Consider the following 115,343-nt stretch of genomic DNA (forward strand, 5'->3'; position numbering starts at 1 on the left):
TTTAAACGCATATTCTGCTTTGGTTGCTTCGCTACGGTTGCTAAATACTTCAGTATGGATCATTTTGGCAGGTAAACGAGAAGGAAGCCGCGTGTATTTTGCTCCAGTACCACTATTGTGCTCTTTTAAACGCCGTTCAGGGTCTGTGGTATAACCGCCATAAAAAGTGTCATCTTTACAATATAAAACATAGAAATAATGCTCAGTTTCCATATAGCATCGCCTTCATTTCTGGTGAGTATGTATTTTGTTCATCATAAGTAAATAATGGAGGTAATATACGAAACCCTTCTCTTTTCCCTTGCTTGATTCCCTCTATTAATAATGTGTTGGCTTCTTTTCCAGGTTTAGGATAGACAAAACGAATGCGTTTGGGAGCGATGTTCGCTGATGTCATTGCATGTAAAATATCTAAAAAACGATCGGGACGATGGACCATTGCTAAACGACCGTTTGTTTTTAGCAGTTGTGCGGAGACTTCGATTACCTCTGTAAGTGTAGTATGGATCTCATGACGTGCAATTGCTAAATGAGGGTTAGGATTTTTTTGACTTGTCGGCAATTCCTTAAAATAAGGTGGATTACATAAAACTAAATCGACGGAGTCAGGTTTGACCACGGTTGTTGCTTGCTTTAAATCGAGTTCTACCATTGTCAATTGTTCGTCTAAATGGTTCAATTGAATACTTCTTTTACCCATATCTGCTAAACGTTCTTGCAGTTCGATTTGTGTGATTTGAGCGTTGGTTTTACGACTTGCAAATAATCCAACGGCACCATTTCCAGCACAAAGGTCAACGATGGTACCGTTTTTGGGGTATGCAGGGAAATTTGCTAATAAGACTGCATCAATAGAAAATGAAAAAACTTCTTTGCTTTGAATGATTTGAATATCATCTGCAAATAATTGATCGATTCGTTCGCCAGGTAATAACATATAAGGTTCATTCCTTTAATTTTTCTTGGTTTAAACGCGTTTGACTAAGTAATATTTTGTTGTACCAACAAAAGGCGTATCAGCTAATTGTCCAAAAACGTGATAGCCATGTTTTTCGTAGAATGTTTTTGCTTGATAATCTTGAGTATTGATCGTAATGAGGTCAGAACTTTCTTGCAGTGCGAATGTTTCAGCTTTTTTAAGTAATTGGCTGCCGTAACCACGACCACGATACGCTTTCTTGAGCGCCAACAATGAAATATGTGTTGCGTTCATCCATTTATTCGCTGTGATTCCACCGATATATTGCTGCTCATCATAAAGGGCTATAGAAAAGCTTGTATTTGATTCAGCTGGAATATTTTTGACCTCTTCTTGATTTTTGGAAAGTAAGACAATCAAGTTGGCTTCATTTTCATTTTTTGCTAATGGTTTAAATTCGATCATAAAAGGGCGCCTCCAGTTTTTATAACACTCTTTGGTGGAACGAAAGGTATCCTTATATTATACTACGATTAAGATACAGAAGAAACCTTTGAAAAAGACTTGTCAAAATCATTTGTTTTCGGCATACTTATAGCTAGTAAAAAGAAAGGAAGAAGAACATGTTTTTTACGTTTATGCGTGGTGTTGTCCGTGTTGTTTTATTTATTATAAACGGCAATGCACACTATGAAAAGAAAGACCGTATTCCTCAAAATGAAAATTATATTTTAGTTGCTCCTCACAGAACTTGGTGGGAGCCGTTATATTTAGCTGTGGGTGGATCACCGAAGAAATTTAGTTTTATGGCGAAAAAAGAGCTATTTAAAAATCCGTTCCTAAGCTTTATTTTAAAACATGCCAACGCATTTCCAGTTGATCGGGAAAAACCAGGTCCAAGTGCAATTAAAACGCCTGTTAAAACATTGAAAAATACTGATTTAAGTTTAGTGATGTTCCCAAGTGGTACTCGTCATTCTTCTGAGTTGAAAGGCGGAGTAGCATTGATTGCAAAAATGGCTAAAGTTAAAATAGTTCCGGCCGTTTATCAAGGACCACTGACATTGAAGGATCTGTTTAAGCGTCGTCGAGTGACTGTTCGGTTTGGTGAGCCAATCGATGTTAGTGACATTACTAAGATGGATAAAGAAGGGATTGCAGAAGTTGAGCGTAGAATGCAAGCGACTTTTGATCGTTTAGATGAAGAGATCAATCCTGACTTTAAGTATGAAGTGAAAGAATAGAAAATTTAGCAGTACCATGATCCGTTTGAGCTTGTGTATGACTCGAAGAGTTATATTTCAAGCTTTTTTTGTTTTCAGACAATTTCTATACGTTTGAACCATATATTTCTCTGTAAATTTGGTATAATAGTAAGAAGGACTTTTTTAGGTGGTGGAAAAATGCGTTTTTTACATACAGCAGATTGGCATATTGGCAAAAAATTACATGGCTATGATTTATTAGAGGAACAAGCAGATGCATTTCAGCAGATTCTCACGATTGCCAAAGAGGAACAAGTGGATGCGATTGTTGTTGCGGGCGATCTATATGATCGATCAGTTCCTTCAGTCGAAGCTATCGAGGTATTCAATCGAATGATCGTAGAAATGAATTTACAAGAAAAATTTCCCGTGTTGGCCATTTCTGGAAACCATGACAGTAGCACACGTTTAGAAACGGGGGGACCATGGTTTGTTCAGTCGAATTTCCATTTGAATACTCGTTTAGATCAAGCGTTCCAACCAGTAGAAATGGGGAATACTCAATTTTTCTTATTGCCCTATTTTGAACCGATTTCAGCTCGATTATTTTTTGACAATGAAGAAATTCGGACAATTGAACAAGCAATGAAAGAAGTCGTTACAGCAATGAAAAAGCAATTCAAACCTGATATGTCACACGTTTTAGTTAGTCATTTTTTTGTAGCTGGTAGTGAAAAATCAGATTCAGAAACCAAACTGATGGTAGGAGGATTGGACACGGTACCGTTGTCATTGCTAGAATCCTTTGACTATGTGGCATTAGGGCATTTACATGGAAAAAATGCTTTACAAGCTGAAAATGCGCGTTATAGTGGATCGCCTTTAAAGTTTTCATTATCAGAAATGAATCAGAAAAAAGGCGTTTGGATCGTTGACACTCAAATAGATGAAACAACATTTGAATTTAAAGAAATCGTACCATTAAGAGACGTGATGCAAATAGAAGGTAGCTTTAAAGAGCTGACGATGCCAAGATTTTATGAGTCGATCAATCGTGAAAATTATTTACATATTCAATTAACAGATCGTGCAGTTATTCCTAATATGATGAATCAGCTACGTCAAATTTATCCACGAGTGATTGGTGTTGAGCGATTATTTGGTCGAGAAGAGCAACAAAAAAACAATCAAACAAAAAAAGAAATCAAAACCATAGCGCCAACAGAATTAGTTGATCAATTCTTTTCAGAAGTAACAGGAGAAGAGCTTACTGGTCAACAACAGGTGTGGGTCAAAGAGAAACTTGCAGATATTCATCAAGCAGAAAGAGGGAAATAGGTTGAAACCATTAACACTAACATTGAAAAATTTTGGCCCTTATATTGATGAAACAATTGATTTTAATATGTTTGAAGATTCATCCTTGTTTTTGATCAGTGGAAAAACAGGTTCTGGTAAAACAACGATTTTTGATGGAATGAGTTATGCTTTATTCGGAGAAAGTTCTGGAAAATTACGCCAAGGAAAAGAAATGCGCTCTACTTTTGCTGATCCATCGGAGCCAACAGAAGTTCATTTGGCCTTTTCTCATGGAGACTATTTTTATGATATTACGAGAAAACCTGAACAAGAGCTTTATAAAAAACGTGGAGACGGTACTCGGACGCAAAGTGCGAAAATTTCATTAATTGTGAAAGATCATTCTGGAAAAGAGTTGAGAGAATATACGAAGCGTCGAGAAGTGGATAGTTTTATTCAAGAATTATTGCATTTAGATGCGACTCAATTTGCCCAAATCGTTCTTTTACCGCAAGGAGAATTTCGAACGTTTTTAATTGCAAATAGTAATGATAAAGAAAAAGTTCTCCGTAACTTGTTTGGAACGCAATTGTATCAACTATTAAATGAACAACTAAAGTTACAATTAAAGACAGTCAATAAAGATATTGAAACAACACAACAAACGATTCAAGCAAAATTAGATCAATTGTACTGGCAAGAACCCTTGTTAGAAGAATTAGCTGTAGAACAGCAATTATCCGTATTAGAGCAGCAACAAGAAGCGATGATTAAACAACAAGAAGCAGAAGAATCAGAGCTATCTAGCTTGAAAAAACAAAAAGAGCAAAAAGAACAAGAGAGGTTTGCTGTAGAAGAACTAGCAAATGAATTTACAAAACAAAGTCAGCTTAAAAGGCAAAAAGAAGAACTTGATCAAGCTACTGAAATGATTGAAAAATTACGATATGAAGAGCAGCAACTTCAATGGGTGCAAAAGCATCAAGGAATGATTGAAAAAATCGATGAAAAAGTTAACTTGATTTCAACGTATGAACAAGAATTAAGAGCCAATCAAGCCAATCAAGAAACTCAGAATCAATTGATTCAGCAATTAAAACAAAAGCAAAAAGATAATCTGAATCAAGTTATTGAAGTAAATCAGGCTAAAGAACAAGTAACAAAATGGCAATTTGAAATCCCTTTGTATGAAGAAAAGGAAAAACTAGCCAATACACTCGAAAAAGATCAGTCAGAGTTATCGGTTTTAGAAGAACTACTTACAAAATCGAAAGAAAAACAAGCGAATGCTGAACAAGCATATCAAACTAAACTTGTTATCATCGAAGGGAGAGCACAGGTTGAAAAAGAACAATTAGAATTAGCACGTCATCAAGATCAATGGCAAACTTTTTTAGAGAACTGGAAAAAACAGCAAGATCTTGACGTTAAGAAAATGGCCGCAACAGATCAACTAGCTGTGAAAGAAGCAAGCCAAAAGCAAGCAGAGGTCAAGAAAGAAATACTCTATCAACAAGTTGCCCAACAAAAAAGTCAGTGGGCAAAGATGCAGATCAGTCGGTTAAGTTTATTTTTAGTTGAAGGTGAACCTTGTCCAGTCTGTGGTTCGATAGAACATCCAAATCAGAAAGAGCATCAAGAGTTTACATTGGAAGAAATTCAATCTATTGAAAATGAACTCAATGAAATTGAGCAAGCAGCTCAAAAGCAAGAAGCGGATGTTGCCAAATTACAAACGCAAGCAGCTCAATTGAGGCAGGATGAACAAGAATTACAGAAGGAATTAAACGCCCAAAATGGTAAAGTTAGTTCTTTGCTTGAACAGCTACAAGACAAACAAGTTGTCCTCATAAAAGCACCATTATCTCTAGATAAAATAGATCAAGTGACCGCTGATTTTAAACGCAAAACGGATAAACTCAATCTTAAGTTAAAACAAATCGAAGCCGCAAAAGATAGCATTATTGAACTAGAGAAAAACGTGGCGGAGCAGCAACTTCAAGTACTTGAACAAGAAAAAAATGTTAACCAAAAAAAGCAAGAGCAAGCTATAAATCAAACAAAATTAAAAACAATCTCAGAACAATTAAGTGACAAACAGTCTTCTTTAACTGAAATAATGGAGAAAAAACAACAACTTGAACAACAAATAGTCCAATGGGAAAGACAAAAACAGGAAATTGAAGAGCAACTTTCAAAGGCACAAGAGAATCAATTGCTACTCAAAAATAGTAAAGAACACCTCGCAAAAGAACAAGCTACAAATTTAACGGAAAAACAATCGTTAGAAAAACAGTTGACTGCAGCGTTAAAAGAATCACATGTTGAATTAGATGAAAAAATCGTACGGGTTCTTTTGAGAGAGGTCCCTAAATTGGATGCAATCAAAGATGAACTAACTGCTTTTGATAAGAAAAAAGATCAACTGACATTCCAATTGGTAGAACTAGAGAAAAAATTGGAAAATAAAACACAGCCGGAAATCACTGGTTTATTAGATGAAATTGAACAATTAAGTGTGACACTTCAAAAGAAGGAAGCCAATTACTATCAACAACAAGAAAAAATCCAAGCTAATGAAAAAATTCAACAACAAGTCAAAGAATTAATCGCTTCGATTGAACAACAATGGGAAGAAGTAACTGCTTTACATCAATTGGCTGCTACTGTTAATGGTGACAATCCCAGAAAAACCAGTCTTGAAAGATATGTCTTACAAACTTATTTAGAAGAAGTTTTGAAAGTTGCAAATCAACGTTTAGGTTTATTAACGAAGAATCGGTATCAATTTGAATTGAATCAGGATTCTGGAAGTTATAAAAATCAAACGGGACTTGAAATCAATGTGTATGATGATAATGCGGGAAGCTCGCGTAGCGCTCACACCTTATCTGGGGGAGAAAGTTTTATTGCTGCACTAGCTTTAGCATTGTCTCTGGCAGAAGTAATACAAGAACAGGCTGGTGGTGTGTTGATTGAAGCTCTATTTATCGATGAAGGATTTGGATCTTTAGATGAAGAAGCCTTGGAAATGGCAATGGAGGCATTGGAAACAATCGAAAACGAAGGAAGAATGATTGGCATCATCAGCCATGTAAGTGAGTTAAAAGCAAGAATTCCACAACAACTACAAATCAAAACGAATGGAAATGGTCAAAGTCTAGTGACCTATCAAATGGCTTAAATAGTCTAGGAGGTGAGAACATGAAGTGGAGTATCCCAGAACGAATCGTTGAGCGCGGTCGAGAGTATATGAAAGAAGGCAGAGTTTTGTCAGTCATTCAAGATTCGGATCGGAAAGTGTGGCATGCTGAAGTTTTAGGAAGTGAATTGTATCGTGTGCAATTAGACGGTACAGCCAAAGAAAATGATATCTGTGAATGCCCTTATTGGAAGGATCATGGCTACTGCAAACATACAGTAGCTGTTGAATTGTACCTGCGCCAAAAAGGAACTGCTCGAGTTATAAAAGCCGATCAGCCTGTTTCATTTGAAAAACGAACCTTGTCTATCTCAGAGATGTTTACTAAAGGTTTCGCCAAATTGAATCACTCAGAGGAAAAAATCAAAATTACCCCTCTTACAGTTGAATATATTGTAGATGTGATCGAAACAAATAGTTATTATCCAGAATTAGCAGTGTTAGGGATCTCATTGCGTTTGGGTTATCGAGGTGTGAAGCCTAAAACATATATTATTAAAAATATTGGGGAGTTTTTCCAAACTTTTCAAAAAGAAGGCACATTTTTGATTAACAAGCAGCATCATTTTGATCTAATGAAAGAAGCTTTTCCAATCGAAAGTCAAGAGCTGTTGGCACAATTAGCGGCGATTTATCAAACAAGCCAATTATTAGGTGCCAATGGACTTCAGGTCAAAGGGAAAATCGATAAACGATATCTTGTGTTACCGATCGATCAAGGACAGGCTTTACTTGAAAAAATGAGCAAAGTTCCTCATTTTCAGTTAAATGATGAAGGTAAAAAGTATCGACACTTGTCTTTTATAAAAGGAGATTTACCGATTTATTTTGATTTAAGTAAATTGGAAAGTAATCAGTATAGATTGAGGATCGATGACCAGTTGACCACCTTTTTGACTCATTACCAATGGGGGTTTAGTAATGAACAAGTATATATTTTTACGCAAGAGCAAGAAGCAATCTATACCACCTTGTTACAGTTATTAAAACGTGTGGAAAAACCGGAGATTCTATATGAAAAAGCTGAGTTATCTGATTTGTTTGGTTCAGTAATTCCCTTATTGAAAAAAATTGGGACAGTATCTGTTAGTCATGAAGTAGCCGACGAAGTGGTTTATCATCCTCTTGAAACGATTTTTATTTTTCGGAAAATTAAAGGCATGATCAAAGTACGTCTGGACTTTACTTATGGAGAGGTAGTCTTTTCAACGGATGAAGAACACTCAATTGCATCAAGGGATAACCAAGAAGTAGTGCGCGATAGTAAAAAGGAACAGGAAATCGTAGAGCAGTTCGCCGCTTTTGGTTATCAAAAAACAGCAGATGGTTATGAAAAAGCGTTACCTGTGGGCGAGCGTTTGTATTATTTTTTTAAAGCGGAAGTGCCAACATTTCGTCGTTTAGGGGAAGTTCGTATGGGTAAAAAATTGCGGGAACTTTACTTAGATGCAGCGCATCATCAACCAATGATCGAAGTTTCTGAATCGGATTCTTGGTTGGATGTTCGCTTTGATGTTACAGGGATTGCAGAACAAGAAATTGACGCAGTTTTGGCCAGTTTATTGCGTAATGATCGTTTTTATACGTTGGAAACTGGGGAAGTTCTATCGTTAGATTCTGAAGAGTTTCAACAGACCAGTGAAGTACTAACAATGCTGAGACAGAATATGAAAAATGTGCAGGGAACGATCCAGGTACCAAGAAATCAAGGGTTGATGATCGAAAACATGTTGGAAAATAATAGTCAAGCGCATTTTTCAGATTCTTTTAAAGTAATGGTTTCAAATTTGACGCATCCAGAAAACTTTGCAGTAACACTGCCTGAAAAAATTCAAGCAACACTTAGGTCTTACCAAATCGATGGATTTAAATGGCTAAAAATGCTTAGTTATTATCAATTTGGTGGGATTTTAGCGGATGAAATGGGCTTAGGGAAGACGTTACAAACGATTACCTATTTATTGTCTGAAAAAGAAGAACAAAAGCAAAAAGGAGCCGCTTTGATTGTAGCACCTGCTAGTCTGATCTATAATTGGGCAGCAGAGATTAAAAAATTTGCACCTGATTTACAAGCTGAAGTTGTTGCTGGTAATAAAGCGGAGCGTGAAAGACTGGCTAATCAACCTGATTTAGATGTTGTGATTACCTCATATGCGAGTTTAAGGCAAGATATTGAGATGTACCAAGCGTTGAATTTAGGATACTTGATTTTAGATGAGGCTCAAATGGTGAAAAATAGTGGGACAAAAACAGCTCAAGCGTTGAAAAGTTTAACAGTACCTCAACGATTTGCATTAAGTGGAACCCCTATTGAGAATAATATTGATGAATTATGGTCGATCTTCCAAATGATTTTACCAGGACTATTTCCGTCTAAAACATTGTTTAGATCGATGAAACCAGAAGAAATTGCTAAAATGATTCAGCCGTTTATTCTAAGAAGAGATAAGAAAACGGTTCTGGCTGATTTACCAGATAAGATCGAAAGTAATCTATACAGTGTATTAACGGAAGAACAAAAAACAGTTTACTTGGCTTATCTGAAACAAATGCAAGAAGATGTCAGTCAAATGGATCAAGACACCTTCAAGAAAAACCGTTTAAGCATTTTAGCTGGTTTAACTCGTTTACGTCAAATTTGCTGTGATCCTCGTTTGTTTATCGACGATTACACAGGTGGTTCCGGTAAATTAGAACAAGTCAAAGACTTATTGGTAGCAGCTAAAGAAAACAATCGGCGTGTATTACTTTTTTCACAGTTTACGAGTATGTTATCCATTATTGAAAGTGAATTATCTGAGCTAGGCCTAACGACATTTTATTTACGTGGAAGTACGAAACCGAAAGAACGAATGGAAATGGCAGATGCGTTCAACGCTGGTGAGAAGGATGTCTTTTTGATCTCGTTGAAAGCTGGAGGAACTGGATTAAACTTAACCGGAGCGGATACCGTGATTCTGTATGACTTATGGTGGAATCCAGCAGTAGAAGAGCAAGCTGCTGGACGAGCACACCGTATTGGACAAAAAAACGTTGTTGAAGTTTGGCGAATGATTGCAGAAGGAACAGTTGAAGAAAAAATGGATTCCTTACAGCAAGAAAAACGTGAGTTATTCCAGAAAGTGATTCAAGGAAATGAAGAACAACTAGCTAAAATGACAGAAGATGATATTCGGACGATTTTGAGTATTGGTGAATAAAAAACGAGGATGGGACAGAAGCGTTTAATCCCGAGAACTAAGTAGGTACTGTACAACAATGTTTATCTGCGACGAGCCTTTAGCGAGAAAGCATCAACTCATTCCTCGTTGTGTTTTACAGCAATTTCAGTTTATTTCCGAGGGGATTGATTCTGCTTTTACCGTTTATTCGCATTTAGGGTGTGAAACAAAAGTGATTTTTACTTTTGTTCCACACCCATTTTTTTGTTTATTATGAAAATAGTGATTGAATTGTCGGGAATAAATCCTCAAATGAAGTGACTTCTTTAATGTGGTAGGGTTTTTCGCCAACTGGCATTTCTCGTAAACGATGATTGAACCACAAAGATTTCCAGCCACCATTTTTTGCGCCAGCAATATCATTTTCAAAACTATCTCCAACATACAACGTGTGTTCACACTCCATGTTGAACTCTTTTGCAGCAAGGTCAAAAATTTCTCTTTCAGGTTTTTGAAAACCAGTACTTTGGGAAATAATGATATTATCAGTAGGAACCCAATTTTCCAATTGAAGTTGTTTTACCTTTTTGAATTGATGATCTGTTGGACCATTTGTGATGATTCCCATCGGAATATTTTTTTCTTTCAAGAAATCAAATACTTTTTTTACTTCTGGATGCATCACAATATTATCCAATTCATCTTCGTAGGTTTTTTGAAAAGTTAGACCGTCAGTTTGTGAAACGGCTGGATAACTTAGATCTTTTAACGACTCATTGATGCGATAAAAGCGCATAAATTCTAGTGTCCATTCACCAGACATGACTTTCGGAAAGGTTTCGTCGCTATGGAATCGAAAACGAATATACAGCGCATGCATATCTTCTCCTTTTACACAAGGAAAGACCGATTTGATTGCATTTCTAAACGGTTGTTGCTGGTCATAAATTGTATCATCCACATCAAAAACAATGGTTTTCATTTAAAAAGTTACACCCCTTATAAATTTTCAGAAAAATTTTCCAAATCCTTTTTCATTGTAGCGAACTTTTTCACAAAAGAACAGAAAGAATTTTTTAATTTAGATGAGAATGTCGATGAAAATAAACTACTAAAAGAAGAGTTTCAGATAATGCAAGCTACAAAAAAGCACTTTCTCGATCAGAAAGTGAATAAAAAAACATATTTTGTCTATTGATTCTTCAAAAAAGTATTATCGAAAGTAGTTTTTTGAAGTGGTGGAAAAACTCTACATTTAGTATAATAAAAACAGAAACACCGATCAGGCCTATCTTCCCCAAGACATAAGCAACTCATCGGTGTTTTTTATGATGTACATGTATATGTCTAATTTAACAAATTGCTTGCTACTTTTCAAGTTATTAACATAACAGCGATCAGCGCCTTTCAAAATGTATAAAAAACTGGAGAGAATGTCTTCTCTCCAGTTTATGAATTCATTGATCACGAACTGTTGCTCTTGTTTATTTCCTTTTTTTCGTATCCCCAATAACGAAAGTCGCTCCAAATATAATCGATAATACAGACCAAATATATAGGTCTCCATAACCACCTGCGAGCAAGAAAGCGATGATTCCCCCTGCAATATAAAATCCAGCAGCGACAAAACCGCCATTACCAGTTGTATTTCTAGTTGCAATCGCAATAATTCCAGCCACTAATAGGCAGATAGCTAGTAACATTCCAGCACTTCCACCAGCTTCGCCATTGTTTTGCATGCTGTTTGCTAATCCTGCAACACAGGATTGAAATAAGACTAATAATGAGAGAATAATACTGATAATGCCAATCACTAATTTTGTTGTTTTCAATTTAACACTCCTTATAAACTTAAATAGGGTATACAACTCTATCTATAATATAGGTAAAAGAAATTTTTTTCAATATGAATTTTGGTTATTTATTATTCTATTTTGAATTATTTTTGACCTAAAGTGAATAGAACTATTTTTTGTCAAATGGGTTTACCAACATAGTGTTAATTTAACTCTTTCAAACTTTGCATACAAGTCTTTCTTTGCGTATAATAGTGGTAGTGTCAAAAGAAAGAGGGAGATTATGTTAAAACGATTTTTTAGTTATTATCGACCATACAAGCACTTATTTATTTTAGATTTCGGTTGTGCTGTTTTAGCAGGTTTACTGGAATTATCATTTCCAGTGGTAGTAAATCAAGTCATTGATAAAATCATGCCCAAGGGGAATTTCCGATTAATTGCATTAGCCTGTGCAGGGTTGCTTTTATTTTATATACTAAATACTATTTTGCAGTATATTGTGGTCTTTTTTGGTCATAAATTGGGTGTAAATATTGAAACAGATATGCGTCGGGAATTATACGGACACTTGCAGACGCAGCCATTTGAATATTATGATAATCAAAAGACGGGGAAATTGATGAGCCGATTGACAACGGATTTGTTTGAAATCTCAGAGGTTGCTCACCATGGACCAGAAGATGTTTTTATTACGGTTATGACGTTAGTCGGATCTTTTTATTTGATGCTTAGAATCCATGTACAACTAGCTTTGGCTACGTTTATTGTTTTGCCATTCATTACAATTGCCTTGGTCTTTTTCAATAAAAAGATGACAAAAGTCAATACTAAGATTTATGATAATCTCGGTGACTTTAACGCAGGTGTTGAGGCATCAGTTAGCGGAATTCGGGTGACTCAATCTTTTGCCAATGAGCCTTTTGAGCGTCGCCGTTTTGAAGGATTGAATCAAGCGTATCGCCAATCAAAAATCACCTTTTATAAAGTAATGGGGATTAGTTCAGCTTATAATTACTTTTTAATTCGTTTGATTAACTTGTTTACACTGATCTTTGGAGCCTATTACACAATCAAAGGCGAGATTACTGATGGGCAATTTGTCGGATTTATTCTATTATCCAACGTTTTTGTTCGTCCAATCGAAAAAGTCAATAATATGATTGAAAGTTATCCGAAGGGGATTGCTGGTTTTAAACGATTTACTGAAGAAATCGATAAGAAGCCAACTATTCAAGACAAACCAGATGCAGTTTCAATTGATCATTTACATGGAGATATTATTTATGATGATGTTTCATTTTCATATGCAGATTCTACAAAAGTGTTAAATCATATCAATTTGCAGATTGTCCCGGGCGAAACAGTCGCTTTTGTCGGGCAAAGTGGTTCAGGAAAAACGACACTGTGTAACTTATTACCACGCTTTTATGAAGTAACTGAAGGGAAAATCACAATTGATGGTATCGATGTTCAAGATATGACACTGGCTTCTTTGAGAAGCCAAATTGGAATCGTCCAACAAGATGTTTTCTTATTTCCAGGAACAATTCGAGAGAATATTGCATATGGAAAACTTGATGCAACTGAAGAAGAAATCCAAAAGGCAGTTCGATTAGCTCATTTAGAAAAAGTAGTTGATCAACTGTCGGAAGGATTAGATACAATGATCGGGGAGCGTGGGGTTAAACTATCTGGTGGTCAAAAACAACGGGTAGCGATTGCACGGATGTTCTTAAAAAATCCACCGATTTTGATTCTGGACGAGGCAACTTCTGCCTTAGATACGGAAACTGAACAAGTAATTCAAGAATCCTTGAATTCATTAGCTGAAGGTAGGACAACCTTGATTATTGCTCATCGCTTAGCAACAATCAAACATGCGACAAGAATCATCGTTGTGAGCGATCAAGGGATCTTGGAAGAAGGAACACATAAAGAACTACTTGAAAAAGGTGGACATTACCGTCGCCTACATGATGCACAATTTAGAGAGTAAAAAGAGTTATGATAGAAGTCTTTAGCCCTGAAAAATAAGAAAAACTTACGAAAATTGTTGTAAATTTTCGCTTATTTCCGAGGGAGCTACTTCTGTTTCTGCTATTTATTCAGGTTCAAAGAGAGTGAGGTATAACGATTTAAGTTATACCTCGCTCTCTTTTATCTTATTATCTTTTCCGTGGTTTTCTACCTAAACCAATGGCATTTTTCATACGTTGTAAAGTCTTATTTGCAACAAGACGCGCTTGGTCTGCACCTTTATCAAGGATATCATCTAATTCATCTGAGGCTAATAGTTCATGATACCGCTCTTGAATCGGGGCAAGTAATGCAACAACTGCTTCTGCTAAATCCGTTTTAAATTCACCATACCCTTTTCCAGTATAGTCTGCGACTAATTCTTCAACTGGACGACCTGTTGAAGCAGAGAAAATGCTTAAGAGATTGGAGATACCTGGCTTATTCACTGGATCGTATTCGATGATACCAGTTGAATCAGTTACCGCCGATTTGATTTTTTTGCGGATGATAGCTGGTTCATCTAACATAGAGATAAACCCTTTACTGTTTGTATCTGATTTACTCATTTTTTTGGTAGGATCTTGTAAGCTCATCACACGTCCGCCTTGTTCAGCGATTTTAACTTCTGGAAGAACCAAAACTTCTTGATTCGCTTGACCATATCGTTTATTGAAACGTTCCACAAAATCTCGTGTTAATTCTAAATGTTGTTTTTGATCATCGCCAACAGGTACAAGGTTAGCATTGTATAAAACAATATCTCCGACCATTAGCGGCGGATAAGTTAACAACCCAGCGCTAACACCAGTCCGACCATTTTTTTGCGATTTATCTTTAAATTGAGTCATGCGTTCTAATTCGCCAATCGTTGTGTTACATTGAATGATCCACGCAGCTTCAGCATGAGCAGAAACCTCAGATTGGATGAAAATCGTTGCTTTCTCAGGATCAAGTCCTACAGCTAGATACAAAGCTGCTAGACTACGTGTCTGTTGTCGTAATTTTAAAGGGTCTTGAGGGACTGTTATAGCATGTTCATCTACAATACAAAAATAACAGCTATAGTGATTTTGTAAATCAATAAATTGTTTCATTGCACCAATATAGTTTCCTATAGTTGGTGTTCCACTTGGCTGAATGCCAGAAAATATTGTTTCCATAAAGTAACCACCTTAATCAATTAATAAAAAGTCATTGATATCATTATACAGCTAAAAGTAAAAAAAAACAGGATTCCACGAAAAAAATAAAATGTCAGAATTTTTAGACTAGAACAGTTATAATAGCTCAACAAAGCTGTATCATTTTTTCTTGGTATGAAAACGTTATAATTTTATATTGAAAAAATAGTTATCTTTATTTCAATATTTAAAAAAACACGTAAAATAACGAAAAACTATGATTTTTTTTGGAAAAAGAGCTAGTATTTTTATTAGAAGTTGGGTATACTTACATTAAATAGGAAAACAGTTCGATTTCCTGTTTCAAAATAGTGATGAAAATCACAAAAAGGAGTGATGCACATGTTGACACTTTATACTTCCCCAAGTTGTACGTCTTGCCGTAAGGCTCGTGCGTGGTTGCAAGAACACGAAATTCCATTCAAGGAAAGAAATATTTTTTCAGAACCATTGAATATTTCTGAACTGAAAGCAATTTTGCGAATGACAGAAGATGGAACAGAGGAGATTATCTCCACTCGTTCTAAGGTTTTCCAAAAACTTAATATGGATTTGGATGAACTTCCGTTGCAGGACTTGCTAGAGTTAGTAAAAGAGAATCCTGGATTGTTGCGTCGACCAATAATGATTGATGAAAAAAGATTACAAGTTGGTTTTAATGAGGATGAAATTCGACGTTTCTTGCCAAGAGGAGTTAGGCAGTTGGAATTACGTCAAGCGCAATTGATGGCAGGTTTATAAAATGTACAGGAGAACCTTTGTCCTTGTGACAGAGGTTTTCTTTTTCTATATGTTTTTACATAGTAACTGATTTATTTACTTTTTATAACTAGTTGTAAAAAAAATGAATATACGTTTATAGAACAAGAGTTAAGGAATATACTAAGACAAGAGTTTATTTAGGAATATTATTACTTTTCCCTTTACATTTGGCGTGATTCCGCTACAATGTACGTAAGAATAAGTTTCCTGATTAGCAAAAGTGAGGTGTAGCGACATGGAAATGGAACATATCAATGAAAATACCATACGTGTGTTGATTGGCAATGAAGATCTAGCCGATAGAGGAATAACTTTTTTAGACCTATTAGGCAACCACAAAGAAGTAGAGAATTTTTTCTACAGTATTTTAGAAGAGGTTGATGTGGAAGACGAATTTCAAGGCAGTGAAGCTGTTACCTTTCAGGTTCTGCCAAAAAGTGATGGGTTAGAACTATTTATTAGTAAGAATGCATCAATCGATGAAGTTTCTAATTTTGAAGGCTTTAGCGATTTAAATTCAGAAGAAGTTAGTAATATAATTCGTAAACAAATAGAAGAGGATTTTGCTGATGAAACGCAAGAATTTGCTGATAATACAGTAAAAAATTTAGTGTTTGAGCTTAATGATTTTGATACAATGATCCAATTAGCAAATGAAGTTTTCTTGCAGTCTGTGATAGCGAATTTATATACATTTAAAGGGACATATTATCTCCAAACTATTTTCTTATTAGATGAATTGGGAAAAAATGATGTAGAAAATGAAGTGGCACAATTATTAGAATATGCAAATCTATCTGCTGTTACACCTGAGGCCTTGAATGAATATGGCACTTGTATTATGGAACGTAATGCGTTAGAACTAACAAGATACTATTTTGAATAAACTAAAAAGACTGAGACAAAACGAGTACCGTTTTGTCTCAGTCTTTTTGATGATAACTCTTTTTTCTCGCGTACCTTAATATAAGAGGTGAGACCTATGTTGAATGCATATTCAAAAAATAAAAAAATCATAACACTCTTGAATTTATCTAGAGAGGAAATCGAACAATTAAAATCTGAAAGTTATTTTTGTCCAGCTTGTGGTCATCCAGTTCAAATAAAGAACGGCAAAGTAAAAGTACCGCATTTTTCTCATTATAAAAAAAGTACCTGCAGTCTTTATTCTGAAGGCGAAACAGTTGAGCATTTAAGCTTAAAAAAAATGTTTGCTAATTGGTGTGAAGAGGAAGGCATCTCTTATGAACTAGAAAAATATTTACCAGCTTTAAATCAACGACCGGATCTTCTGATCGGAAATATAGCTGTGGAAATTCAATGTAGTGCTCTAAGTATTACACGATTAGTAGAGCGAACCAATACTTATCAAAAAAATGGTTATACGCCACTCTGGATCTGCGGGAAGAAGCTAGTTGCCAGCCATCAGATTTTAAATGAATTAGCTAAAAATTTATGTTATTATTCAGAAAACTTAGGTTTTTATTTGTGGACAGCAGACTGGGAACAAGCAGAATTAGCGTTGTATTTTCATATTGAAGAAGATTGGAAAAAAAGACCGTATGCATCAAAGAAAGCATGGACTTTTTATAGCGAACCACTAATGAAAATCTTACATTTTCCGAGCCAAGGGAATATCCATGTTCGACGTAAATATAAAATGGGCAATTTAATACAAGATTATTATACAGACTTAAATAGAAAATTATATAGAAGAGATAAGAAGATTCGTTTAGTTCAATCAACATTATATAACAAACGTTTTCATTTGATTCAATTACCAAATTGGTTTTATTTTCCAGGTCTTCATATTTTCTGCTGCAGAGGGTCAGATTTATTGCTGAAAGTTCAAATTTGGAAATTGGTACAGTTTTTTGATCAGAATGTTATTAGCCATTTGGAGATCATTCAAGCTTTTGAAAACGAGATAGAAGAATCAAGAGGATTGTTTTATGAATTGCCAAATATTCCGTTTCAGGTAATTAAAATCTATTGTCTAAACCGATTACTGGATGATCTGATCAAATGCAACCATTTAGTGAAAGTTCAAACAGGTTGGAAATTCGACCTGGGTAATCCAGACCAAAGTGTTCCAGCTATCATAGAATGGTTGAAAAGAATTGAAAATAAGTGTTTAATCACTGCTACTCCTTTTAAAAATATGATAAGATAAGTTTGTTGTAAGAATAATACGAAAAGGGGTAGATGGAATGAGTGAAGCAAAGCAATTGCCAGAACGTTCAAGTTTGCCAATCGAGAAAACATGGGACTTAACGAAAATATTTAAAGATGATCAAGCTTTTGATGAGGCGTTTCAAGGATTGGCTAACGAGTTGAAAGAAGTTGAACAATTTAAGGGCACTTTAGATAAAGGTAGCGATGCATTTCTAGGAAGCATTGAAATGCTATTAGCTATTTATCGTAAAGTAGAAGTTATTTATGTATACGCTCATTTAAAAAATGACCAAGATACAACCAATACAACGTATCAAGCAATCTATGCTAGAGCAAGTTCTCTATTAGCTCAGGCAAGCGAAGCTGTTGCGTGGTTCGAACCAGAAGTTTTATCGTTGAATGATGAAAAAATTTGGCGTTATTTTGATGAGAATCCTAAATTGGAAATCTATCGTCATTTTGTTGAAAATATCTTAAGTGATCGTCCGCATATACTATCTGCGGATCAGGAAGCACTCTTAGCAGGTGCTGGTGAAATTTTTGAAGCATCAAGTAATACATTTTCAATTTTGAATAATGCTGATTTAAAGTTTCCTATTATCGAAAATGAGAATGGCGAAAAAATCCAATTAACCCATGGTGTCTATGGACAATTGATGGAAAATACGCATAGAAGTGTGCGTGAAGAAGCTTTTAAAGCACTTTATAGTGTTTATGAACAATTTAAAAATACGTTTGCACAAACATTAAGTTCACATGTTAAAGCACACAATTACAAAGCAAAAATTCGTAACTATTCTTCTGCAAGGGAAGCTGCCTTGAGTAATAATCATATCCCAGAACAAGTGTACGATACATTGTTAGATGTAGTGAACAAGAATTTACGGTTGCTTCATCGCTATGTGTCCTTGCGTAAACAATTGTTGAAAGTAGAAGAGCTTCATATGTATGATATGTATACGCCTATTTTAGGAGAAGCTTCGATCAAGTATTCGTACGATGAAGCAAAAGAAAAAGCATTGGCAGCATTGAAACCAATGGGAAATGAATATTTAAAAGTTGTAGAATCTGCTTTCAATGATCGATGGATTGATGTTGTTGAAAATAAAGGAAAACGTAGTGGAGCCTATTCATCAGGTGCTTACGATACAGTACCGTATATCCTAATGAATTGGCATGATAGTTTGGATCAATTGTATACGCTAGTTCATGAAATGGGTCATAGTGTTCATAGTTATTTTACTCGAAGTAATCAACCTTATGTTTATGGAGATTATTCAATTTTTCTAGCAGAAATAGCTTCTACGACAAATGAAAACCTTTTAACTGAATTTTTATTAGAAACAGAAACAGATCCTCGGATTCGGGCGTATGTTTTGAATCATTATTTGGATGGTTTCAAAGGAACCATTTTCCGCCAAACACAATTTGCAGAATTTGAACATTTCATCCATACGGAAGATGCTAAAGGAACACCTCTAACTAGTGAGTATTTGGGTGAATACTATGAAAACTTGAATCACAAGTATTATGGTCCTGACGTGAATAAAGATCCAGAAATTTCTTTAGAATGGTCTCGAATTCCACATTTTTATTATAATTATTATGTATATCAGTATGCTACTGGTTTTTCGGCAGCATCAGCACTAGCAAATAAAATTTTAGCTAATGAACCACAGGCTTTAGAAAACTATTTAACGTATCTGAAATCGGGTAGCAGTGATTATCCAATAGAAGTGATGAAAAAAGCTGGAGTAGATATGACAAAACCAGAATATATCGAAGATGCAATGACTGTTTTTGAAGCAAGACTAAATGAACTGGAACAACTTATAGAATCTATAGACCAATAAAAAAGAACGCTCAGATTTCTCAACGAAGAGGAATTCTGAGCGTTCTTTTTTTAATTAAAGTAAATGCAAATGACCATGAGGCACTCGGGAATCTTCATAATGATTTAATTCGAACTTTTCATGAAAATACTGTAGAGTATCTTCTGACGTTTCGCAAAGTCGTTTGATTTCATCCATTGAATCACAATCTTCCACAAGTACGCCAAAGTCACGATCACACGTATAATTGTAAACTACTGCAGACGGGTGCTTTACAATACCCATTTCACGAGCAATTTGTTGATCTGTTTGAAAAGATTCTTTTACAAATTCAGATTGGCGATCCGCTTTGAACATGTCTAAATCGCCTCCAGCTTCTACTACTAGCTTTTCAGCTAGCTCTGAAGAGTAAGGAATGTTATCTACTGCTACAGCTTGTTGCAAACCAAGAAGTAAATGACGTCCTTTTTTCTTACCTTGTAATTGTGCGGCTTTATAATCTAATGCAGCTGAATAAATATCTTCAAACAATTGATTACGTTGTTCGATATCATGTGTTGGAATTTCAAACAACTTTATAAGATGGTTTATGGTCTGCATATTAACGAGTGGAATGAAACGAAATTGAATTTTTTTATTCTCAGTTTCAACCAATTTTAAAATATCCTTTTCTACGTTGAGACAAATGCCCCCCAAAGGATTAACGAACAGATAGATTTCAATCATTCATACTTCCTCCAATTTGACTCTTTTGCGACTAGACATCATTTCTCAACTAAGTGTTCCTAATTTATCAGAAAAACGAAGAAAAATGAAATGATATGTTTTCACTATTATAACTTCTTAATCTTTGTCTTTTGAGCTCAACATCATGCGCTGAATTTTGTTTGGTGACGGGGATTCTTTGATTTTCAAAGTATCCAATAAGGCAAGAAAATCTTTCTTACCATCAGTTGCGTCATCTACTTCTAATTCCAACTCAAAATCATGTTGCTCGTTGTACCAACTTTCATCTAGTGCGAGTAAACCTTGGGGAAGTTTTATTTCTGCTCGTTTAGTTGTTAAGCTGCCGATTAAACGTAAATCATTTTTGTCGATTCCTAAATCCTTTAACTTATTGTAAACATTCCCAAAATCTGGGAGTGAAGCCGATTCAATGATCATATTTGCATCTTGAATAGAGAGCATATCATTGATTTCCAACAAGCCAACTTTTTCAGGAACTTTCAAAGTGATTTCTGCATTATTTGATAGTACACGAACTCTCAGACCCATATGTCTTTTCTTTAATTGAAAATCAACTGAGTCAAAATAATAATTGATTTGTGTGAAAAATTGTTCTTCTTTTAACTGAAAGTAGTCAACGGTACGTGAGAATTCTTCTCTAGATAATAATGTTTTAAATTCTATTTCTAAATTTTCGCTCACGTGTTTTTGACCCACCTTCTTTAATTTAATTCAATTTTTGCATACTTTCCCTATTTACGTCAAGAAAAGTGAACTAGAAGTTAAAAAGTTTCCTATTGTTGAAAAAATTTATACAATTTATCAAATTGCCCTATTTTTCTCTTCTCTGTGGTAAAATAAGCTGTGAATCAAATTCAAAGAAATTGAGGGATTAGGATGGAGAAAGAGTGGGAGCTTTTTCTGGCACCGTATGAACAGGCTGTTGGAGAAATGAAAGTTAAGCTGCGCGGCATCCGCAAGCAGTTTCGAGAGCAAAATAAACATACACCTATTGAGTTTGTTACAGGGCGAGTGAAGCCTGTTGATAGTATTTTGACGAAAGCTACGTTACGTAATATTTCTGTCGATCGTTTAGAAGAAGAAATGCAGGATATTGCAGGTCTTAGAATCATGTGCCAATTTGTTGAAGACATCCGTCAAGTCGTGGACATTATCCGTAATCGAAAGGATTTACAGATTATTCAAGAACGCGACTATATCACGAATAAAAAAGAGAGCGGTTATCGTTCTTATCATTTAGTGATTGAGTATCCAGTTCAATTGATTACGGGGGAGAAAAAGATTCTAGCTGAAATTCAAATTCGCACCTTAGCAATGAATTTTTGGGCTACGATCGAACATTCATTAAACTATAAATATCAAGGGGCATTTCCAGAAGAAATGAAAGAACGATTGCAACGGGCCGCTGAAGCCGCGTATCAATTGGATGAAGAAATGTCCACGATTCGCGAAGAAATCCAAGAAGCTCAACATTTGTTCTCTCATGGTCGAGGAAAATCAAAAGATGATTACTATCAAAGGTTTTCCGATAAACAAGTTGAACTAGATAAAGAATAGGAGGAGGAATATGAAAGTAGCAATTGTGCATAATCATGAACACAAATCAAGTGAAGTTACCCGTCATTTACTCCTACTTTTGAAAAAAAATAATATTGAAATCGACGACCATCGACCGGACCTTGTGATTTCTGTTGGTGGAGATGGCACGCTATTGTCTGCGTTTCATCGCTTTAGCCATCGACTGGATGATGTCAGTTTTTTAGGAGTGCATACAGGTCATTTAGGTTTTTATACAGATTGGCGAGACTATGAGCTAGAAGAATTAGTTCAAAGCCTATTAGTTCATCAAGAAAAAAGCATTAGTTATCCTTTGCTTGATGTGAAAATCAGTTTTCATGGAAATAAACCAGAGAAGCATTTTTTAGCACTGAATGAATCAACGATTAAACGAGCCAATCGAACGATGGTTGCAGATGTACTAATCAAAGATGAACTGTTTGAAAAGTTTCGAGGAGATGGCTTGTCTGTTTCCACACCTACAGGATCAACTGCTTATAACAAGAGTATTGGTGGGGCAGTGTTACATCCTAGTATCAACGCTTTTCAGTTAGCAGAAATTGCTTCATTGAATAATCGTGTTTTCCGAACATTGGGCTCACCGATCGTGATTGCTCATACTGAATGGTTGGAAATCAAGCTACAGGAAAGTAACGATTATTTGATTACGGTTGATCAATTAGATATTTATCAGGATGATATCAAATCGATTTACTATCGTATTGCGGATGAGCGGATTCATTTTGCATCATATCGACATATGCATTTTTGGCATCGAGTAAAAGATGCCTTTATTAGTGAGGATTAATACATTAATGGAATTTAGTTGGACAGTTGAAAAGAAAGAAGCACAACAAGTAAAAGCATTTTTAAAAGAGCGGGGAATTTCCAAAGGACTATTAGCTAAAATCAAATTTCAAGGTGGGAAAATCGAGGTTAATCAGTCCGTTGAAAATGTGTTATATCAGTTATCTTTGGGCGATCAGGTCAAGATCACGATTCCCGATGAAAAAGAACATGAAACGTTACTGATAGATGATGCACCTATCGATATTGTTTTTGAAGATGAACATTATTTAGTGGTTAATAAACCAGCAGGGATTGCATCGATTCCAGCTCAATATCATCCTAATGGGACTATGGCCAATCGGGTCAAAGCGTATTTTAAAGCCCAAAACTATCAGGATCAGGTCATCCATGTGGTAACCCGTTTAGATCGTGATACGACAGGCTTGATGTTGTTTGCAAAACATGGTTTTGCTCATGCGATGCTTGATCAAGAACTACGCAAAAAAGCGGTAGTCAAAATTTATCAAGCATTAGTTGGTGGCAATGTGTCCTGCTTAAAAGAGCATGAAACAATAACACTGCCAATTGGTCGGGATTTAACGTCTATCTTAAAAAGAAAAACAGTTGAGGGTGGACAACAGGCGGAAACAGAATATTGGTTGATGAAACGAAAAAAGGATGAAGCATTAGTAAATATTCAGTTGCATACAGGAAGAACCCATCAAATTAGAGTCCATTTTGAAGCAATTGGATGTCCTTTGTTGGGAGATGACATGTATGGTGGTAAAATGGATAGTGGGATCGATCGTCAAGCGCTACACTGTTGTCAATTAAGTTTTATCCATCCGTTTACGCAACAACACTTGAAATTGACTTCTCCTTTAGCAGAAGATATGAAAAAGATTGTAGATCGACTTTAGAGTGAAAGGAGTGGTTTGGGTGAATGAAGGACAAGAAATGGAAGATCATTTTTCTTTGCTGTTAGAAAAATTGAAAGACCAACAAATGACTGAATTTCGGGAATTGTTTTTAGCACTCCACATATATGAGCAGGGACAATTTTATCAATCGATTGATGTAACAGATAGAAAGCAAGTTTATAGTTATTTATCACCAAAAGAATTAGCAGATATGTTTGACGTTATTGAAGAAGATAATGAAAATATGAAAGATTATATCGCTGAGATGCGCCCAAGCTACGCTGCTGAAATGTTATCTGAAATGTATACGGATAATGCAGTAGATTTATTGAACATGTTGGATAAAAGCCAAAAGGCAAAATATCTAAGCTTGATGAGTACAGAAGATGCTGGTGAGATCAAAGAGTTATTGCATTACGAAGATGATACAGCAGGATCGATCATGACGACCGAATTTGTTTCTATCGTTGCAAATCAAACTGTTCGTTCTGCAATGTATGTATTGAAAAATCAGGCAGATGTGGCTGAAACGATTTATTATGTTTATGTAGTCGACCAGGAAAATCATTTAGTCGGAGTTATTTCTTTGCGTGATTTGATTGTAAATGATGATGATACGATGATTGCTGATGTACTAAGTGAACGGGTAATTTCAGTTCATGTTGGTGATGACCAAGAAGATGTAGCACAAACGATTCGAGATTATGACTTCCTTGCGCTACCAGTCACAGATTATGATGATCATCTTTTAGGGATTGTGACAGTTGATGATATTATTGATGTCATTGATGATGAAGCGGCAAGTGATTACTCTGGTTTGGCCGGGGTCAATGTTGAAGAAGTCAGTGAAAATCCATTCAAGGCAGCCTCAAAACGTTTGCCTTGGCTCATTACATTATTGTTTTTGGGGATGTCGACTGCCACATTAATCAGCCATTATGAAGAGTTAGTAAGTGAAGCAAGTATTTTAGCTGTCTTTATCTCACTGATTACGGGAACTGCTGGTAACGCAGGTACACAGTCTTTAGCGGTCGCAGTTAGAAGGCTAGCTGTATCAGATGAAAAAGATAATAATTTTGGCCGTTTGATTATTAGTGAAGTGTTAACTGGGCTTGTGACTGGGGCTGTGACAGGCATAGCAATTTTTATTGTCGTAGGGATTTGGCAACATAATTTTCCATTAGGATTTGTGATTGGAATGGCCATGCTATGTGCTATTACAGTAGCGAATTTAGCTGGGAGTTTAATTCCCATGTTGATGGATAAATTAGGCTTTGATCCAGCTGTTGCTAGTGGACCATTTATCACGACGTTAAGTGATTTAACCAGTGTATTGATTTATTTTAATATTGCCAGTCTTTTTATGCAGTATTTTGTGTGAGGTTAAATGTAAGAATAGGTTATCAGCATTTATTCAGATTATCGAAGAGTAAAGCAAAGCGAGTAAAGTACTTTGTTTTACTCTTTTTTTATGGAATTGAGGGAAAATATAAAAGATATTTGACAAGAGTCACACTTTCAGATAAGATACATACTAACGGTATGTATGGAGGGAAACTAGTGGCACGTAATAAGTATCCAGAGGAAACGGTTAAAAAGATATTAGATGTGTCAGAACAGCTCTTTTTGGAAAAAGGCTACGATCATACGACGATTCAAGATATCATTGATCATCTAGGTGGCCTAACAAAAGGAGTTATCTATCATCATTTTAAATCAAAAGAAGAAATCTTTAATACTATTTTAGAGAAACGATATGCGATTGGTGTGACAGATCAAATCGAGTCAATGAAAGACATAAGTGGCTTTGAAAAAATTAAAAAAATCAATTCAATGAGCTTGAGATCGTTAGAACATCAGAAACTTGCGTTTTCTGCAAAATCGTTGATTACGAATCCTAGAATCATTGGAGAGTTGTATGCAGAAGCTTTTACAAATATTATCCCGTATATCAAATCGTTGGTAGAAGAAGGGATTAGTGATGGCTCGATAATAACCGATTATCCCCAAGAAATTGCTGAGTTGATCGTACTGTCAACTAATATCTGGTTGGCTCCCTCATTTTATAAAATGAATGAGGAAGACCTTTTGAGGAAGCTCTCATTTTTTAAGATGCTCTATGACGGCGTAAATTTTCCATTGATTGATGATGACTATATCAAGGATATAGTTACCATGTTTCGAGCGATTCAAGAATAAAAATGCGTAGATGCATTTTTATTTTAAATAATACATACCGTTAGTATGTAAACAAGGAAGTAAACATCAAAAAAGGTATAAACTGTATGAAATAACAATAGTTTATCAAAATGACAGGAGGACATAAAAATGATAAATGAATTGAATAAAGAAATGAATAAACTAAATAAGAAACTAGGGGTAAATGTTGTGTTGCCAAAAGTAAACAGTCGCAGGTTAAATCAAAGTGCTGTTATTAATCTGATTATTGGCGGAGGATTAGCAAGCGCAGGTGTATTTTTTGAAAAAAATAGCTTGTTTATTTTGGGTAGCTTAGGTCTTTTGAGTAGCTTGGTTGTGAGCATTGAGGCAAAAAAATTACAAGATAAATCTGAGTAATTAAAGTAAAAAAGGGGTGTGGGACAAAAGTGACAATCACTTTTGTTTCACACCCTAAATGCGAATAAACGGTAGAAGTAGAAACAGTCCCTTCTTATTTCTCGGGATTAAACGCTTCTGTTCCATCCTCTTCATTTAAGCGTTATTCTACGATTTTTGTTCCGTGTACTTCGTTGATCCCTAAAGCTGTTACTACATCTTCAACATTTTTACTAGAAATTCCACCTCCTGGCAAGATAATGATACGTTTATCAGCATAATCAATCAGTTCTTTCAGATGACCAAAATTATCTTCAATGGCACTTCCAGCAGGTCCTCCGTGTGTTAAAATGCGGTGAACATCATGTTCAGCCAGCCAGTCTATCGCTTTAAATTGATTTTCTTTGTTTAACACATCAAAAGCCATGTGAAAAGTGATCTGTAGTCCTTCTGCTGTTTCAATCAACAATTCTAATGATTCTTCATCCAACCATCCATCTTCTGTTAAACAACCTAAAACGACTCCGTCAGTTCCGATTTTTTTTGCTTCGATCAAATCAGTATGCATGATTTTAAGTTCGATGTCATTATAAATAAAATCTCCGCCTCGCGGTCTGATGATCGTCATTACAGGAATCGACTTTTCACCAGCATATGCTACAACTTCTTCGATCACACCAGTACTTGGTGTTGTACCGCCTACAGCAAGATTATCGCAAAGCTCGATTCTTCCAGCACCATTTCGGATGGCAGTTGGGATATTTGTGAAATTTTCAGCGCAAAATTCTTTGATCATTCGTTCCACTCCTTGTTTTTTCTTCACAGGCATTGTACCATAATTATGGCGGTTGCTAAAGTTTCGTTCTCGTTGTAAGATAAATAGCGATAGTTTCTCAAAAAAGTACCATAATTTATAATGAATAGGAAGTCACCTCATGTTGAAAAAAATTGATTTTGCTCGAAATTTTTTAGAAACACATCAAGAACAGTTTCTTTGTCCAGTATGTAAACAGACTTTTCAATTGAACGGCTATAGCTTAATTTGTGCGCAAAATCATCAATTTGATTTATCTAAGAAAGGAACGATTTATTTTCTTTCTCATAGTATTCAAACTGAATATAATAAAAAAATGTTGCTTCATAGAGGAAAGATGATTCAAAGTGGGATGTATCAGCCGTTGCTAGAAAAAATCATTGACACGATGGAAATCACTAAAAATACGCTTGATGTTGGTTGTGGTGAAGGGAGTTTTCTATCAGAACTTGCTAAACTAGGGTTGAGTGGACCGAAATTTGGTTTTGATATTTCAAAAGATGGGATTTATTTAGCAAGTAATCAACCTATCAACGCCTTTTGGTCAGTGGCAGATCTGACAAATTTACCATTTTCAGACCAATCAATGGACACCATTTTGAACATTTTTTCTCCATCCCATTATCAAGAGTTTCAGCGTGTTTTGAAAAAAGATGGAACTGTGATCAAAGTTATTCCTGAAGCAAAATATTTGAAAGAATTAAGAGCCGCTTTTTATCCAGAAGATGAAATTAAACAAGTTTATTCTAATGAAAAAGTTTTGGCTAAGTTTTCAAAAGAATTGGATATTGTGGGGAATGAACGTATTACCTATACTTTTGCGATTCCAAAGGAAAATCGTCTGGATTTGTTGGAAATGTCTCCGCTTGAATGGGGCGTGGCAGATGACGTAAAAAAAGAAGTTCAAAAAAATCCATTAGCTGAAGTTACAATTGACGTTCGTGTGTTAAAAGGAATGGTTAGATAACGCTTACATTTGGTAAATTTGCTAAAAGGTATTGCAAAGCTCTGATAATGGTGTTATATTACATACAAGTTGTTTTTTCGTTGGTTTTTATCAGGTTCCTGTTCTGATAAAAGTTAGTGAAAAGAGCTTCACTAACGTAGCGACTCGCAGTGATTGACACCGAGGCGATACGTTTTTTTTTATGTTGATTTTAAGTAATAAAAATATAAATAATGTGTCATTCAACTGAAAGGAAACTGTAATCATGACAAATCATATTGTATTATTTGAACCTCAAATCCCAGCAAATACAGGAAATATTGCCCGGACTTGTGCAGCAACAAATTCTCCCTTACATCTCATCGAGCCGTTAGGTTTCTCAACAGATGACAAACACTTGAAACGTGCAGGTTTGGATTATTGGAATGATGTAAATATTATGTATCACAAGGATTTAGACGCTTTTTTAACGTATTTAGAAGGTCGCCCTTTACATTTAATCACAAAATTTGCTAATCAAACATATAGTGAGGTTGATTATACAGATAATCAAGATCATTATTTCATGTTTGGAAAAGAAACAACGGGATTACCAGAAGAATTCATGCGAGAAAATGAAGAAAAATGTTTGCGAATTCCTATGAATGATGAACATGTTCGTTCGCTAAACTTATCCAATACGGTTGCCTTAGTTGTATATGAAGCACTGCGCCAGCAAAATTTTCCAGATTTGGAATTGAGACATCATTATGAGAACGATAAATTAGACTAAATTTAACAGAAAAAAACTGTTTCCTTCAACAAAAAAGAAACAGTTTTTTGTTATTTATTCATGTAATTCCAATGGTAAACCGTCTGGATCAAAGAAAAAGGTCATCTTTTCACCAGTAAAACTGTCTGTTCGAATTGGTTCACATTCAATTTCTTTAGAAGTTAAAAAAGCAATCACGTCCTCGATGTTATCAACTTTAAAGGCTAAATGACGCAAGCCTAAAGCTTCTGGATATGAGGGACGTTTTGGAGCATCTGGTGAGACAAATATTTCTAATTCGTAATTTCCCAATTTTAAATCGATTTTAATATCGTTCTTATCTTTGCGTTGATTTTCTCGAATTATTTCAAAACCAAGTTTTTCTACATAAAATTCTTTTGTTTTAAGATAATCAGAACAATTGATTGCGATGTGATGGATGTGCTCAAAGAACAACGGAATTCCCTCCTTGTATGATTTACTTGCAAGTTTCACATTCTTATTATAACGTACTTCTTTTTTTATACACAATCAAACTGATTCTCTTATATAAACCTTTTAGTTCAATGGAATTTTCGCAGTGAAAATGATACACTAGTTAAGATAAATAAGTAGGAATCAAGAACGAATCAATAAATAAGATTTAAGGGAGTAGAAACATGAAATTATATTTTACACGCCATGGAAAAACAGAATGGAATCAGGAACTTAGGTTTCAGGGTATGAGTGGAGATTCTCCATTGCTTCCTTCAAGTTTTGATGAAATAAAATTATTAGGCCAAACCATTAAAGATGTCCCTTTTGAAAAAATTTTTTCAAGTACATCCATGCGTGCTAGAAAGACAGCAGAAAGTATTAATCAAGAATTAGAGAACCCGGTAGAAATCATTTATACTGATGAACTAAAAGAATTGGGATTAGGAAAATTAGAAGGTCAGTACATTGCTGACATGAGAAAAATATATAGTGAAGAATTAGATCATATGCGTTACCAGTTAGATAAATACAATCCAGAAGTATTTCAAGGAGAACCAATCGAACAAGCAATTTCGCGCATCTCTGCCGTTGTGAACGACGCAGTTGATGAGGGCGAAGGTCCATATCTTTTTGTAGGACATGGTGCATCATTGACAGCTGCAATCCAGTCACTTTCTGGGAAAGAGTTGAATGAATTGCGTAGTATGGGGGGACTTACGAATAATAGTCTGTCGATTTTAGAAACAAAAAATAAGGGAAATAAACAAGGCTACACATTAAATTTATGGAATGATGATTCTTTTTTGCAATAAAAAATTCCTTTGAATAAAGCGAGGTGAAATCGATGGATCCATTATTTGGCGAAGGGGAAAAAGAATATGTCGTTGGACAAGTTCAGGCAATCTTTTTTCAAAATCCCAGTAATTTTTATAAGGTTTTATTAGTAAAAATAACGGATACGAATACAGATTATTTAGAAAAAGAAATCGTTACAACAGGAAGTTTTGGTCAAATTCAAGAAGAAGAAATTTATCGATTTTTCGGACATTTCGTTGATCATCCTCGTTACGGCAAACAATTCCAAGTGGACAGCTATCAACAAGAACGTCCCACTTCAGCAAATGGGGTCGTAAATTACCTTTCGAGTGAAAAATTTCCAGGTATCGGTAAGCGTACAGCAGAGAAAATAGTTGAAATTTTAGGGGAAGATGCAATCGATCGCATTATTGAAACACCTGATGTCTTAAAAGAAGTTCCTCAATTAAACGAAAAAAAACGCCAGACGATTATTGAGACTATTCGTTTAAATCACGGGATGGAACAAGTGATTGTTGGGTTGAATCGCTATGGATTTGGTAGTCAGCTTTCATTTGCGATTTATCAAACGTATAAAGAAGAAACACTTGATATCATTCATGAAAATCCATACCAATTAGTAGAAGATATTGAAGGGATTGGCTTTAAAAGAGCAGATAATATTGCCGAACAGTTAGGGATTGGAGCCGATTCGGACAAACGTGTCCGTGCCGCAATCACCCATGAGATATTCCAACATTCGGTTCGATCGGGTAATACATATGTTGAGGCTGAAATGTTGTTGCGAGAAACAATCAATACGCTAGAAGCAAGTCGTCCAGTTGAAATTTCATTAGATCAAGTAGCTGAACAAATTATCCATTTAGTGGAAGAAAATAAAATCCAGCAAGAAGGTACTAAGCTTTTTGAAAACAGTTTATATTTTTCAGAGTGGGGAATTGGGACGTCAATTCAACGTCTACTTACTCGTAAAAAAGAAATTAAATATGACAAAGAAGAGATTGAAAAAAATATTCGTGGGATTGAAAAACGTTTGGGGATTCTTTATGGTGATTCCCAACAAGCTGCAATTGAAGAAGCAATCAAGGCGCCGCTTTTTATTTTGACAGGGGGACCAGGGACAGGTAAGACAACCGTTATTAATGGGATTGTTTCGTTATTTGCTGAACTAAATGGTCTTTCTCTGGATATAAAAGATTATACACAAGACATGTTTCCAATCCTATTAGCTGCTCCAACTGGACGTGCGGCTAAACGCATGAATGAAACAACGGGACTGCCAGCAAGCACGATTCATCGCCTATTAGGATTGACTGGTAGAGAAAAAAATCCTAGTATGACGGCAAAAGAACTTGAAGGTGGATTATTGATCGTGGATGAGATGTCTATGGTGGATACTTGGTTAGCCAATACATTATTCAAGGCGATCCCAACGAATATGCAAGTGATTTTCGTTGGTGATAAGGATCAGTTACCTTCAGTTGGACCTGGTCAAGTACTACATGATCTACTACAAATCAATGAAATACCTCAAAGAGAACTAACAGAAATTTATCGACAAGGTGATGGCTCAAGCATTATTCCGTTAGCTCATGAAATTAAACAGGGCCGACTACCACAAGATTTTACAGCAAATCAGAAGGATCGATCTTTCTTTCAAAGTGACGTTTATCATATTGAAAGTTACGTCCGTCAAATCGTGACTAAAGCGAAAGCAAAAGGTTTCTCGTCGCAAGATATTCAACTATTGGCACCGATGTATCGAGGAGCAGCCGGGATTGATGCGTTGAATAAAATGATGCAAGAAATATTTAATCCCAATGATGGAACAAAAAAAGAGGTAAAATGGAATGAATCTGTTTATCGTATTGGGGACAAAGTATTGCACTTAGTCAATACACCAGAATTGAATGTATTCAATGGTGATATGGGAGAAATCGTTGGGATAATTTTAGCGAAAGAATCGGAAGATAAAGTAGATGAACTAGTGATTCTATTTGATAACAATGAAGTCAGTTATAAACGGAATGAATGGAATAAAATCACTCTTTCTTATTGCTGTTCAATTCATAAAGCACAAGGTAGTGAATTTAAGATGGTTATTCTACCGATGGTTCACCAATATCATCGTATGTTGCAGCGTAATTTACTCTATACAGCCGTTACTAGAAGTAAGGATATCTTGATTTTATTAGGAGAAGTTCCAGCCTTTAATACGTGTGTCGCAAATGAATCTGCTAGTCGTTTGACCATGTTGAAAGAGCGGATCACGAGTGCGGATGATATGTCTTTAACGATAAGAATGCAATTAGAAGCGTATGAAGAAGGATTAAACAAAGAAGCACCTTTTTCAGAGACTGTAGAGAATAAACCGATTGTTTATGAGACTACTAAAGAGAACAAGGTTGCGATAATAGAAGAAACGTTAGAACCTATAAATGAGCGTGTGAAACCTAAAACAGAAGAGCTTTCATTATTTAGTGAACCTGTAGAAGAAATCACTGAACAAGTTGAAGAAGAGATGGATCGATTATTGACGCCAAGTTTAGTAAGTGCTCAAAGTGTTGATCCGATGATCGGAATGAACCAAGTAACGCCATATGATTTTATGAAATAGCAGAGAAACTGGGATGGACAATCAGACGTCGTTCCAGTTTTTTCTTGCTTTAAGCTAAGGCTGATGTATATAATGAAAAGCAACACATAAACGTGTTAATTCGAAATGAAGGTCACTAATTTGGTAGAAATGAGGGAAGTGAATGGAAAAAAAATCGCAATCGAAAAAGGTCCAAACGGATACATTTTTGGCACAAATCGGTAATCATCAAAATCCAGTAACTGGATCGATCAATACGCCAATTTATTTTTCAACGACGTATGAACATCCAACACTAGGTGAGTCGACGGGCTACGATTACACTAGAACCAAAAATCCGACAAGAGAAGTTGTTGAATCAGCACTTGCAGTTTTAGAAAACGGTGCAATAGGCTTAGCAACAAGTTCTGGAATGAGTGCAGTTCAATTAGTATTCAGTCAATTTCCAGTAGGGAGTCAAATCGTAGCATCAAGAGATTTATACGGCGGGAGCTACCGCTATTTTAAAGAGTTAGAAAATCAAGGAATTTACCAGTTTATTTATGTGGATGATGAGGCTGGTTTTGAAAGAGAAATTACAGAAAAAACAGCAGCTGTCTTTATTGAAACGCCAACCAATCCTTTAATGAGCGAAGTTTCAATAGAAAAGATTGCCGTATTTACTAAGCAGTACAATGTACAGTTGATTGTGGATAATACCTTCTATACTCCGCTGATCCAGCGACCATTGGATTTAGGAGCGGATATCGTTTTGCATAGTGCTACTAAGTATTTAGGTGGTCATAATGATTTATTAGCAGGAGCTGTTATTACGCGCTCAAAAGAGATCGGTGAGCAGTTGGCGTATAGTCTAAATACGACTGGGGCCGTTTTATCACCATTTGATTGTTGGTTACTGATAAGAGGAATGAAGACTTTATCCTTAAGAATGGAAAGACATGAAAAAAATGCGCAAGCAGTCGTTGCCTATCTAAAAACGAGTCCGTATGTCAAAGAAGTGATGTACCCAGGTCGAGGAGGAATGTTGAGTTTTAAAATCAATGATCAACAAATGATCAAAGAATTTCTTCGGAATCTTTCTATATTTACGTTTGCCGAAAGTCTTGGTGGTGTTGAAAGTTTGATTACTTATCCAACTACTCAAACACATGCGGATATTCCGAAAGAATTAAGAGAGTCATATGGTTTAACACCAGATTTATTGAGAATCTCAACAGGAATTGAAGCGAGTGAAGATTTAATAGAGGATTTAAAACAGTCGTTTGAATCGCTAAATTAAAAAATGTGAGTGGGATATGACGCTTCGAGTCATATCCCACTCACGTGTTATGTATCACAAAAATTTAAAGAGTACCAAGAAGGGATCCATTATCATTATAATTCATAAAAAATAATCCCCAAAAATTGTATTCTTTACGTACAACGTTTGGGAGTCACCTCATTTCTGTTCCAACCTCATGTTTAAGGACCTTAAAACCAAAATAATCTTGTTTCGGTCCCAAAGGAAATATCGGTACTTCTTTTGCCTAAAATTTCTCCATCTGCATGGATGTATTCGGGAATTGTGGAAACAATTCTAAATTTACTGGATTGAAAATGATGAAAATAGCTTGAGTTCATCTGTTTTTTTCGAATCAGTAAGCTAATTAGCCAAAAAATTTTAAACATATTTATCCGTTCTACTAAAACAAAATCTAAAACGGGTTTGCGTGGATCAGCTATAGGCGCAATTGGAACCCCACCACCAAAATAAGGGTGTTTAGTTATCGTACATAAAAAAGCTCGGTCAAATTCCAGTTTTTTACCATTTACTTCAACAAGTATTGGAAATCCCTTTTGAGTGAATAACACCTTTATAATTGAAAAAATATAAGACAAAGAGCCCATATTGAACTTGTTTAGCGCATTTTTTGAAGCAGATGTATTCGCCGCGTTGACGATGGCCGCATCTAACCCAATGCCGATATTATTCACAGCAAGACCTGCTTCTTCTTGAATCGACTCGTCATAAGTAATCACTTGGATTTCCTGAGGGAATTCAGCTTTAAGCAGTTGGAAGAAGGCTTTTTCCGCTTGTCTATTGATTCCTACACCGCGAGCAAAATCATTTCCTGAGCCACAAGGAATATAGCCAATTGGAATTTTAGCGTCGAAAGGCTGTAAAGCATTGAGAACGCTATGCAAAGTACCGTCTCCTCCAAGCACAACTAAAAGTGGAAATGTTTCGATTTCCAATTCAGCATTCCAAGGTATCAATGTATCTTGTGCTAAAGTTTGGACAAGTTCTCTTTCATGCCCAGCATAATCTGTATATAAAGTCGTATAATCAATGGTTGCCGTCTGTAATTGTTTGATGATTTTTTCTGCAGCTTTGCCCCCAGTACCGCCGCCAGCATTTTCGTTGATGATGAGATAAAAATGTTTCTTCATTTGTTTCCTCCTTGTACAAAATCCTATTATAACAGACATGTGAAAAATTAAGAATAATGGATGCTTGAAAAATGGAAATAAGCGCACAAACAAATAGTGTTGTGTCGACTTTTTATTGTGAAATGTTTGATAATAAGATATAATGCCTACGTATCATTTTTTGAGGGAACAAAAATCCTCAACAAGGTTCATCAACCATCCCTTGTAAAAAAACTCGGAGAAAGAAGGGGAAACTATGCAAAATACTGTTTCAGGAAACAGTAAAGTAAAAGCAATTACCGTAAACGGTATTGTGATGGCACTATATCTTGGCTTAACGATTTTAGTAGCACCCGTTTCGTCAGGACCAATTCAATTTAGAATTTCTGAAAGTTTGAATCATTTAGTTGTTTTCAATCGGAAATTAATGTGGGGCGTTTTAGGTGGAGTCGTTGTTTATAATTTCTTTTTCGGCTTTGGTGCGATAGATGCTTTATATGGAGGTCTACAGTCCTTTATTTCGTTAGGACTGACAGCACTACTGCACAAAAAGATACCCAACGTTATCGCACGTTTGGCTCTGAATACACTATTTTTCACTGCGACGATGTGTATTATTGCCTTTATGCTAGCACCTAATGGCGGAGCAGCTTTCTGGGGGAATTATGCAACACTGGCGCTTAGCGAATTTGCCACAATGGCTGTGGCAGCACCTATAATGTACTGGATCAATAAATCCGTTCATTTTGAAAAACGACTGTAAGCAATAGAAAATAATAAGAGGTGCTATCTAAGCTAAAAAATAGCGAAGATAATACCTCTTATTATTTTTTAACCTATTTCATGAAAAACTTTACTGTTCCTGTACAATAAATTATGATATGGTAATACAGAAGCTAAAATGTAGAGGAGTTTTTTTGATGTTTGAATTTAAAATTGGCATTGATGCCAAAGAACACGATAAATTTGTAGAAACCCATCCCTTATGCAATTTGTTACAATCATCTGCATGGGCAAAAGTAAAAGATAATTGGGGATCAGAAATTGTCGGAGTATATGAAAATGGTACCTTAGTTGCCTCTAGCTTGGTATTGATCAGACCATTGCCAATGAAATTTTCAATGTTATATACCCCTCGTGGCCCGATCATGGATTATACGAATTCGGAATTAGTTGCATTCTTTTTAAAAGAATTGAAACAGTTTGGAAAGAAAAAACGTGCATTATTCGTAAAAATGGACCCAACGATTCATTATAAAGATTTTCATCTAGGCGAAGAACAAATAATCGATCCAATGGCACAAACGATCATTGATACTATTGTTGCAAGTGGAGCAAAGCATCAAGGTTTGACGATGGCAATGGATGCAACGATCCAACCACGTTTCCAAGCCAATATTTATAAAGAAGATTTTAGTGAAGAACAACTTTCAAAAAGCACAAAGAAGATGATGAAACAAGCTCAGAAAAAAGGCGTTACTGTAAAAATGGGACATACTGAATTGGTAAATGATTTTGCCAAAGTTATCGAAGCAACGACAGAACGTCAAAATATTTCACTGAGAAATAGTGACTATTTTGAAAAACTATTAACGATATATCCTGAAAGTTCTTTTATCATGCTGGCACAAGTGAATTTGAAAGAGCGTTTTGAAGAAACAAAACAACGCTTTGATAAAAATAAAGAAGATTTAGCAAATTTAAAGGAAAATCAAGTGAAAAAACGTCACAACTTGGAAGAACTTGATTTTTCTCTAACGCGTGAAATGACTGAACTTGAAGAAAATATCGCGCATTCTGGCGATGTGGCTGTAGTTGCTGGGGCTTTGGCGATTACGTTTGGCTCAACGAGTGAAATTCTTTATGCAGGAATGGATGATCGTTACAAACGCTATATGCCAGCTTACGTGACCTGGTTTGACGCAATCAATGAATGTTTTGAGCGAGGCTGTACATCTTGTAATATGGGCGGATTAGAAGGTAGTTTAAATGATGGGCTGATTAAATTTAAAGCGAATTTTAATCCAACCGTGAATGAGTTCGTTGGTGAATTTGATTTGCCAGTCAATGGTTTACTTTTTAAGGCTAGTGAGTATGCGTATAAGCTGAAAAAACAGAAAAAATAAAAAGAGGATGGACAGAAGCTTATTTCCGAAGGGATTGCTTCTGTCCCATCCTCTTTTATTCGCGTTTTGGGTGTGAAACAAAAGGGATTTTTACTTTTGTTCCACACCCTTTTTTATAGTTTTTGTGTTGCATTATTTTTTACTAAACGCAATAACACTGAAGTTACACCAACTGTGGCGATTGCAGCAACAACAGCTTCAACAATACCGCTAGTAAAAATAACGGTCAAAATAGCAGTGTATACTGCAGCTCCGTTAGCACCGATACTTTGCGCATAGGAATCTTTAAAAAGAAAATAAATCAAATTCATAACAAGAATTGTATTAGTCGCTGAACCAAGAAAACCTGCAATAAATAAACTGAACGTTTGTGAGGTAGGCTTGTTTTTCGTAAGTTTTTTCAGTCCTATGAAAATGAAATAGGGAACTACTCCAATCAAAATTCTTGGGAGCATCGCCACAATGATTGCTTTCCAACTTCCTTGGTCTGTTCCGATTACAGGTATAAATGGCGAAAAAACAAAGGATAATGGCGATAAAATTACTGTGCTGCGGATCATGCTGATCAGACCAAACACACCACCTAAAAAAGCGCCAATTCTAGGACCTAACACGATAGAAGCAATGATGACGGGTATGTGCATCGTTGTCGCATTGATTGGGCCGATCGGGATGAATCCTAAGAAAGGGACAGCTGATAGTAAAATCAAAATTGCTAAAAACATAGCGGTTAATGTAAATGTTTTTGTATTTTTCATATATGACTCCTCAAAATTATTTCGCTAAAGCTTCATTGATCATCGCAACAATTTCATCAACTGTAGCAAGCGCTCCACGGCCGAAATCTCCACAAGCTAATAAAGCTTCACGAGGATCGATCTCATGGTACCCAACTTCTTTTAACGTTGCTAAATTTCGCTGAGTAATTGGGTTTTGATACATATAGGTATTCATCGCAGGTGCAATAAACTTAGGAACTTCTTCTTTTAAAGCTAAAGCGACGGTAGAAAGCATATCATCTGCAATTCCGTTTGCTAGTTTCGCTAAGATATTAGCAGAAGCTGGAGCTACTAAGAAAAGATCTGTCTTTTTCGCCAATTCGATATGGTTGATTTTATCGGGTGCGATTTCTTCCATAACATCTGTATGAACAGGATTTTTAGATAAAGACTGCAGTGTCAACGGGGTGATAAATTTCGTGCTGTTTGTTGTCATAATAACTTCGACATTGTAGCCTAATTTAGTGAACTGGCTCGTTAAGTCTGCTGCTTTATAGGCAGAGATACTGCCAGAAATACCTAATAAGATAGTTTTCATCCTTGCATCCTCCATTTTTCTTCAACCTTAGAAACAATCAGTTGAGCGATCTCATTTTTGGTATCAGCTGTTTCGGTTTGTCCTGAGGCATCGATCAAGATGCCATGATGGTGGTCGCCGTGAATTGCTTCAAGATCATTGGCGAGTACAAAATCACATTTGTTTTTCGCAAGGATCGCATGACCAACCTGAATTAATTCTTCAGTAGAAACACCTACTAACAACTTAAAACCGACAAGAACTGCTTGCGGTTGTTTTTCCCGAAGCATTGCAATTATTTTAGGGTTTTTCTTCAAAAAAAGCAAGAGACGATCTGTTCCAGAAGGAATTTTTTTTTCTGGTTGAATCGTTTTACCAATTTCATCCAAACTATGGTAAAGGGCATCAGTCAAGTTGGTTAAATTAGTTAAGTTGCCGTCTTTTACAAGTTTTGCTACGAGTTTTTCGATAAAAGCATCTTCTGATAAGGTTGTTTCAGTTGTGAAATCACTAACGGCCATGCTGTGAATGATTCCGTCAAAAACTTGATGCTCAAACTGATCAAGTAAAGCTGTTTCCAACTCTTTGGTGGTTTCGATTTCGATAAAGGTTAAATTTGAGTTTGGAGTAGGTCGGACAGCTTGGGGAGTAGTCACATAGGTGACGCGGTGTCCCTGAGTTAAAAAGGTTTCACCAATTGCTTTTCCTAAACGTCCAGTCGAATGATTGGTGATAGAACGGACATTGTCGATTTTCTCTGATGTTCCTCCAGCTGTGATTAAAATATTCATGTAAGATTGCTCCTTTAATTCATTTTAATGATCGTTCGTCCAATATGTGTACCAGCTTGTAGCTGATCTAAGGTTTGCGGTAGCTCTTGTAAAGCTATTTCATTTATGAGTTCATGTTGGCTAACATTCAAATCAGTGGCTAAACGATGCCAAATCGCTAACCGTTGTTTCATAGGTACGTTGACTGAATCGATACCTAAAAGATTTGTCCCTCTTAAAATAAAAGGTAAAACCGTTGTGTTTAACTTAATACCAGCAGCATTTCCGCAGATTGCGATACTGCCGCCATATTTCAGTTGAGGTAGCAGCGCAGCCGTTACGTCACCACCAACAGTATCGATAACAAAATCGATTGATTGTTTTGCTAATGGTTTGATTTTTTCTGGCATAAATTCATCTAATAAAAGCACATCAGTCGCACCCAGTTTTTTCAACGAATCAATCGCTGATTTTTTTCGACTTAACGCTAAGATATTTTTATAACCTAATTGTTTTAACATGGCAATCGCTAAGATTCCGACCCCACCAGAGGCGCCTGTAACTAAAATGGTTGCTTCTTTATTTTGAGCGAGTCCGTTATCTTCTAATGCTTGAACAGACAGTGCGGCAGTGAAGCCAGCAGTCCCGAAAATCATCACCTCTTTTAAGCTTAATTCATCTGGCAAAGGAACGATCCAATCGCCAGGTACTCGAGCGATTTCAGCGAAACCTCCTGTATGAGATACGCCTAAACCATAACCTGTGACCAAAACATTTTGCCCTTCTTTAAAACGGTCATCTTCGGACGATAGCACAGTCCCACTTAAATCAATTCCAGGAATCATGGGATAATCACGAATGACACCACCATTTTGTTTAACAGCTAATGAATCTTTATAATTGACTGAAGAGTAGGCTACTTTAACTATTACCTCTCCATCAGATAAATCTGTCAGTGTGATTTTTTCGATTGTTGTAGTGACTTTTTCGTCCTCTTTTTTGACACAAAATGCAGAAAACATGTCCATAAATATCCTCCTTTTAGTGTAGGTCACAATGATTATACTATTGCATGTTATATCCTAACTCAAAAAAACAGATTGAGACCAATCAATTTTAGTTTTATTGTTCCTATCATAACATATTCTCTTTTTATCTTTAGCAAATTCTTCTTGAAGACCCCTTCTTAATAGGAGAAAAATAAGTTAGAATGAATAGGATGATTTTAATAAGACAATAAGAAAAAATAATTAGTCATGATTCTTCTAGACGACGAAAGGAATTCAGTTTGTTGAAATTTAAGATTGGTATGCGTACGTTCAAAACAGGTTTAAGTGTCTTTTTTTGTATTTTGGTTAGTATTTTATTGAAGCGGGAAACTTATGTGGTTGCAGCGATTACGACTGTTTTTACGTTGAGGGAAGATATGGAAAATACACTAAAATATGGCAAGCATCGAATTATTGGGAATGTGATGGGCGCAATCATGTCCATAGCTGTTATTGCTGTCTTCAACTGGTTAGGGAGAACAGAGCTTGTACAGTTGATTTTTATTCCAATCATTATTACTCTGATGATCGCTTTATTGGCAAGTCTTGGTTATCATGAGGGAACAGTAGGAGCATGTGCAACCTTGTTAACAATCGTATTTATGATTCCGGCAGATCAATCTTATGGTTATGCGTTTGCTAGAGTCGTAGATAGTTTTATCGGCATGGGAATTGCGTTGTTAGTAAATTACTCTATCCCTTTGAAGCTTGGGAAAAAAAGAATTGTACGACCAATAAAAAATGAGGAAGTGTCTGAATAACAGATGCTTTTTTATTTTGTTAAAATACCTCAATCAGTGCTAGTATAAAAAGATGAGATGAAATTAAAAAATGAAACTTTATTGCTAAAATTTGTTGCTATTTTTTGAAAAATTCGTATACTAGAAAAGGTAAAATTAAACATTTAGTTTAGTAGGAGCAAACTTTTTAATAAATCGAAATGAGGTGGTCAAATGGAAATCGGTGAGAAGCTGCGTAATTTACGTGTACAAAAGAACTTGACACAAGAAGAATTGGGAGAGCGAACGGATTTAACAAAAGGGTATATCTCTCAATTAGAGCGTGATTTGAGTTCGCCTTCAATGGAGACCTTTTTTAATATTCTAGAAGTATTGGGGATTACACCAGAACAATTTTTCAGTGAAGAAACCTTGGCGCAAAAAATTGTTTATAAAGATGAAGATAGTACGCTGTATTATGATGAAGAAAACGGTTATGAATTAAAATGGCTGATTCCTGAATCGAATGAAAAAGAAATGGAGCCAATTGTTTTGACGTTTGATAAGAATGGTCAGTATAAAACGTTTGAACCTTCTTTATCCGAAACATTTATCTATGTGATTGATGGCTCGGTTTCATTGATATTAGGCGAAACGACTTATTCTGCCAAAAAGGGCGAAGCGATGTATTACCAAGCGACAGAACGCCATCAGTTGGTCAATCACTCGAAAGGAAAAAGTCGAGCACTGATCGTAGCTACGGAGTCTTATTTATAATAGTTAGTTTTATGGACTTCTTTTAAAAAAATAAAATCCGATTGTGGCCAAAAGCGCCACGTGCGTGTTTTCCTTTCAAGGTAAAATGAGTCCATTACACTTTTAAAACGGAGGCGTTAGTGAGTGAAAAAAAATATTATTACGTTTGAAAACGTCGTAAAACAATACGAAGATGAAAAAGTCTTGAAAAATGTTAGTTTTGAAATAGAGCAAGGGAAGTTTTATACATTGCTAGGACCTTCAGGTTGTGGCAAAACTACAATTTTACGTATCTTAGCAGGGTTTGTCGATGCTACTGAGGGAGATATTTATTTTGATGGACAAAGGATCAATGACATTCCAGCAAATAAACGTCAAGTTAACACTGTATTTCAAGATTATGCATTGTTTCCCCATATGAATGTATTTGACAATGTAGCATTTGGGTTGAAAATAAAGAAAATGCCTAAAAAAGAAATCGAGAAAAAAGTCAAAGAAGCTTTGCGAATGGTTCAACTACCAGGATACGAGGTACGTGAAATCAGTGAAATGTCAGGTGGTCAACGTCAGCGTGTTGCAATCGCTCGGGCAATCGTCAATGAACCGAAAGTCTTATTATTAGATGAACCGTTATCGGCTTTAGATTTGAAGTTACGGACTGATATGCAGTATGAGTTGCGGGAGCTGCAGCAACGATTAGGGATTACGTTTATTTTTGTCACTCATGATCAAGAAGAGGCTTTAGCAATGAGCGATGAAATTTTTGTGATGAACAAAGGACACATCGTGCAAAGTGGTACGCCTGTGGATATTTATGATGAACCGATCAATCATTTTGTAGCTGATTTTGTGGGAGAAAGCAACATTGTCAATGGCACGATGATCGAAGATAATTTAGTTGAATTTGTTGGGAAACGTTTTGAATGTGTGGATGGTGGGATGCGTCAGGCAGAACCTGTTGAAATCATGTTGCGTCCTGAAGATTTGACGATCACAACAGCGGATAAAGGGAAATTAGTTGTGACGGTGGATACACAATTATTCCGTGGCGTGCACTATGAAATCATCTGTCATGATGAGGATCACAATGAGTGGATGGTTCATTCAACTAGAAAAGCAACAGAAGGAGCTAAAGTTGGTCTATTTTTTGAACCAGAGGATATTCATGTTATGCGTTTCAATGAGTCCGAAGAAGACTTTGATGCTCGTTTAGAAAGCTACGAAGAATAGGGGGAACACTAATGAAAACAATGCGTCGGATTTATTCGATTCCTTATATGATGTGGCTGTTATTGTTTGTGATTGCACCGGTTTTGATGATTATTTACCAATCGTTTTTTGATATGAATGGCCAGTTTACGTTAGACAATTATCAAACGTATTTTACTTCGGGTACTTATTTGAGTATGACCCTAAATTCTGTTTGGTATGCGTTTTTGATCACGTTATTTACGTTTTTGATCAGTTATCCGACAGCCTACTTTCTAACAAAGTTAAAGCATAAACAATTATGGTTGATGTTGGTGATTTTACCAACATGGGTGAACCTGTTGTTGAAAGCTTATGCGTTTATTGGGATTTTTAGCATTCATGGGAATGTGAACCAGTTTTTAAGTTTTCTTGGTATTGGACCACATCAAATTTTATTTACAGATTTCAGCTTTTTGTTTGTTGCAACATATATTGAAATTCCATTTATGATTTTGCCGATTTTTAATGCTTTGGAAGAATTAAATCCATCTTTGATCAGTGCGAGCCGTGATTTAGGCGCTAATAGCGTTGAGACCTTTCAACGAGTGATCTTTCCGCTTTCATTAAATGGTGTTAAAAGTGGTGTGCAAGCTGTTTTTATTCCGTCACTTTCGCTATTCATGTTGACTCGTTTGATTGGTGGAAATCGGGTGATCACACTGGGAACGGCTATTGAAGAGCATTTTATGGTGACGCAAAACTGGGGCATGGGGTCAACAATTGGTGTGATTTTGATCGTTGCAATGTTTGTTGTGATGCTGCTGACAGGTGAGAAGAAGAAAAAGGGGCGGGTGAAATGACAAAAAAAAAATTTAAATGGTCTTATTTGTATCTGATCATTGTTTTTGCGTTATTGTATGCACCAATTTTTTACCTGATTTTCTACTCGTTTAATGATACAGATACGATGAATACCTTTACTGGTTTTACGCTAGCTAACTATGCTGCAGTTTTTGAAGATACACGATTGCTGATCATTGTGTTGAATACTTTTTTACTAGCATTTTTATCCGCATTATTGGCAACGATTATTGGTACATTTGGCGCTATGGGTATCTATTATACTAGAAAAAGAAAAACTAGAACTACATTGATGAGTTTTAATAATATTTTGTTAGTTTCACCAGATGTCATTATTGGTGCAAGCTTTTTGATCTTTTTTACAGCTGTTGGTTTTATTAGTTTAGGGTTTGCTAGTGTGTTATTGTCTCATATTGCTTTTAGTATTCCAATCGTCGTACTGATGGTACTGCCGAAGTTGCAGGAAATGAATGATTCTATGGTTGATGCAGCCCGTGACCTCGGAGCCAATAACATACAGGTGATCAAGAATATTATTTTACCGTTTTTATCACCTGGAATTATTGCAGGTTATTTTATGGCTTTTACGTACTCGTTAGATGATTTTGCGGTGACCTTTTTTGTTACAGGAAATGGATTTTCGACACTTTCAGTTGAGATTTATTCCAGAGCAAGACAAGGCATCAGTTTAGAGATCAATGCGCTAAGTGCACTTGTGTTTATTTTTTCTATGATTTTAGTGATAGGCTACTATTTTATCAGTCAAGATAATACATCGAAACGGATAAAAAAACTGCGTCGTGAACAAAGTGAGGTGGCGAATCTTAAATGAAAAAACTACAATCTTTGCTTATTGGCATTTTAGCAATTATCTTGATTCTCTTTTTCGGGGTTCATCAATTAGAAAAAGCCAGCGGTATGGCGGGAGCGGATACGTTGACGATTTATAATTGGGGCGATTATATTGATCCTGATCTATTGCGCAAATTTGAAAAAGAATCAGGATACAAGGTCAATTACGAAACGTTTGATTCAAATGAAGCGATGTTCACCAAGATCCAGCAAGGTGGTACGTCTTATGATATTACGATTCCGTCTGAATATATGATCCAAAAAATGATGAAAGAAAAAATGCTTCTACCAATCGATCACGCCAAATTAAATGGTTTGGAAAATATTGATGCACGATTTTTAAATCTTGATTTTGATCCGCAAAATAACTTTTCGATTCCGTACTTTTGGGGAACGTTAGGAATCATTTACAATGACAAATTTGTTGACGAAGGTCAAATCCAGCATTGGGATGATTTGTGGAATCCTAAATTGAAAGACAATGTGATGTTGATCGACGGAGCTCGTGAAGTGTTGGGTCTTTCATTGAATAGTTTAGGTTATTCTTTAAACAGTAAAAAAAATCAAGAGCTACGCGAAGCGACTGATAAATTAAACAAGCTTACTACAAATGTCAAAGCAATCGTAGCTGATGAGATCAAAATGTATATGATCAATGAAGAAAGTGCAGTTGCTGTAACATTTTCTGGTGAAGCTTCTGAAATGCTCGATAGCAATGAGCATCTGCATTATGTGATTCCATCAGAAGGTTCTAATCTCTGGTTTGACAATATCGTGATTCCTAAAACTGCAAAAAATATTAAAGGCTCTTACGAATTTATTAATTTCATGTTGAGGCCAGAAAATGCAGCTCAAAATGCGGAGTATATTGGCTATTCTACACCTAATAAAGTAGCAAAAGAGGTATTACCTAAGGCAATTTCAAGTGATGAACAATTTTATCCAAGTGATGAAGTGATTAAACATTTAGAAGTTTATGAAGATTTAGGACCAAAATATTTGGGGATTTATAATGATTTGTTTCTTGAGTTTAAAATGTATCGGAATTAGGGCGGATCTTCGGTGAGAATGGCGTAAAATCAACAATCTTCAAGGAGTTTAGGTCTGCATTTTTACCGTCAGTTTTCCAATTTTCTACCAAAAGCGACTTTTTAGTCGCTTTTTTTATGTTATTTTATCTTTTCTACCACGTTTTTCTACCACGAAATTTATGCAAATAATGCTGTTAAAACAAGGATAAGTAGATATTCTGTTTTTAGAAAAAATTGAATAAACTTACGAAAGACAGTGGTAGAAATACTATTGTCTTTTTTATTATCAAATAATAGGAGGTACCTTTCATGAGTATCTTTCAATTTAGTGGTGATTATAACCAGCGCCACCCACCAAATCAAACAAACGATGGGTCTATTCTTCGCTTTAAGAAAAATAAAGGCTATGAATCCATACCACGAGAATTTGCACAAAATGAATCACTGACCTATGAAGCAAGAGGAATGTTGATTAGTATCGCTTCTTATCCGCCCAATTTTAAATTGTACAAGTGTGAATTATACAATCGCTCCAAATTAAACAGTCGTCGAAAAATCGATCGTGCGTGGGAAGAATTAATCGAACAAGGCTACATTTTACAATTTAGAAAACGATCAGGAAAAAATTTTTTCTTTTCCTATCTTTTTTCGTTAGAGCGGTATGAAACGAACGACTTACTTGAAATTTTTGAAGAAGCCTATCAGTTTGATTATCTTTTTTACCATCGATCCATTCGTAAAAAAGAAGAACGAACCATCGAAAATTACCAACAATTATTTACGACATTTGTTCCATTAGAAGAAATCAATCAACTGTTTTATTGGCTTTATAAACATGAATTGATTTGGAATGTGCAAAATGAACATTCCAAAGAAACGCATGAAATCAACGATTTTTCTAATGTTCAATATGAACAGTCCAAAATGGACAGTTCATATCGTACAAGTAATAAATTAACTAGTAATAAATCAACTAAAGAAAAAAATAATACGAAAGAGTGTGAGACAGAAAAGAATGATACGCAATTAGACAAGGAACAATCTTTGCTAAATTCATTGGGCCAATTCTTAAAGACAACTTTTCTCGATTCAGAATCGCTTAAACTAATTGCGGACAATTCAAAGGATGAACAAGAAGTTCAGAAGACCATCGACCTCTTGTATCAATCAAAAAAATACATTCAAGATCATTTAGATGGATTTACGATTGTGGCAGAATATTTTGAAAAAGACACACAAGAAATGCTACAGAGGTATTACTTTAAGAAAAAAACGAAAAAAATTCAATCGCAAGAAGGGTATTTCTATAATGTTTGTCGAAATCACTGGCTAACAATGGCAGAGAAATTACTGCATCAGTATTTCTATCCAAATAAGCAACATTACTTACAACGCTGCTCAATTCTATTTGAACAGTTAAATTCAAATAAATGAACGAAGAAGAATCACTGATGGTGGTTCTTTTTTTAGTTTGAAAGGGGAAAAATGATGTACCAACGAACGAGTCAATTAGTTATCAAATTAATAGGGATGATTGCTATGGTAGTTGCGACTTTATTTTGTTTCTACCTGCCTACAGTAGTTGCTCACGCAGAAGAAACAAAAATTGAGCCACAAATGAGTCCAGGAGAACGTGGTACAGTTATCTATAATCAAAATGAAGTATTTACGATGACAGGAACCAAACATGGCGAGTACTGGTCAGATAAAACTTCTACCATGCTTTTAAGGACTGAAAATGGTCACACGGAAATCGTTTTTTGTATTGAGCCTGGGGTTCCTTTACCGAACTTTGAAAATCCTGATTATGAAGCAATTGAAGCAGAGGATGTCGATCATCGAGCACAAATTGCCGCAGCTATTTGGACAAGAGTCTTTCCCAATCAATCCACACAAGAACAAATTGTGACACAGGCAGTAATATGGGAAAATTTATCTTCTTATGGGCTAATTATCACGTCAATTGATGGTATTCCCAATTTTTCTGAATTAAAAGCTCAGTTAAATCAAGCAATTGATGAATATGATAAAAAAACCAATTTCCATAATCAAATCATGAATTTAACGTTTGGCGAAACAATGACTCTTCAATCTGGTGGAGTCAATCTAAATCTGTTTGACCAAGTGGTTGAAAACTCTGCCAATGTTGATTTTCAAATTTCTGAGGACGGACAATCTGTTGCTGTCACACCTACTGACCCTACAAAAACAACAGGAAGCTATCAAGCAAAAAATAGTTACATGGAAGGTACACCACTGGCATTTGAAAAAGAAGGTTCTCAAACGGTTATGGTGGCTCGGATTAAAAATACGAATCATTATAACGTAAACTTCAATATTCAGACGAATGGTCAGGCACTGATTCAAAAAGTTGATAAAGAATCCGGCGTACCTGTTCCTTGAACCAAATTTGAAGTAACCATTTCTGGTAAAACACAAACCGTGGAAACCGATGGACAAGGACAAGCAATGATTAAAAATGTTCCCCATGGTACAGTTATTCAAGCAAAAGAAGTGTTTGTTCCTTCACCGTATGTTCTAGCATCTGCTGTAGGAGAGTCCGATGTGGTGGAAGGCACTATTCAAGCGGGTGAAACGATTACTTTGACTCAAAAAAATAGTCAAGCAATTGGTCAGATCATACTTGATAAATCCGGTGAACTTACTGGAAAAGACCTTTGGAATGGACAGTATTCCTTGGCTGGAAACATCTTTGAAATTCGGAAAGAGTCAGAAGAAGGTGAAATTATTCAAACAATTACGACTGACGAAAATGGTCATGCGGCTACCGAAAAAAATCTTCCTTTAGGAACGTACGTTGTGACAGAAAAACAAGCTTCCAATGGTTTTGCTAATACATTCAAACCAGTCACTGTTGAAATCAATTATGTCAACCAAACGACTGCAGTTGTTGTTGAAAATACAGAAGGCAAAAACAAAGAAGTAATTGGTTCTGCTACTTTGACAAAAGAAGATGCTGAAACAGGTAATGAATCACAAGGACGTGCGACATTACAAGGTGCACAATATGCGCTTCTTTATGAAGATGGGACTCCAGTGAAATGGACAGATGCGTTTGCTCCAGTCTTAGTTTCGGGAACAAAAGTAGAGGAAGAAGCGATTATCATTCAGATTGACGATGAAAACTTAACAATCAGCGTGGATCACTTAGCATTAGGGAAATACAAATGGCAAGAAATCACTGCTCCAGAAGGCTATCAACGTGACAAGGAAATTCCATTTGAAATCACTTATAAAGATCAACACACAGAAGTTGTGGCAATGGATCAAGTCTCGAAAGAACAAGTGATTAAATTCAATCTAGATGGATTCAAATACGTGGATTCTAAGTCCGGTGGAACGAAAACTGGCTACAATGGCATTGAGTTTTCGTTAGCACCATTGGAAAATACCAAAGGTGAAACTCAAAAATCTGTGACTGAAACGGATAAGAATGGCTATGATGGGTATTGGAACTTTACCAATGTTGCGTATGGAGATTATGTTTTAAAAGAAGAAAATACACCCCCTGGCTACAAGGCGATTAAAGATTTGTTTATCCATTCAACTTATAATCAAGAAACCGATGAATATCAATTTACCATTACTGAAGATGGGCAAAAAGAACCATTGAAAGTCACAACTATTCCGGCAGAAGAAATTCATCAAGGAAGCTCAATTATTTCTCTAGGTAAGTTGTTCTTAACCAATAATTTGGTTCGTGTACCAGAAATTCGTACATTAGCCACCGTGGATGGTGAAAAAACATTTACACCAAATCAAGAAACGCCTATGCAAGATAAAATTTCTATTTCAGGGTTGTATGAAAAAGAAGCCTATACAAATAAAATCAAATTGTGGCGTATTCAAGACAACGACTATGAGAATGCAGCCATTGTTTTTGAGACTGAAAATGATTTTGTTGCTGATGCAGAAGAAATCGAACAGGTCATTGATACCTTTGTTGATACAATAAACGATGATGAAAAGACCAAGTATGTTTGGACCGAAGAGTTGTATGATGAAGAGGGCAATAAAGTAGCGGAACACATTGACTTAGAGAATGAGGAACAAACCGTACGCCCTATCCTACCTGGGACACCAACGATTGAAACGCTCTTTATTACAAAAGACAATCAAAAAGAATTCAATCCAACAAAAAATTTAACATTGATTGATAAAGTCAAAGCAACCGTTCCTAAAAAGGATGTAGGAAACACATTTTATTATGTCACTGAATTTCATAAAGTAGATAAAGAAGGCAATGTGACTGTTCTTTATACCTATGAATCAGAGCGGAAAGCGGAAACCGAAACGTTTGAATTTGAAGTCATTTTTGACTATCAGGCAAATATGATTCAAGATGGTGAGAAAATTGTGGCTACGCATATTGCCTACTCAGATAAAGAGAAGACAAAAGAATATGTGAAACATTTTGATTTAACCAATGAAAAACAAACGTTAACTGGTAAAACGCCAAATGTACCAGAATCACCGGAACAACCGACAACGCCGACTTCTCCTAATATGCCAGGAAAATTGCCACAGACTTCTGGTGCTTTAGGAAATAAAGCTATTTTAGTCACGTTCGTAGGTGTATTTATTGCAAGTATTGCAGCAATTGCATATACAAAGAAAAAGAAAGGTATCAAAAAATAAATAGTTGAAGAGCTTGGGACATAAGTCCCAAGAACCATAAAATAGAAGACTGAAAATCGTAAAAAGGATTTTCGGTCTTCTATTTTTTAAATTATTGGAAGAATCCTTCTTATTTTCTAGCGTACTTAGCTTATATTTCCTTAAATTTACTGCCATTAGCGCGAACCCAATTTCATTGTGTGTCTGTTGTTTTCCTCGGACAGAGAAACGAGTGAACCCTAAACAAGCCTTCAGATGTCCGAAAGCGGGTTCGACGTCAATTTTTCGTTGGCGATAGAGTTTACCTGTTTCTTCTTCTGAAAGCAGCTGTTGAATCGTTGCTTTAAAGTATTCCCAGTTCATGTTCTTTTGAATCTCACGATTCTTGTCACTCTTCGCTTTTGTACATTGGCTTCGAAGAGGACAATTCGAGCAGTCTTCACATTCATAGCGTTTTAAATATCGTTTAAATCCATATTTATCTGTACGAATAGAGTAATTTCGGAAATTCATTTTCCGTTCGTTTGGACAAAGAAACGTATCCTCTAATTCTTGGTACGGCCAGTTTGCGGGAAGGAATGGGTTTTGTTTAAATTTTTTCTTTTGTTCTTTATAATACATGGCATAAGTGATAAGCGGTGTTCGCTCATGATCTTCTAAAACAGCTTGATAATTTTCTTCTCCTCCGTATCCAGCATCTGCGACAATATAGGCTGGCAGTTCAAAGAAACGCTCCTTCAAAGTGGTTAAAAAAGGGCGCAGTGTCCGTGTATCTGTTGGATTTGAGAAAAGATCGTAGCCTAAAATGTACTGACTGTTTGTGGCAATTTGAAGATTATAGCCTGCTTTCAACTGACCATTTTTCATGTGATCGTCTTTCATGCGCATAAAAGTGGCATCTGGATCTGTTCTAGAATAGCTGTTTCGTTGCCCTAGAATCTGTCTATGTTTTTGATAGGCAAGTTTTCTTTCTTTGAAGTCATGAAATAGTTTTCTGATTTTTTTCGGGACTTTCCGCTTCGAGCGTATTGATTTTCGAGTCGTGCCATCCTCTTCTTGTTCGATTTTTTCTGTAAACTTTTCGACAACCTGAGCGAGGTGTTCTTCAATCTGACCTAATTCAGTTACGGATAATTCGTTTGCGGACTCTCGCTTAATTTCAGGAATAATGGTATTTTTCACTAGTTCATCATAAAGAACGTTTGATTTTTCAGTAAGCTTTTCATCAAAGTTATCAATGGATTTTCTCCAAACAAAGGTATATTTATTTGCGTTGGCTTCAATCTTTGTGCCATCGATAAAAATGGCTTCTTCATCTATTAATTGTTCCGTGACCAATTGGCTACGGAACTGGACGAAGCACTCCCGAAGGAGGGCATTCACCAACGGGTTAACCCGAAAACGATTGATGGTTCGATAGCTAGGTTGATAACTTTGAGTGAGCCACATCATCCGAATACTGTCTTTCGTCAACGCTTCAATTTTACGACCAGAAAACACGGATTGTGTATAGGCACATAAAATCATCTTCATCATCATTTTCGGATGATAGGAAGAAGGACCCATTTGATGGTGAAAAGGAAGAAAACGTTCCTAAGGAATACTTTCAACTAATTGATCAATGGCAAACGCAATATCATTTTTTTCTAACTGAAAACTAAAATCTAGAGGAAGAACAACTTGATTTGTGGTATAATTTTTAAACATAAGAACACCTCGCTGACTTATTTGTTTAGTCACTTTTATTTTAGCAAAGGTGTTCTTATTTTTGTACAAAAAAATAATCCAGATGCCAATCAAATTGACTGGTATCTGGATTTTTCGTTAGGACTTATGTCCCAAGCTCATTTTATTTTTGTTTTTACTCAAAAATAGCGAAAAAAAAGAAAGGCTTTCTGCCTTTATCTAACCATGTTGCTAATTTTTTTAAATTTATGGCAGCAAACGTAAGCATCGTGTGTACGGCAACTTTTTCTAAGGAGCGATAGTTCGTCCACCGTAACCCATGCTTTTCTTTCGCATCTGCAAAGACACGTTCAATTGTTTCTTTCCGCCGTTTATAAATCTGACGATTGATCTCTGTGTGACGTAAGTGTTCTACTTGATCAAGATAGTCTTGCCAAATATGTCGAGTGACCACTTTTTGACATGATTTACTTATGGTACATTGAGGACGTAAGGGACAATCCTGACAAATGGAAGGCGTCGATTTGTATTCACGAGAACCTTTTCGATTAATGGTAGAGAAATGTAAAGGTTGGTTTTGAGGGCATAAGTAACAATCAAAAAATTCGTCATAGACAAACTCATTTTTTCGAAACAACTGTTTCTCTCCTCGAGGTCGAGTATAAGGTAAGACCGGACGTAAGTGATTGGTGAACAAGTAGCGAGCAATGGCTGGGGGTTTATAGGCAGCATCTGCAGCAACAGTTTGACTGTTAACGCTTCGCGTATCTTATCTAAGAGAGGGAGCACTACTTGGCTATCATGTATATTTCCAGGAGTGACGATTGTTCCAAGAATGACCCCATACTCGTCGCACACGGTGTGTGCGGAGTAAGCAAATTGCTTTTCACGTTCTCCTTTGACATAATAGCCACTTTCAGGATCAGATAGACTGATTTTTCTTTCCTTCAACTCCCTTTCAATGCTCCATCAAAAAGGGGATTTCCTTTCTTTGATTCGTTGTTCATTGATTTCTTTCTCTAATTCTTTTTGATAAGCTTTTGCTTCAATATGTGTCAATATTTTATTGAATTTGTGTTTATTCGCATTGGCTTTGATGTGCGTAGAATCCATATACAAATGTTCTTCAGTCACGAATCCTGCTTTAACCGCTTGTTCTAAAATATACGCAAAAATCTCTTCAAACAGGGTGGTTTCTCTAAAACATCGGGCATAGTTTTTTCCAAACGTCGAGAAATGAGGGATTTTTTCTGTGAAGTCAAAGCCTAAGAACCAACGATAAGCAAGATCGGTATCTATTTCTTTGATGGTTTGTCGCATGGAACGAATCCCAAATAAGTATTGAATAAAGACTAATTTGACAAGAATGACTGGGTCGATACTTGGACGTCCAAGTGTCGAATAGGTGGATTCAACAATCGGATAGATAAACTCAAACGAAATCGCCTGATCAATTTTTCGTACCAAATGATCTTGTGGCACTAAATCATCGACAGTGACCATGGCAAATTGATTTCTGCTATCGATTGAATGTTTGGACATCATAAAAGTTCTCTCCTTTAAATCCGTTTACACTGTTATTATAAAAGAAAAGACTGTAGATTTCATCCATTTTTTAGACAAAGTCCAATAAGTGGATGCTCTCTACAGCCTAGATTGATTAAAACAAATCATATTTAAAACGGTAACTATCAACATTTTTCTCAGTTCAATAATTCTGTGTTTGCATTATTTTTTTAATTACCATTAATATAATTGAAGTGAACCATTTTTTTTGTTGTTTTTCTCTGCAAAATATAAAATTAATTGCGTTAATAAAACTAATACAACCAAGGACAGTATAAATAAGAGAATCATCGTTATTTGTATTTTTTGATCTAAAAATATAGCGCGAACAATATACAAACAATATGTTGCTGGAAAGAATGAAGAAATAAATCTTCCCCATAAAGGAAAAGCTTGAACTGGCATCTTCGTTCCAGAAAATAAATTCATTGGCTCGTCAAAAATACTAAATAAATAATTAGCATCTCTACTTATCAAAAATAACGAATTCATAAAACCACCCCAAATAGTTGATGAAATAAGAATCACAAAAAAAGATAGAAAACTGAGTAACAGAACTTTTATTGAAATACTGCTAGATAATAATATTAGTAGTAATGAAAAAGAGCCGAACATCCAAACATTTGTTAAAAGCCCCCCTAATGCTCTACCATACATGAGTACAGTACGATTAACAGGTGCTAAGAATGTTGTCTCTATTGTTCCATTTTGTCTTTCAAGTATTAAGAAGAATGCACTTTGAACCATAGACCAAAAACAGTTGAAAACCAACGCACCTGTTATTAAAAAAATAATAAACTCTTTGTTGGAGTGAATATTAAAATTTTTTAAACTAGAAACATCAAAAGATTGATATGTGAAATAGGTATGGAAAAAAGTAATTATTGGCCAAATTAGTAAAGACATAAAAGTTGATAGAGAATTATGATAATTACGATATTGCTTTTTCACTTCCCCAATACACATGATTATACTACTTTTAATCATTTGTTCCCCCCCAAGTAGATAGTAATGCATCTTCTAAAGTTGGTTCAATAACATCAATTGATAAGATGGAAGTTTTTTCATCAGCAGTAGCAATTTGAATAAGTTCTTTTAAAATACTGTTAGATGATAGAATTTCAAATGTATTTTGTTTTTTTGTAGATGTAATTGATAGATAAGATGTAATATTTTTAAGACTCTCTAAAAAAGAATTTGAGTATATTTCAAAAGTAATTATTGTTTTAATAGCAGCATTAAAGTTTTTTTTAATATCTTTAGGGGTACCTTGCGAGTGTATTTCTCCGTTTTCTAATACATAAACGTAATCACAAAGTTCCTCAATTTCATTCATATAGTGTGAAGTTAAGAGAATTCCTTTATTTTCGCTTTGTGCCAATTTTTTAATATAATATCTCAACTCTTTAGCAATTAAAACATCTAAACCTAAAGTAGGTTCATCTAAAAATATATATTTTGGATTATTAATCAGTCCTCTCGCAATTTGTAATCGCTGTTTCATACCTTTAGAATATTTCTCTACAGGAATATTTGCTGCTTGTGTTAAATCTACAATTTCCAAAATATTTGTGATTCTTTCACGTAAAATATTTGAAGAAAGTCCATATAAATTACCAAAATATTCTAAGTTTTCTGTTGCCGTAAGGCGCCAGTAAAGATTTCTCTCACCCCCAGAGATTAAATTTATTTTTCTTTTTGCTTCAAAAGGCTTTTGTATTACGTCAATATTGTCTAAGAAGATACGACCTTCAGTTGGTTCTAAAAGCGTAGCTAGCATTTTGATTGTTGTTGTTTTTCCAGCTCCATTAATACCTAAGAGTCCTATGATTTGCCCTTCTGGAATATCTAGACTAATATTTTTTATTACTTTTTTTTCTTTTTTTCGAGGAGAAAACAATCCTTTAAATCCTGTATTTTCTTTTTCATAATAATTTTTTGAAACATTTTTCATAGTGATCATTAACTATACACGTCCTCAATTAATTTTTTTTCTAAAGAAATAAACCATCTATATCCAATTACAAAATAGCATGTTGATTCAAATAAGATGATAAATAATAACCTAAAACTGTCTATTGAAACAAAAGATTCCATAATAAAAGCACGTGAAAAAGTGAGTGCATGTGTTAAAGGAATAATATTACTGAAAAAATTCAACCAATTTGGTAAAAAATTTATCGGGAATGATACTCCAGTAATCATAGCTAATAACATAAAAAGTGTGTTTTGTGTGATAAAAGTATCTCTTGTAAAAATCATAATACTAGCTAAAAGAATTGACATCGAGAAACTAACTGTAGAAACAATGATTAAACAAATGATTAATTTTAAGATATCCAGTGGTGTTATCCTTGCACCAAGTAGCATGCCAAAAATAAATATAGATATAAATTCTATGAAAGTTCTACCGATTTGTTCTAAAAAACATCCTAAAAAATATCCTATTCTTGAAGCTGGTGAAAGTAAAAAAGTGTCAAGTGTACCTTCTCGAATTTCTGATATAATACTACGACCAACATTCATCAATGTAGCTACAGAAACAGCATATGCACTAAATCCTAATGTTATATATAAGACATAGTCAGTTGTATTTGTTTTCAAATCAAACATACTATTTGTTTGCCCGTTAAATACAAAATAAAAAGTAAAGATTGGAAACAATAAACTAAATATTGTTCCAATAATTCTTTGAATTATAAAAGAAAGTGGGTACGCTCTCAGAGATGTAATCCTATTTTTTTTATAAGTAGATTTAGCGGTTAAAAACATTTTGCATTCCTCCAATTATTCAGTGAACCTTTTAGAATAATCTATGTATTAGACCTTCTTCTAAAAGATTCTTTACTTTTTTTATTCGATGTTTTATATTTAGTATGAATATAATTATATCATAGACTAAAAAAAATTAAAGGAGTTATTAAAGTGAATATTATCTTATATAGATATTCTCCTTGGATATCGAAACTGAATTTTTTAAATTATGACAATAGTATTTTATTTGTTCCAATAAAACAAAAAGATGCTTACGAGAAATATGCGATACAGTTTGAACAGTTTCCTAGAATTGAGTATTTTAAGGAATTTACACTAAAAGAATTTGTGAAAGTAATTGATTATTTAATAAAGGAAGAAGCACTAGTAATCAATTCTATTACAACTCAATGTGAAGAGGATATTATAGACGCGGGTCTTCTAAATGACTTTTATAAGTCTGAATACTCAGAAGGTTTTATCAACACATGCTTTAGAGATAAATATGTCATGCGGAGTTTTCTACAAGGAGTTATTGAACAACCTGATTTTCAATTAATCTCAAGTCCTTCGGATATTGAAGACTTTAAAAAACGAAATTCAAATAATGATTATGTTATAAAGCACCGTTTAGGATTTGGAACGAAATCTGTAAGAAAAATTTCTTCATCAACTGTAATTGATACAGTTGATTATGTAGATGGTATTTATTCTGGTAATTATTTAATTGAAAATTATGTACCTGATACAATGATGGTTTCAAATGATGGTTATGCTATAGGTTCAGAAATAAAGCATTTTTTTGTTCATGATTATGATCAGTCAGTTTTAACTGTTGTGGAAAGTACACATGAACACATTGTCAGAACAAGTCATTTATACAAAAAAAATATCAATTTAATAGAAAAGATGAAAGAAACTAGTCAAAAAATACTGAAAAGATTTAATGCTCTTTCAGCAATTAATCCATTCCATATTGAATGGTTTATTAATCCAAAACAAGGACAGCTAATTTTATGTGAGATTGCTAGGAGATATGGAGGTGCAAGTATTCCATCCTTAGTTTTAAATTCATTTCATGTGGATTTACTAAAAGAATATTGGGAAAATATTTCGCTTGATAAGGTTGTAGATACACCTATGGAATTAGAGTTGCCATCTATTATATCTGTATCTTATCAAAGAACAGCAGAGGAAGGAATTTTGAAGTCTTTACCAGAAGATGCATTATTTGAATGGACGAATTTTTACTATAATTTTTTTCAAAAAAATCAAAAAATTACTTATAAAAAAGAGGAACAAATTCCAGTATATTTTATTGCGGAATTCTCATGTCAAGATGACAATGATTACCAGCATAAAAAACAGAAAATGAAGCTGTTATCAGACATGTTTATAGTAGAAAAATCAAAAGTATATTTTGAGTAAAGGTAAAATATAAATGGAGTGAAAACGATATGATTTTAACCGGAAATGAAATTACAAAAGAATTTTATTCAGGAAAAATTAAATTTTCTCAATTCGACATGGTAAAAATAGGAACAAATTCTTATGATTTATGTTTAGGATCAGAACTGATTTTTTATCAAGATGATATCCTAGATGTAAAAAAAGAAAATAAATATAAAATAATAGAAATTCCCGATGAAGGGATTGTTATTCCTAAACATTCATTCTGTTTAGGTTCCAGTTCAATAAAATTAGGTTCAGATTTTTATGTCCCAATTATTCATGGTAAATCAACAACTGCACGTATGGGATTGTTTGTCCATATTACTGCTGATTTAATTGATATCGGTTTTTATGGAACTACGACATTTCAACTGCATAATTTATTGCCAATTAAATTGTATAAAGGAATGCCTATTGCTCAAGTCTCATTTTGGAAACCTAAAGGAGATATCGTTTTATATGATGGGAAATATCAAGGTGCTGAAACACCTTTAACATCAAAAGTTTATAAGGATTTTAGGTGATAAATATGATACTTACAGGGGCAGAAATTATTAAGGAAGTTAAAGAACAATATATTTTCATCGAACCATTTCATAAAGAAAATGTTAATCCTAATAGTTATAATTATACATTAAATAAAGAGTTAATAAAGATTTATCACGATTCAATAACTAATGAAATTCGAGAAGAAAAATTATCATTGACAGAACAAGGATACATCTTAGAACCAGGAATCCTTTATTTAGGTGTAACAAACGAAAAAATTGGTAGTAGTAAATATGCTACATCTCTTATAGGCAGAAGTAGCGTAGGTCGATTGGGAATTCATTTGCAAATATCGGCAAATTTAGGACATACAGGAACGTATCATAGATGGACGTTAGAGATCAGAGCTGCAAAAAAAATTCGAGTGTATCCGAATATGAAAATCGGACAAGTCTCTTTTTGGTGTAATCAAGGACAAATTGACTTGTATCAAGGTGTGTATAAAGAATTTAATTCTCCTCATAAAGCAATTGAAGATAAAATATTTAGTGAAAGGTTGAATAAAAATGAGTAAAGTATTAGCAATACACAATTCTTTTTTTACTGATGTAAATGAATTTACAAGTGACGGCAATGTTTCGTTAATGATAGATGGAAAGTTGATCAATTCTATTGCAACTGAAAGAGTCACTCGTAATAAATATGATGGGAGCTTTATTTCATCTGTTGAAACAATTTTAGAAAGAAATTCTTTACAATTGACAGAAATTGATACAGTACTATTATGTGGATTTGGAAAACATATAGATGAGAAAAAAGAAGAAATTGATATATATAGACAAATAAAGAATATATTTTCTAGAAATACTGAAATTATTTACTATCCTTCACATCATGAAGTTCACGCATGGTGTGGTTTAGCAGAAAACAGCGAAGCCAATTCATTAATTGCAGTAATTGACAATAGCGGAAGTATTTTAAAATATGATAGCAACTCAACTAATTTAGAACATGCTAGTGTTGAACAAACCAGTTATTATTTTTGGGATGGGGAAAAATTAGAATTAGTTGCACGTGATCATAATGACTTTGAAGATTTAGGATATGGACGTTTCTATAGCAAAGTAACTAGGTACATTGGTTTTGACTCCTATCATGATGCAGGTAAAACAATGGGGTTAGCTCCTATACATCTAGAATCTTCAATGTTTCCGAATCCATATATTGAAAAAGATAATCGTGAAGTAACAGAGCTTTCACATATTAAGCAGGATATTGAGGGATTACAAGATTTAAGTTATTGGTTTAACAAACAGGGAATTAATATACCACAACCGTTTTCTGGTAATAAATTTAGTAGTTACCAAGCACGTTTAGCTAAATGGGCACAAGAGACAATTGAACAATCAATTATTCGAAGAATAAAAAAACTGAAAGAGAACTATGATTTTGAAAGAATTATTATGATAGGTGGCGTTGCACTTAACTCTGTTTTGAATGAAGCAATAGAGAATCAATTAGAATTACCAGTGATTATACCATCTTCACCAGGAGACTCAGGTCTTTCCATCGGTTTATTAGCAAAATATAACTTTACTAAATATGGTAAAACGAAACTAGCAGGCTATTCGGCATACTTAGGATTCGAATATACAGACGATGAAGTAGTAAATGTATTATCTAAATATGAAGAGCAATTAGAATATCACAACTCTAATGAAGTTATCCAAGACACTGCAAGATTATTAAATAGTAATAAAATTGTTAGTTGGTATCAAGGTCGAAGTGAATTTGGACCACGTGCATTAGGGAATAGATCGATTTTAGCAAATCCCTCTAATCCTTGGATGAAGGAAATTATCAATAATGAAATTAAATGTAGAGAATGGTTTCGTCCATTTGCTCCATCTATACTAAAAGAAAAATTGTCAGAATATTTTACAAGTTTTTCAAATGATTTTGATTATATGATGAAGACTGCACAAACAAAAAAAGACAAGGCATCACTAATTCCTTCTGTTATTCATAATGACTATAGTGCAAGAGTTCAAACGGTAACTAAAGAAAATTGTCCATTATATTATCAATTAATTCATGCATTTTACGAATTAAGCGGACTACCTATTGTATTGAATACAAGTTTTAATTTAGGTGGTATGCCTTTAGTTGAGTCTCCAGAGGATGCTGTTAATTGTTTTTTAAGTAGTGATTATATTGATGTACTAGTAATTCATGACTATATTATACAAAAAAAGTTGGTTAATTATGCAAGTTAATAAAGTATTTAAGGTTATAAAAGTAATACAATATCATAAGAAATTTTTGAAAATTATTGCAACACATAATTTTCATTATTATATTATTGTTTTGAAAAATGGAAACTATAATCAATTACCTCAAGAAAATAATTCAATTTCAGTAAAGGGCAAATACCAAATTTATCAAAATCAAATAGAGATTATAGCTGATGAATTGACTGTTTTGAAAGCAGATTATAAAAAAAAATTTGATAGTCTCCAAGCTGAGAAAAATCAACGTCTATACATTAGGTCAGAGGCTACCAAACAAGTATATCGTATTTTAACTGAAAAAGGTCTTTTGCCAGTTCAATCACCAACGATTACGTCAAAGTGGGTTAAAGGAAATACTAATCCTTTTAAAATAAGCTATTATGGCAAAGAAAGATTTTTATCTATCAGCAACATGGTTTATCATCAATTAATGATTAGCAATGGAATGTCTGATATTTTCGAATTAGGCAAACTACATCGAGAAGAGCTGTCTAGTGGGAAAATGAAGTTATCCGAGTTTACTACTCTTGATATTTCAAGAAGTTTTTGTCAAATAGACGATATTTGTTCCTTATTTGAAGAATTAATTATTGAATTATGGCTTTCATTATCCAAAATAGATTTATTAAATCTAACTCTTATTGAAGAAGTTAGATTTGATCGAATTAATTATCAAGACTTATTAAAAAAATCAGGTCAAAAGTCTTTTACCGGATCTCAATTACCGGCAAAATGCAGAAATTATCTTCAAACTAATTTTAGTTCATTTGTGTGGGTGACTAATTTCGATGTAAGAAAACGGCCATTTTATACTAAAAGCTACAATGGGATCTCTATTGATGCACAATTATGGTATCGTGGTAAGCAATATTTTGCAGCAGGATCTGAAATAGAAACAGATATAGAAAAAATACTAGATAACATGAATATTAGAGGGAATGATCCTAAACTATATAGAGAATATCTATCATCAATGAAAAATGGTTTCCCACCTATGGCTATGATAGGAATGGGATTTGAAATGCTTCTTTCTCATCTATTTAAGGAAAGCTTCACAATTGATTATGCATATTTTCCTAGAGTGGAACATGGAGATTTCTTTTAACAATTAATTAAGAAGAGGGTGGAATTATAATGGCTATACTTTGTATTAAGTGTTCAGAAAAGCAAATTCAAATCATTAGAGAATTGGAACATGAAGTTGTTTATATATGTGATGAGTGGGATCGTAAAAATTTAGCTTTTTTGAGTAATTTAGAGTTATTCAAAAAGAAAATATCAGTAAATAATTTGGACTCAATTGAAGAGCTATCTTCTGCTTTTGTAGATATATTAGAAGATAACATTTCTATCAATTCAATAATTTCAGGAGCCGAATATGGGATTTTCGCTTATGGAATTTTGAAGACACTATTTGAAAATACTAACAGTGGTGTTCGCTTAGCAATTGATAGTAGGGATAAGCGTGCTATGAAAGAAATTTTTAAAAAAGCTGGGGTAAAGCATGCAAATTATTACCCACAATATTCTTCCGAAGATTTTAATACTGGTGTGAACCATGGATTAAATTATCCATTGGTAGTGAAGCCAGTCACTGGAACAGGAACTTTTAATACAGAGATTGTCAAAACGGCTGTAGAATTAGCAACTTACTTCGAGCAGTTGCAATTTCATCCAGCGCTGGTAAACAAGAAAGTAACTCTAGAAGAATACATTGTCGGAGAAGAATATCATGTGGATATTCTGTGGAGAGAAGGTACTCCTCTATTCACTTCTATAGGAAAATACTATATTCCAAGAATTTTAATTGCCAATGATAAAAAGAAGAATGGGTCGTATACTATTCTCTATGAGAAGCATAAAGAATTATATGATCAAGTAATTAAAATACATGAAAAAATTAATAATTTAATTCAATTTCCAACTGGTGTAACTCACAGTGAATTTTTTATTAAAGATGGCGAAATCTATTTTTCTGAAATTGCTATAAGATACGGTGGTGCACGAATTCCTGAAATGATTCAAAATACGTATGGGATAGATTTGGTAGAAGAATGGCTAAAACAAGAATCTGGAGAATATGAAGAAATTCAACCAAAGCAGAGTAACTTAAAATATACTTCTTGGTTAAATTTAGTTCCTGAAGAAGCTGGTATTATTGAAAAAATTCCAACAAAAGAAGAATTTTTTCAATTTCCATGGATTAAAGATGTTTACTATCACATGAGAGAAGGTGATGAGATTACATTTACAAATCCGAGTGAATGGTTATGTTGTATTATTTTTGAAGCTGACAGCGAAGAAATGTTGATGAACAGAGTTGATGAAATTTATCAACATTTTAGAATCGTGACAAAATGAGGTGGCAACTAAGAATGGAAAAAGAAATCAAAGAAAATCAATTAGCTTGGGAACAAGCATCTAAATATCATCAAGAAGCTTTAGGAGACTTTTATGATTTGGCTTTTCAGAAGGAAGAATTTATGGAACTTAGCTTTTCCGAAGAAGCTTATTTTTCTAATAAATCATTAGGTAATTTAAAAATCGCTCATTTATGTTGTAATAATGGTAAAGAAGTGTTCTCTTTAGCTAAACTTAATGCATTGGAAGCTGTGGGTTTTGATTTTAATCAAATAGTTATTGATGAAGCAAAGAATAGGACAAAATTATTAAAACTTAATAATGTCAAATTTATTCAGTCTGAGATAGGAGATATTGATTCAAAATATAATAAAAATTTTGATATTGTCTTAGTAAATGTAGGAACTTTAGGTTGGTTTCCTTCATTAGATTATTTTTTTTCAACAGTTAGTCGAATGCTTAAACCTAATGGAGAAGTATTTATCAATGATATCCATCCTTTCTGCGAGATTTTAAATGATGATCGTAATGAAAGTTTATCCCCACTAGAGGTGACGGGTTCATACTTCTCAAAGCAACCTTTTTTTAATGAAAAAGGTATAGATTATATTGGTAAGAAACAATATAAATCTTTGAAGAGTAATTGGTACAATTTTACGATATCAGAATTGTTAAATAGCCTAGTCAAAAATAATTTAGATTTAATAAGTTTTGAGGAGTACTCGGAAGATATTGGGGGAATTTATCCTATTTTGAAAGAACAAGCAGTAAAAGTCCCTCTTTCCTTTAGTATAGTTGCAAAACGAAATAATTTATAGGAGTGATTTAGATGAATGTTTTAGGAATCAGTGGTATATTTGGGCACGATGCAGCAGCGTGCCTTTCTATGGATGGGAAAATTATTGCATTTGCAGAAGAAGAACGATTTTCTAGAAAGCGTTTTTCATTTGGGGATTACCCTATAAAAGCAACGTTATATTGTTTACAAGAAGCAAAAATAGATATATCAGCAATAGATATTTTAGCCGTTTCCATTAATCCAGAGCTTGATAGGGAAGCAGAGTTATTCCAAGATTATGGGGAACGTTTTTTAATGGAGTTAGGTATTGTAGAAGAAGATTGGCCAATTATTGAATACTGGGATCATCATTTATGTCATGCTGCATCTAGTTACTATAGTTCTGGTTACAAACAAGCAATCAGTATTGTACTTGATGGTAATGGTGAACGAAATGCAACCTCTATTTTTGTCTGTGAAAAAGGTGAAATATTGGAAATGGAGTCACGAGATATTTCTCAAAGTTTAGGGCATTTTTACAAATCAGTTTGTATGTACAATGGACTGGGGAGATATTCAGAAGGAAAATTAATGGGTTTAGCAGCCTATGGCGACCCTATATATAAATTTTCCCCGATTGAAATTAATGAAGATTATGGTTATTTTATTAACCTTGGAAGGGCTAATCATTATTTACCACAGGAATATCGTTATAAACAAATCCAAAACGAATGGTTAGATTGGCTAGAAAAAAACTATGGTGAAGAAAATTTAACTAAACAAACTTGGTCAAGAATGAACGGTATTTCGACAGAAGTCCATTTTTCAGAAAAATATAAAAATTTAGCCGCAAGTGCACAGGAAATTTTGAATCAGATGATTATCTCTATTATTCGTTATGCAATTAATAAGTATCAAATTAAAAATATTTGTATTTCAGGAGGTGTAGGACTAAACTGTTCAACTAATGGATATCTAACGGAGCAAAATATTACAGATTTGTACATCATTCCTGTTGCAAATGACGCTGGGGGGGCGTTAGGAGCTTGCTACCTTTCAAGCAGGGAACATAACGTCTTACCTCAACAATTAGACACTGTATATCTTGGCCCTGATTTTACAGACCAACAGATAATTGATTTATTAGACACGAAAAAAATTCCTTATCAATATATTAACAATGTAGAAGAGTTTGCTGCAAAAAAAATAGCTTTAGGCAAAATTATTGGTTGGTTTCAAGGAAGAATGGAGATGGGTCCAAGAGCGTTAGGAAATAGATCAATAGTTGCCCTACCTAACAGTATTGAGATTCGTGATAAAGTGAATATTATTAAAGGGCGGGAATCTTGGAGACCGTTATCTCCATCTATTATTGAAGAAGATATAAAAAGATTTGTGGACTTCCCTTCAAAATTTATGCTTAGAGGTTTGCATGTCAAAGATTTATATAAGAAAGATATTTTAGGAGCAGTTCACGTTGATGGTACAGCCAGAGTACAAACTGTATCAAGGGAAGATAACGAAAAATACTACAAATTGTTAGAACAGGTAAAAAAAGAAACTGGTGTCGGAGCAGTATTGAATACGTCCTTTAATATAGGTGGAGAACCGTTAGTATGTAATCCTAGAGATGCTATTAAAACTTTTTATGATAGTGAACTAGACTACCTAATCATGGGTAATATTGTTTTATCTAAAAGTGAGAAGTTGCAATAATAAGAGGAAAAGTTGCCACTAAATCTTTATAATTGAATTTCTGTTAACGATAAAAGATTGTAACATTTGATTCTTTATATAACTATATGGAGAGAAGAAAGTATTTACTATAGCTTACTGTGTGTGAAAAGAGGCTGTGACATAAGTAGTTTCAATTCGTAACAAAAAAAGTAGCACATCTCGAAAATCTGCGAAAGATGTTCAGAGATGTGCTGTTTTTTAGGCGAAACGGGTGGTTGTTCGTTTACGCACCGCCAATTTCATCATATTAAGGACCAGAACCACTAGTCCGGTTTCTTTCTTCACCTTGTCCAACCCTCGAACGTGGTAACGAGTGAAACCCAAGCAAGCCTTCGCCTGGCCAAACACAGATTCCATGTCACTTTTTCTTCACGCGTAGATTTTCCCTGTCTCCGCATTGAAAGCAGTGTCACTTGTTTGGCTTTGAAATACTCCCATAAAGGATTGATTGTTATTTTTCTGGTATGGCCTTTAGGTATTAAGGCGCCTCAATTACCTGGTTGTTCTCATCATATTTCTCTATTTGATATTCTTTAAAGTCTTTCACGAGGCCCTCCTTGTCCGTTTGGGTACAGTAGGCATGAAAATAAAAAACGGATGCCAGTTGGATTCGTGTAACTATCCTCTTCTTCATCATACATCCAGTTCATCACTTTGCGTTCGTCACTTTTCCACTTCTTACTTTGTTCTTTGAGCATGGTGGCATAAGGAATAAGCGCCATGTGCTGTGGATAATGATCCGCCAACTGGCGATAATTTTTTTCTAATCCATAGCCTGCATCGGCAACGACTATGGTTTCTTCGGGTAGTATCAGTTTATTTAGAAAAGGAAGGAGCGTTTTCGTATCTGTTGGGTTTTGGTAAACCTCATACCCTAGAACCTATTGATTAGCTGTCCATTACCGCATAGAATCCTCTTTCACACGCATAAAGGTGGCATCAACATCCATTTTTGAATAGCTATTGCGGTTTCCACAACGAGCGAGACGAAGCTAATGATCCGCCGTTTTTTCTCGTCCTTCAGATAGCTGGCAATTTTGGGCTTTCAGTTTCCGACGTTGTTATTTTGCCGGATTAGGAGAAATCTTGCCAGTTTCTGCCACTTCTTTTTCTAAGGCTTCTAAAAAGTAGCTCTATCGTGTCAGTACTTCATCCAATCGATTGAAGTTGAGATCTGACCCTTCGGGAATAGGCTTCTTTCAGCTCAGTCATTAAAGCCAAGGTGTTTTCACGATTCATTTGATCGTAGCGAATGGTACTTTTTTTCCAAACAAAACTATACTTATTGGCATCCGCTAAAATCTTCGTACCATCAATAAATAGGGCATCATCAATGAGTTGACGTTCTCGTAAATAGCTCGTTAACGCTTCTAGACCTTGAGCCACCAGTGTCTCGACATCGTTAGAAATGCGAAAGAGTGCAATCGTGCGATACGAAGTCACTCATTCTTATGTTAACCAGCGTGCAGGCAAATTTTCTTCTGCCAGCTGTTCAATTTTACGACTGGTAAAGACACTGCGATTGTATGTAAATAAAACCAGTTTGAGCATTAAACTTAAATCACACGCACGTGGTCTGCCAAAAAGATAGGGTTCTTGAGTTGAAGTGCTTCAACAAGTTCGTGAATAAATCAAGCGGTGTTCTCTTTGTTAGGAATATATGACGTGATTATATCCAAAGTGAGTTGATTCATGTTATAATTAGTCATGTTTTTTTAGTCCTTTCGAGGATTGGAATGGGCGTATAGGCATTCACCTATACGCTTTTATTATGTGTATTGAAAACCCCTGGCTAAGCCGGGGGTTCCAAAGAGCTTCCAGCGAGGTATTAAAAAAGCCTCCTAAAGATTATAAGATGAAATTGGTTTCCCGACCACCACATCCATCAACTTAGGAGGTGCCTATTATGAAAAAGGCTAATGAAAGTTTATCACACACAACATGGAAATGTAAGTATCACATCGTTTTTGCACCAAAGTATAGACGACAAGTGATTTATGGAAAGTATAAGAAAAGTATAGGTGAGATCATCCGCACGTTATGTGAGAGAAAAGGGGTGGAAATTATCGAAGCAAATGCCTGTAGAGAACATATTCACTTACTCGTAAGTATTCCACCAAAATATAGTGTATCAGGTTTTGTAGGCTATCTAAAAGGCAAGAGTAGTTGACAGACATGCGAATTCGAAGTATCGGTATGGGAACCGAAAATTCTGGTGTAGAGGATATTACGTTGATACAGTAGGAAGAAATAAGAAGCAGATTGAAGAATATATTCGAAATCAAGTACAAGAAGATTATACAGCGGATTAGCTAACCCTGTTTGAAGAGTATGATCCGTTTACAGGACAAAAAACAAGAAGAAGTGAAAGAGATTCTTTAAGGATCAGTGAGTAAAAGTGGTGCAAGGGGGAAATCTTTCAGGAAGCCTTTTAGGCTATAGCCGGTAAAAGAGGCTTTCAGCCGAAGAACAAACCTCCAGTTCACACTGGAGGTTTTGATTTTTACCTAAAAATGCCAGTGAAATTACGGGAAACACGTTTCTTTCACTGGCATTTTTTCGAGACTTATGTCACAGCCTCTTTTCGTGTATCTTGAAGACATCGTAATATGCCCCTGCAAGACAATAATTTAGTATCGTCCATATATATAGATAAACATCTCAGTCAACTCTATGGGGAAATAGTTATTTAAGTATATAAATATTTTAAAATAATAAGATATTACTATCAATAGAAGAGAATATCGATAGCGTAAAATATTTTGTGTAAATAGATATTTAGGGTAGAAAAAAAGAAAGTCCATTCTGTAAAATTAAAGTTACCACACAGAAATTTTATAGGAGGACTTTCTCATGCCCAATTTTACTACAGAAATAATGGAAACACTAATCAATAAAGGAGATTTAGATGATTTATTTCGACGTCACCTAGAATTAGCTATTAATACATTGTTATAAGCAGAGTTAACTGCTTTTCTTGATTATGAAAAATATGATCGTGCCGGCTTTAATTCAGGTAATTCCCGTAATGGGAATTATTCACGTGCATTTAAAACAGAATATGGAGAATTAAATTTGGTGATTCCTAGAGATCGAAACGGAGAATTTTCTCAACAAACTTTACCTGCTTATAAAAGAACTAATGACTCTTTAGGAATCACTATTATTCAGCTATTTCAAAAAGGCATTACTGTGTCTGAAATCTCTGAATTAATTGAAAAAATGTATGGTCATCACTATACGCCACAGGCCATTTCAAATATGACTCAAATAGTTTCTGAAGAGGTTATCGCCTTTAAAGAAAGGTCCCTAGAATCCAGATACTCTGTCATTTTTATGGACGCTACTCACATTCCTTTAAAAAGGCAAACTGTTTCAAAAGAAGCAGTTTATATTGTGATTGGTATTCGATTAGATGGAACCAAAGAGGTTCTTGGGTTTAGTCTTGCTCCAACTGAATCTGCTTATGTTTGGAAAGAGATTCTTCAAGACCTAAAAAATCGTGGTTTAAAAGAGGTTTTATTAGTCGTAACGGATGGTTTAAGTGGCATTCATGATAGTATTCATAGTGTTTATCCAAATGCTCAAGTTCAACAATGTTGTGTCCATCTATCTAGAAATATCGCTCATAAGGTTCGTGTGAGTGATCGAGAAGAAATCTGTAATGATTTCAAATTGGTTTATCAAGCAAGTTCAAAAGAAGAAGCAACTAATCAAATACGTTTTATGATAGATAAATGGAAAAAGCAGTATCCACGAGTAGTCAAGTTACTCATGACCCCTGCTATGTTAACCTTTTATAATTTTCCTCCGTCAATCAGAAGAACCATTTATTCAACTAATTTGATTGAAGGTTTTAACAAACAATTGAAGAAATATACCAAAAGAAAAGAGCAATTTCCTAATGAAGAATCTCTGGAGAGATTCCTGGTAGTTCAATTCAACAACTATAATCAAAAGTTTCTCTGCCGAGTTCATAAAGGATTTAAAGAAATACAAGATACATTAGAGTCGATGTTTTAATCTAAACAGCAGAATGGATTTTTCCATTTACACATAATTTTTGACACAACCAGAATAGCACAACTTTACTATAGATTACTTTGATCTATAATAATATTATTCATATAATCTTATTGGGAAATATAAATATATTGAAATTAGATTTATCTTGTATAAAATAGGATTATGATATTTAGAAATTTTTTCTGTTTATAATATTATATAAAGAGATACAATAACAATTTATAGAGACTTAATAGTAAAACTTAAAGTTACTATACTTCAAGTTTAGATAATAGATATCTAAGCTATAATGTTATATAGTCATATATGTAAATGTTTTGAGTACATTTATCAGCTAGTATAATGTTCTAATTATTTTCAGTAAAAAATTAATATCCCAGCATCATTTTTTTCTATTTATAATATTATTTAAATTATAAAATTAGTAGATGGTCTGAATTGTAGGAGAAGGAGGATTTTTGTGATTCGAGTAGATGGTAATAAAATAAAAGAACTACGTAAGAAAAAAGGTCTGACTCAAAACGATTTATCAGAAAACGTTTGTAAGCAGGCAACTATTAGTAATATTGAGAGAAAAGATTATTGTAATAACCTTACTATTCTAGGACAGATTTGTTCTAAATTAGAAATCGAATTGGCTGATGTATTAATAGATAGTGAAGAAAAAAGAGAGGCTAAAATATTAGATGAAGTTGAATCTTTGTGTACATTAGGGCAACATGCAGAAGCCCTATCACTGTTAGACACTAACATTATTAGCGAACAAAATCTAGATGAACATTTGTTAGCTCAATATTATTATTTGAAGGGAATTACTCTTTTGATTGGAAAAAAAGATACTGAAAAATGTATTGTTTATTTCCACAGAGCATTAAACCAAGAGTCGGTAGATTGTATATATAGAATACTAGCTAAAAGTAGTATGGGCATAGCTTTTTCAATGAAAAAAGAATATCTTTTGGCTGAAGAATACTATAATGATTCAGTAAAATTAATTGATTCATTAGAGAAGAAACCGATTAATTTAAATAAAGTCTTTTATAATAGTGCTAAGCTAGCAAGTGATCAATTGAATTTCAAAAAAGCATTGATTTTATGTAATAAAGGGATTCAGTTGAATCAAGAGTACCAATCAACTGAACTTCTGGATTTTCTTCTTTATGAAAAAGCTTTCAATTTGTATAAATTAGGGAACCCTGAAAGTATAGAAATATATAATAATGCTCTATTTATAGCTAAGTTTAATAATAATGAGTATTTACCCAAAGTTATAGAAACTGATTTGAAAAATTTTCTCAAATAGATATATAGAATGTAAACACTGAAAAATTTAAGGATAGAGAGCACTAAAAATTCACGAAATTTTTTTTATTTTCCCATAGAATTCTTTGGAAGCGAAGTAACTTTGTTCAATTGTTACTTCGCTTTTTTGCAATAATAGTACTATAGCAAAAAAGAAAACTTTCAGTATTTATTAGTACATAACAACCATGGTTAGATATAAATAGAATAGTTGAACTAGCATCATAAAAAATTAGGCTAGTTGTTTTAGGTCAAACGGAGAGCTGTTATATATAAGATAAAAATTTTAATTCAAATAGAATCTCAAGATAATGAAAGTATTTAAGATAATGATGTAATTATTATTCAATCAACCAGATATAAAATAAATTAAAAAGATTATTATACTGAAGTTAATAATAGTGATGGAGGTAGTATAATGGGGAAGTACTGGTATTATTTAATTATATAATACAGTTTGCTCTATATCTCAGTTTAACAATGATATGCTATAGAAAATAGTGATTGAACTTAATATTAAATAATATTAGAGTCTTTATCATTTGATTTTATATAATCGATATATAACTGAGAATATTACATACCGATTATATAATTGTTTAGAGCATGTTGTGATTGAATACACATTTTCTATACATTTGTAGCATTTCCAGTAGGTCTAACATTTTCAATTACATTTAATAAATAATTTAATAAATTGTTATCCATTTTTAACACCCACCTCCTATTTTTTGATATCATATATATTATAAAATGACGGTATTGATTTGTCCAGAAGAAAAAAATTTTAAAATTATTTAAGCAGAAGATAACAATTTAAAAGGTTATAAAAGAAAATTATATAATATATCACTAGTGTTGCACAGATATTACCTGAATAATCAGAAAACTATCTTTCGCTAAAAATTTCTAAAAAGTCGAATGCTGACGCAGCGGATGACTATTTTTTCAGAAATTTTTAACAGTTATTCGAATTTTGGCCTGTAAAACGATACTGTGTTGAGAGTAATCAATCAACCAGATCTATGGTGTTTGAGCCAATTTTCTGCGGGTTCAAACATCAAATAATGGAACAACCTTTTTAGTTGAAACAATGTCGCTGACGTGTTCAGTTCAATCTTCACCAAATAGGTCAAAAGGGTTGCAATCAAGGTGAGTATGACTTGATTGATCGCTCCTTGTTCGCTTTGAGAGTAAAGACGTTTGATTGTCAGGTTCTGTTTCAAATGCTTAAAGAACAACTCGATCTACCAGCGTGCTTGGTACATGTCCGCCACTTCATTTGGCGAACGTCCATTCTATTGGTGACGATTCTAAGTAGCTTCTGCCCCTTTGTAAGAACTGTCACGAGTCGAAAGCGTTCGGTCACATGGTTGCCACCGCTACCGAGAATCACCTGTTGATCGCTTATAATCGTGCCATCATTGTTTTTTTGGATCGGCGACCTCGATTTGGCTCAGAACGGTGAGCTTTGTATTACACTTTGTTCTTGTCACAAAGAAATACCCCTCGTTGTGTAATCGATTAAGTACTTTGTAATCAAAATAACCTCGATCAACGACATAAGTTGCTTCCGTTTTATCGACGAGACATTCAAAGTGATTCCGATCGTGTTCTTCGGCATTGGTGATGGCGAAGCTTTCCGGGTACTGATAGATAACAGAGTTTCAAATGCAGCTTGATGCCGGATTTTGTTTTTCGAAACTTCTCCCAAGGAAATAAGATTTTATTCAGTGGAATCTTTGTTGAATCAATGAGTTGAAGACTGGTTGTTTTTGAACTCGGCCGTTGCCTAGAAACTTTGATGGCTAACTGCGTAAAGATTTCCATCAAGACTTCTTGGCTCAACTCCGCGTTTTTGCGGGACAACGAGCTGTGGCAAAGAGAATTAATCCCCCATTTCTTTACAGAGACGCGGATCTAAAAAGGCACGATTTCCTTACCCAGATTGCTCCACCTAGAATGGCACTATACATGCATAAGAATATGGAAATAAACAATATCTATAAAAAATATCCTGACGAAAAAATCACCATGTGTATAGTGTGGATGAATCCTTTGTGGATGTGACCAGTGGGTTAAAGATGTATGGTGTTGCTAATGTTTATGAAATGGAACGGTTGATTCAAATTGATATTCATAAACAGTTAGGGTTGTATACCACAGTTGGATAGGAGATAATCCTTTGATTGCCAAATTAGCTTTGGTAATGGCAGTAAACATAGCAAAGATATGAAAGCAGAATGGCGTTACAGCAATATTCCAGAAACTGTCTGGAACATTGACCAATTAGAAGAGATTCGGAGTTTTTTACTGTAGTATTGGAATTAGTTCTAACACTTTTTTATATTTTGAAAAAATTAAAGTACCTAATGAAATTTTCAGATACTAACCAAATTCTCAACACTATATATTTAAAAGTAAAATATAACTTTTTGATTAATACCTGAATAATTCATACTTTTTCATTTAACGTTTTTTTCTCGAAAAGTCATGGATTGATCTTTTTCTTATGCCTTTTTTGAATCACCTCTACAGAATGAGCTTCTCGAAGGTCATTTCACAAGAAATCGGTCAAAAAAAGAGCGCACAAGGTCCTTGTTCGATCCTTAAAAATTTTCGATTCGATTAATAAAGCGGAAAGGTTTGGATTCGATGGAGAACTTGCCAAAAAAGGCGATCAAAGACATTGGTGCTAGATAAATGGACGGTCACTTTTCGGGTGTGGTTCGTTACTTTTGAAGCCACACGAAACAGCTTGAAGCGAATCGTGGAAATTGTCGCAGTTCGTTCGCTTTTTGGGAAGGTGAAAGCCTTCATCATTTGAATCAGATTATAAGCGATTCCGCTCACCATCATCCAGGTCGCGTTTTGGAAAAATTTCGAATGATTGGTTTTGTCGAAAAAGAAGCCAGTTTTTATTTCTTTGATATCATTTTCCATCACACCGCGATTCTGATACATCTTGTGGACAAATTGAGCCGGGATTTCCTGTAAATTCGTCACGAGAAATTCAGGGCGAAACAAATATTCACCCGCTTCTCGAGTGGATTTGATCACCACATGGTGAGCGTGCTCCCAGGTACTCGCTTGATAAGAAACATTCGACCATTGAATCTCTTGCTTCGTAAAATCAGTGTCGTCAGAATAAAGAATTTGTTCTTCACCCAATTGTTGAAGCTTCGCGTTGGATTTGAGCCGGATCAAATCCAACGCGAAGCTCTTCGCAAAGCTGATACACTTCCGGCGTCGCAAACCCACTATCACCACGGATCAGAAGCTGTCGATCGCCTGTTCCACCACGAAACTGTTTAACGATCGGTCGTAAGAAATCAGCGACACCATTGGATGTATAGACATTACCAGGACGTAGCTGGGCACCTAAAAAGAAGCCGGTCAATCCATCAAAAGCAACCAGCGGGTGATAACCAACGGTTCCGTAATGTCCGTTATAAGCAGTATTTTCTTGTTTGCCAAAGGTATCGGAATGGGTGGAATCGACATCGATCACCATTTCTTGACAGTTCATCTGCTGGACGAATTGATTTCCCAATTGGCGATTCAAAGATTGAAGCCCGTTGAAAGCAGACGCATCCCACCATTGAGTAAAACGAGACATCGTTGGCTGGGAGGCCAATGCGTCTTTAGATAAGGCAAGCGTGAAAACAGGGTCATGACACAAAGAATCACTGACAGAATCAGCTTTATAACCAACGATTGTTTGAAAAAGAAGCTGTTTGAACAAATCAAGCGAAGAGTGAAAACAGTATTTTCGAGGATCAAAAAAGACACAATGTTCTTGCAAAAGTGCATCAAAACCGATGTGGTGAAGAAACTCTTGAACTAATAAAAGACCAGAATCAGAAGATAATTGCCCACCATCATTAGAAATAGAACAATTAGAATTGAATTGTAAGGCATTTTGTTGTAAAGTCGACATAAGGAACACTCCTTTTTTATTGATTGTTTTAGTCGACTTTACAATAACATAGGTGTGTTCTTTTTTGTGCACCCAATAGGTGAAAAGTAAAAAATCTTTTATCCCTTGGCATAGAAGCCTTTAGAAGAGATAAAAGATTTTGTGTGAATTATCCAGGTAAAATCAACAATTCCTATTGGGTACATTAATTATCTTAGAAAAAGATATATAAAAAGTTCAGCATTATTTATCTTTTCTCCAGAGTTTTTAAGAGAAGGAAGTGCAATGTATGATGTACTTAATCCGGAGAGAATTGTTATCGGGGAAAAAACAAAAATTGGTAAAGAAATAGCTGAATTATTCAAAAAGAATACTCTTAAAAAAAATATTCCAGTTTTATACACAAATACTAAAGAAGCTGAAAGTATTAAGCTATTTTCTAATTCCTATCTAGCGTTACGAGTTGCATTTTTTAATGAGATAGATAATTATTTTATTATAGAAAATTTAAGTACTCAAGAAATAATTGATGGTGTATGCTTAGATTCAAGAATAGGTTCTCATTATAATAATCCTTCTTTTGGATATGGAGGTTATTGTTTACCAAAAGATACTAAGCAATTAGAACACATTTTTATTGATAAACCAAGTTCTATTATTGGAAGTATAACTAAATCTAATGATATACGTACATCATTTATTACAAAAAAAATTGTAGAATTAAAACCTAAAATAGTCGGTATATACTTATTAGATTCTAAAAAAAATGCGGATAATTTCAAATCTTCTTCAATACTAGAAATTATAAAAAAATTGCAACAAAATGATATACAAATGATTATCTACGATCCCAATATATCGTTTGAAATATTTAAGGGAGTTAAGGTTATAAAAGATTTTTCTGATTTTTGTATTCAATCTGAAGTGATAGTAACTAATAGGATGGGCAAGGAATTAGAAGTAGTGAGGGATAAAGTGTTCACTAGAGACATTTATCAGAATAATTAAGAGAGCAAATTTTTTTAAATAAAGTAATAACAAAATTAAAAATTTATTTCTCCTTAAAATTTAAAGTAAAACCCAACGTTAGAACCTAATTTATTATATATAATTGCTTTAAATGACGGATGCAACGATGGAAAAGGCATCTGTCTGAGTTTTTAATACAATTCAATAAATGAGACCTCAGACAAGTAGACTGCCTTAGCAGATACTTGTCTTTTTCAATAGTAAAAAATTAATTTTTACAGAAAAAGGAGATTTTTTATGAATATGAATAAAATGCTCCCTTCGAAATTGTTATTAAGATGAAGGGAGGAAAATAGATTTATGTTTGATGAAAGGCAATTCATTTATGAGCAAATGCGTCTAATCATTGATGAAAGAAGGGAGTTGACAAAAATCTATTACGAACTTAAAGAGCGTTTGCAGCATTTAGGTCAAAAGGACTCGAATCCAACAAAAGAAGCAACTTTCACTAATAAGCAAAAGCTTGCAATAGATATAGAAAACCAACAGTATTTCTTAAATAAAAAGAATCAGGTTAATCAGAATATTTATCAAAGAATAGTATCTATTTCAAAAGAGTCGCATGTACCTATGACAAATAGAGAACTCTTTGAACAATTAACTGAAAAATATCATCTATCTGTTAGTTATAACAATTTAACAAATAATATATTATCTAGAATGAATCAGGATTCTAGTTGTAAGGTGGAGCGAGCATATCGAGACTATTGGCAATACCGAATGAAATAAAATGAATTGCTATTCTCTATTTTCATCTCTTCTTAAAATGAAGGAGAGTGAAAAAGATGAGTGGTAAAGCACAATACAGTAATCAAAAAGTTGAGAATCAAATTACTAGTTACTTAAATAAAGTAATCGTTAATGCTGCAAATAACTATTACAATACAAAAAACAGAAGGCAGGAACGGGAGTATCTGATTGATGATATGAATCAAGTTCCAACTGAAAACTATACAATTGAAATGCAAGTACCTAACACAGTTATCGTTGGTATTCCAATTTATATTCAACATAATCGAACTTTTGAATTGCTAACAAGTTTGAAAGAAAAAGAAGCGCTATTCCTTGTGTATCATTATTTTCTAGAATTAAATATTCCTGAAGTGGCTGCCCTATTAAAAATGAAAGTCTCTGGTGTGTATAGCTTACGAAATAGATTGTTAAAAAAAATCAGACGTAATTTTCGTTTATAAAAGGAGGCTGTAAACATGTTAGAAGCGCTAATGAAAGCTGCTCAAGCTGGAGACCCAACTGCTTATCATGAATTATTTCTTCGTTTTTGGCCACTCCTTATTAATCAAGCCAACAGAAAAGGTTACTTTGATCAGGACTGTTTTGACGAGTGTATACAAATTTTTTATCTCTCTATAGACAAATTTAAATTTTTAGAATAAAAAATTTAAATTTGAATAATTTGTGTGATTCGAAACTGTTATTAATAGTGAAGAGGATAAATCTTTTCGCTAAATACACAAGATTTCAATACGAAAATCCTCTAATCTATAAAAGTGTTCTTTGAAAATAGAATACAACTATTAGCCACATTAATCTAGTACCAGCTTGATTGTAATAACGCCATGACTTGATAGCAATCAATTAGCGATAATTTATTATCAATCAACTTAGTTTCTAGTCAATTCTAAGTGCGATGATTTACTAGAGGATAATGATACTTTTTCACAACTGCTCATAGACTGAGGAGAGGTTTTTATGACCTATGGCGGGTGACGCCGCAGCTAATAGATTTTTTGCGATTAGAAATAATCAATTTCTGATGCGTTTATTCTACTCATGTCAATCTAATTTTTAATAGAATTTAAAAAAATTGATATGTGAGGAGGAAATATATTGGAAAAAGAACTTGATGTTATGGTAAGTAGAAGTGATCTTATTGAGATTGGATTCAAACCTACCCAAGCTTCAAATATGTTGAAGAAATCAAAAGAGTATTTAGTAAAAGTGGAAGGAGTAAGTTTTTATGATAATCGACAAATTAATGTTGTACCTGCAAGAATAATTGAAAAACTTTTTCATATTCAAATATCAAAACGAGAGGTATAATTATCATAGACCTATCTCCTTGTACAATGAGGAGAGTTCGTTATGGTAAAAATAAACAATATCTATCAGGATAAGAAAACAAAGAAATGGTTTTTCAGAGCATATTTTGGAACAGATAGTAATGGAAAAAAATTACAAAAAACAAAACGAGGGTTTTCATCACAGAGAGAAGCTAAATTAGCCTACGATAAATTCATGTTAACTCATGGATATAATCAAAGTATTACTAACCAATTGTCTACAAGCAATCAAATAACCTTTGAAGAATTCTACCGTGTTCGTTTTGTTAAATGGTATGAGAAGCAAGTAAAGCGTCAAACCTTTGAAAATGCTCAATTTATCTTTGAACAAAAAATGTCTTACTTTTATTCCTTAAGAGTTAGGGACATAAGTAGTTCTGATATTGAAGATTGGATGTTTGAACTTAGCCAAACTTCTACTAGAAATTCCAGAAAACAAAAAGTCCAAGATACATTATCTAAAAGTTATATTAATCGTATAAGAGGCCATCTAAAAATTATTATGGATCGAGCTGTCCATGAAGGTCTCATTGAAACGAATCCAGTTGATAAAGTTTCTTATTTACCACTAGAAAATAAGAGGGTGGATTTTTGGGAAATTCAAGAATTTAAAAAAGTGATGAACGTTTTTTCTGATAATTCTATACAAGTTAAGCATAGAAAATTAGTGTTTGAATTACTTTTTTATACTGGTCTTAGGATTGGTGAGCTTGAGGCATTGTCTTGGGATAATGTAAACTTTGAAAAAAATCAAATCACAGTTGAAAAAACATTGATTTACGTAAGCAAGGATAATTGGTATTTTTCAACCCCTAAAACAAAAAATGCATATAGAACAATAGGCATTGGCAAAGTACTTTCAAAGAAGTTGTACGAATGGAGTCAATTACAGAGAATGATTGGAAAATTTGAATACGTTATTCAATTAGATGGAACTTTTACACCTCCGTATTCATTTGCAAATTGGCTCAAAGAAGCTGCTATTAAAGCAGAAATAAAACCAATAAAACTTCACTCTTTAAGACATTCCCATGTTGCATTGCTTATTGAACAAAATATTCAACCTTTAGCAATTCAAGAGAGAATGGGGCATTCTAACATTCAGATTACTTTAGGAACTTATGGACACCTATATGCAAAATCTGATAATGAGGTAGTTGAGGCAATCGATGATTTTCAATCTGATGATGTTATTTTGGAAGAAATAGATGAATTTGAATTAGTTTGAGTTTTCCAATTTTCTACCAGAGTAGATAAAAAGGTTATGATATCAATGAAAAAGTACTGATTTTTCCAGTTGAAGATGTACCGCCGATGATTGGAAAACTCAGTAAAAATACGTTCAATCAACAAAAATTCAGGAAAATAAGTCACTATTTTTACTTCCTATTTTCCAAAATTCTACCAAGAGGATGGGACAGAAGTGTTTAATCTCGAGAAATAAGAAGGAATTCACGAAAATTGCTCTTCAAATTTTTGTGAATTTCAGCTTATTTCCGAAGGGATTGCTTCTGCTCCCAACGTTTATACGGATTCCACGTGAGTGGGATATGACTCGAAGAGTTATGTCCCACTCACTTTTTGTTTTCTACCAGAAACTTTTATACGTATGGTTAAATACAGATGTTTTTAAGAGAAAACTTATCATTTAAAAAAAATTGTTGAAAGTTGCTTTTTTCTAGAAAAAGGTATTAAAGACATCTGCTGTAAACACTAGATATGAAAATATTTAATTACATAGTAAAAAAGCTAGGGAATTAATAAAAAAACGAGTATGTATTTTAAACATTGATACCAGTAACATTATTTTGTTGTATTAACCTATATTTAATGACAGTTGAATGATACAAGTTTAATTGAAGTGAATTATCATAAAATCTTAAGAAATTAGAGAGGTTTTATTGATAATTTATTGCTAAATCAAACTTATACTAATTGTATAAATAAATATCGGAGGTAGAGTTAATGAAAACAGTTGCGATTATTTTTGGTGGAATTTCTTCTGAATATGAAGTTTCACTGAAATCTGCTGTAGCGATTATTGAAAACATGGAAACTCTTGATTATAGCGTAATGAAAATAGGGATTACTAAAAAAGGACAGTGGTATTTATTTGAAGGAACAACAGACCAAATAAAGAACGATAACTGGTATTTAGAACTAAATTGTCAAGAAATGATGGTTGATTTCGCAAAAAAAAGGTTTGTATTGAAAAACAGCAAAGAATTTATCAAACCTGATATTTTATTCCCTGTTTTACATGGAGGTTATGGTGAAAACGGTGCTATGCAGGGAGTATTTGAACTGTTAGATATTCCGTATGTAGGTTGTGGTATTGGATCTGCTGCAATTTCAATGAATAAAATAATGCTTCATGAATTTGCCGAAGCCATCGGTGTTAAAAGTACACCTAGTATGATCCTAGAATCTGATAAAGGACTGCAAAAAGTAGATGAGTTTGCGAAAATACATGGATTCCCATTATATGTCAAACCAAATGAAGCAGGGTCATCAAAAGGAATTAGCAAGGTAGTACAAAAAAGTAATTTATATAAAGCAATAGATGAAGCCTCAAAATATGACAGTCGAATTTTAATTCAAAAGGAAGTGAAAGGGGTAGAAATTGGTTGTGGTATTTTAGGGAATGAACAATTGGTCGTTGGAGAATGTGACCAAATTAGTCTTTTGGATGGCTTTTTCGATTATGAAGAGAAATATAATTTAGTGACAGCAGAAATTTTGTTACCAGCTAAACTATCAATAGACAAAAAAGAAGACATCCAGATGAAAGCAAAAAAACTATACAGACTATTAGGATGCAAAGGATTAGCAAGAATCGATTTTTTCTTAACGGATGACGGAGAAATTTTATTAAATGAGATCAATACAATGCCTGGTTTTACAGAGCATTCAAGATTTCCAATGATGATGAACGAGATCGGGATGGACTACAAAGAAATTATAGAAAAACTATTAGTATTGGCGGTGGAAAATCATGAAAAAAAATTATCTACGATTGATTAATGAAGACAATAAAATAAAAGATTCTGAGAGACCACGTCACCTTGTTCAGGCTCCGTTTGCGCAAACGAATGTACTAGTTGATCCTATGGTAGCGATACAGCTAGAAAAACTAATAAAAACAACAGGTCTTGATGGTCAAATTATTACCATTGATGGCTATCGTTCAAAGCAGACGCAACAAGCACTTTGGGACGAGACGATTCAAGAAAAAGGGCTTGAATTTGCGAACAAATATGTGGCAAAGCCTGGATGTAGTGAACATGAGATTGGTTTAGCTGTTGATTTGGGTTTAGCAACAGAAGAAAATGATTTTATTCGACCAAGCTTCACGGATAGTCCTGTTGTTGATAAATTTTTGGAACATATGACAGATTTTGGTTTTATTTTAAGATATCAAAAAGGAAAAGAATCTATTACCAATATAAACTATGAACCATGGCACTTTAGATATGTGGGGACACCCCATAGCTCGATTATAGTACAGCAAAACTGGGTATTAGAAGAATATATTGAATTCATTGAGTCAATAAAAGGAACTGCTTATGAAGCATAGAGCTAATGGCATTGATATATTTCGAATATTCGCTGCTATCATGGTTGTTGCTATCCATACATTCCCTTTTCAATCAATAGCACCTTTTTTAGACGAAGTCATAACGTTGACTGTGTTTCGGGTAGCTGTCCCCTTTTTCTTTATGATTACAGGATATTTTTTGTTAGGAAGATTGTCATTAAATTTTTCGTATAATAATAGTCAGAGAGTGAAAAAATATCTATACAAAATTGGAATGATTTATTTATATTCTATTTTATTGTATTTCCCGTTATCTTTGCTAAATGGCACTATTTCATTAAAAATGAACATACTTTTAAAGGTTCTCATTTTTGATGGTAGCTTTTATCACCTCTGGTACTTTCCAGCTATTATAATTGGAACGATTTTAGTAAGCCTACTGTTACGTAGCGTAGGATTTAAATTAACAGTCGCATTTTCTATATGTCTATATCTAGTCGGACTCGGAGGAGATAGCTGGTACGGGATAGTCAGTCAAATTCCATTACTGAATAAACTTTATTCGTTTATATTTAGTTGGACGGATTATACGCGTTCAGGTCTTTTCTTTGCGCCTATATTTCTTTGCTTAGGCATACTTGTTTATAGAAAGAATAAAAAGTTAACAGCATTAAAGGGATTAAACTTGTTGTTTTATGTGTTTATTATAGGCATGATCATTGAAAGCATATTTCTGCACCGATTTACAAACATCAAACATGATAGTATGTATCTTTTACTACCTTTAGGTATATTCATTTTGTTTTTAATGTTGTTAAAGTGGCAACCAAAACTAAAGGTAAAAGAATCAGCCGATTTAACGTTACTGGTTTATATTATCCATCCATTAGTTATTGTAATTGTCCATTCTATAAGTAATTATATTCCGATATTAAAAAACAGTTTGCTAAATTTCTTGTTAGTAGTCGTGTGTAGCTTTATACTAGCTCAGTTCCTGTTAAACTTAAAAAGAAAACGAAGAGTTAGTAAGCAAAAAATACTATTTGAACGTGCTAGTAAAGAAATATCAGCTAGTGCAATACACCATAATATTAATGAAGTACGAAAGATAATTCCTGAAAATACAAATATTATGGGGGTTGTGAAGGCAAATGCGTACGGTTGTGGCATGGTAGAAGTAGCACATGAGTTAGAAAAAAACGGTATTTCATTTTTCTGCGTAGCTACTATAGAAGAAGCAATTGCATTAAGAAAATCAGGAAATCAAGGAGAAATCTTAATTTTAGGGTATACACATCCCGATCGTATTCATGATATAAAAAAATATGATTTGACCCAATCAATTGTAAGTGAAGAGCATGGAAAAATGTTGAATCTTAAAAAAATACCTATTCGTTGTCATTTACAGGTTGATACTGGGATGCATCGTTTAGGTGTTACACCAAACGTAACAATTATTCAGCAGATGTATCGTTTATCCAATCTCAAAATTGAGGGGATATACTCACACTTAGGTTCTTCAGACTCATTAGAGCTAGAATCAATCGTTCGAACAAATGCTCAAATTTTTTTATTCAATAATATACTAAGTGATTTGAAACAAATGGGCATTTCCTACGGATATACTCATATCCAAAGCAGTTATGGTATTTTAAATTACCCAGAATTAAACTTTGATTTTGTGAGAGTAGGAATTCTCTGTTATGGATTTTTAAGTGACTATAATATACCGACTAAAATCACTATAGATTTACAACCTATAGTGAAGGTAAAAGCATCTTTAATTACAAAAAGAGTTGTAGATGCAGGCGAATATGTTGGGTATGGATTGGGCGCTAAGGTTGAAAAAAGAACAAGAATAGGCGTCGTTAGCATTGGGTATGCGGACGGTATACCTAGAACATTATCCAATGCTAAACTGACGTTAGAGTTTAAAGGACAACCAATAAAACAGATTGGAAATATTTGTATGGATATGATGATTGTTGATTTGACAGAAGTAGAAGATATTTCTGTAAATGATGAATTAATCGTTTTACCTAATATTAGTAAAATAGCTGATGAAGAACAAACAATTACAAATGAGCTATTGAGTCGATTGGGTTCAAGGCTAGGCGTGGGTTTAAGCTGATTGTTAGTAGCTGACATTGTATGGAATACTCCTTATAATTAGGTGAATGAAGAATGGAGGATGTTTAATGGCTAAAATACTAATTTTAGATGATGAAAAAGAAATTGTAAGTCTACTAAGTACGCTACTTTCTAACGAAGGATATGAGGTATATGAAGCTATGTCAGGAAATGAAAGCTTAGATATTATAGAAAAGAATAGGATCGATTTAGCGATACTAGATGTCATGCTTCCTGACATATCAGGATTTGATGTATTGCAAAGAATTAGAGAAAAACAATTTTTTCCTGTGTTAATGTTAACTGCACGTGGTCAGGATATAGATAAAATTAGTGGTCTTTCTATGGGAGCAGATGACTATATTGTTAAGCCGTTCAATCCTTTTGAAGTGTTAGCTAGAGTGAAAACGCAGCTGCGCAGATATCAAACCTACAACTCCCAAGGGATAGAGCAAGTAAATGAATATACTAAAAATGGACTTAATATATCTGTTGATAGTCGGAAAGTATCCTTATACGAGGAAGAAATAAAATTAACACCTATTGAATTCGACATCTTGTGGTACTTGTGTAAAAATGAAGGCCGTGTAGTATCTTCAGAAGAATTATTTGAACAAGTTTGGAAAGAAGATTATCTAGAAAATAATAATACTGTCATGGCGCATATTGCTAGAATTAGAGAAAAGATGCATGAAAAACCAAGACAGCCAAATATTATAAAAACGGTATGGGGAGTAGGTTATACAATTGAAAAATAATCTAACGATGCAGATTACAAAAAAATATTTCTATACAATGATCATAGCAACAACTGTTCTAGTTATCATTCCATTGATGGTTAAAATGTTGCTTTCGCTTAGAGTATGGGACGGTACTGAATTTTTTTATCCAATGCTATATATTTTAAATAGATCATTAGGAATTTGGTTGATTGTTACACCTTTATTTGTTTGGTTGGTAGTGACGTACACGTTCTTTAGAAAAATGATGAGTTATTTAGAAGAAATGATAGTGGCGACTAAGAGTTTAATCGAACAACCAGACGAAAAAATAATACTAAGAAATGAACTATCTGAATTTGAGAACGAAATCAATCACATACGTACAGATAGTTTAGAGAATAAAAAAATGGCAAACGAAGCAGAAAAAAAGAAAAATGATCTTCTTACCTACTTAGCGCATGATTTAAGAACTCCTCTTACAAGCATTATTGGATATATCTCACTGCTTAAAAATGAACAGATATACTCTGATTTGGATTCTACGAAAAGGAAAAAGTATATAGATATTATTTCAGATAAAGCCAGTCGATTAGAATATTTAATCAATGATTTTTTTGAAATTGCAAAAACAGGGTCTAGTAAAAAAGGAATAAACAAAGAAGAGGTAGATTTAAGCTTGATGTTGATACAAATTAGTTCAGAATTTTTACCTCTTTTAAACGAGAAGAAACTCGAGTGGGATTTAAAGATTGAACAAAATATTCATACTAAATTAGATATAAATAAATTTGAAAGAGTGCTAGATAATCTGATTAGGAATGCTATATCTTATTCTCCTAATGAGACAGTAATACAACTAACCTTGGAAAAAATAGATGAGAGAGTAGTATTATCTATAGGAAATATAACCAATAAGGTCTCAGAGGAAGACATGGATTATCTGTTTGAACCATTTTTTAGAGGGGATCAATCGAGAAGTACAAAAACGGGAAATGCTGGTTTAGGATTAGCAATTGCAAAACAAATTATTAATGAACACGGAGGTACCATCGAAGCAGAACTAGAAAATAACTATTTTAAAGTATCAATTAATATATAAGTAGATAAAAATATTTCAAAAAGTTTTGTTAAAAGTGAGGAAAGAGTGTAAGTGTGGGGTGTGGGACAAAAGTAACAATCACTTTTGTTTCACACCCTAAATGCGAATAAGCGGTGGACGCAGAAGCAATCCCGAGAAATAAGCTTGTGTCCCATCCTCCACTTTTTGATTTTAGAGTACATAAAAAGCACGCAAGCTTGTATGATTAAAGTGACAAAACCAAACCAAAAAGGAGCGTGCTTTTATGTCTAAAATGCTACCATCAATCAAACTATTTTATCATTAGAAATGGAAAAATATATTCCAGAAACCGATGTCACTTTTGCAGTGAATGTCTTAGTAGAAGCAATTCTTCAAACACTTTTCAAGAAATTAAAATAACAACTCGGACATCAAGCTAGAAAAAGTTGCTCATTATTTAGAAGCAGAGCTTCATGTGAAAAAGCACAATTAACAGATGAAAAACGAAAAAAAACAACGTTAATTAAAGAGAAGAAGAACATACAAAAATATCTTCGACATGTACAAACTGATTGCCTGCTAAGAAAACAAAAATACGAACGGTATCATCCCCAGTTTCAGAAACGAAACAGTTTCTGAAAAGCCGATACAGATGCCACTTTTTTAAGCATGGAGGACGACTATGTGCGTAACGGACAGCTCAAACCAGGATACACTTTGCAAAGTGCAACAGAAAATCAGTACATCTTGCAAAAAACGTAAAAATGATGTGAGTGGGACATAACTCTTCGAGTCATATCCCACTCACGTGGAATCCGTATAAACGGTGGGAGCAGAAGCAATCCCTTCGGAAATAAGCTGAAATTCACAAAAATTTGAAGAGCAATTTTCGTGAATTCCTTCTTATTTCTCGGGATTAAACACTTCTGTCCCATCCTCCATCTAAAGGCTCAATTGGCGTTCCATCATGTCCATTTACAAGAGAAATAAGGAGCGAAGATTGACATTGACTTAGCGCTCATGGCATTAAATTTAAGAAAATTAGCGAAATACATGGAGAGAAAGGTGTGCATAATACCAAAAACGAGCCCTATTTTGACAATACACATCAAAATAGGGCTCGTTTTCATTTAGAGAAAGGACTATTGTTCCACACTCTTTTATTTTTACTTTTCTTTTCTATAATAACGAATATGATTCTCCGCTTTTTTGATCGAATAAAGAACAGGATCATCAAAAGAGACCGACTGTCCATCTTTCGGTAAGCTTTCGCTAAACACTTTTTCATAATTTTCTATAGAAAGTCGTTCACGCTGGTCTAGCAGTTCTTGATGTTTTACCGTATGAAGCTGGTTTTGATAGCCTTCTACTAAATAACCAGAGAAAAACTCACTAACAGCTCCTGAGCCATAACTGAACAAGCCGATTTTGGCACCCGCTTTTAAAGAAGGACTGTTTTCTAATAAAGAAATCAAGCCTAGATACAATGAACCAGTATATAAATTTCCAACTCGTCGACTATAAGTAATGCTTTCTTCATATTGAGCCATAAGTCGCTCTAGTGTTTTTTCATCCGTTTCATCAGCGATGCTCAACAATGCTTTTTTTCCTATTTTTGTATAAGGAATGTGGAAGCAAAGAGCTTCATAATCTTCTAAAGTCAAGCCGGTTTGCTGTTTATGCTTAGCCCAAACCGTAGCAAATGATTGAAGATAGGTTTCATTTGATAAAGGACCATCTACTAAAGGAAACTCTTCGTAAACAGGTCGCCAGAAATCATAAATATCATTTGTAAAAAACACACTATCATTCTCTAAGACGAGAACACGAGGATCTTTGCTGATCAACAATGCGACAGCACCAGCTCCTTGTGTTGGTTCGCCATCTGAATGTAACCCATAACGAGACAAGTCAGAAGCAACTACTAATACTTTACGATCTGGATGACTCCGTACATAATCTGCCGCCATTTTGATTCCAGCAGTTGCACCGTAGCAAGCTTCTTTAATTTCAAATGAGCGAGCAAAAGGCTGGATCTCTAAGAGATGATGAAGAATCACAGCCGAGGCTTTTGACGAATCATAACCTGATTCTGTTCCGACAATTACCATGTCGATTTGTTCTTTATCAGCTTGGCTTAAAATGGCCTCAGCTGCATTTGCTCCAAATGTAATAATATCTTGACTAACAGGATTAACAGCCATTTGGTCTTGTCCGATACCAATATGAAACTTCATAGGATCAGTATCTCTGGCATTCGCAAGGTCAGTCATATCAAGATATAAATTTGGAACATAAAAAGATAATTTATCAATACCAATGTTCATTAAATCTACTTCCCTTCAAATTAAAGAATCTCCAATAATAAGGTACCATATTTCAGCAGAAAAGTAGTTAAAAAGAAGTCATAGTTTAAGAATGGTTAAAGAATTTTTAATTTTCTTCTATTTCACAAAAGTAATTGCTTTTGATAGAATAAAAATGCTATATTCTCATGAGGGGGTGCTTTTTTGAAAGAAGTTGTTATTATTGATGCAGGACGTTCACCAATCGGCAAGTATAAGGGCAGTTTAAGCTCTGTGTCAGCTGTCGAATTAGGTGAAATAGTGGTCAAAGAAATTATAGATAGAAATAAAATCAATACGAATGATATCAAGCAAGTAATTTTTGGAAATGTATTGCAAGCAGGATTGGGACAAAACCCAGCTCGACAAATCGCTCTAGGTGCAGGGTTACCAGAAACAATACCTGCAATGACCATCAATGAAGTCTGTGGTTCAGGCATGAAAGCAGTGATTTTAGCAGAACAATTGATCCAATTAGGAAAAGCTGAGCTTGTTGTAGCTGGTGGAGTAGAGAGCATGACACAAGCACCAAAAATAAAAAAATATGTAGCAGAATCAAATACATATGACACGTCAACTTCCAGTATGTGGAATGATGGTCTGAAGGATGCATTTACTCAAGAACCAATGGGGGTTACTGCTGAAAAAGTTGCAAAAGAATACAACATAAGCCGCATGGCGCAAGATGAGTTCGCATTAAAATCACAGATTAAAGCCTCAAAAGCTCAAAATACGGGATTATTTGCGCAGGAAATGATTCCTATATCACTAAAATCCGGAGAAGTTGTTACGGAAGATGAAGGAATTGATTCAGAGGCTACATTGAATCAGTTGGGCACATTAAAACCAGCATTTGAGGAGAATGGAACAGTAACTGCTGGGAATTCTTCAACTATCAATGATGGTGCAGCTGTCTTGATTTTAGCTTCAAAAAGTTACGCAATCGAACAAGGATTGCCTTATTTGGCAACAATCAAAGGCTACGCTGAAATTGGTATCGATCCGTCAATTATGGGGGTTTCCCCTGTAAATGCGGTCCGCCAGTTGTTAGAAGACAATCAAATGCAGCTAAACGATATTGATTTGTTTGAAATCAATGAAGCCTTTGCAGCTACATCGCTTGCCGTAGCTAATGAGCTAGCGTTACCTGAAGAAAAAGTGAATATAAAAGGTGGCGGAATAGCGTTAGGACATCCTATAGGTGCCTCTGGTGCGCGCATTATAACGACTTTAGCTCATAGTTTAAAAGCAGAAGGAAAGCAGTATGGTATTGCTTCTCTTTGTGTCGGTGGTGGCTTAGGAGTGGCGATTTTAATTGAATGCCATATTGAACAAAATACGAAGCATAAATTTTATCAGCTTTCTCGAGAAGAACGGTTGCAAAAATTAGAACATGCAGGAATTATTGACAAAAAGAGTAAAAATGATCTATTGCATAATGTTACTTTACCGCCAGATGTTGGAGCTAATTTGATTGAAAATCAAATTAGTGAAGTCAATATACCACTTGGGGTAGCTCAGAATTTTGTTGTTAATGAAACAGAACTTGTCGTACCGATGGCGACAGAAGAACCCTCGGTTATAGCTGCTGCGAGTAATGGCGCTAAAATAGTTAAAGCTGCAGGCGGATTTTCTTCAACTGTTCGTCAACGTTTGATGCGGGGACAAATAGTGTTTTATGAAGTAGAAGATGAAAATGAGTTACGTCTGATGATTGAAAGTAAAGAAAAAGAGATTTTTGAAGCGGCATGTCAAAGCTATCCTTCGATTATGAAGCGAGGTGGCGGTCTGCAAAGTATGTCGATTCGCTGGCTAGATTCATCCCGTTTTTTATCACTTGATTTGTTTATTGATGTTAAAGACGCAATGGGGGCCAATATTGTCAATACGATTTTGGAAGCTGTGGCAGATAGATTACAGCAATGGCTACCAAAAGAGAAAATTTTGTTCAGTATTCTAAGCAACTATTCAACCGAGTCTTTGGTAACAGCAACTTGTGAGATTCCTTTCTCTCTTTTAACTACGGGGGAAATCAACGGCGAGAAAGTAGCGGAAAAAATTGTTCAGGCTTCTGAATTAGCAAATGTAGATCCGTATCGAGCAGCAACACATAATAAGGGAATTATGAATGGAATCGATGCGGTCGTTTTAGCTACAGGGAATGATACTAGAGCGGTCGCTGCTGCTTGTCATGCCTATGCAGTGAAAGATGGCCAGTATCGAGGTTTAAGCAAATGGTGCATGAAAGAAGCAACCTTGGTTGGCACATTGACCATTCCTTTAGCGATTGCAACCGTGGGTGGTGCAACAAATGTTTTGCCCAAAGCTAAAATTGCCCTAGAGATGCTAAAAGCCGATTCAGCTATTTCTTTGATGGAGATAATATCAGCTGTGGGACTTGCTCAAAATTTAGCAGCGCTCAAAGCATTGGTAACAGAAGGCATTCAAAAAGGACATATGTCAATGCAAAGTCGCTCACTTGCTTTGACTATTGGCGCTACAGGAGATGAAGTTGAGAAAGTAACAGCGTTATTAAAAAAACAAAAACCCATGAATCAAGAAACTGCTAGAGCGATTTTAAAGGAAATAAGATCAGCTAATATATAAAGAAGCTTAATGATGAATCATTAGTTTTACTATTCCACGTATTTTCAACGAATGCGCTATCTTTTTGACTGAAACATGAATTTTTTTCGAAACTTTCCAATCTTTTGAGTCAAGTGCAAGATTTTCCGGCATACTTATGGTAAAATAAACTCAACTTATAGAAGGTTAAACGCGATTTTTAGAGGAAAAAGGAAGGTGAAGCTATGGCGCAACATCAAAATATATGCAGTAACATTCTAAAATTCATAGTATTATCCCATCCAGAATACTTTACGAGCTTAAAAAGGTGAGGGAGATTCAGTACTTTAAAATTACGAAAAAGTCATCCATCCGCTTAGATCAGCAGATTTAAGGAGACAGCCTAAAAAATGAGTGATGGTTGTAAGAAACAACTGAATCTTTAATACATGTGAGAGGAACTAAAATGAATGAAAAGAAAACTATTATCATTCCAGATGATTTTTGCGTTGCTCAGTGTTAACTTAGCGCCTGTGATCAGTCATGCAGATGAATTAACTCAGTCGGAGTCAAATGTTGTTGAAGAAGGGACGACAGAAACAACCGAAACACCTTCCACAGAAGCAACGACACCTACGACAGATTCATCAACATCAACATCAGAAACGGAAACAGGAACGACAGAAACATCAACTGATACGACTACAGAATCTTCAGAAGCCGTACAGCCTCCTGCCAATAGTCATGAGGAAGTAGTACCCGTGGCACCACAACCAAGTGCGCCTGTTGAAGCAACAGCAGAAATATCACAGCCAACTCCTGTATATGATGCGACTGCACAATTGAACCAAGAAATCAAAGTCGTAAAAAATGAACCAACTGAAACGTTTATTCGCCGCATTGGTGAAAAAGCTCGTGCCGTCGGACAAAAGAATGATCTTTATGCATCAGTCATGATTGCCCAAGCTATTTTGGAAACAGGATCAGGCAATAGTGATTTAAGTCAACGGCCGTATCACAATCTGTTTGGAATTAAAGGGGAGTACGAAGGAGAGAAAGTTGTCTTTTCTACTCAGGAAGATGATGGTTCTGGTAAGTGGTATACAATTGATGCTTCTTTCAAAAAGTATCCTGGATATAAAGAATCATTTGAAGATTATGCCAAACTAATGAAAGAGGGCATAGATTCAAACAACAGTATTTATTCAGGAACTTGGAAAACCAATGCTGTGAGCTATCGCGAAGCAACAAAGGCATTAACAGGTGTCTATGCAACGGATACTAGTTATGACCAAAAACTTAATGCATTTATTGAAGAGTATGATTTGACAGAATACGATAAGGAAAAACCATCAACTTCAACGAGTGGTATTATTGTAACGGATAGTCATCCAGACAGCGATTTCAAAGAATATACTGGAGAAAGTTATTCAGGATCTGAAGCCTATGCAGCAGGAAACTGTACACAATATGTCTATAACCGTATCCTTCAATTAGACGGTTACGTTGAAACAACAATGGGGAACGGAATGGACTGGGCCGCTACAGGAAAAGCCAATGGCTATGAGGTAACGAATAAACCAAAAGCGGGTACAGCAGTTAGTTTCCAACCGACTGTGGCTGGAGCAGATGGAACGTATGGACATGTGGCATTTGTCGAGCATGTTTATGCCGATGGTTCTATTCTGATTTCAGAGATGAATGTTGCTGGTTTGGGTATGGTTTCGTTTAGAGTAATCGACAAAGATACAGCGAATACTTTAGCTTATGTGACACCAAAATAAAAAAATAAGTTAATGATGGTGTCGAGTGAAAACACTTAGCCTCATCATTAACTTTTTTATTTTAATAAATTGATTTATTTACTTTTTCTTAACTATTCTATAGAAAACCTAAATGATTTGGGCATAGATTCTTCAAATTTTCACGTTATTATAGTTACATACCCAATAACAAACCCAAACTAAACACTTTTTCATTTTTACTCCTCAAGTAAAAAGAACTCCTTGCCACCGCCCACCCAGCGGTGGTTATTTTTTTTGAAGTTGCGGGTAAATTGACTGACATTTTTATTTTCCGTTAATATTTGATTAGTTCCAAAAGTCATAGGAGTCAGCCATTTTTTCAGTAATTATTTGCTTTAATTTTGAAAGTTGTTCTTGGCTTAATTCTTCTTTTTGAATTAATAACACAGAAAATGAATTTAGCTGTAAAGCAATAAATGCACTGGTTTCAATGCAAGTTGTGAATATTGACCACTCATAAGTAGAAACTGACAGTTTCGTGTTCACTTTAACGGCTTCACTTGAAATCATAAAGACTTTTTCAACAAAAAATGAGCTGTTAGACGGATCTTTTAAACTTTTTTTTAGACGAAAATCAATTTCTTTATAATAGATAAGGAATAATTCTATACCTACTATCAAAAAAAGTAAGCCACTATAAAAATATAGCGGACAATAATGTAGTATGTCAGCTAAGTTGACTGATGTAAAAGTGAAAGAATCTTGTTGGAAAAATGTCCAGATTAAATAAATAGAAATGAGAGATAGAAAAAAGCTAATAATAGATAAAGTGACAAGTAAAAATCTTCGACGTTTATATTTCTTTTTCATATAAATCTTATTAAAAGCTAGCCAACTATGTTGAGTCAAGGTTTGTGTGAATTTTAAGTCCATTTTTATCATCTCCTACTATGGATTATAGCGTTTACTTTGTTAAAAAGAAAGGAGTCGTAATCATTTAGATTATGCTAAAAAAAAGTGAGTGGGACATAACTCTTCGAGTCATATCCCACTCACATGGAATCCGGATAAACGGTGGGAGCAGAAGCAATCCCTTCGGAAATAAGCTGAAATTCACAAAAATTTAAAGAACAATTTTCGTGAATTCCTTCTTATTTAGCTAGGTATCCATAACCTACTAAATTGAGGTACTTCCCGACAAGAGTTAGCTTGTCGGGTTTTTAATTTGTTCTTGTAAAATCAACTAAGTTACCAACAAAGTTGTAGTAAATATCTATTTGTTGCGTTCGCTTGCCAGTGCTTTTATCTGGTTTGTGAATTTCTATTCGGTCAATTAGTTCATTCACTATATTAAGCGAAAGTTCTTCAAGTGTAGTATATTTACGTACTACTTTTAAGAATTTTTGAATACTCTCAGTTTCTTCTTTTTGTTTAGAAAGTTGACTCTCTAAACTGATAACTTCTTGATTTAAATTAGTTTGTTCAAATTCATAATCTTTTGAGAGAATTTCAAATCGTTCATCTGAAAGCTTGCCTAAAACATTATCTTCATATAGTCGCTTGATAATGTTATCAAGTTCGTTTGCTCGTTTCTTTGCTTCTATTATTCGCTTTTCGGCTTTCCTTAACTCTTTTTTCTGGTCGGTTTTGGCTCGCTTAGCTAAGCTTTCAATGAATTGTTTTTCATAATGTTTTAAAAACTCAATTTTTTCATTAATATCTGCTAAAACAATTTCTGTTAACTTAACCTCCCGAATATAATGAGCTGTTTTACAATTAATAAAACGATTGCGAAAACCAGAACAAACATAACGCTCTTGGTTAGGTGAAACACTTTTTCCAGTACAAAAGTAGTGACGACTTTTACAGTCAGGACAATAGACTAAGCCAGAAAACAAACCAACTTTATTTGATTTTGTATGTCGCCGCCGTTGTTGTCTCATCTTCTGCACAATGTCAAACTCTTCTTGACTGATAATAGCCTCATGAGTATTTTTAAATACTGCCCAATCTTTGGGGTCATTCCAGATTTTCCGTTTATCCCTGTAGGACTTTGTATAGGTTTTAAAATTAACAGTATGACCTAAATAGTCAGGTCGTTCAAGAATCCTAGTCACACCGTTTGCATGCCATTCACAAGTTGGATTACTATTCTTTGTCTTATATTCTTTTACCGTTGGAATTCGTTCTTCTCGCAATTTATTTGCAATTTTACTTGGTCCAAAACCGTCTAAACAGTAACTAAAAATTTTTTTGACAATTTTAGAAGCTACTTCATCTAATAACAAATGGTTCTTGTCCTCGGGGTCTTTAATATAGCCGAATGGGGCATGAGTTGCAATACGTTCACCAGCCAGTCCCTTGGCTCGTTGCACAGTTCGAATTTTCTTACTTGTATCTTTAGCGTAAAATTCATTGAAAACGTTACGAAAAGGGGCAAAATCTATCTCAGTTGCATCTTGTTTGTCAGAGTCTACACCGTCATTAACTGCAATAAAGCGAATATCTAACTTTGGAAATAGAATTTCTGTATATAGCGCTACTTCGGCGTAGCTTCTTCCGAATCGTGATAAATCTTTAACAACAAAGGTTTTAACCTCACCGTTATTGATTAGATCTAAAGCTTCTTGAAAGCCTGGGCGATTGAAATTCGTTCCTGAATAACCATCGTCAATAAATACTTTCGTATTATATAGTTGATTATCTCGGGCAAACTTTTCAAGCATAGCTTTCTGGTTAGTAATTGAATCACTGTCACCGTTAGTACTATCTTCTTGCGACAATCGGCAATACAAAACGGTGATTTCTTGTTTACCTTTATTTCTCCTAGAATGATTATGATTTTGAATTGTCAATGTACGTTGTAAGGTGTCTAAATTCATGATGTTTTTCTCCTTTCGAAGAAGTCATGAAAACCCTACGGCTACCTACTATTATACCACTTTTCGGGTTTTACTTATAGCGGTAGCCGTAAGTTTCATCGTTATTTATTTATCTTTTTCAAGCTCTCTTAGCATTAAAGTAAACAGAATATTAGCAATGTTTCGATTCGAATTATCTTCTAAAAACGAGTTGATAATATACGTTTTCTTACCATCCTTAATTACTTTGGTTGAGTTCTTTTTATATGTTTTGTTTGTCATCAGCCTCGCTTTCATTTCGATAGACAAAATCACTAAATTCATCCAGTGTTAGCACTTCAAACAGTTGCCAGTAGTTATCTAGTTCAGTGGTCAGTTTATTCTTAATCGCTAGCTTCCGTTTGTCGTCTGGCACAAGCCAAATAACAAGAGGAAAAATTCCATGGATATTTTGCGCAATACCTGAATTATAGTAGGCTATAAACTGCTTACTTTTGTTTAATATTCGGGTCAAGCTTTCTGTGCTACAATCTAGCTCAATCATATATAGGTCTTCGTATTCATCTAGTATCAGATGGACGAATAAGTCTGGCTTTAAGAATTGAGCAACACCATTTTTTGAATAGGTTCGCCAACACTGCGGTTCAAATTCAACTTTCTCTAGTTCCATATTTTCAAACTCACGATCTAGTTCTTTGAGTTGGGTATATACTTCTGTAATTGCTAGTGTGTGCTTCAAGTGGTTAGAACTTGGTTCATACGCATTACGACGAGAATCGTTAATAGTATCATCAACTTGCTTGAGTAGTTTCACGCCATTATTTCCTAGTGTGAACACATACGAACCAGAGCCCGCTCGTGAACCACCGACTCTTCTATCTAAATGCCGAATAAGTTTTAATTCAGTTAGCTTCTTAGTAGTTCGATTGGCTCGGCGTAAACTAGTGGCTTCGGTTGGACTATCTGAAAAGAATAATCGGGCGATTTGTTTGTTGCTGGCATAGCGAGCAAGGTAAAGTAATTTTAGTATTTCAATGTCTATTTTGTTTAGATTTTTTATTATATCTTTCATGGTAGTTTCCTCCGTAATTTAGTAATAAAAAGCGTAGTAAGTCGTGTGCAAATAAGCCGTTAAAAGTCAGTTTTAACAGTAGTTTGCTTGAAATTGTTCATCAGCGCGACCCGCAAAGCGATACGCTAATAAAAATTAAGTTGTTTTACGCTTTTTTCTGCCAATATCCTTGATTGGTTTGCTGTCTTTTTTCTGGTCATTAAAGCCGAGTAGCTCCATAAATTCTGCTTCAATCTCTTTTGACTCTCGACCATAATTTTGCATACTCTGGTTGTAAATTTCGGTCATCTCTCTGATTGGTTTTATCGGCGGATAGGATTTTCCAGATAGCCAACCTGTCATTTTTCCATCTATTAACAAATTAGCGTACAAGTGGTAGCGTGGCAATTTGTAAAAATCGAGTGCGGTCAGTCCGTCAGATAAGTTCGCCATTTGTTTAGCGTCGTCCATTTCTAATCCAAAGCAAATTTTATTCTTGCAGTTGGCATCAATTCCAGCTTTAATTTCAGGTGATAATTGATGTCTGTATTGGTGGCTTAAAGTCAGCCCGATACCAAGTCCACGACTTTGACTCAAGGCATCTGATAAATCAGTTGGGAGCCTCAAGTAGTCTTGTAGTTCGTCAATGATTATGGAAATAAAATGTCGCTTCTCAGGCTTAATTTCGGCTCTTTTTAAAGCGAATGTCCATGTCAAACCAACTAATAATGAACCGATTAGCTTAGCTGTTTCACTGCCGATTACACCCTTATTTAACTTGACCAAAATGATTTTCCGCTTATAAAAGAGGTCAGTTAACACGAATTTAGAGTTTAGCTGACAAATCGTATTTCTAAGTTGTGGCAAAAGTAAAAATTGACGTGTTTTATTTAAAACAGGGGCAATGAGTTGTGATTTTTCGCCACTCGACAAGTTTTCAAAAGACTGCCAAAATGGCTCAACGCCTAAAGGGTCTTGAATATCTTTTAAAATCTTATCTCTATACTTTTTATCTGTTAAAAGTGGCGTAAGCATAACTAAACTAGCATTCTTTGTTTTGGCAAGTGTTAGTAAAGCATTAGACAGTACGTCTTGACTCCGAATGCCCCAGTTGTCTTTGAATATATCCTTAAACACTGAAAGAATCGAGTCAGCAACTAGTTCGGGTGAAACACCAGTATCTATGAGTGAGAATGGATTAAACCCAACTGGAAAATGAGAAGAGGGGTCAATTACCACCACATCGTTTTTACGATGCTCTGGTAAACGTTCTAACAGGTCATTTACAAGGTCAGTCTTAGGGTCAATCAACAGAACACTACGCCCAGCCTTACAATCTTCTAGCGAAAGTGTCAATAATATATTACTTTTACCTGAGCCAGTAGGTGCGGTCAATACGGTATGCTGTAAGGCAGATTGCTCTGAAATTGCTAGTTCTTTTATATCGTTATGACTACCGCCAGTCACCGTACAGCCAAAGGCTCTTGGTGCTCTTGACTTTAGCCATAAAGGTGGTAAATTAAGTTTAGGGGTTACGCTACTTACTCCTGGAAGTTCTTCGCTGTCAAATGGCGTAAGCCAGAAACAGCCAAGCTCTCGGGCGGATAATCTTAGCGGATAGTGCCAAGGAGTATGAGCGTGCCCTAATAATGAATTTTTTGTAGATTTTAAAGAGATACGAGCACCACTACTTTCTAGTATTCTGAGGCTACTAAGCATTAACTGTATTAGTTCTTGCTCTCGTTTGAAACTACCCGAGGCAATCCCTAACCTAACAACCGATTGAAATTGACTATATTTTTGTTTTTCCTTGAGTAGTTGCTTGTTTTCTGGCGATATTGGCGGTAAATTTCCGCAAATGATTTGCCAGACCGTTACACTTGGGTCAACTAGGTTGTCTGTATTTGCTGGTTTAGGCGGGCTAGAAGCCCCCACGATGACTTGTAAACACATTTCCTCATTCTTAGTTAGACTAGCCATAGCGGATAAGCAAGCCCTCGTCATACTGGTTATGTCCGTTGTTTTAAGGGCTAAGTTCCGATAAGTGATTTTTAATTCTTTTGTTAATGTCATATCTTTTCTCTTAGCAATTGTTGAGTTAGAGAAAGATAGGCTGATGGCATGAGAGTTGAAAATCTTTTTTATTTTTATCTCATCTGTTTCCTCTAAACCTAGTAAATATCTGATTTTACCTTTTCCGTTTCCTCGAACCTCCCAAACAATTTGTTTTCTTCTAGTTAGTCCAGATAGATGGGTGAGAAGATTAAAAATCTCGTCTACTTCAAACGGTCGTTGAAAGACTACCTCACGCCAAACTAATTTATTATATTTTCTTTTCATACGTTCACCTCCAATCTTGTTTTACTTTGATTACCCGATAGACGATTACACCAACGGTATATAGCACGACTAGGATAATCAGGATATGCGACACGTCTGCAATTAGTCTTGCACCCCAATTTATTAAAATGGCAGCTACAACAAATAGCAGAATGTAGCGGAATATTGTTTTCATTACTATCAGCAACCCTTCATAGTTTGTCCTTTCTCGTTCGTTACATGCTGGGTATTTAAACAGAATATACTTACAAAATGCAATCTTTTTATGATTTGAACTTAAACCGATACGAAAGCTGTTTACAGATTAAAACAGGCATATTTTGCATGTGTTTGTTCGGTGTAGTTTTTAACACCACGTTTTCACTTACGGTGGTATATCTGGCTCTTTTTCGACTGCGTTTTTCAGTCCAGTGATAGTAAACGGATTACCCCAGTGAGAATAGAAGTCAGTTACTGTTTTAGCATTAATGTTATCATTCTGTTCTTGTTTTATTTCTTCGTATAGGTTATTGAAATTGAAACTCTTACTCATAGTTGATTCACTTCCTTTTAAGGGAGGTGCTAGCCATAAAGCTAGCACCATATTTTAGTGTTTATATCATCTGTCATCTTTTCTTGCGGTGTCATGCATCATTTGCCTAAATACTTGGTAGCGTGTATCTGACCTTGCCTTAGCTTCGAGATATTGAGCCATACGAATTTCATCATCGGTATACTGGCTTTCAACTGGTTTATTTTCTTTTCTCGGACTAGCTACTTTATTCCATACAAAACCTATAATCTCTAAAACAACATAGAAAATACCTATTGCACATAAGAAGAATAGAATATCACTCATTTTTAATGTCCTCCTTATAATAAATCTTGAGCAGTTAAATACGTAAAATAGTCAGCAAGATATCGCAAACGACTGCTAGCTTCTGGATTTTGCATGGACAGTTCGGCAGCCTGTAAAGAGATGCTAGAAACTTTCTGCATACCATCTGAGAGAATGAGCTCACGAGCAGTATTTTTCTTTAATTGACCTTCCACTTGACGAGCCAATTCTAAAGAGTCAGTCTTAATAATTAACTGCTGAGTCGGTGCGGTTATCTCATTACTTACATTTACACTTGATAGAAAACTTGCTAAATTATTTGTTGGTGTTGTCATGATAAAAACCTCTTTCTTTTTTGATTTTAAGCAAGGCGCCTTTGCTTGAGTCTATTATCCAAATTATTTGATGAAACAAACAGTCTATTTTTGAGAATTATTTGAGAACTTTCTTGACTAAAAAAATCGCATACTTTTTTAAGTATGCGATAAAAGGTACTAAATATTTAGTTTGTCTAATTGTAATTTTTGAAAAAGTAAACCATTTTTACCTGAGTATTCAAAAGGTCCTTCCCAACAATAATGAATTTCAAATTGCTTAAATAATCTCTCTAGGCGTTTAGGTTTAGGATATTGAACAAGATCGCAGATTTTATTTATATTCATGCTTTCAAGATAATATAAACGCAAAGCAATCGTTTCTTTTTCCTCAACAAATTCATATATTTTTGTAAAATGAGAGAAATTATTGATTTTCCATTCAAACCTAGAACGATCAATTATTCTTATTTTGGTCATAAAATTGACCTCCTTTTTTAGATTTGGCTCATACGAATACGAGCCATAAAAACACTCGTACAGCGCAATAGAATTGACAAATCTAACTGTTGAATTATATCACCATACGTAAAAAACACAAGTTTAAGCACTTTACAAAAAACGGTAGTTACAATAACGAACCATTTGATATAATAAACTTACAAGGTGGTGATAATGTGGCAAAATTGCATTTTAAACATTTTATTGATGTTTTAGATGCTTGTAAGAAAAATAAGAATGGACTTCCAAAAGTACAAATACCTTTGGACTTATTAGACTTTATAGCATTGAACCACATTCGACAAAATCGTGGTGAAGACTTCTTACGAATAACAGAAGAAACACGAGCACGAAAATTTTATGGAGAAAAACCAACACCGATACCCACGCGTTATTTGAAAGCAGTTTATCCACAAACTCTATTCAAGGAAAAAGAACTCTTTACTGACATGAAAGGGTTTTTGAAGCACTTCAAAAAAGAGATGCTAGTTCATCGTTTACGATCTCTTATAAAATCAGATATTGAATTGGAAGAGGAAGATAGTATTGAACTTTTAGGGTGGGCAGATAAAAAAACAGCAGATGAGTTTTTAACCTATCTATTTATTGATATAGTGAGATTTAGAGGCAATGATGCTAGCACTGAAGAGGATGATGATTTTTTCAGCTTAGAAGAACGTATCGAGAAAGATTTTGATAATGAAAAACTTTTATCTTACGCAAAAGAAGCCATTTCTATTCAGAATTATGTACTTACAGAAAAAGTACTATACAAAATGAAAAATCATATTTATTTACATAAAGCTTTAGTCTATTTATCTGGCGATGAGATATTATCTGTATCAAAAGAGTGCCGACAGTTGTTTCATAATAGATTTACTCAAATGACAAATGATCGTTACCGCAAACAAGTAATTGTAGATTGCTTACAACAAGGGTATTTTAAAGAAAATAAAAAAGAACTTCTACAGCATTTTGAATACTTTAAAAATAATCTTTATATATTTGAAACATTAGAATTTATGATTGTAGAACTAGGTTTAAATAAAGAAGTTAATCAATATCAGAAGTTTTTAACAAATAGACGGTATCAAAAATACTTAACAGAACTGATATAAAGCAAAGTAAACTTAAAAATTGGATAGATAGTGCCATTAACCAACATTTTATTTTAAAGTGTTGGTTTTTGTTCTATACAGAATAGTAATACTTACTCTTATTAATATTATTCTTTATTCTATAAAGAATAAATTGACTTTAAAAATTGGGTATGCTATTAGTTAATATAGGAGATCGGAGGTGAAATAAATATAAGTAGGAAACCTATTTATTATGCTTTACCATCAAAGAAGCCTTTTTATTATGTAGCTCAAATAGGGAGAAATGTTTACTACGATTTTTCAATAAGAACTATTTTTCATCATGTCTTTCCAGTGAAAGATCTTATTGGCTATGTTCTCCCAACGGAGAAACCAGCTTATTATATTTTCTCAATATGGCGACTAATTTGTTATGACTTCTTGGTAAGAAAACCTATTTGTTATGTCTTCCTGAGAAGGTAGCCGTAATAGATAACAAAAAGTTATTTATTACGGCTTCCTCTAATAAGGAGGGCCTAGCAAATGAAAAAAATCAAAGAATTATTAAAGAAATTAGCTAATGAAATTTTTCAAGGCGTTCTCGATGAGGCCGGTGGGACAATATTCCGCTACCTAATGAAATTACCGCGTCTAATGAGATCCCGCACTATTTTATTAGTTACTGGATTTGCTTTTCTAGTTACTTTATTAGTTTTTTTATTTAATTACTTTAAGAAACAGAAAAGAAACAAGAAAAAAAGGTGCCCCTCAAAAAATGGAAAACGTCAAAATAAGAACAAGAAAAAAGACGCTCCCTCTAAGAGGAAACGCCCAAAAAAATCTGTTAAGAAAAATACACGTAGAAAATGATTTTTTCTTAACTGTTCAAGAGTTCACCTTACAGGTGAGCTCTTGTTTACTTCCTAATTACAAACGTTAGTTCTTAATTAGGACTTTTATAGTTTAACAGTTTTATAAAAAAATACAAGAAAACAGTTTAAAAATAGAGCTATTGTTAAGTTAGAAATCGAATAGTACTTTCAATTCTATATTCTAAAAGCAATTATCATATTACAATAATTGCTTTTAGGTAGTTGATAGCTATATCTCTTTTTGTTTTCTCTTAAATACAGCTACTAACATTCCACCAAGCGTAACAAGTCCACTTAAAAACATGATATAAGATTCTTTTTCACTTGTTTGTGGTAAGTTTTTATCTGACTCTTGATTTGAGCTGTTATTGTTCTTAGCGTTACTTGCTTTTTGACCTTTGCTGTTAGCGTTAGTACTGCTGTTATTTCCAATATTATTTTTACCGCTACTAGAACCAGACTTGTTATCGGTGTTAGTTCCTGAACCATTATTCCCACCAGCTTCTGGTTTTTCTGGATTTGGCACTGTCGTATCTTTAGATACAGTGACGGTTAAACCAATTATTTTAGTAATAGCTTTAGTTTTACTTGTAAAAGTAACTTCTCTTGTTCCTTCTTCTCCAAACTTAATATTATTATTGGTAATGACGTCAGAAGCATTTGAGCTTGATAGATTGTATCCTTTTGGGATAGTAATATTCTTATTTAGCTTCACGCTATCATCACTGAAAGTGATTTTTTCATCGACTCCATAAGCTTTAGATTCGCTTTGTTTTGCTGTTGTTTCACCAGTTACAATCCATTCGGTTGATTTAATTGTTGGTGGTGTAGGTTTAATAGTTTCTCCTGATACTACCACCGTTAGCGATTCAGAAGTGGCAGCACCAGACAATTGATAAGTTCCAGCTTTAAGGAATTTTATTTTTCCAGCAGTAATATCCGCAGCAGATGGGTCTGAAATTACAATTGGGTTATTCGTTTCAAAGTTTAAATAATCGATTCTAGGATCACCATAATTAAAGTAGGTCGTTGATTCCATAATATAGTCTTTAGTTTCACCAACATTAGCAGTTGTTGCACCTAAGATGATAACATCATTCATAGTAGCCATGATTTTTTCGTAGTTGAATGTAATAACTGCTCCTTCGCTTGCGGACGCAATTGTTTGAGAAGCATCACTAGTTCTATAGAACTTAGGTCCAGTTGACTGTGTAAACGTATCTGGCGCAGTGGCAGTGAAAGGCTTACCTTCAATAGCTTCTTGCGTCAGAGTATTGATAGTTCCATTTTCAGGGTTAACGTAATTGATAGTGATATTTACTTTGTCTTCTGGATCAGTTGCTAAAACTAACTGGTCGAATCTGTAATTAAGTTCACTAATTACCAGTGAGTAATTAGCATACGCCCAGTAATATCGGTCAATTGTGTAAGTTCCATTAAAAACTTTATTGCCTAATTCTAGCATTTGCTCTAGAGTAGTACCATCTGATTCACCTTCAAACAAGGCAAAAGATTCAGGCGTGTATTTTTCTTTGTTAGCTTTAACTTCCTCAGCTTTATCTAAGACGTCTTTTAGAACAGATGAATCTAAGCCAAATTCGTCCAGTGTTTTAAAGTCATTCGCGATCTCATTTCTCAAAGCCTGCAAATCACTTAAATTCTTTTGTAATTCTGGAATAGCATAGCTATACCAAGAATCCCAGCCAGATGAATTTATATAACTTTCCTTAGAGGAAATTATATTATTATAGACTGGCTCAAGAGATTCATACCTTTCCCGATATTCAAAATCTCTCGTGATTAGTTCTAAATCTGTGAGTAAGGCTTCTATGTCTGCACTTAGTTGCTTGATTTCTGCATCTTTAGCTGGGTCTTGTTGTCCAGTAGCTTCTGCTACTTCTTTTAAATCAGTTTCTTCCTCTGGTTTAGCTAGATTAGGAACTATTTCAGGGAGTGGTTCTTCTTCCTTAGTTATATCATTGTTTTCTGTGTCCTCTAACTTTAAATCTTCTGTATGTTCTTTCTCAACTACTGCTGGGGCAACTTCTTCTGTTACTGGTACTTCTTCCATATTTTCCGCAAGAGCTTTGACCGCTCCAATCGCTAAAGGGCAAACTAACATTGCTACAGTAGCAAAATTAGCTATTTTCTTAACTCGTTTGTTACGAACTAATCTTGCAATACGTGTGTTTTGTTTCACTCTTCATTTCATCTCCCTATTGTGTTTTAAAACCATTTTTCCATTGAGTAAAGCTACTTTTCACCTCCGTTATTAGACTGTTTCAGACGAACGCTTGGACAAGTACACAAAAAACACCAATCTAGCAAGGTGAAAACCTTGTTAAACTGGTGTTAGTCAGTAATTTATTATATGTAAGATTGCTTAGTTGTGCTACTTGTTCAGACGTTCGTATAAAAAAGAAATGGTTTCATTGAAATCATACCACAAATAACTAGCGTTTAGTAGTAGAAATTTTACCATTCCTTCTGGATATACCATGATTCCTAGCGACTTTGTAGACAGAGCTTTCACTCACTTTGCATCTTTTGGCAATTGTTCTAACGGGTATACTATTTAATTGGTATAGGTCTAATATTTCTTTTGTCTTCTTTTCTGAGAGTGATGGATTGCCAAGAGTAACGCCATTCTCTTTAGCTTTCTTGAGACCTGCCTTAGTTCTCATTCTAATATTATCTAGCTCAATTTCAGCCACGTAGCCCAGGACAATGCAAAGTAAACGTCCAGTCAGTGAATCTGTTTCAATGTTTTCTTGTAGACTTATTAATTTAATATTGTGTTGATTTAATTCATCAATTAACGAACCTAGTTTACTCATGATTCTAGTTAGACGATCTAGTTTGTAAATGTATAGAGAAACTTGCTTACCTTGGTTAGTCAGCCCCTTTGCTAGTTCAATGGCTTTGGCTAGTTCTGGGCGGTTATCGTTGCTTCCGCTTTGTCTCTCGCTAAATAATACGTCACAGTCCGAAAGAGCTTCCGTCTGGATTTCGACACTTAGGCGTTGACGGTCGTCTAAAGATGATACTCGAATATAGCCTATCTTTACTTTGTTTGATTGTTTCATTTTTTACCTCCATTTTCACTTTTATCTATATAATCGTACGACGAGATAGCTAAATAAAGTATATTTAAAAAAATAAATATTTATTTCAATATAGATGGTATAATATTACTAAAGTAGATATTTTGAGGAGGACAAAAAATGAATGGCATCACTGAGAAAATTATGGACAATCATTCTATTTTCTATATTGAGTCATTAACTAACGAACTTAAATTAAAGATAAAGGACGAATTAGTAGCTTTATGTCATGGTGAAGCTCACAGAGACTCAACCTTTCCAATTCACTCAATATCAACAACAATCTTAGAACTTCTAAAACGTTATCCAGCTGAAGAGAATAAACAAAAAGGTTTTATAGGGGAAATTTTACTAAATATAGTCATCAGAGAATACTATGATAATTTTGAAGTGACTTCACCTTTTTTTAACAAAGAAGAGGCTGGGTCAGCAAAAAAAGGCTTTGATATTATTTTATTTGATAAGAATGACAAAAATGTGTGGATAACTGAATCTAAAGCTGGAAGCGTTAGCAATACAATTCCACAAACTGTTGACGAAAAAATAACTGAACGATTAACAACAGCAGAGAGGGATCTAAATACTCGATTAAATGAAGATAATCAGACTATTTGGATGAATGCTCTTAATGATGTTTTAATTTCTATGAATGAAAGCGACGAAAAAGAGGTCGTAAAATCTATAATTGGACTGGGTAATACAAGTAGTACTAAATCTTGTGTCATTCTTGGAGGAATAGCTTTTCATGATATTAATGAAAAGTTTCATGAAGATACAATTTTAAGAAAACAAGATAACGTTGTCAATTCTAAAAAATTTTCCAAAGTTAAATTAATTGCCATACAAAAGAACACTTATAAGAAAGTAACTGAATATTTAGAAGAGGTTGGTGATACTTGTTGAAAAAAATAACGTTAAGTAGGCTAAAGAATACAGAATTTCCTACAATCTATAATCAACTACTTCTTTCTGACGAATTAAATGAGAGTCAGTTGAAAACTATTTTAGCTTTATCAATGGCATTTATTAAATTTCAAAATAAAGAGATTAACGATTTGGGCTATAGGCTAATACTTCTTTATAGTAGAAAAACGAGAGACTACAAGCCATTATATGAAATAAGTCAAAACAATGGATTGATTCCTATATCGAAATATATTTATTCGTTTCTCGGATACGGAGATAAGTATGGGAATTTACAGACCGAAATAAATGATATACAAAACAATAAATACCAAATAAACAATGTATATCGCACTAAAGAGCAGAAAAATCTTATTGACTTTACTTATGAAAATCAGCAAAGGTCCAAAGTGATTATTGCTCCAACATCATATGGAAAAACAGAACTTATAATTGATATGATCCAAAAAAATGAAAATTATAATATATGTATTGTTACTCCCAGTAAATCATTATTAGCTCAAACTAAAAGACGAATAATGAAAGTAATTGGTAATAAAAAAATAATAACTCAGCCGGAAATGTATTCCGAATCTGAAGATAGAGTTGTTGCTGTACTTACTCAAGAAAGACTACTAAGACTGCTGCAACTTCATAAAGAATTATCTTTTGACATGTTAATCATTGATGAAGCTCATAACTTATTAGAAAAATCTCAAAAGGATAGTAAACGTAGTATTCTTTTAGCTAGTGTGATTATTTTATGTTTTTCCAAAAATAATAATCTAATTTGTAATTTTGTGACACCTTTTATGAAATCTTTGGATAATTTAAAAGTAAAATATACTAATATTGATTTTGTTTCACATATTGTAACAGAATTTGTAAAGTCTGAATTGTTCTATTTTCATGATATACGCGAAGGAAAAGAAGAACTATACGATCAGTATATGAACAATTTTATTCCGACTAAAAACAATAGTCGCTATCAGACAGATAGTGAACTTATATTAGCAAAAGCCGATGAAAAAAATATCATTTATTTAAACAAACCCAAAGACTTGGAGAAATTTGCGGAAGAGCTAAGTCAAAATAAAAATATTATTGAATCTCCGATTATAAAGAAAGCCGTTAGTGATTTAAAAAATTTTATTCATCCAGAATATAATTTAGCACGATTTTTAGAGCATGGTGTTATATATCACCATGGAGCTGTGCCAGAATCGGTTAGATTTTTTATTGAAGACTTGTATGTAAATAATCCAGAATTAAAGTTTCTTATAGCTAATTCAACTTTGCTTGAAGGTGTCAATATTCCTGCTACTAAAATGTTTATTTTAGATCCATTCAAGGGTAGAGGCTATATGAATCCTTCATCGTTTAAGAATCTTATTGGTAGAATTTGTCGTTTTAGTGAAATTTTTGATGACGAAAGAGGTAATTTAGACTACCTACTTCCAGAGGTTCACATATTAAAAGGACAGTATTGCTTTAAAGATTTTACCCCCAAAGGATTTATAAGAAAGACAAAATGCTCTGTCATTGCTGATTTTGATGACGTAAATGAGAACCCTTTACTTGAGAATTCTATCTCTGATGCTGAAGAAATCACCGATGCGAATGAGTTCATTGAAAATATAAGTGATAATAGCATTGTTGATATACCTAGCACAAGAAAAGTAAATACATTTTTTGGTAAACTCTGCTTTCAGAACAACATAAATATATTCGATATAGTTACACACGAAGAAGAAATCACTGCCGAAATAAACGATTTATCTTATATAGCAACAGACTTAAACATCGTCTTTGATCTTTTAAATTATATTTTCTTCAAAAGAATGAGTGAAGAGATAAACTCTAATAGCAACATAAGACGCCTTCAGGATGTTAAAGCCAGAAATTTCTACAAAATGATTTTAAACTGGAGAATGTTAGGCATGAAAACATCTGATATGGTTTTACAAATGTTGGCTTATTGGCAAACTCTTGAAAATGATGAGCTAACCTATGTTGGTAGATGGGGAGACGAAAAACGCGGTGGATTTAGAGAATTATGGACAATAGTAGCTAATAAAAGTAATTCAGAAAAAGTAAATCTAGCAATTGTTAGGCTCAAAGAAGAATTTGATTTTATTGATAATGAGATAATTAAATATATAGAAGTTCTGTACCAACTTGAACTCCTTGAAGAAGAATTGTATCTTAAATTAAAATATGGAACTAGCGATGCAGATAAAATAGCATTGATTAATTGTGGAATAAGTAATTACTTATCAGATTTATTGAGGGAGAAATATAGTGATTTCTTTCAAATTAATCTGGAAGAAAACAATGTGACGTTTAATAAGCAGATAATTGAAGCAATGGAAAATGAAAAAGAAAACGGCGTTCTTATAACAGAAGTTAAAATTAATTCAAATTTATAATCATCTTTAGAAATAGAATGATTTAAAATAATATTAAAGTTCAGAAACAATATATGTCATGTCTATAGAATGATAAAACTCTGCCGAAACACTATATATAGTGTTTCGGCAGAGCGTGGTGCTAGCCTTTTGAAATTGACACTGAAATAGCAAGCACTTTCGGTTAGTCTTATTATATCAAGTTTACATTTAATAAAAAGAAAAACAGGACTTGCTTTTTAAACAAGTCCTGTAAATTTAGCCGTAGAGTTTCTCAAGTTCTTCTATTAAATAGTGTTTTATGGAGCCCTAGCTTTCTCGGGATTAAACACTTCTGTCCCAACCTCTTTTTGATTATTTTTTCCACTCAGCAACTTCTTTTGAATGATTATCAATCCAATTTCTAGCCGCTTGTGTTGGGTCAGTTCCATTGTTGATTTCTAACATAACAGATTCCATGTCTTCTTTTGTCCAATGGAAATTTTTCAAGATTTTGTAGGCTTCAGGATTTTCTTTTTCTAAGCCTTTTCTAGCCATTGTATGAATAGTTTCTTCTTTACCCATCGTGCCTTTTGGATCTTCTAAATATTTAAGATCATATTTCGCAAACATCCAATGAGGAGACCAACCAGTGATCACGATCTCTTCTTTGTTTTTGATAGCTTGTCCAAGTGCGACAGTCATAGCACCAGAAGAAGAGGTTTCAACTGACCAATCTGATAAGTTGTGATAAGCTTTTTGTGTTTTCTCAGCTGAAGCTACAACACCTGCACCAGGTTCGATCCCAGTGATTTTTTTACCCGCTTGATCTTTCAACTCTTCAATTGAATTGACATCCATATATTGTGGAACAACGATGCCAAGTTTGGCACCTTTTAGGTTTTCACCTAAATCATCTACTTTGTCTTTGTATTGTTTGTACTGCTCACCGTGCGTTCCAGGAAGCCATGCGGCAACCATTGCATCGGTTTCGCCTTTTGAGATCGATTCCCACATAATAGCATTATCTAATGGCGTTAGTGAGACATTGTAGCCAACATCTTTTAAAACTTCGCCGACCACATGAGTTGAGGCAACTTCTGTATCCCATTCTACATAAGAAAGCGAAATGTTTTTCTCTTCGTTTTTAGCAGAAGAGAAAAGAGTAGAGCCACCAATCAACGCGATAATTGCCACAGCAGCAATCACGATCCCGCCAATTTTTTGATTTTTAGATAGTTTAGATTTTGCTGGAGCTGTTTTTTTCTTGTTTAAGTTCTGAGTAAAACGATCGATGATGATCGCTAGAATCACTAAAGCAACACCATTAACAAAACCGTTTCCGACTTGGGCACGCTGTAAGGCAGAAAGAACGCCACGGCCAAGACCAGGAGCTCCGATCATAGATGCGATAACCACCATAGAAAGTGCTAGCATAGTCGTTTGATTGACACCCGCCATAATCGTGTTTTTAGCTAAAGGTAACTCAAGTTTGAATAATTTTTGCCAACCTGTACTACCAAATGAATCTGACGCTTCAACAAGCTCTTTGGGAACTTGACGAATTCCAAGATTGGTAAAACGAACGGTTGGTGGTAAAGCAAAGATTACTGAGGCAAACACCCCAGGAACCATACCGATTCCGAAAAAGGCAACGGCAGGAATCAAATAAACAAAACCTGGCATCGTCTGCATGAAATCTAAAATAGGTGTGATAATACTTTGGGCTTTGTTACTTTTTGCCATTAAAATTCCAAGTGGTACACCTATAACGATTGAAACCACACTAGATAATAAAACTAAAGTCACGGTACTCATCAAATCTGTCCATAAATTTTGGTTATAAATGAAAAGTAACCCGATCAGTGTAAACAAACTTAAACCAATTTTTTTATTTGAAATAAAAAATGCAATGGCAGTTAAAATAAGAATAAATAGTACGGGAGGAATCGCAATTAATAGAGCAGTGATTCCGTCCATTAAACTTTGTCCTGTTGATTGGAAGAAACTGAAAACGCCAGAAAAAGTATTCGTCATCCATTCTGTAATCGTTTCGACCCAATTTGCTACTGGTAATTGATAATTATTCATTGATATTCACCTCTGTTTCTGCTAATGCTTCAAGAACACTACCTCGAATCACAACTCCAAGCAATTTATTGTTGTCCGTTACGGCGACAGGAGTAGGTGAGTCATAGATGATTGGGAAAATATCATTGACAAGCATATCTTTGTCGATAGAAGTAATATCTGTATCCACGTAATCAGTTAACGGTTTACCAGCTTTACGTGCTTCTAAAGCTCGCTCAGCTCGAACTACACCTTTTAATTGACGTTTTTTATCAACTGCTAACAGCATACTGACTTCTTCTTGGCGCATACGAGTTAATGCAACCGTTGGGCCATCGATTTCGATATTTGTTGTTAGTGCTGGAACCATGATATTTTGAGCAGTTAAAACCTTTGAACGATCTACATCTTCAACGAAGGTACGAACATAATCATTGGCTGGATTTGTTAAAATTTCTTCACCAGTACCGATTTGCATGATTTGACCATCTTTCATTAAAGCGATGCGATCACCAATACGTAAAGCTTCATTTAAATCATGAGTGATAAAGATGATCGTCTTTTTCACGTTTTCTTGTAAATCGACTAACTCATCTTGCATTTCCCGACGAATTAATGGATCTAGAGCAGAAAAGGCTTCATCCATCAATAAAATCTCAGGATCATTTGCTAAGGCTCTGGCTAACCCAACACGTTGTTGCATCCCACCAGATAACTGATTAGGAAACTGATCTTTAAATGCTAGTAAGCTTGAATTTTCTAAAGCTTGTTCTGCTTTTGCAGTACGTTCTTCTTTAGGAACGCCACGAACTTCTAATCCATATTCTGTGTTTTCTAAGATTGTGCGATGAGGGAAGAGACCAAAATTTTGGAAGACCATGCTCATCTTATTCCGACGAACTTCTCTAAGGCCTTCTTTATCCAATTTTGAGATGTCTTGGTCATCAATAAAAATATTACCAGAAGTAGGTTCGATCAAACGATTCAACAGACGAATCAATGTTGATTTACCACTACCAGAAAGACCCATGATCACGAATATTTCTCCTTCTTCAACTTCGAAATTAACATCATAAACACCGACTGTAGCACCAGTCTTTTTTAAGATTTCTGTTTTATCTTTGTTTTCCTTGATCATATCCAGTGCTTGTTTTGATTTTTTACCGAATATTTTTGTTAAATGCGAAACTTTTACTTTGGGCAAAACAAAATTCCTCCTTATTTTAAAAGCTGAACGAGCTCGTTCAGTCTCGACAGGAAAATAGGAAAATCAGAGGGTGGCGCTTTTCGCCACAATCGGATTTTATCTTTTTCCCGAGAGAGTAGCTCGTGAAGCTAGATAACACTAAAAGTATAGTAGGCTCGTCCGCTCGTCCAACTCCGATCGAAAAATAGAAAAATCAGAGAGTAGCGCTTTTCTCCCCAATCGGATTTTATCTTTTTCTGAGGAGTTAGCTTACAAAGATAGCCAATGTAAACTATACTTTTTTTACTTTTTTTATTTTTTACAAAATAATGTAAAGAAAATCATTTTCTTTTCTGTAAAAAAAGTGACCATTCTAGATTAACATCGTGTAGTCACTTTGTCAAATTAGTGATATATATATAGAAAAAAATCAAGGTGATAACCTTTTTAAGTCGTTATACTTATTGAAGTTTTTCTTTACTTCACGATGTGTTTTACATGTCAATCTATTGGGGATAGTGAAGTATATGGCAATGTTGATTGATAATAGTTATCACTGATAGTTATTATCAAAAATATTGATTGTACTTTGGCTTTTTTCAAACATATAATAAGCCACATAGGAGGGATAGAATTGAAAAAAATAGAGTGTAGTATTTATCGAGGAGGTACGAGTAAAGGTGTATTCCTATTAAAGAAGGATTTGGATAGACTCGGCTATAATCAAGATGAGGTATTGCTAAGAATAATGGGGAGTCCAGACGTAAGACAGATTGATGGGTTAGGAGGAGCAGTTTCAACTACAAGTAAAGTTGCCATTATTTCAAATGAAGAAAATGAAGATTGGGATGTGAATTATACATTTGCACAAGTAGCTATTGACAAGCCTATTGTCTCTTATGCTGGAAACTGTGGAAATATTTCATCTGCAGTTGGTATTTTCTCAATTGAAAGCGGTTTAGTAGATGCGGTTGACCCTATAACTACAGTTAAAGTTTATAACAAGAACACAAATAAAATAATCTATGAACATATTCCTACTCCTGACGGTCAATTAATTTATGAAGGAGATTTTAAAATTTCTGGAGTACCAGGAAGCGGACTTAAAATTATATTAGAGTTTATGGAGCCCGCTGGTTCAATAACAGGGAAATTATTGCCGACAGGAAATGTAGTAGACACACTAACAGTAGAAGATTTTGGTGAGATAGATGTATCAATTGTTGATGCTGCAAATCCTTTAGTATTTATAGAAGCGCATAAAGTTGGTCTGACTGGGAGTGAGCATGCTTCTGAAATCGACAATAGTGAAGAACGCTTAAGATTGTTAGAGAAAATCAGAGGTGCAGCAGCAGAAAAACTAGGATTTATCAAAACAGCGGATCAAAGTTCACAAAGATCACCAGGCGTTCCTAAGCTTACGTTAGTAAGTAGAGCTGAAAATTATACAACAATCGGTGGAGAAAGTATCAGGTCAGATAGCTATGATTTAGCTGTTCGAATGATGAGTATGCAAAAAGCACATAAAACGATTGCCTTAACTGGTGCACTTTGTACAGCAGCAGCTTGTGTGATACCTGGTACGATTCCCTATTTACTGCTAAAAAAAAATAATCTGTCAAGCAACCAAACAAAATTGGTTTTTGGTCATAGTGACGGTTTGATTGAAACAACAATCAATTATGAATTAAATAAGGAAGAGGAAGTAACTATCCGCTCTATTTCTTCCTATAGAACAGCGAGAAAAATTTTGACTGGTACAGTATTTTTTTAAATTAAAAAAGGAGATGAAAAAAGTATGTTGGCTTTATTGGGATATTTGATGATCATTGTATTTATGGCACTGTTACTTACAAAAAAAATCTCCCCTTTTGCAGGGCTGATTCTTATACCTCTTGCTTTTGGTTTAATTGCAGCTAGTTATACAGGACAATCATTTTTAAACGTTTTTGATTGGATCTATGAAGGTTTATATTATCAAGTTGTTGGTAATAAAGTAAAATCTGGTGTAGCACCTACTATTACATTATTATTATTTGCTATTCTGTATTTCTCTATTATGTTGGATGTTGGCCTTTTTGATCCATTAAGCAAGGTTTTGATCAAATGGGCAAAAGGAGATCCTCTTCGTCTTTGCATTGCTACAGCTGCCATATCAACGATTGTTTCTTTAGATGGTGATGGTACGACAACAGTATTGATCGTAACAGCAGCTGTTTTATCGTTATTCAAAAAAATGAAAATGCGACAGCTATATTTAGCAGTACTGATTGCGATTCCCAATTCAATTATGAACTTGGTGCCATGGAGTGGACCGATGGCAAGAGCTATGCCAGTATTGAATATAGGACCAAAAGAATTTTTCTTACCCTTGATTCCTGGAATGATTGGTGCAACACTGCTTACAGCGTATATGGCTTATAGCTATGGGAAAAAAGAGCGCGCACGCTTAGGTTATTCTGCTGAAAAGAGTATTGTTACTGAAGAAGATTTAAAGGCAATCATGAAATCATTAAATGATGATCCAGATAATTTAAAACGACCGACATTATTATTATTCAATTTTATTTTGACAATCGTTATCATGGCGTTGTTGGTATTGGATACAGTTAATGGAGGCATCTTATTCTTAGTTGGAACAAGTATTGCACTGATTGTTAACTATAAAAATCCAATTATTCAAGCGCAACGATTAACTGCAAATGGTTCAGAAGCGCTAGGACCGGTCAGCTTAGTTTTTGGTGCAGGCGTTATTATGGGTGTATTAAATGGTAGTGGAATGAGTGAAGGCATTGCAGAGCATATTGTTTCTTTATTACCTGAAAGTATGGGAGGCTATATTCCGTTGTTGCTAGCTCTAATTTCACTACCAGGTCTATTCTTTTTACCGAATGATGCATTTTACTTCGGCATTTTACCTGTCATTGCTCCAATTGCATATAGTTTTGGTGCTACACCTGTAAATATTGGGGTTGCTTCACTGCTAGGTCAAGCTGTGCGGTTTGCCAGTCCTCTAGTTGCGTTTCTTTACGTCTTAGTTGATCGAACTGAAGTCAGTTTTGGAGACTATCAAAAAGAATACTTAAAATGGGGAATACCTAGCTATTTCATTCAACTATTAATTGCAATTGTAAGCGGAATCATTCCGCTGCCATTTTTAAATTAATGATTTACAAAGATTGATAAATTCGCGAGTATATGGTGGAAGTATTCGGTTTTTACGGTATCCAATCAATACTTCTGTGGAAAATAAATGTTCGTCAGGTTGACTGATTGAAAAGAAAAAAGGACGTTCCTTCAGGTTCAAGTGTTCTACATGATTTTCATAAACAAAGGATACACCATAACCAGCAACAGTTAGATTGAGAGCTGTTTCAATATTTTTTGTATAGAATACATTTTTAGGCTTGATTTGATAATAACGAAAAATTTTTTCTGCCATTTGACCAGTTCTTTGATTTGGAAAGTGTAAAATAAATCGTTGATCTTTAAAGTAACGTAAATCAAAATATGGATATTTGTGTTGTGGTTTTTGTGATAGTAGATCCTCTTTAAGGAATGATCTTGGTACGGCTAATAATATTTTTTCTTTACGAACAATTTCATAATCCATATTTAAAAAACGATCTGGCTTATTCATGATAATGATATCTGCCTGTCCATCTTGGATTTTTTTCTCAAGAACAACAGAAGCATCTTCACATAGTTCTATTTTAACATTGGGATAAAGTGTATCGAATTTAGGCAAAATTTCTGGTAATAAATATGAACTTCGTAATAAGGGAATTGCCAATCGTATTTTACCATAGCGTTGTTCCAACATAGTTTCTAGTTTACTTTGAAAATTATCTTTTATTTCAAGAATGTTTAATCCTGCTGCAAGGTATTCTTCGCCTAAAACAGTTAAAGAAAATTTTTTACCGATCACTTGAAATACTTGAAAGCCTAGACGTTCTTCCATATTTTTGAGGTACATGCTTAAGGAAGGTTGAGTAATAAATAATGATTCTGCAGCTTTAGTCAAATTTTCAAATTCTAGAATAGCACAAATATACTCAAAA

General features: G+C 34.5%; 97 protein-coding genes and 9 pseudogenes (2 of these 106 running past the window's edge). 64 read left to right on the plus strand and 42 right to left on the minus strand.

Annotated features, from left to right (window positions below; all coding sequences use genetic code 11):
* The 3 genes in view from I580_RS01300 to I580_RS01310 are tightly spaced (at most 30 nt apart) and all read right to left on the minus strand, a layout consistent with a single transcriptional unit that may run on beyond the window.
* Window positions 1-213: the 5' portion of a GIY-YIG nuclease family protein gene (locus I580_RS01300; RefSeq protein WP_010773123.1), read on the minus strand. Its footprint begins 63 nt before the window's first position; the window shows 213 of its 276 coding nt (coding positions 1-213); it begins with the start codon at window positions 211-213; its stop codon lies beyond the left edge, outside the window.
* On the minus strand, window positions 203-937 hold the full coding sequence (locus I580_RS01305; protein ID WP_010773122.1) for a tRNA1(Val) (adenine(37)-N6)-methyltransferase: 735 nt from the start codon (window positions 935-937) through the stop codon (window positions 203-205). Before I580_RS01305 ends, I580_RS01300 begins: the two co-directional genes overlap by 11 nt.
* A 30-nt stretch (window positions 938-967) precedes the next feature.
* Window positions 968-1,384 (minus strand): GNAT family N-acetyltransferase, encoded by a 417-nt coding sequence (locus tag I580_RS01310; protein WP_010773121.1) that lies wholly within the window; start codon window positions 1,382-1,384, stop codon window positions 968-970.
* A 158-nt stretch (window positions 1,385-1,542) separates the two neighbouring features.
* On the opposite strand from I580_RS01310, the gene I580_RS01315 reads away from it, so the two are divergent.
* From I580_RS01315 to I580_RS01330, 4 genes are all read left to right on the plus strand, one after another.
* On the plus strand, window positions 1,543-2,163 hold the full coding sequence (locus tag I580_RS01315) for a lysophospholipid acyltransferase family protein (protein ID WP_010773120.1): 621 nt from the start codon (window positions 1,543-1,545) through the stop codon (window positions 2,161-2,163).
* A gap of 159 nt (window positions 2,164-2,322) precedes the next feature.
* Window positions 2,323-3,462 (plus strand): exonuclease SbcCD subunit D, encoded by a 1,140-nt coding sequence (locus I580_RS01320; protein WP_010773119.1) that lies wholly within the window; start codon window positions 2,323-2,325, stop codon window positions 3,460-3,462.
* A gap of 1 nt (window position 3,463) precedes the next feature.
* Window positions 3,464-6,607, plus strand: coding sequence for an AAA family ATPase (locus tag I580_RS01325; protein WP_010773118.1), 3,144 nt, complete (start codon window positions 3,464-3,466; stop codon window positions 6,605-6,607).
* A gap of 20 nt (window positions 6,608-6,627) precedes the next feature.
* Window positions 6,628-9,825 carry a DEAD/DEAH box helicase gene (locus I580_RS01330; protein ID WP_010773117.1) on the plus strand — a complete coding sequence of 1,066 codons (3,198 nt, stop codon included), beginning with the start codon at window positions 6,628-6,630 and terminating at the stop codon, window positions 9,823-9,825.
* A gap of 232 nt (window positions 9,826-10,057) precedes the next feature.
* Here the strand turns inward: I580_RS01330 and I580_RS01335 are convergent, their stop codons facing one another.
* Together I580_RS01335 and I580_RS01345 are read right to left on the minus strand one after the other, a co-directional pair.
* Complete coding sequence (locus I580_RS01335) at window positions 10,058-10,768, minus strand: HAD family hydrolase (protein WP_010773115.1); 711 nt, start codon at window positions 10,766-10,768, stop codon at window positions 10,058-10,060.
* A gap of 502 nt (window positions 10,769-11,270) precedes the next feature.
* Entirely contained in the window at window positions 11,271-11,618 is a 348-nt protein-coding gene (locus tag I580_RS01345) for a hypothetical protein (protein WP_010773114.1), read from the minus strand.
* A gap of 247 nt (window positions 11,619-11,865) precedes the next feature.
* Here I580_RS01345 and I580_RS01350 point away from each other — a divergent pair, with 247 nt between their 5' ends.
* Window positions 11,866-13,581 carry an ABC transporter ATP-binding protein gene (locus tag I580_RS01350; protein WP_010773113.1) on the plus strand — a complete coding sequence of 572 codons (1,716 nt, stop codon included), beginning with the start codon at window positions 11,866-11,868 and terminating at the stop codon, window positions 13,579-13,581.
* A 169-nt stretch (window positions 13,582-13,750) separates the two neighbouring features.
* Here I580_RS01350 and trpS read toward each other — a convergent pair whose 3' ends face one another.
* Window positions 13,751-14,764: a tryptophan--tRNA ligase gene (gene trpS, locus I580_RS01355; RefSeq protein ID WP_010773112.1), complete on the minus strand. Its 1,014-nt coding sequence runs from the start codon at window positions 14,762-14,764 to the stop codon at window positions 13,751-13,753.
* 363 nt (window positions 14,765-15,127) lie between these two features.
* Here trpS and spxA point away from each other — a divergent pair, with 363 nt between their 5' ends.
* The 4 genes from spxA (at window position 15,128) to pepF (ending at window position 19,575) form a co-directional block, all read left to right on the plus strand.
* A complete protein-coding gene (gene spxA, locus I580_RS01360) occupies window positions 15,128-15,526 on the plus strand; it encodes a transcriptional regulator SpxA (protein ID WP_010760718.1) in 399 nt (132 codons plus the stop codon).
* Between the two features lie 256 nt (window positions 15,527-15,782).
* Window positions 15,783-16,433 carry an adaptor protein MecA gene (locus tag I580_RS01365; protein WP_010773111.1) on the plus strand — a complete coding sequence of 217 codons (651 nt, stop codon included), beginning with the start codon at window positions 15,783-15,785 and terminating at the stop codon, window positions 16,431-16,433.
* A gap of 96 nt (window positions 16,434-16,529) precedes the next feature.
* On the plus strand, window positions 16,530-17,720 hold the full coding sequence (locus I580_RS01370) for a competence protein CoiA (protein ID WP_010773110.1): 1,191 nt from the start codon (window positions 16,530-16,532) through the stop codon (window positions 17,718-17,720).
* Between the two features lie 37 nt (window positions 17,721-17,757).
* The gene (gene pepF / locus I580_RS01375) at window positions 17,758-19,575 is read left to right on the plus strand and encodes an oligoendopeptidase F (protein ID WP_010773109.1); all 1,818 of its coding nucleotides are present in this window, start codon (window positions 17,758-17,760) and stop codon (window positions 19,573-19,575) included.
* 54 nt (window positions 19,576-19,629) lie between these two features.
* On the opposite strand, the gene I580_RS01380 is transcribed toward pepF, so the two are convergent.
* Window positions 19,630-20,280: a ClpXP adapter SpxH family protein gene (locus tag I580_RS01380; RefSeq protein WP_010773108.1), complete on the minus strand. Its 651-nt coding sequence runs from the start codon at window positions 20,278-20,280 to the stop codon at window positions 19,630-19,632.
* 117 nt (window positions 20,281-20,397) lie between these two features.
* Entirely contained in the window at window positions 20,398-20,982 is a 585-nt protein-coding gene (locus I580_RS01385) for a CYTH domain-containing protein (RefSeq protein WP_010773107.1), read from the minus strand.
* Between the two features lie 195 nt (window positions 20,983-21,177).
* Here I580_RS01385 and yjbM point away from each other — a divergent pair, with 195 nt between their 5' ends.
* The 6 genes from yjbM to I580_RS16875 all read left to right on the plus strand — a co-directional run bounded on the left by yjbM (window position 21,178) and on the right by I580_RS16875 (window position 26,144).
* The gene (gene yjbM / locus I580_RS01390; RefSeq protein ID WP_010773106.1) at window positions 21,178-21,858 is read left to right on the plus strand and encodes a GTP diphosphokinase; all 681 of its coding nucleotides are present in this window, start codon (window positions 21,178-21,180) and stop codon (window positions 21,856-21,858) included.
* Between the two features lie 10 nt (window positions 21,859-21,868).
* The gene (locus I580_RS01395) at window positions 21,869-22,666 is read left to right on the plus strand and encodes an NAD kinase (protein WP_010773105.1); all 798 of its coding nucleotides are present in this window, start codon (window positions 21,869-21,871) and stop codon (window positions 22,664-22,666) included.
* Window positions 22,667-22,673: 7 nt separating this feature from the next.
* Window positions 22,674-23,567 (plus strand): RluA family pseudouridine synthase, encoded by an 894-nt coding sequence (locus I580_RS01400; RefSeq protein WP_010773104.1) that lies wholly within the window; start codon window positions 22,674-22,676, stop codon window positions 23,565-23,567.
* A gap of 19 nt (window positions 23,568-23,586) precedes the next feature.
* Window positions 23,587-24,948 (plus strand): magnesium transporter, encoded by a 1,362-nt coding sequence (gene mgtE / locus I580_RS01405; protein ID WP_010773103.1) that lies wholly within the window; start codon window positions 23,587-23,589, stop codon window positions 24,946-24,948.
* Between the two features lie 179 nt (window positions 24,949-25,127).
* Window positions 25,128-25,766 (plus strand): TetR/AcrR family transcriptional regulator, encoded by a 639-nt coding sequence (locus I580_RS01410; protein WP_034860388.1) that lies wholly within the window; start codon window positions 25,128-25,130, stop codon window positions 25,764-25,766.
* A 129-nt stretch (window positions 25,767-25,895) separates the two neighbouring features.
* Entirely contained in the window at window positions 25,896-26,144 is a 249-nt protein-coding gene (locus I580_RS16875) for a hypothetical protein (protein ID WP_010773101.1), read from the plus strand.
* A 142-nt stretch (window positions 26,145-26,286) separates the two neighbouring features.
* Here the strand turns inward: I580_RS16875 and I580_RS01420 are convergent, their stop codons facing one another.
* A complete protein-coding gene (locus tag I580_RS01420; RefSeq protein WP_010773100.1) occupies window positions 26,287-26,919 on the minus strand; it encodes a copper homeostasis protein CutC in 633 nt (210 codons plus the stop codon).
* A gap of 139 nt (window positions 26,920-27,058) precedes the next feature.
* On the opposite strand from I580_RS01420, the gene I580_RS01425 reads away from it, so the two are divergent.
* The gene (locus I580_RS01425; protein WP_010773099.1) at window positions 27,059-27,904 is read left to right on the plus strand and encodes a methyltransferase domain-containing protein; all 846 of its coding nucleotides are present in this window, start codon (window positions 27,059-27,061) and stop codon (window positions 27,902-27,904) included.
* 244 nt (window positions 27,905-28,148) lie between these two features.
* Window positions 28,149-28,655 (plus strand): tRNA (uridine(34)/cytosine(34)/5-carboxymethylaminomethyluridine(34)-2'-O)-methyltransferase TrmL, encoded by a 507-nt coding sequence (gene trmL, locus I580_RS01430; RefSeq protein ID WP_010773098.1) that lies wholly within the window; start codon window positions 28,149-28,151, stop codon window positions 28,653-28,655.
* Between the two features lie 54 nt (window positions 28,656-28,709).
* On the opposite strand, the gene gloA2 is transcribed toward trmL, so the two are convergent.
* Window positions 28,710-29,090 carry an SMU1112c/YaeR family gloxylase I-like metalloprotein gene (gene gloA2 / locus I580_RS01435; RefSeq protein WP_010773097.1) on the minus strand — a complete coding sequence of 127 codons (381 nt, stop codon included), beginning with the start codon at window positions 29,088-29,090 and terminating at the stop codon, window positions 28,710-28,712.
* Between the two features lie 203 nt (window positions 29,091-29,293).
* On the opposite strand from gloA2, the gene I580_RS01440 reads away from it, so the two are divergent.
* From I580_RS01440 to I580_RS01450, 3 genes are all read left to right on the plus strand, one after another.
* Window positions 29,294-29,923, plus strand: coding sequence for a histidine phosphatase family protein (locus I580_RS01440; protein ID WP_010773096.1), 630 nt, complete (start codon window positions 29,294-29,296; stop codon window positions 29,921-29,923).
* 32 nt (window positions 29,924-29,955) lie between these two features.
* On the plus strand, window positions 29,956-32,544 hold the full coding sequence (gene recD2, locus I580_RS01445) for an SF1B family DNA helicase RecD2 (protein ID WP_010773095.1): 2,589 nt from the start codon (window positions 29,956-29,958) through the stop codon (window positions 32,542-32,544).
* Between the two features lie 142 nt (window positions 32,545-32,686).
* Window positions 32,687-33,802: a PLP-dependent transferase gene (locus tag I580_RS01450; RefSeq protein ID WP_010773094.1), complete on the plus strand. Its 1,116-nt coding sequence runs from the start codon at window positions 32,687-32,689 to the stop codon at window positions 33,800-33,802.
* A 191-nt stretch (window positions 33,803-33,993) separates the two neighbouring features.
* On the opposite strand, the gene I580_RS01455 is transcribed toward I580_RS01450, so the two are convergent.
* Complete coding sequence (locus tag I580_RS01455) at window positions 33,994-34,953, minus strand: diacylglycerol/lipid kinase family protein (protein WP_010773093.1); 960 nt, start codon at window positions 34,951-34,953, stop codon at window positions 33,994-33,996.
* Window positions 34,954-35,188: 235 nt separating this feature from the next.
* Here I580_RS01455 and I580_RS01460 point away from each other — a divergent pair, with 235 nt between their 5' ends.
* Together I580_RS01460 and I580_RS01465 are read left to right on the plus strand one after the other, a co-directional pair.
* The gene (locus tag I580_RS01460) at window positions 35,189-35,695 is read left to right on the plus strand and encodes a QueT transporter family protein (RefSeq protein ID WP_010773092.1); all 507 of its coding nucleotides are present in this window, start codon (window positions 35,189-35,191) and stop codon (window positions 35,693-35,695) included.
* 157 nt (window positions 35,696-35,852) lie between these two features.
* Window positions 35,853-37,058 (plus strand): aminoacyltransferase, encoded by a 1,206-nt coding sequence (locus tag I580_RS01465; protein WP_010773091.1) that lies wholly within the window; start codon window positions 35,853-35,855, stop codon window positions 37,056-37,058.
* A gap of 113 nt (window positions 37,059-37,171) precedes the next feature.
* Here the strand turns inward: I580_RS01465 and I580_RS01470 are convergent, their stop codons facing one another.
* Genes I580_RS01470 through I580_RS01485 form a run of 4 tightly spaced genes read right to left on the minus strand, consistent with a single transcriptional unit; the run spans window position 37,172 to window position 40,152 of the window.
* Window positions 37,172-37,816 (minus strand): ECF transporter S component, encoded by a 645-nt coding sequence (locus I580_RS01470; protein WP_010773090.1) that lies wholly within the window; start codon window positions 37,814-37,816, stop codon window positions 37,172-37,174.
* Between the two features lie 16 nt (window positions 37,817-37,832).
* On the minus strand, window positions 37,833-38,375 hold the full coding sequence (gene coaC / locus I580_RS01475; RefSeq protein WP_010773089.1) for a phosphopantothenoylcysteine decarboxylase: 543 nt from the start codon (window positions 38,373-38,375) through the stop codon (window positions 37,833-37,835).
* Window positions 38,372-39,145, minus strand: coding sequence for a phosphopantothenate--cysteine ligase (gene coaB / locus I580_RS01480; protein WP_010773088.1), 774 nt, complete (start codon window positions 39,143-39,145; stop codon window positions 38,372-38,374). The genes coaC and coaB overlap by 4 nt, the downstream gene beginning before the upstream one ends.
* A gap of 14 nt (window positions 39,146-39,159) precedes the next feature.
* Window positions 39,160-40,152, minus strand: coding sequence for an oxidoreductase (locus I580_RS01485; protein WP_010773087.1), 993 nt, complete (start codon window positions 40,150-40,152; stop codon window positions 39,160-39,162).
* A 263-nt stretch (window positions 40,153-40,415) separates the two neighbouring features.
* On the opposite strand from I580_RS01485, the gene I580_RS01490 reads away from it, so the two are divergent.
* The 9 genes from I580_RS01490 (at window position 40,416) to I580_RS01525 (ending at window position 50,242) form a co-directional block, all read left to right on the plus strand.
* Entirely contained in the window at window positions 40,416-40,934 is a 519-nt protein-coding gene (locus I580_RS01490; protein ID WP_010773086.1) for an FUSC family protein, read from the plus strand.
* 192 nt (window positions 40,935-41,126) lie between these two features.
* On the plus strand, window positions 41,127-41,669 hold the full coding sequence (locus I580_RS01495; protein WP_010773085.1) for a helix-turn-helix domain-containing protein: 543 nt from the start codon (window positions 41,127-41,129) through the stop codon (window positions 41,667-41,669).
* A gap of 123 nt (window positions 41,670-41,792) precedes the next feature.
* Window positions 41,793-42,878 carry an ABC transporter ATP-binding protein gene (locus tag I580_RS01500; protein ID WP_010773084.1) on the plus strand — a complete coding sequence of 362 codons (1,086 nt, stop codon included), beginning with the start codon at window positions 41,793-41,795 and terminating at the stop codon, window positions 42,876-42,878.
* 11 nt (window positions 42,879-42,889) lie between these two features.
* The gene (locus I580_RS01505) at window positions 42,890-43,699 is read left to right on the plus strand and encodes an ABC transporter permease (RefSeq protein WP_010763234.1); all 810 of its coding nucleotides are present in this window, start codon (window positions 42,890-42,892) and stop codon (window positions 43,697-43,699) included.
* Entirely contained in the window at window positions 43,696-44,532 is an 837-nt protein-coding gene (locus I580_RS01510) for an ABC transporter permease (protein ID WP_010773083.1), read from the plus strand. The genes I580_RS01505 and I580_RS01510 overlap by 4 nt, the downstream gene beginning before the upstream one ends.
* A complete protein-coding gene (locus I580_RS01515; protein WP_010773082.1) occupies window positions 44,529-45,602 on the plus strand; it encodes an ABC transporter substrate-binding protein in 1,074 nt (357 codons plus the stop codon). The genes I580_RS01510 and I580_RS01515 overlap by 4 nt, the downstream gene beginning before the upstream one ends.
* Window positions 45,603-45,892: 290 nt before the next feature.
* Window positions 45,893-47,017 carry a hypothetical protein gene (locus I580_RS01520; RefSeq protein ID WP_010773081.1) on the plus strand — a complete coding sequence of 375 codons (1,125 nt, stop codon included), beginning with the start codon at window positions 45,893-45,895 and terminating at the stop codon, window positions 47,015-47,017.
* Window positions 47,018-47,071: 54 nt separating this feature from the next.
* Window positions 47,072-47,986, plus strand: coding sequence for a Cys-Gln thioester bond-forming surface protein (locus I580_RS16880; protein WP_143141632.1), 915 nt, complete (start codon window positions 47,072-47,074; stop codon window positions 47,984-47,986).
* Window positions 47,987-48,025: 39 nt separating this feature from the next.
* Window positions 48,026-50,242, plus strand: coding sequence for an MSCRAMM family protein (locus I580_RS01525; RefSeq protein ID WP_143141631.1), 2,217 nt, complete (start codon window positions 48,026-48,028; stop codon window positions 50,240-50,242).
* Here the strand turns inward: I580_RS01525 and I580_RS01530 are convergent.
* The 5 genes and pseudogenes from I580_RS01530 to I580_RS01550 all read right to left on the minus strand — a co-directional run bounded on the left by I580_RS01530 (window position 50,162) and on the right by I580_RS01550 (window position 56,245).
* Window positions 50,162-51,928 (minus strand): annotated as a pseudogene (locus I580_RS01530) (IS1182 family transposase). The gene I580_RS01525 and the pseudogene I580_RS01530 overlap by 81 nt on opposite strands.
* 154 nt (window positions 51,929-52,082) lie before the next feature.
* A pseudogene (locus I580_RS01535) lies at window positions 52,083-53,452 on the minus strand (IS1182 family transposase).
* A gap of 201 nt (window positions 53,453-53,653) precedes the next feature.
* Window positions 53,654-54,460 carry an ABC transporter permease gene (locus tag I580_RS01540; RefSeq protein WP_010773074.1) on the minus strand — a complete coding sequence of 269 codons (807 nt, stop codon included), beginning with the start codon at window positions 54,458-54,460 and terminating at the stop codon, window positions 53,654-53,656.
* On the minus strand, window positions 54,453-55,436 hold the full coding sequence (locus I580_RS01545) for an ABC transporter ATP-binding protein (RefSeq protein ID WP_010773073.1): 984 nt from the start codon (window positions 55,434-55,436) through the stop codon (window positions 54,453-54,455). The genes I580_RS01540 and I580_RS01545 overlap by 8 nt, the downstream gene beginning before the upstream one ends.
* On the minus strand, window positions 55,436-56,245 hold the full coding sequence (locus I580_RS01550; RefSeq protein WP_010773072.1) for an ABC transporter permease: 810 nt from the start codon (window positions 56,243-56,245) through the stop codon (window positions 55,436-55,438). The genes I580_RS01545 and I580_RS01550 overlap by 1 nt, the downstream gene beginning before the upstream one ends.
* A 153-nt stretch (window positions 56,246-56,398) precedes the next feature.
* Here I580_RS01550 and I580_RS01555 point away from each other — a divergent pair, with 153 nt between their 5' ends.
* Genes I580_RS01555 through I580_RS16385 form a run of 8 tightly spaced genes read left to right on the plus strand, consistent with a single transcriptional unit; the run spans window position 56,399 to window position 65,314 of the window.
* Window positions 56,399-57,655, plus strand: coding sequence for an ATP-grasp domain-containing protein (locus I580_RS01555; protein WP_010773071.1), 1,257 nt, complete (start codon window positions 56,399-56,401; stop codon window positions 57,653-57,655).
* A 29-nt stretch (window positions 57,656-57,684) separates the two neighbouring features.
* Entirely contained in the window at window positions 57,685-58,203 is a 519-nt protein-coding gene (locus tag I580_RS01560; protein ID WP_010773070.1) for a dCTP deaminase, read from the plus strand.
* A gap of 5 nt (window positions 58,204-58,208) precedes the next feature.
* Window positions 58,209-58,742: a dCTP deaminase gene (locus tag I580_RS01565; RefSeq protein WP_010773069.1), complete on the plus strand. Its 534-nt coding sequence runs from the start codon at window positions 58,209-58,211 to the stop codon at window positions 58,740-58,742.
* Complete coding sequence (locus I580_RS16380) at window positions 58,735-60,444, plus strand: carbamoyltransferase C-terminal domain-containing protein (RefSeq protein WP_010773068.1); 1,710 nt, start codon at window positions 58,735-58,737, stop codon at window positions 60,442-60,444. The genes I580_RS01565 and I580_RS16380 overlap by 8 nt, the downstream gene beginning before the upstream one ends.
* The gene (locus I580_RS01575) at window positions 60,434-61,564 is read left to right on the plus strand and encodes an amino acid--tRNA ligase-related protein (RefSeq protein ID WP_010773067.1); all 1,131 of its coding nucleotides are present in this window, start codon (window positions 60,434-60,436) and stop codon (window positions 61,562-61,564) included. The genes I580_RS16380 and I580_RS01575 overlap by 11 nt, the downstream gene beginning before the upstream one ends.
* 29 nt (window positions 61,565-61,593) lie before the next feature.
* Window positions 61,594-62,820: an ATP-grasp domain-containing protein gene (locus I580_RS01580; protein ID WP_010773066.1), complete on the plus strand. Its 1,227-nt coding sequence runs from the start codon at window positions 61,594-61,596 to the stop codon at window positions 62,818-62,820.
* Between the two features lie 14 nt (window positions 62,821-62,834).
* Window positions 62,835-63,638 (plus strand): methyltransferase domain-containing protein, encoded by an 804-nt coding sequence (locus I580_RS01585; RefSeq protein WP_010773065.1) that lies wholly within the window; start codon window positions 62,835-62,837, stop codon window positions 63,636-63,638.
* An 11-nt stretch (window positions 63,639-63,649) separates the two neighbouring features.
* On the plus strand, window positions 63,650-65,314 hold the full coding sequence (locus I580_RS16385; protein ID WP_010773064.1) for a carbamoyltransferase family protein: 1,665 nt from the start codon (window positions 63,650-63,652) through the stop codon (window positions 65,312-65,314).
* A gap of 219 nt (window positions 65,315-65,533) precedes the next feature.
* On the opposite strand, the gene I580_RS17170 is transcribed toward I580_RS16385, so the two are convergent.
* From I580_RS17170 to I580_RS17185, 4 genes and pseudogenes are all read right to left on the minus strand, one after another.
* Complete coding sequence (locus I580_RS17170) at window positions 65,534-65,692, minus strand: transposase (RefSeq protein ID WP_245558664.1); 159 nt, start codon at window positions 65,690-65,692, stop codon at window positions 65,534-65,536.
* Window positions 65,693-65,868: 176 nt separating this feature from the next.
* Window positions 65,869-66,153, minus strand: a pseudogene (locus I580_RS17175) (hypothetical protein); the annotation flags it as partial.
* 331 nt (window positions 66,154-66,484) lie between these two features.
* On the minus strand, window positions 66,485-66,778 hold the full coding sequence (locus I580_RS17180) for a hypothetical protein (protein ID WP_245558663.1): 294 nt from the start codon (window positions 66,776-66,778) through the stop codon (window positions 66,485-66,487).
* Window positions 66,779-66,784: 6 nt separating this feature from the next.
* On the minus strand, window positions 66,785-66,886 hold the full coding sequence (locus tag I580_RS17185) for a hypothetical protein (RefSeq protein WP_245558662.1): 102 nt from the start codon (window positions 66,884-66,886) through the stop codon (window positions 66,785-66,787).
* Window positions 66,887-67,241: 355 nt separating this feature from the next.
* Here I580_RS17185 and tnpA point away from each other — a divergent pair.
* The 3 genes and pseudogenes from tnpA (at window position 67,242) to I580_RS01615 (ending at window position 70,664) form a co-directional block, all read left to right on the plus strand.
* A pseudogene (gene tnpA, locus I580_RS01600) lies at window positions 67,242-67,731 on the plus strand (IS200/IS605 family transposase).
* A gap of 457 nt (window positions 67,732-68,188) precedes the next feature.
* A pseudogene (locus I580_RS01610) lies at window positions 68,189-69,358 on the plus strand (IS256 family transposase).
* 463 nt (window positions 69,359-69,821) lie between these two features.
* Window positions 69,822-70,664, plus strand: coding sequence for a helix-turn-helix domain-containing protein (locus I580_RS01615; protein WP_010773059.1), 843 nt, complete (start codon window positions 69,822-69,824; stop codon window positions 70,662-70,664).
* Window positions 70,665-72,084: 1,420 nt separating this feature from the next.
* Here the strand turns inward: I580_RS01615 and I580_RS17190 are convergent.
* A complete protein-coding gene (locus tag I580_RS17190; protein WP_345917503.1) occupies window positions 72,085-72,321 on the minus strand; it encodes a transposase in 237 nt (78 codons plus the stop codon).
* 289 nt (window positions 72,322-72,610) lie between these two features.
* On the opposite strand from I580_RS17190, the pseudogene I580_RS17405 reads away from it, so the two are divergent.
* Window positions 72,611-72,961: pseudogene (locus tag I580_RS17405) on the plus strand (Y-family DNA polymerase); the annotation flags it as partial.
* Window positions 72,962-73,291: 330 nt separating this feature from the next.
* On the opposite strand, the gene I580_RS17310 reads toward I580_RS17405, so the two are convergent.
* Together I580_RS17310 and I580_RS17315 are read right to left on the minus strand one after the other, a co-directional pair.
* Window positions 73,292-73,834, minus strand: coding sequence for a transposase (locus I580_RS17310; protein WP_051091071.1), 543 nt, complete (start codon window positions 73,832-73,834; stop codon window positions 73,292-73,294).
* A complete protein-coding gene (locus tag I580_RS17315) occupies window positions 73,827-74,603 on the minus strand; it encodes an IS1380 family transposase (RefSeq protein WP_010773058.1) in 777 nt (258 codons plus the stop codon). Before I580_RS17315 ends, I580_RS17310 begins: the two co-directional genes overlap by 8 nt.
* A gap of 150 nt (window positions 74,604-74,753) precedes the next feature.
* On the opposite strand from I580_RS17315, the gene I580_RS01630 reads away from it, so the two are divergent.
* From I580_RS01630 to I580_RS17410, 12 genes and pseudogenes are all read left to right on the plus strand, one after another.
* Window positions 74,754-75,590 carry a nucleotide sugar dehydrogenase gene (locus I580_RS01630; RefSeq protein WP_345917504.1) on the plus strand — a complete coding sequence of 279 codons (837 nt, stop codon included), beginning with the start codon at window positions 74,754-74,756 and terminating at the stop codon, window positions 75,588-75,590.
* Window positions 75,591-75,911: 321 nt separating this feature from the next.
* Window positions 75,912-76,340: a hypothetical protein gene (locus tag I580_RS01635; RefSeq protein WP_010773056.1), complete on the plus strand. Its 429-nt coding sequence runs from the start codon at window positions 75,912-75,914 to the stop codon at window positions 76,338-76,340.
* A 56-nt stretch (window positions 76,341-76,396) separates the two neighbouring features.
* Window positions 76,397-76,804, plus strand: a complete 408-nt coding sequence (locus tag I580_RS01640; RefSeq protein ID WP_010773055.1) for an RNA polymerase sigma factor — start codon at window positions 76,397-76,399, stop codon at window positions 76,802-76,804.
* A gap of 15 nt (window positions 76,805-76,819) precedes the next feature.
* A complete protein-coding gene (locus I580_RS01645; RefSeq protein WP_010773054.1) occupies window positions 76,820-77,005 on the plus strand; it encodes a helix-turn-helix domain-containing protein in 186 nt (61 codons plus the stop codon).
* Window positions 77,006-77,459: 454 nt separating this feature from the next.
* Entirely contained in the window at window positions 77,460-77,672 is a 213-nt protein-coding gene (locus I580_RS01650; protein WP_010773053.1) for a DUF3173 family protein, read from the plus strand.
* 42 nt (window positions 77,673-77,714) lie between these two features.
* Window positions 77,715-78,920, plus strand: coding sequence for a site-specific integrase (locus I580_RS01655; RefSeq protein ID WP_010773052.1), 1,206 nt, complete (start codon window positions 77,715-77,717; stop codon window positions 78,918-78,920).
* A gap of 737 nt (window positions 78,921-79,657) precedes the next feature.
* A complete protein-coding gene (gene vanE, locus I580_RS01660; protein ID WP_010773051.1) occupies window positions 79,658-80,716 on the plus strand; it encodes a D-alanine--D-serine ligase VanE in 1,059 nt (352 codons plus the stop codon).
* Window positions 80,688-81,269: a D,D-carboxypeptidase/D,D-dipeptidase VanXY gene (gene vanXY / locus I580_RS01665; RefSeq protein ID WP_010773050.1), complete on the plus strand. Its 582-nt coding sequence runs from the start codon at window positions 80,688-80,690 to the stop codon at window positions 81,267-81,269. Before vanE ends, vanXY begins: the two co-directional genes overlap by 29 nt.
* On the plus strand, window positions 81,259-83,361 hold the full coding sequence (gene vanT, locus I580_RS01670; RefSeq protein WP_010773049.1) for a membrane-bound serine racemase VanT: 2,103 nt from the start codon (window positions 81,259-81,261) through the stop codon (window positions 83,359-83,361). The genes vanXY and vanT overlap by 11 nt, the downstream gene beginning before the upstream one ends.
* A 67-nt stretch (window positions 83,362-83,428) precedes the next feature.
* A complete protein-coding gene (gene vanR, locus I580_RS01675) occupies window positions 83,429-84,118 on the plus strand; it encodes a VanR-ABDEGLN family response regulator transcription factor (RefSeq protein ID WP_010773048.1) in 690 nt (229 codons plus the stop codon).
* Complete coding sequence (locus I580_RS01680) at window positions 84,108-85,181, plus strand: sensor histidine kinase (RefSeq protein ID WP_010773047.1); 1,074 nt, start codon at window positions 84,108-84,110, stop codon at window positions 85,179-85,181. Before vanR ends, I580_RS01680 begins: the two co-directional genes overlap by 11 nt.
* A 394-nt stretch (window positions 85,182-85,575) precedes the next feature.
* Window positions 85,576-85,892, plus strand: a pseudogene (locus tag I580_RS17410) (IS5/IS1182 family transposase); the annotation flags it as partial.
* A 62-nt stretch (window positions 85,893-85,954) separates the two neighbouring features.
* Here I580_RS17410 and I580_RS17370 read toward each other — a convergent pair.
* A pseudogene (locus tag I580_RS17370) lies at window positions 85,955-86,077 on the minus strand (DUF3788 family protein); the annotation flags it as partial.
* A 4-nt stretch (window positions 86,078-86,081) separates the two neighbouring features.
* On the opposite strand from I580_RS17370, the pseudogene I580_RS17415 reads away from it, so the two are divergent.
* A pseudogene (locus I580_RS17415) lies at window positions 86,082-86,270 on the plus strand (IS5/IS1182 family transposase); the annotation flags it as partial.
* A gap of 38 nt (window positions 86,271-86,308) precedes the next feature.
* Here I580_RS17415 and I580_RS01685 read toward each other — a convergent pair.
* Window positions 86,309-87,469, minus strand: coding sequence for a hydroxymethylglutaryl-CoA synthase (locus tag I580_RS01685; RefSeq protein WP_010773046.1), 1,161 nt, complete (start codon window positions 87,467-87,469; stop codon window positions 86,309-86,311).
* Between the two features lie 183 nt (window positions 87,470-87,652).
* Here I580_RS01685 and I580_RS16635 point away from each other — a divergent pair, with 183 nt between their 5' ends.
* Together I580_RS16635 and I580_RS01695 are read left to right on the plus strand one after the other, a co-directional pair.
* The gene (locus I580_RS16635; protein ID WP_010773045.1) at window positions 87,653-90,094 is read left to right on the plus strand and encodes a hydroxymethylglutaryl-CoA reductase, degradative; all 2,442 of its coding nucleotides are present in this window, start codon (window positions 87,653-87,655) and stop codon (window positions 90,092-90,094) included.
* 428 nt (window positions 90,095-90,522) lie between these two features.
* Window positions 90,523-91,836, plus strand: coding sequence for a glucosaminidase domain-containing protein (locus tag I580_RS01695; protein WP_010773044.1), 1,314 nt, complete (start codon window positions 90,523-90,525; stop codon window positions 91,834-91,836).
* Window positions 91,837-92,142: 306 nt separating this feature from the next.
* Here the strand turns inward: I580_RS01695 and I580_RS01700 are convergent, their stop codons facing one another.
* The 8 genes from I580_RS01700 to I580_RS01730 form a co-directional block, all read right to left on the minus strand.
* Window positions 92,143-92,730, minus strand: coding sequence for a YcxB family protein (locus tag I580_RS01700; RefSeq protein WP_010773043.1), 588 nt, complete (start codon window positions 92,728-92,730; stop codon window positions 92,143-92,145).
* A 287-nt stretch (window positions 92,731-93,017) separates the two neighbouring features.
* The gene (locus I580_RS01705) at window positions 93,018-94,679 is read right to left on the minus strand and encodes a recombinase family protein (RefSeq protein WP_010773042.1); all 1,662 of its coding nucleotides are present in this window, start codon (window positions 94,677-94,679) and stop codon (window positions 93,018-93,020) included.
* A 241-nt stretch (window positions 94,680-94,920) separates the two neighbouring features.
* Window positions 94,921-95,730, minus strand: coding sequence for a replication-relaxation family protein (locus I580_RS01710; protein ID WP_010773041.1), 810 nt, complete (start codon window positions 95,728-95,730; stop codon window positions 94,921-94,923).
* Between the two features lie 135 nt (window positions 95,731-95,865).
* The gene (locus I580_RS01715) at window positions 95,866-98,049 is read right to left on the minus strand and encodes a type IV secretory system conjugative DNA transfer family protein (protein ID WP_010773040.1); all 2,184 of its coding nucleotides are present in this window, start codon (window positions 98,047-98,049) and stop codon (window positions 95,866-95,868) included.
* 364 nt (window positions 98,050-98,413) lie between these two features.
* Window positions 98,414-98,581: a hypothetical protein gene (locus I580_RS16885; protein WP_010773039.1), complete on the minus strand. Its 168-nt coding sequence runs from the start codon at window positions 98,579-98,581 to the stop codon at window positions 98,414-98,416.
* 66 nt (window positions 98,582-98,647) lie between these two features.
* On the minus strand, window positions 98,648-98,887 hold the full coding sequence (locus I580_RS01720; RefSeq protein WP_010773038.1) for a hypothetical protein: 240 nt from the start codon (window positions 98,885-98,887) through the stop codon (window positions 98,648-98,650).
* A gap of 14 nt (window positions 98,888-98,901) precedes the next feature.
* Window positions 98,902-99,201 carry a hypothetical protein gene (locus tag I580_RS01725; protein ID WP_010773037.1) on the minus strand — a complete coding sequence of 100 codons (300 nt, stop codon included), beginning with the start codon at window positions 99,199-99,201 and terminating at the stop codon, window positions 98,902-98,904.
* 159 nt (window positions 99,202-99,360) lie between these two features.
* Window positions 99,361-99,660 carry a hypothetical protein gene (locus I580_RS01730; RefSeq protein ID WP_010773036.1) on the minus strand — a complete coding sequence of 100 codons (300 nt, stop codon included), beginning with the start codon at window positions 99,658-99,660 and terminating at the stop codon, window positions 99,361-99,363.
* Window positions 99,661-99,857: 197 nt separating this feature from the next.
* Between I580_RS01730 and I580_RS01735 the strand changes: the two genes are divergently transcribed.
* Both I580_RS01735 and I580_RS01740 read left to right on the plus strand, forming a co-directional pair.
* Complete coding sequence (locus tag I580_RS01735; protein ID WP_010773035.1) at window positions 99,858-100,799, plus strand: hypothetical protein; 942 nt, start codon at window positions 99,858-99,860, stop codon at window positions 100,797-100,799.
* A gap of 504 nt (window positions 100,800-101,303) precedes the next feature.
* Entirely contained in the window at window positions 101,304-101,630 is a 327-nt protein-coding gene (locus I580_RS01740; protein ID WP_010773034.1) for a hypothetical protein, read from the plus strand.
* Between the two features lie 231 nt (window positions 101,631-101,861).
* Here I580_RS01740 and I580_RS01745 read toward each other — a convergent pair whose 3' ends face one another.
* Together I580_RS01745 and I580_RS01750 are read right to left on the minus strand one after the other, a co-directional pair.
* Entirely contained in the window at window positions 101,862-103,832 is a 1,971-nt protein-coding gene (locus tag I580_RS01745; RefSeq protein WP_010773033.1) for an LPXTG cell wall anchor domain-containing protein, read from the minus strand.
* 253 nt (window positions 103,833-104,085) lie between these two features.
* Window positions 104,086-104,718 carry a recombinase family protein gene (locus I580_RS01750; protein ID WP_010773032.1) on the minus strand — a complete coding sequence of 211 codons (633 nt, stop codon included), beginning with the start codon at window positions 104,716-104,718 and terminating at the stop codon, window positions 104,086-104,088.
* A gap of 138 nt (window positions 104,719-104,856) precedes the next feature.
* Here I580_RS01750 and I580_RS01755 point away from each other — a divergent pair, with 138 nt between their 5' ends.
* Window positions 104,857-105,639, plus strand: a complete 783-nt coding sequence (locus I580_RS01755; RefSeq protein WP_010773031.1) for a Hachiman antiphage defense system protein HamA — start codon at window positions 104,857-104,859, stop codon at window positions 105,637-105,639.
* On the plus strand, window positions 105,636-108,068 hold the full coding sequence (locus I580_RS01760; protein WP_034860466.1) for a DEAD/DEAH box helicase family protein: 2,433 nt from the start codon (window positions 105,636-105,638) through the stop codon (window positions 108,066-108,068). The genes I580_RS01755 and I580_RS01760 overlap by 4 nt, the downstream gene beginning before the upstream one ends.
* Window positions 108,069-108,401: 333 nt before the next feature.
* Here the strand turns inward: I580_RS01760 and I580_RS01765 are convergent, their stop codons facing one another.
* The gene (locus tag I580_RS01765) at window positions 108,402-110,117 is read right to left on the minus strand and encodes an ABC transporter permease/substrate binding protein (protein WP_010773029.1); all 1,716 of its coding nucleotides are present in this window, start codon (window positions 110,115-110,117) and stop codon (window positions 108,402-108,404) included.
* Entirely contained in the window at window positions 110,110-111,300 is a 1,191-nt protein-coding gene (locus I580_RS01770) for a quaternary amine ABC transporter ATP-binding protein (RefSeq protein WP_010773028.1), read from the minus strand. Before I580_RS01770 ends, I580_RS01765 begins: the two co-directional genes overlap by 8 nt.
* Before the next feature lie 616 nt (window positions 111,301-111,916).
* Here I580_RS01770 and I580_RS01775 point away from each other — a divergent pair.
* On the plus strand, window positions 111,917-113,056 hold the full coding sequence (locus I580_RS01775; RefSeq protein WP_010773027.1) for a 2-methylaconitate cis-trans isomerase PrpF family protein: 1,140 nt from the start codon (window positions 111,917-111,919) through the stop codon (window positions 113,054-113,056).
* Window positions 113,057-113,080: 24 nt separating this feature from the next.
* On the plus strand, window positions 113,081-114,448 hold the full coding sequence (locus I580_RS01780) for a CitMHS family transporter (protein WP_010773026.1): 1,368 nt from the start codon (window positions 113,081-113,083) through the stop codon (window positions 114,446-114,448).
* Here I580_RS01780 and I580_RS01785 read toward each other — a convergent pair.
* On the minus strand, window positions 114,440-115,343 hold the 3' portion of the coding sequence (locus tag I580_RS01785) for a LysR family transcriptional regulator (protein ID WP_010773025.1). The gene runs 14 nt beyond the window's last position; the window shows 904 of its 918 coding nt (coding positions 15-918); its start codon lies beyond the right edge, outside the window — the gene reads right to left on this strand; the stop codon is at window positions 114,440-114,442. The genes I580_RS01780 and I580_RS01785 overlap by 9 nt on opposite strands.

The sequence above is a fragment of the Enterococcus caccae ATCC BAA-1240 genome (assembly GCF_000407145.1).
Lineage (GTDB): Bacteria > Bacillota > Bacilli > Lactobacillales > Enterococcaceae > Enterococcus_L > Enterococcus_L caccae.

What these genes read in the sequence shown, in the direction of transcription:
- I580_RS01645 (WP_010773054.1), top strand. Translation starts at nt 76,820, where the DNA reads ATGTTAGAAGCGCTAATGAAAGCTGCTCAAGCTGGAGACCCAACTGCT.
- I580_RS17170 (WP_245558664.1), bottom strand. Translation starts at nt 65,692, where the DNA reads ATGGAATCTGTGTTTGGCCAGGCGAAGGCTTGCTTGGGTTTCACTCGT.
- pepF (WP_010773109.1), top strand. Translation starts at nt 17,758, where the DNA reads ATGAGTGAAGCAAAGCAATTGCCAGAACGTTCAAGTTTGCCAATCGAG.
- I580_RS01505 (WP_010763234.1), top strand. Translation starts at nt 42,890, where the DNA reads ATGAAAACAATGCGTCGGATTTATTCGATTCCTTATATGATGTGGCTG.
- I580_RS17185 (WP_245558662.1), bottom strand. Translation starts at nt 66,886, where the DNA reads ATGCTCAAACTGGTTTTATTTACATACAATCGCAGTGTCTTTACCAGT.
- spxA (WP_010760718.1), top strand. Translation starts at nt 15,128, where the DNA reads ATGTTGACACTTTATACTTCCCCAAGTTGTACGTCTTGCCGTAAGGCT.
- I580_RS01720 (WP_010773038.1), bottom strand. Translation starts at nt 98,887, where the DNA reads ATGAGTGATATTCTATTCTTCTTATGTGCAATAGGTATTTTCTATGTT.
- I580_RS01485 (WP_010773087.1), bottom strand. Translation starts at nt 40,152, where the DNA reads ATGGACATGTTTTCTGCATTTTGTGTCAAAAAAGAGGACGAAAAAGTC.
- I580_RS01655 (WP_010773052.1), top strand. Translation starts at nt 77,715, where the DNA reads ATGGTAAAAATAAACAATATCTATCAGGATAAGAAAACAAAGAAATGG.
- trpS (WP_010773112.1), bottom strand. Translation starts at nt 14,764, where the DNA reads ATGGAAACAATATTTTCTGGCATTCAGCCAAGTGGAACACCAACTATA.
- I580_RS01700 (WP_010773043.1), bottom strand. Translation starts at nt 92,730, where the DNA reads ATGGACTTAAAATTCACACAAACCTTGACTCAACATAGTTGGCTAGCT.
- I580_RS01400 (WP_010773104.1), top strand. Translation starts at nt 22,674, where the DNA reads ATGGAATTTAGTTGGACAGTTGAAAAGAAAGAAGCACAACAAGTAAAA.
- vanR (WP_010773048.1), top strand. Translation starts at nt 83,429, where the DNA reads ATGGCTAAAATACTAATTTTAGATGATGAAAAAGAAATTGTAAGTCTA.
- I580_RS01550 (WP_010773072.1), bottom strand. Translation starts at nt 56,245, where the DNA reads ATGTTTTTAACCGCTAAATCTACTTATAAAAAAAATAGGATTACATCT.
- I580_RS01455 (WP_010773093.1), bottom strand. Translation starts at nt 34,953, where the DNA reads ATGAAGAAACATTTTTATCTCATCATCAACGAAAATGCTGGCGGCGGT.
- I580_RS16380 (WP_010773068.1), top strand. Translation starts at nt 58,735, where the DNA reads ATGAGTAAAGTATTAGCAATACACAATTCTTTTTTTACTGATGTAAAT.
- I580_RS01350 (WP_010773113.1), top strand. Translation starts at nt 11,866, where the DNA reads ATGTTAAAACGATTTTTTAGTTATTATCGACCATACAAGCACTTATTT.
- I580_RS01635 (WP_010773056.1), top strand. Translation starts at nt 75,912, where the DNA reads ATGTTTGATGAAAGGCAATTCATTTATGAGCAAATGCGTCTAATCATT.
- I580_RS01510 (WP_010773083.1), top strand. Translation starts at nt 43,696, where the DNA reads ATGACAAAAAAAAAATTTAAATGGTCTTATTTGTATCTGATCATTGTT.
- I580_RS01730 (WP_010773036.1), bottom strand. Translation starts at nt 99,660, where the DNA reads ATGACCAAAATAAGAATAATTGATCGTTCTAGGTTTGAATGGAAAATC.
- recD2 (WP_010773095.1), top strand. Translation starts at nt 29,956, where the DNA reads ATGGATCCATTATTTGGCGAAGGGGAAAAAGAATATGTCGTTGGACAA.
- I580_RS01420 (WP_010773100.1), bottom strand. Translation starts at nt 26,919, where the DNA reads ATGATCAAAGAATTTTGCGCTGAAAATTTCACAAATATCCCAACTGCC.
- I580_RS01565 (WP_010773069.1), top strand. Translation starts at nt 58,209, where the DNA reads ATGATACTTACAGGGGCAGAAATTATTAAGGAAGTTAAAGAACAATAT.
- I580_RS01575 (WP_010773067.1), top strand. Translation starts at nt 60,434, where the DNA reads ATGCAAGTTAATAAAGTATTTAAGGTTATAAAAGTAATACAATATCAT.
- I580_RS01305 (WP_010773122.1), bottom strand. Translation starts at nt 937, where the DNA reads ATGTTATTACCTGGCGAACGAATCGATCAATTATTTGCAGATGATATT.
- I580_RS01755 (WP_010773031.1), top strand. Translation starts at nt 104,857, where the DNA reads ATGAATGGCATCACTGAGAAAATTATGGACAATCATTCTATTTTCTAT.
- vanT (WP_010773049.1), top strand. Translation starts at nt 81,259, where the DNA reads ATGAAGCATAGAGCTAATGGCATTGATATATTTCGAATATTCGCTGCT.
- vanE (WP_010773051.1), top strand. Translation starts at nt 79,658, where the DNA reads ATGAAAACAGTTGCGATTATTTTTGGTGGAATTTCTTCTGAATATGAA.
- I580_RS01495 (WP_010773085.1), top strand. Translation starts at nt 41,127, where the DNA reads ATGGAAATCGGTGAGAAGCTGCGTAATTTACGTGTACAAAAGAACTTG.
- I580_RS01705 (WP_010773042.1), bottom strand. Translation starts at nt 94,679, where the DNA reads ATGAATTTAGACACCTTACAACGTACATTGACAATTCAAAATCATAAT.
- I580_RS01560 (WP_010773070.1), top strand. Translation starts at nt 57,685, where the DNA reads ATGATTTTAACCGGAAATGAAATTACAAAAGAATTTTATTCAGGAAAA.
- I580_RS01460 (WP_010773092.1), top strand. Translation starts at nt 35,189, where the DNA reads ATGCAAAATACTGTTTCAGGAAACAGTAAAGTAAAAGCAATTACCGTA.
- I580_RS01715 (WP_010773040.1), bottom strand. Translation starts at nt 98,049, where the DNA reads ATGAAAAGAAAATATAATAAATTAGTTTGGCGTGAGGTAGTCTTTCAA.
- I580_RS16385 (WP_010773064.1), top strand. Translation starts at nt 63,650, where the DNA reads ATGAATGTTTTAGGAATCAGTGGTATATTTGGGCACGATGCAGCAGCG.
- I580_RS01395 (WP_010773105.1), top strand. Translation starts at nt 21,869, where the DNA reads ATGAAAGTAGCAATTGTGCATAATCATGAACACAAATCAAGTGAAGTT.
- I580_RS01440 (WP_010773096.1), top strand. Translation starts at nt 29,294, where the DNA reads ATGAAATTATATTTTACACGCCATGGAAAAACAGAATGGAATCAGGAA.
- I580_RS01330 (WP_010773117.1), top strand. Translation starts at nt 6,628, where the DNA reads ATGAAGTGGAGTATCCCAGAACGAATCGTTGAGCGCGGTCGAGAGTAT.
- I580_RS01585 (WP_010773065.1), top strand. Translation starts at nt 62,835, where the DNA reads ATGGAAAAAGAAATCAAAGAAAATCAATTAGCTTGGGAACAAGCATCT.
- I580_RS01320 (WP_010773119.1), top strand. Translation starts at nt 2,323, where the DNA reads ATGCGTTTTTTACATACAGCAGATTGGCATATTGGCAAAAAATTACAT.
- I580_RS01725 (WP_010773037.1), bottom strand. Translation starts at nt 99,201, where the DNA reads ATGACAACACCAACAAATAATTTAGCAAGTTTTCTATCAAGTGTAAAT.
- I580_RS01450 (WP_010773094.1), top strand. Translation starts at nt 32,687, where the DNA reads ATGGAAAAAAAATCGCAATCGAAAAAGGTCCAAACGGATACATTTTTG.
- I580_RS01765 (WP_010773029.1), bottom strand. Translation starts at nt 110,117, where the DNA reads ATGAATAATTATCAATTACCAGTAGCAAATTGGGTCGAAACGATTACA.
- I580_RS01685 (WP_010773046.1), bottom strand. Translation starts at nt 87,469, where the DNA reads ATGAACATTGGTATTGATAAATTATCTTTTTATGTTCCAAATTTATAT.
- I580_RS01695 (WP_010773044.1), top strand. Translation starts at nt 90,523, where the DNA reads ATGAAAAGAAAACTATTATCATTCCAGATGATTTTTGCGTTGCTCAGT.
- I580_RS01425 (WP_010773099.1), top strand. Translation starts at nt 27,059, where the DNA reads ATGTTGAAAAAAATTGATTTTGCTCGAAATTTTTTAGAAACACATCAA.
- I580_RS01310 (WP_010773121.1), bottom strand. Translation starts at nt 1,384, where the DNA reads ATGATCGAATTTAAACCATTAGCAAAAAATGAAAATGAAGCCAACTTG.
- I580_RS16885 (WP_010773039.1), bottom strand. Translation starts at nt 98,581, where the DNA reads ATGAGTAAGAGTTTCAATTTCAATAACCTATACGAAGAAATAAAACAA.
- I580_RS01470 (WP_010773090.1), bottom strand. Translation starts at nt 37,816, where the DNA reads ATGAAAAATACAAAAACATTTACATTAACCGCTATGTTTTTAGCAATT.
- I580_RS01315 (WP_010773120.1), top strand. Translation starts at nt 1,543, where the DNA reads ATGTTTTTTACGTTTATGCGTGGTGTTGTCCGTGTTGTTTTATTTATT.
- yjbM (WP_010773106.1), top strand. Translation starts at nt 21,178, where the DNA reads ATGGAGAAAGAGTGGGAGCTTTTTCTGGCACCGTATGAACAGGCTGTT.
- coaC (WP_010773089.1), bottom strand. Translation starts at nt 38,375, where the DNA reads ATGAAAACTATCTTATTAGGTATTTCTGGCAGTATCTCTGCCTATAAA.
- I580_RS01465 (WP_010773091.1), top strand. Translation starts at nt 35,853, where the DNA reads ATGTTTGAATTTAAAATTGGCATTGATGCCAAAGAACACGATAAATTT.
- I580_RS01780 (WP_010773026.1), top strand. Translation starts at nt 113,081, where the DNA reads ATGTTGGCTTTATTGGGATATTTGATGATCATTGTATTTATGGCACTG.
- I580_RS01515 (WP_010773082.1), top strand. Translation starts at nt 44,529, where the DNA reads ATGAAAAAACTACAATCTTTGCTTATTGGCATTTTAGCAATTATCTTG.
- I580_RS16880 (WP_143141632.1), top strand. Translation starts at nt 47,072, where the DNA reads ATGTACCAACGAACGAGTCAATTAGTTATCAAATTAATAGGGATGATT.
- I580_RS01370 (WP_010773110.1), top strand. Translation starts at nt 16,530, where the DNA reads ATGTTGAATGCATATTCAAAAAATAAAAAAATCATAACACTCTTGAAT.
- I580_RS01540 (WP_010773074.1), bottom strand. Translation starts at nt 54,460, where the DNA reads ATGATTAAAAGTAGTATAATCATGTGTATTGGGGAAGTGAAAAAGCAA.
- trmL (WP_010773098.1), top strand. Translation starts at nt 28,149, where the DNA reads ATGACAAATCATATTGTATTATTTGAACCTCAAATCCCAGCAAATACA.
- I580_RS01365 (WP_010773111.1), top strand. Translation starts at nt 15,783, where the DNA reads ATGGAAATGGAACATATCAATGAAAATACCATACGTGTGTTGATTGGC.
- vanXY (WP_010773050.1), top strand. Translation starts at nt 80,688, where the DNA reads ATGAAAAAAAATTATCTACGATTGATTAATGAAGACAATAAAATAAAA.
- I580_RS16875 (WP_010773101.1), top strand. Translation starts at nt 25,896, where the DNA reads ATGATAAATGAATTGAATAAAGAAATGAATAAACTAAATAAGAAACTA.
- I580_RS01740 (WP_010773034.1), top strand. Translation starts at nt 101,304, where the DNA reads ATGAAAAAAATCAAAGAATTATTAAAGAAATTAGCTAATGAAATTTTT.
- I580_RS01580 (WP_010773066.1), top strand. Translation starts at nt 61,594, where the DNA reads ATGGCTATACTTTGTATTAAGTGTTCAGAAAAGCAAATTCAAATCATT.
- I580_RS01710 (WP_010773041.1), bottom strand. Translation starts at nt 95,730, where the DNA reads ATGAAAGATATAATAAAAAATCTAAACAAAATAGACATTGAAATACTA.
- I580_RS01545 (WP_010773073.1), bottom strand. Translation starts at nt 55,436, where the DNA reads ATGATCACTATGAAAAATGTTTCAAAAAATTATTATGAAAAAGAAAAT.
- I580_RS01750 (WP_010773032.1), bottom strand. Translation starts at nt 104,718, where the DNA reads ATGAAACAATCAAACAAAGTAAAGATAGGCTATATTCGAGTATCATCT.
- I580_RS01520 (WP_010773081.1), top strand. Translation starts at nt 45,893, where the DNA reads ATGAGTATCTTTCAATTTAGTGGTGATTATAACCAGCGCCACCCACCA.
- I580_RS01335 (WP_010773115.1), bottom strand. Translation starts at nt 10,768, where the DNA reads ATGAAAACCATTGTTTTTGATGTGGATGATACAATTTATGACCAGCAA.
- coaB (WP_010773088.1), bottom strand. Translation starts at nt 39,145, where the DNA reads ATGAATATTTTAATCACAGCTGGAGGAACATCAGAGAAAATCGACAAT.
- I580_RS17315 (WP_010773058.1), bottom strand. Translation starts at nt 74,603, where the DNA reads ATGTCGACTTTACAACAAAATGCCTTACAATTCAATTCTAATTGTTCT.
- I580_RS01380 (WP_010773108.1), bottom strand. Translation starts at nt 20,280, where the DNA reads ATGATTGAAATCTATCTGTTCGTTAATCCTTTGGGGGGCATTTGTCTC.
- I580_RS01640 (WP_010773055.1), top strand. Translation starts at nt 76,397, where the DNA reads ATGAGTGGTAAAGCACAATACAGTAATCAAAAAGTTGAGAATCAAATT.